Annotated in this window: 109 protein-coding genes, 1 tRNA gene and 1 pseudogene (1 of these 111 running past the window's edge); 44 read left to right on the forward strand and 67 right to left on the reverse strand. The window is 64.4% G+C overall.

All coding sequences use genetic code 11. The annotated features are described in order from the left end of the window. Positions 1-58 precede the first annotated feature (58 nt). Together D3227_RS12000 and D3227_RS12005 are read right to left on the reverse strand one after the other, a co-directional pair. A complete protein-coding gene (locus D3227_RS12000; RefSeq protein ID WP_120014339.1) occupies positions 59-751 on the reverse strand; it encodes a LysE family translocator in 693 nt (230 codons plus the stop codon). An 85-nt stretch (positions 752-836) separates the two neighbouring features. Then, positions 837-1109, reverse strand: coding sequence for an usg protein (locus D3227_RS12005; protein WP_120014340.1), 273 nt, complete (start codon positions 1107-1109; stop codon positions 837-839). Positions 1110-1412: 303 nt separating this feature from the next. Between D3227_RS12005 and acs the strand changes: the two genes are divergently transcribed. Together acs and D3227_RS12015 are read left to right on the forward strand one after the other, a co-directional pair. Next, complete coding sequence (gene acs, locus D3227_RS12010) at positions 1413-3368, forward strand: acetate--CoA ligase (RefSeq protein WP_120014543.1); 1956 nt, start codon at positions 1413-1415, stop codon at positions 3366-3368. Next, positions 3368-4117 (forward strand): MOSC domain-containing protein, encoded by a 750-nt coding sequence (locus D3227_RS12015; RefSeq protein WP_120014341.1) that lies wholly within the window; start codon positions 3368-3370, stop codon positions 4115-4117. Before acs ends, D3227_RS12015 begins: the two co-directional genes overlap by 1 nt. 304 nt (positions 4118-4421) lie before the next feature. Here the strand turns inward: D3227_RS12015 and D3227_RS12020 are convergent, their stop codons facing one another. Both D3227_RS12020 and D3227_RS12025 read right to left on the reverse strand, forming a co-directional pair. Then, complete coding sequence (locus tag D3227_RS12020) at positions 4422-5834, reverse strand: pilus assembly protein (RefSeq protein ID WP_120014342.1); 1413 nt, start codon at positions 5832-5834, stop codon at positions 4422-4424. Between the two features lie 296 nt (positions 5835-6130). Next, positions 6131-7000 (reverse strand): transglutaminase-like domain-containing protein, encoded by an 870-nt coding sequence (locus tag D3227_RS12025; RefSeq protein ID WP_120014343.1) that lies wholly within the window; start codon positions 6998-7000, stop codon positions 6131-6133. Between the two features lie 170 nt (positions 7001-7170). Between D3227_RS12025 and D3227_RS12030 the strand changes: the two genes are divergently transcribed. Further along, the gene (locus D3227_RS12030) at positions 7171-7836 is read left to right on the forward strand and encodes an HAD-IA family hydrolase (RefSeq protein ID WP_120014344.1); all 666 of its coding nucleotides are present in this window, start codon (positions 7171-7173) and stop codon (positions 7834-7836) included. A 64-nt stretch (positions 7837-7900) separates the two neighbouring features. Here D3227_RS12030 and D3227_RS12035 read toward each other — a convergent pair whose 3' ends face one another. Then, the gene (locus tag D3227_RS12035; protein ID WP_120014345.1) at positions 7901-8122 is read right to left on the reverse strand and encodes a DUF1674 domain-containing protein; all 222 of its coding nucleotides are present in this window, start codon (positions 8120-8122) and stop codon (positions 7901-7903) included. Between the two features lie 102 nt (positions 8123-8224). On the opposite strand from D3227_RS12035, the gene htpX reads away from it, so the two are divergent. The 4 genes from htpX to purH all read left to right on the forward strand — a co-directional run bounded on the left by htpX (position 8225) and on the right by purH (position 14305). Then, positions 8225-9238 (forward strand): zinc metalloprotease HtpX, encoded by a 1014-nt coding sequence (gene htpX / locus D3227_RS12040; protein ID WP_120014346.1) that lies wholly within the window; start codon positions 8225-8227, stop codon positions 9236-9238. Then, the gene (locus tag D3227_RS12045; protein WP_120014347.1) at positions 9229-10617 is read left to right on the forward strand and encodes an RsmB/NOP family class I SAM-dependent RNA methyltransferase; all 1389 of its coding nucleotides are present in this window, start codon (positions 9229-9231) and stop codon (positions 10615-10617) included. Before htpX ends, D3227_RS12045 begins: the two co-directional genes overlap by 10 nt. Positions 10618-10763: 146 nt before the next feature. Beyond that, positions 10764-12488 (forward strand): heparinase II/III family protein, encoded by a 1725-nt coding sequence (locus D3227_RS12050; protein ID WP_120014348.1) that lies wholly within the window; start codon positions 10764-10766, stop codon positions 12486-12488. A 200-nt stretch (positions 12489-12688) separates the two neighbouring features. Beyond that, positions 12689-14305 carry a bifunctional phosphoribosylaminoimidazolecarboxamide formyltransferase/IMP cyclohydrolase gene (gene purH, locus D3227_RS12055; protein WP_120014349.1) on the forward strand — a complete coding sequence of 539 codons (1617 nt, stop codon included), beginning with the start codon at positions 12689-12691 and terminating at the stop codon, positions 14303-14305. A gap of 193 nt (positions 14306-14498) precedes the next feature. Here the strand turns inward: purH and D3227_RS12060 are convergent, their stop codons facing one another. Continuing rightward, on the reverse strand, positions 14499-15875 hold the full coding sequence (locus tag D3227_RS12060; protein ID WP_120014350.1) for an MFS transporter: 1377 nt from the start codon (positions 15873-15875) through the stop codon (positions 14499-14501). Positions 15876-15960: 85 nt separating this feature from the next. Further along, the gene (locus D3227_RS12065; protein ID WP_120014351.1) at positions 15961-20760 is read right to left on the reverse strand and encodes an NAD-glutamate dehydrogenase; all 4800 of its coding nucleotides are present in this window, start codon (positions 20758-20760) and stop codon (positions 15961-15963) included. A 137-nt stretch (positions 20761-20897) separates the two neighbouring features. Here D3227_RS12065 and D3227_RS12070 point away from each other — a divergent pair, with 137 nt between their 5' ends. After that, on the forward strand, positions 20898-21461 hold the full coding sequence (locus D3227_RS12070; protein ID WP_120014544.1) for a peroxidase-related enzyme: 564 nt from the start codon (positions 20898-20900) through the stop codon (positions 21459-21461). 121 nt (positions 21462-21582) lie between these two features. Next, entirely contained in the window at positions 21583-21906 is a 324-nt protein-coding gene (locus D3227_RS12075) for a YciI family protein (protein WP_120014352.1), read from the forward strand. Positions 21907-21910: 4 nt separating this feature from the next. On the opposite strand, the gene D3227_RS12080 is transcribed toward D3227_RS12075, so the two are convergent. Continuing rightward, a complete protein-coding gene (locus D3227_RS12080) occupies positions 21911-22525 on the reverse strand; it encodes a LysE family translocator (protein ID WP_120014353.1) in 615 nt (204 codons plus the stop codon). A gap of 393 nt (positions 22526-22918) precedes the next feature. On the opposite strand from D3227_RS12080, the gene D3227_RS12085 reads away from it, so the two are divergent. Then, positions 22919-23545, forward strand: coding sequence for a DUF1062 domain-containing protein (locus tag D3227_RS12085; protein WP_120014354.1), 627 nt, complete (start codon positions 22919-22921; stop codon positions 23543-23545). A 40-nt stretch (positions 23546-23585) separates the two neighbouring features. Here the strand turns inward: D3227_RS12085 and D3227_RS12090 are convergent, their stop codons facing one another. The 7 genes from D3227_RS12090 to D3227_RS12120 all read right to left on the reverse strand — a co-directional run bounded on the left by D3227_RS12090 (position 23586) and on the right by D3227_RS12120 (position 30009). Beyond that, positions 23586-23921: a hypothetical protein gene (locus tag D3227_RS12090; RefSeq protein WP_120014355.1), complete on the reverse strand. Its 336-nt coding sequence runs from the start codon at positions 23919-23921 to the stop codon at positions 23586-23588. A gap of 123 nt (positions 23922-24044) precedes the next feature. Then, positions 24045-25160 carry an ABC transporter substrate-binding protein gene (locus tag D3227_RS12095; protein ID WP_120014356.1) on the reverse strand — a complete coding sequence of 372 codons (1116 nt, stop codon included), beginning with the start codon at positions 25158-25160 and terminating at the stop codon, positions 24045-24047. A gap of 47 nt (positions 25161-25207) precedes the next feature. After that, on the reverse strand, positions 25208-26257 hold the full coding sequence (locus D3227_RS12100) for an ABC transporter permease (RefSeq protein ID WP_120014357.1): 1050 nt from the start codon (positions 26255-26257) through the stop codon (positions 25208-25210). A gap of 18 nt (positions 26258-26275) precedes the next feature. Beyond that, positions 26276-27772 (reverse strand): sugar ABC transporter ATP-binding protein, encoded by a 1497-nt coding sequence (locus tag D3227_RS12105; RefSeq protein ID WP_120014358.1) that lies wholly within the window; start codon positions 27770-27772, stop codon positions 26276-26278. 80 nt (positions 27773-27852) lie between these two features. Continuing rightward, positions 27853-28740 carry an NAD(P)-dependent oxidoreductase gene (locus D3227_RS12110; RefSeq protein WP_120014359.1) on the reverse strand — a complete coding sequence of 296 codons (888 nt, stop codon included), beginning with the start codon at positions 28738-28740 and terminating at the stop codon, positions 27853-27855. Continuing rightward, positions 28737-29303, reverse strand: coding sequence for a gluconokinase (locus D3227_RS12115; protein ID WP_120014360.1), 567 nt, complete (start codon positions 29301-29303; stop codon positions 28737-28739). The genes D3227_RS12110 and D3227_RS12115 overlap by 4 nt, the downstream gene beginning before the upstream one ends. After that, positions 29272-30009 (reverse strand): SDR family oxidoreductase, encoded by a 738-nt coding sequence (locus D3227_RS12120; RefSeq protein WP_245451742.1) that lies wholly within the window; start codon positions 30007-30009, stop codon positions 29272-29274. The genes D3227_RS12115 and D3227_RS12120 overlap by 32 nt, the downstream gene beginning before the upstream one ends. A 176-nt stretch (positions 30010-30185) precedes the next feature. Between D3227_RS12120 and D3227_RS12125 the strand changes: the two genes are divergently transcribed. After that, positions 30186-31106 carry a 2-hydroxyacid dehydrogenase gene (locus tag D3227_RS12125; protein WP_120014545.1) on the forward strand — a complete coding sequence of 307 codons (921 nt, stop codon included), beginning with the start codon at positions 30186-30188 and terminating at the stop codon, positions 31104-31106. Positions 31107-31121: 15 nt separating this feature from the next. After that, positions 31122-32156, forward strand: a complete 1035-nt coding sequence (locus tag D3227_RS12130) for an L-idonate 5-dehydrogenase (protein ID WP_120014362.1) — start codon at positions 31122-31124, stop codon at positions 32154-32156. A gap of 40 nt (positions 32157-32196) precedes the next feature. Here D3227_RS12130 and D3227_RS12135 read toward each other — a convergent pair whose 3' ends face one another. Continuing rightward, positions 32197-32415, reverse strand: a complete 219-nt coding sequence (locus tag D3227_RS12135) for a hypothetical protein (protein WP_120014363.1) — start codon at positions 32413-32415, stop codon at positions 32197-32199. 142 nt (positions 32416-32557) lie between these two features. On the opposite strand from D3227_RS12135, the gene D3227_RS12140 reads away from it, so the two are divergent. Continuing rightward, a complete protein-coding gene (locus D3227_RS12140) occupies positions 32558-34045 on the forward strand; it encodes a winged helix-turn-helix domain-containing tetratricopeptide repeat protein (protein ID WP_120014364.1) in 1488 nt (495 codons plus the stop codon). 175 nt (positions 34046-34220) lie between these two features. Here the strand turns inward: D3227_RS12140 and D3227_RS12145 are convergent, their stop codons facing one another. After that, positions 34221-35213, reverse strand: coding sequence for a LacI family DNA-binding transcriptional regulator (locus D3227_RS12145; protein ID WP_245451736.1), 993 nt, complete (start codon positions 35211-35213; stop codon positions 34221-34223). Between the two features lie 281 nt (positions 35214-35494). On the opposite strand from D3227_RS12145, the gene D3227_RS12150 reads away from it, so the two are divergent. Beyond that, positions 35495-36421, forward strand: a complete 927-nt coding sequence (locus D3227_RS12150; RefSeq protein WP_120014365.1) for an SMP-30/gluconolactonase/LRE family protein — start codon at positions 35495-35497, stop codon at positions 36419-36421. 58 nt (positions 36422-36479) lie between these two features. On the opposite strand, the gene typA is transcribed toward D3227_RS12150, so the two are convergent. Next, on the reverse strand, positions 36480-38309 hold the full coding sequence (typA, locus tag D3227_RS12155) for a translational GTPase TypA (protein ID WP_120014366.1): 1830 nt from the start codon (positions 38307-38309) through the stop codon (positions 36480-36482). A 196-nt stretch (positions 38310-38505) separates the two neighbouring features. On the opposite strand from typA, the gene D3227_RS12160 reads away from it, so the two are divergent. After that, positions 38506-38784, forward strand: coding sequence for a hypothetical protein (locus D3227_RS12160; protein ID WP_120014367.1), 279 nt, complete (start codon positions 38506-38508; stop codon positions 38782-38784). Between the two features lie 68 nt (positions 38785-38852). On the opposite strand, the gene D3227_RS12165 is transcribed toward D3227_RS12160, so the two are convergent. Together D3227_RS12165 and D3227_RS12170 are read right to left on the reverse strand one after the other, a co-directional pair. After that, positions 38853-40421, reverse strand: a complete 1569-nt coding sequence (locus tag D3227_RS12165; RefSeq protein WP_120014547.1) for an alkaline phosphatase D family protein — start codon at positions 40419-40421, stop codon at positions 38853-38855. A gap of 398 nt (positions 40422-40819) precedes the next feature. Beyond that, positions 40820-42103, reverse strand: a complete 1284-nt coding sequence (locus tag D3227_RS12170) for an MFS transporter (RefSeq protein ID WP_167480677.1) — start codon at positions 42101-42103, stop codon at positions 40820-40822. A gap of 78 nt (positions 42104-42181) precedes the next feature. On the opposite strand from D3227_RS12170, the gene D3227_RS12175 reads away from it, so the two are divergent. Both D3227_RS12175 and D3227_RS12180 read left to right on the forward strand, forming a co-directional pair. Beyond that, a complete protein-coding gene (locus D3227_RS12175; RefSeq protein ID WP_120014549.1) occupies positions 42182-42799 on the forward strand; it encodes a TetR/AcrR family transcriptional regulator in 618 nt (205 codons plus the stop codon). A 44-nt stretch (positions 42800-42843) separates the two neighbouring features. Next, positions 42844-43437, forward strand: a complete 594-nt coding sequence (locus D3227_RS12180; RefSeq protein WP_120014550.1) for a hypothetical protein — start codon at positions 42844-42846, stop codon at positions 43435-43437. Positions 43438-43636: 199 nt separating this feature from the next. On the opposite strand, the gene ppa is transcribed toward D3227_RS12180, so the two are convergent. The 6 genes from ppa to D3227_RS12210 form a co-directional block, all read right to left on the reverse strand. Beyond that, positions 43637-44170, reverse strand: coding sequence for an inorganic diphosphatase (ppa, locus tag D3227_RS12185; RefSeq protein ID WP_006201204.1), 534 nt, complete (start codon positions 44168-44170; stop codon positions 43637-43639). A 100-nt stretch (positions 44171-44270) separates the two neighbouring features. Further along, positions 44271-44777, reverse strand: a complete 507-nt coding sequence (locus tag D3227_RS12190; RefSeq protein ID WP_006201203.1) for a GNAT family N-acetyltransferase — start codon at positions 44775-44777, stop codon at positions 44271-44273. Between the two features lie 207 nt (positions 44778-44984). After that, on the reverse strand, positions 44985-45623 hold the full coding sequence (locus D3227_RS12195) for a TPM domain-containing protein (protein ID WP_120014368.1): 639 nt from the start codon (positions 45621-45623) through the stop codon (positions 44985-44987). A 6-nt stretch (positions 45624-45629) separates the two neighbouring features. Then, complete coding sequence (locus tag D3227_RS12200) at positions 45630-46514, reverse strand: TPM domain-containing protein (RefSeq protein ID WP_120014369.1); 885 nt, start codon at positions 46512-46514, stop codon at positions 45630-45632. Position 46515: 1 nt separating this feature from the next. Further along, entirely contained in the window at positions 46516-47319 is an 804-nt protein-coding gene (locus D3227_RS12205) for a TPM domain-containing protein (protein ID WP_208646368.1), read from the reverse strand. 223 nt (positions 47320-47542) lie between these two features. Then, positions 47543-48181, reverse strand: a complete 639-nt coding sequence (locus tag D3227_RS12210; RefSeq protein WP_120014370.1) for a LemA family protein — start codon at positions 48179-48181, stop codon at positions 47543-47545. A gap of 163 nt (positions 48182-48344) precedes the next feature. Here D3227_RS12210 and D3227_RS12215 point away from each other — a divergent pair, with 163 nt between their 5' ends. From D3227_RS12215 to D3227_RS12240, 6 genes are all read left to right on the forward strand, one after another. Next, positions 48345-48596 (forward strand): hypothetical protein, encoded by a 252-nt coding sequence (locus tag D3227_RS12215; RefSeq protein ID WP_120014371.1) that lies wholly within the window; start codon positions 48345-48347, stop codon positions 48594-48596. A 12-nt stretch (positions 48597-48608) separates the two neighbouring features. After that, positions 48609-49493, forward strand: a complete 885-nt coding sequence (pdxY, locus tag D3227_RS12220; protein ID WP_120014372.1) for a pyridoxal kinase PdxY — start codon at positions 48609-48611, stop codon at positions 49491-49493. Continuing rightward, positions 49490-50245: a DUF429 domain-containing protein gene (locus tag D3227_RS12225; protein WP_120014373.1), complete on the forward strand. Its 756-nt coding sequence runs from the start codon at positions 49490-49492 to the stop codon at positions 50243-50245. The genes pdxY and D3227_RS12225 overlap by 4 nt, the downstream gene beginning before the upstream one ends. Positions 50246-50394: 149 nt before the next feature. Beyond that, positions 50395-51039: a carbonic anhydrase gene (locus tag D3227_RS12230; protein WP_120014374.1), complete on the forward strand. Its 645-nt coding sequence runs from the start codon at positions 50395-50397 to the stop codon at positions 51037-51039. Between the two features lie 88 nt (positions 51040-51127). Then, positions 51128-51541, forward strand: a complete 414-nt coding sequence (locus D3227_RS12235) for a nuclear transport factor 2 family protein (protein ID WP_167480678.1) — start codon at positions 51128-51130, stop codon at positions 51539-51541. Positions 51542-51640: 99 nt separating this feature from the next. Next, entirely contained in the window at positions 51641-53695 is a 2055-nt protein-coding gene (locus D3227_RS12240) for a M3 family metallopeptidase (protein ID WP_120014376.1), read from the forward strand. An 18-nt stretch (positions 53696-53713) separates the two neighbouring features. On the opposite strand, the gene D3227_RS12245 is transcribed toward D3227_RS12240, so the two are convergent. The 4 genes from D3227_RS12245 to D3227_RS12260 all read right to left on the reverse strand — a co-directional run bounded on the left by D3227_RS12245 (position 53714) and on the right by D3227_RS12260 (position 58213). Continuing rightward, complete coding sequence (locus D3227_RS12245) at positions 53714-55192, reverse strand: M81 family metallopeptidase (RefSeq protein WP_120014377.1); 1479 nt, start codon at positions 55190-55192, stop codon at positions 53714-53716. Between the two features lie 17 nt (positions 55193-55209). Further along, positions 55210-56037, reverse strand: a complete 828-nt coding sequence (locus tag D3227_RS12250) for a carbohydrate ABC transporter permease (protein WP_120014378.1) — start codon at positions 56035-56037, stop codon at positions 55210-55212. Continuing rightward, on the reverse strand, positions 56034-56903 hold the full coding sequence (locus D3227_RS12255; RefSeq protein ID WP_120014379.1) for a carbohydrate ABC transporter permease: 870 nt from the start codon (positions 56901-56903) through the stop codon (positions 56034-56036). Before D3227_RS12255 ends, D3227_RS12250 begins: the two co-directional genes overlap by 4 nt. A 74-nt stretch (positions 56904-56977) precedes the next feature. Further along, a complete protein-coding gene (locus D3227_RS12260; protein WP_120014380.1) occupies positions 56978-58213 on the reverse strand; it encodes an ABC transporter substrate-binding protein in 1236 nt (411 codons plus the stop codon). A 177-nt stretch (positions 58214-58390) separates the two neighbouring features. Here D3227_RS12260 and D3227_RS12265 point away from each other — a divergent pair, with 177 nt between their 5' ends. The 3 genes from D3227_RS12265 to D3227_RS12275 are packed head-to-tail and all read left to right on the forward strand — an operon-like array spanning position 58391 to position 61123. Further along, on the forward strand, positions 58391-59161 hold the full coding sequence (locus tag D3227_RS12265) for an SDR family NAD(P)-dependent oxidoreductase (RefSeq protein WP_120014381.1): 771 nt from the start codon (positions 58391-58393) through the stop codon (positions 59159-59161). Positions 59162-59163: 2 nt separating this feature from the next. After that, on the forward strand, positions 59164-60231 hold the full coding sequence (locus tag D3227_RS12270) for an ABC transporter ATP-binding protein (RefSeq protein ID WP_120014382.1): 1068 nt from the start codon (positions 59164-59166) through the stop codon (positions 60229-60231). A 10-nt stretch (positions 60232-60241) separates the two neighbouring features. Next, complete coding sequence (locus tag D3227_RS12275; protein WP_120014383.1) at positions 60242-61123, forward strand: MurR/RpiR family transcriptional regulator; 882 nt, start codon at positions 60242-60244, stop codon at positions 61121-61123. Positions 61124-61408: 285 nt separating this feature from the next. Here the strand turns inward: D3227_RS12275 and D3227_RS12285 are convergent, their stop codons facing one another. Together D3227_RS12285 and D3227_RS12290 are read right to left on the reverse strand one after the other, a co-directional pair. Beyond that, complete coding sequence (locus D3227_RS12285; RefSeq protein WP_120014552.1) at positions 61409-61726, reverse strand: DUF167 family protein; 318 nt, start codon at positions 61724-61726, stop codon at positions 61409-61411. Positions 61727-61732: 6 nt separating this feature from the next. Beyond that, on the reverse strand, positions 61733-62029 hold the full coding sequence (locus D3227_RS12290; RefSeq protein WP_120014384.1) for a YggT family protein: 297 nt from the start codon (positions 62027-62029) through the stop codon (positions 61733-61735). A gap of 151 nt (positions 62030-62180) precedes the next feature. On the opposite strand from D3227_RS12290, the gene D3227_RS12295 reads away from it, so the two are divergent. Then, positions 62181-62256: transfer RNA gene (locus D3227_RS12295), tRNA-Ala, on the forward strand. 617 nt (positions 62257-62873) lie between these two features. Here the strand turns inward: D3227_RS12295 and D3227_RS12305 are convergent. The 13 genes from D3227_RS12305 to D3227_RS12365 all read right to left on the reverse strand — a co-directional run bounded on the left by D3227_RS12305 (position 62874) and on the right by D3227_RS12365 (position 76384). Beyond that, the gene (locus tag D3227_RS12305; RefSeq protein ID WP_120014386.1) at positions 62874-64268 is read right to left on the reverse strand and encodes a multicopper oxidase family protein; all 1395 of its coding nucleotides are present in this window, start codon (positions 64266-64268) and stop codon (positions 62874-62876) included. 186 nt (positions 64269-64454) lie between these two features. After that, the gene (locus tag D3227_RS12310) at positions 64455-64895 is read right to left on the reverse strand and encodes a hypothetical protein (RefSeq protein WP_245451738.1); all 441 of its coding nucleotides are present in this window, start codon (positions 64893-64895) and stop codon (positions 64455-64457) included. Between the two features lie 145 nt (positions 64896-65040). Beyond that, positions 65041-66849, reverse strand: a complete 1809-nt coding sequence (locus D3227_RS12315; RefSeq protein ID WP_120014388.1) for an ABC transporter ATP-binding protein — start codon at positions 66847-66849, stop codon at positions 65041-65043. Continuing rightward, positions 66846-67790, reverse strand: coding sequence for an acetamidase/formamidase family protein (locus D3227_RS12320; protein WP_120014389.1), 945 nt, complete (start codon positions 67788-67790; stop codon positions 66846-66848). Before D3227_RS12320 ends, D3227_RS12315 begins: the two co-directional genes overlap by 4 nt. Further along, positions 67780-69375, reverse strand: a complete 1596-nt coding sequence (locus D3227_RS12325; protein WP_425374503.1) for an ABC transporter substrate-binding protein — start codon at positions 69373-69375, stop codon at positions 67780-67782. Before D3227_RS12325 ends, D3227_RS12320 begins: the two co-directional genes overlap by 11 nt. Before the next feature lie 88 nt (positions 69376-69463). Beyond that, complete coding sequence (locus D3227_RS12330) at positions 69464-70384, reverse strand: ABC transporter permease (RefSeq protein ID WP_120014391.1); 921 nt, start codon at positions 70382-70384, stop codon at positions 69464-69466. Then, positions 70381-71247, reverse strand: a complete 867-nt coding sequence (locus D3227_RS12335; RefSeq protein WP_208646369.1) for an ABC transporter permease — start codon at positions 71245-71247, stop codon at positions 70381-70383. Before D3227_RS12335 ends, D3227_RS12330 begins: the two co-directional genes overlap by 4 nt. Positions 71248-71266: 19 nt before the next feature. Then, positions 71267-71869, reverse strand: coding sequence for an ANTAR domain-containing response regulator (locus tag D3227_RS12340; protein WP_120014393.1), 603 nt, complete (start codon positions 71867-71869; stop codon positions 71267-71269). After that, entirely contained in the window at positions 71866-72960 is a 1095-nt protein-coding gene (locus tag D3227_RS12345; RefSeq protein ID WP_120014394.1) for a transporter substrate-binding protein, read from the reverse strand. The genes D3227_RS12340 and D3227_RS12345 overlap by 4 nt, the downstream gene beginning before the upstream one ends. A gap of 177 nt (positions 72961-73137) precedes the next feature. Next, a complete protein-coding gene (locus D3227_RS12350; protein WP_120014395.1) occupies positions 73138-74124 on the reverse strand; it encodes a TonB family protein in 987 nt (328 codons plus the stop codon). Beyond that, positions 74121-74612 (reverse strand): TonB system transport protein ExbD, encoded by a 492-nt coding sequence (gene exbD, locus D3227_RS12355; RefSeq protein ID WP_120014396.1) that lies wholly within the window; start codon positions 74610-74612, stop codon positions 74121-74123. The genes D3227_RS12350 and exbD overlap by 4 nt, the downstream gene beginning before the upstream one ends. Before the next feature lie 6 nt (positions 74613-74618). Next, positions 74619-75581: a tonB-system energizer ExbB gene (gene exbB / locus D3227_RS12360; RefSeq protein ID WP_120014397.1), complete on the reverse strand. Its 963-nt coding sequence runs from the start codon at positions 75579-75581 to the stop codon at positions 74619-74621. Between the two features lie 17 nt (positions 75582-75598). Beyond that, complete coding sequence (locus D3227_RS12365) at positions 75599-76384, reverse strand: ATP-binding cassette domain-containing protein (RefSeq protein ID WP_120014398.1); 786 nt, start codon at positions 76382-76384, stop codon at positions 75599-75601. A gap of 260 nt (positions 76385-76644) precedes the next feature. Between D3227_RS12365 and D3227_RS12370 the strand changes: the two genes are divergently transcribed. Further along, entirely contained in the window at positions 76645-77328 is a 684-nt protein-coding gene (locus D3227_RS12370; protein WP_120014399.1) for a cysteine hydrolase family protein, read from the forward strand. Positions 77329-77337: 9 nt separating this feature from the next. On the opposite strand, the gene D3227_RS12375 is transcribed toward D3227_RS12370, so the two are convergent. Both D3227_RS12375 and D3227_RS12380 read right to left on the reverse strand, forming a co-directional pair. After that, positions 77338-78273 carry an LLM class flavin-dependent oxidoreductase gene (locus D3227_RS12375; RefSeq protein ID WP_120014553.1) on the reverse strand — a complete coding sequence of 312 codons (936 nt, stop codon included), beginning with the start codon at positions 78271-78273 and terminating at the stop codon, positions 77338-77340. A 138-nt stretch (positions 78274-78411) separates the two neighbouring features. Beyond that, the gene (locus tag D3227_RS12380) at positions 78412-78567 is read right to left on the reverse strand and encodes a hypothetical protein (protein ID WP_120014400.1); all 156 of its coding nucleotides are present in this window, start codon (positions 78565-78567) and stop codon (positions 78412-78414) included. Positions 78568-78859: 292 nt separating this feature from the next. Between D3227_RS12380 and D3227_RS12385 the strand changes: the two genes are divergently transcribed. After that, positions 78860-79627 (forward strand): SDR family NAD(P)-dependent oxidoreductase, encoded by a 768-nt coding sequence (locus tag D3227_RS12385; RefSeq protein ID WP_120014401.1) that lies wholly within the window; start codon positions 78860-78862, stop codon positions 79625-79627. A 30-nt stretch (positions 79628-79657) separates the two neighbouring features. Here D3227_RS12385 and D3227_RS12390 read toward each other — a convergent pair whose 3' ends face one another. The 4 genes from D3227_RS12390 to D3227_RS12405 form a co-directional block, all read right to left on the reverse strand. Continuing rightward, positions 79658-80602 (reverse strand): ABC transporter permease, encoded by a 945-nt coding sequence (locus tag D3227_RS12390; RefSeq protein WP_120014402.1) that lies wholly within the window; start codon positions 80600-80602, stop codon positions 79658-79660. Next, a complete protein-coding gene (locus D3227_RS12395; RefSeq protein ID WP_120014403.1) occupies positions 80599-81654 on the reverse strand; it encodes an ABC transporter permease in 1056 nt (351 codons plus the stop codon). The genes D3227_RS12390 and D3227_RS12395 overlap by 4 nt, the downstream gene beginning before the upstream one ends. After that, a complete protein-coding gene (locus D3227_RS12400; protein WP_120014404.1) occupies positions 81654-83174 on the reverse strand; it encodes an ABC transporter ATP-binding protein in 1521 nt (506 codons plus the stop codon). The genes D3227_RS12395 and D3227_RS12400 overlap by 1 nt, the downstream gene beginning before the upstream one ends. Before the next feature lie 228 nt (positions 83175-83402). Next, entirely contained in the window at positions 83403-84431 is a 1029-nt protein-coding gene (locus D3227_RS12405; protein WP_120014405.1) for a BMP family protein, read from the reverse strand. Between the two features lie 143 nt (positions 84432-84574). Between D3227_RS12405 and D3227_RS12410 the strand changes: the two are divergent. Then, positions 84575-85007, forward strand: a pseudogene (locus D3227_RS12410) (nuclear transport factor 2 family protein). A gap of 32 nt (positions 85008-85039) precedes the next feature. Here the strand turns inward: D3227_RS12410 and D3227_RS12415 are convergent. The 7 genes from D3227_RS12415 to D3227_RS12445 all read right to left on the reverse strand — a co-directional run bounded on the left by D3227_RS12415 (position 85040) and on the right by D3227_RS12445 (position 92966). Then, positions 85040-87112: a 3-hydroxyacyl-CoA dehydrogenase NAD-binding domain-containing protein gene (locus tag D3227_RS12415; protein WP_120014406.1), complete on the reverse strand. Its 2073-nt coding sequence runs from the start codon at positions 87110-87112 to the stop codon at positions 85040-85042. A 122-nt stretch (positions 87113-87234) separates the two neighbouring features. Next, positions 87235-88182, reverse strand: coding sequence for an ABC transporter permease (locus tag D3227_RS12420; protein WP_120014407.1), 948 nt, complete (start codon positions 88180-88182; stop codon positions 87235-87237). A 3-nt stretch (positions 88183-88185) separates the two neighbouring features. Continuing rightward, entirely contained in the window at positions 88186-89166 is a 981-nt protein-coding gene (locus tag D3227_RS12425; protein WP_167480679.1) for an ABC transporter permease, read from the reverse strand. A gap of 1 nt (position 89167) precedes the next feature. Continuing rightward, positions 89168-90679: a sugar ABC transporter ATP-binding protein gene (locus D3227_RS12430; protein ID WP_208646364.1), complete on the reverse strand. Its 1512-nt coding sequence runs from the start codon at positions 90677-90679 to the stop codon at positions 89168-89170. A gap of 49 nt (positions 90680-90728) precedes the next feature. Next, positions 90729-91742, reverse strand: a complete 1014-nt coding sequence (locus D3227_RS12435) for a substrate-binding domain-containing protein (protein WP_120014555.1) — start codon at positions 91740-91742, stop codon at positions 90729-90731. Positions 91743-91881: 139 nt separating this feature from the next. After that, on the reverse strand, positions 91882-92772 hold the full coding sequence (locus D3227_RS12440; protein ID WP_120014409.1) for an SMP-30/gluconolactonase/LRE family protein: 891 nt from the start codon (positions 92770-92772) through the stop codon (positions 91882-91884). Then, the gene (locus D3227_RS12445) at positions 92772-92966 is read right to left on the reverse strand and encodes a tautomerase family protein (RefSeq protein ID WP_120014410.1); all 195 of its coding nucleotides are present in this window, start codon (positions 92964-92966) and stop codon (positions 92772-92774) included. Before D3227_RS12445 ends, D3227_RS12440 begins: the two co-directional genes overlap by 1 nt. Positions 92967-93146: 180 nt before the next feature. On the opposite strand from D3227_RS12445, the gene D3227_RS12450 reads away from it, so the two are divergent. After that, positions 93147-93470 carry a putative quinol monooxygenase gene (locus tag D3227_RS12450; protein ID WP_120014411.1) on the forward strand — a complete coding sequence of 108 codons (324 nt, stop codon included), beginning with the start codon at positions 93147-93149 and terminating at the stop codon, positions 93468-93470. A gap of 5 nt (positions 93471-93475) precedes the next feature. Here D3227_RS12450 and D3227_RS12455 read toward each other — a convergent pair whose 3' ends face one another. Beyond that, positions 93476-94216 carry a response regulator transcription factor gene (locus tag D3227_RS12455; protein WP_120014412.1) on the reverse strand — a complete coding sequence of 247 codons (741 nt, stop codon included), beginning with the start codon at positions 94214-94216 and terminating at the stop codon, positions 93476-93478. Continuing rightward, positions 94216-95493 (reverse strand): sensor histidine kinase, encoded by a 1278-nt coding sequence (locus tag D3227_RS12460; protein WP_120014413.1) that lies wholly within the window; start codon positions 95491-95493, stop codon positions 94216-94218. Before D3227_RS12460 ends, D3227_RS12455 begins: the two co-directional genes overlap by 1 nt. Positions 95494-95717: 224 nt before the next feature. Here D3227_RS12460 and D3227_RS12465 point away from each other — a divergent pair, with 224 nt between their 5' ends. From D3227_RS12465 to D3227_RS12495, 7 genes are all read left to right on the forward strand, one after another. Beyond that, a complete protein-coding gene (locus tag D3227_RS12465; protein WP_120014414.1) occupies positions 95718-98135 on the forward strand; it encodes a glucan 1,4-alpha-glucosidase in 2418 nt (805 codons plus the stop codon). A gap of 33 nt (positions 98136-98168) precedes the next feature. After that, positions 98169-99182: a phosphogluconate dehydrogenase (NAD(+)-dependent, decarboxylating) gene (gene gnd / locus D3227_RS12470; protein ID WP_120014415.1), complete on the forward strand. Its 1014-nt coding sequence runs from the start codon at positions 98169-98171 to the stop codon at positions 99180-99182. Between the two features lie 22 nt (positions 99183-99204). Next, positions 99205-100581 (forward strand): glucose-6-phosphate dehydrogenase, encoded by a 1377-nt coding sequence (zwf, locus tag D3227_RS12475; RefSeq protein WP_120014416.1) that lies wholly within the window; start codon positions 99205-99207, stop codon positions 100579-100581. Positions 100582-100600: 19 nt separating this feature from the next. Further along, positions 100601-101305, forward strand: a complete 705-nt coding sequence (locus D3227_RS12480; protein WP_120014417.1) for an ROK family protein — start codon at positions 100601-100603, stop codon at positions 101303-101305. Between the two features lie 117 nt (positions 101306-101422). After that, complete coding sequence (locus D3227_RS12485) at positions 101423-101887, forward strand: Ros/MucR family transcriptional regulator (protein ID WP_120014418.1); 465 nt, start codon at positions 101423-101425, stop codon at positions 101885-101887. A gap of 134 nt (positions 101888-102021) precedes the next feature. After that, positions 102022-103122, forward strand: a complete 1101-nt coding sequence (locus D3227_RS12490; protein WP_120014419.1) for an aminotransferase class I/II-fold pyridoxal phosphate-dependent enzyme — start codon at positions 102022-102024, stop codon at positions 103120-103122. Positions 103123-103281: 159 nt separating this feature from the next. After that, positions 103282-104520, forward strand: a complete 1239-nt coding sequence (locus D3227_RS12495) for an MFS transporter (RefSeq protein ID WP_120014420.1) — start codon at positions 103282-103284, stop codon at positions 104518-104520. 3 nt (positions 104521-104523) lie between these two features. On the opposite strand, the gene D3227_RS12500 is transcribed toward D3227_RS12495, so the two are convergent. The 6 genes from D3227_RS12500 to hemC form a co-directional block, all read right to left on the reverse strand. Then, positions 104524-105240 (reverse strand): glutamine amidotransferase, encoded by a 717-nt coding sequence (locus D3227_RS12500; RefSeq protein WP_120014421.1) that lies wholly within the window; start codon positions 105238-105240, stop codon positions 104524-104526. Positions 105241-105247: 7 nt separating this feature from the next. Continuing rightward, on the reverse strand, positions 105248-105727 hold the full coding sequence (locus D3227_RS12505; RefSeq protein WP_120014422.1) for a tellurite resistance TerB family protein: 480 nt from the start codon (positions 105725-105727) through the stop codon (positions 105248-105250). A 35-nt stretch (positions 105728-105762) separates the two neighbouring features. Next, positions 105763-107376 (reverse strand): heme biosynthesis protein HemY, encoded by a 1614-nt coding sequence (locus tag D3227_RS12510; protein WP_120014423.1) that lies wholly within the window; start codon positions 107374-107376, stop codon positions 105763-105765. A 10-nt stretch (positions 107377-107386) separates the two neighbouring features. Further along, a complete protein-coding gene (locus D3227_RS12515) occupies positions 107387-108862 on the reverse strand; it encodes a COG4223 family protein (RefSeq protein ID WP_120014424.1) in 1476 nt (491 codons plus the stop codon). 103 nt (positions 108863-108965) lie between these two features. Then, on the reverse strand, positions 108966-109682 hold the full coding sequence (locus D3227_RS12520; protein WP_120014425.1) for a uroporphyrinogen-III synthase: 717 nt from the start codon (positions 109680-109682) through the stop codon (positions 108966-108968). A 1-nt stretch (position 109683) separates the two neighbouring features. After that, the gene (gene hemC, locus D3227_RS12525; protein WP_120014426.1) at positions 109684-110610 is read right to left on the reverse strand and encodes a hydroxymethylbilane synthase; all 927 of its coding nucleotides are present in this window, start codon (positions 110608-110610) and stop codon (positions 109684-109686) included. 94 nt (positions 110611-110704) lie between these two features. On the opposite strand from hemC, the gene tsaD reads away from it, so the two are divergent. The 6 genes from tsaD (at position 110705) to D3227_RS12555 (ending at position 114798) form a co-directional block, all read left to right on the forward strand. After that, positions 110705-111790 (forward strand): tRNA (adenosine(37)-N6)-threonylcarbamoyltransferase complex transferase subunit TsaD, encoded by a 1086-nt coding sequence (gene tsaD, locus D3227_RS12530; RefSeq protein WP_208646370.1) that lies wholly within the window; start codon positions 110705-110707, stop codon positions 111788-111790. Positions 111791-111831: 41 nt separating this feature from the next. Continuing rightward, a complete protein-coding gene (locus D3227_RS12535; RefSeq protein ID WP_120014556.1) occupies positions 111832-112842 on the forward strand; it encodes an NAD(P)H-dependent glycerol-3-phosphate dehydrogenase in 1011 nt (336 codons plus the stop codon). A 25-nt stretch (positions 112843-112867) separates the two neighbouring features. Next, the gene (locus D3227_RS12540; RefSeq protein ID WP_120014428.1) at positions 112868-113164 is read left to right on the forward strand and encodes a YciI-like protein; all 297 of its coding nucleotides are present in this window, start codon (positions 112868-112870) and stop codon (positions 113162-113164) included. A 26-nt stretch (positions 113165-113190) separates the two neighbouring features. Then, on the forward strand, positions 113191-113616 hold the full coding sequence (locus D3227_RS12545) for an EVE domain-containing protein (RefSeq protein WP_120014429.1): 426 nt from the start codon (positions 113191-113193) through the stop codon (positions 113614-113616). Next, complete coding sequence (locus D3227_RS12550; protein ID WP_208646365.1) at positions 113571-114269, forward strand: class I SAM-dependent methyltransferase; 699 nt, start codon at positions 113571-113573, stop codon at positions 114267-114269. Before D3227_RS12545 ends, D3227_RS12550 begins: the two co-directional genes overlap by 46 nt. A 106-nt stretch (positions 114270-114375) precedes the next feature. Further along, the gene (locus D3227_RS12555; protein WP_120014431.1) at positions 114376-114798 is read left to right on the forward strand and encodes a DUF1761 domain-containing protein; all 423 of its coding nucleotides are present in this window, start codon (positions 114376-114378) and stop codon (positions 114796-114798) included. 87 nt (positions 114799-114885) lie between these two features. Here D3227_RS12555 and gcvA read toward each other — a convergent pair whose 3' ends face one another. Beyond that, on the reverse strand, positions 114886-115343 hold the 3' portion of the coding sequence (gene gcvA, locus D3227_RS12560) for a transcriptional regulator GcvA (RefSeq protein WP_120014432.1). It continues 493 nt past the right edge of the window; 458 of the gene's 951 nt are visible here — the last part of the coding sequence; its start codon lies off the right edge, out of view; it ends in the stop codon at positions 114886-114888.

Below are 115343 nucleotides of genomic sequence, written 5' to 3' on the forward strand. Positions count from 1 at the left end.
GAGGGACGCCAGCTCACGAAGGGGCAGCCATGGCAAATCGAACTCTCGGACGACCAGATCAACACACTGCGGGCGCGGACCGCTCGCACCAGGCGATCAAGGAAGAAGGCATCATGAAAACTTCGCTCAACAGAAGCCTGAGCCCCAGCCCAACCATGACGATGCCGGTAAAACGCTGCTGCCAGGCAAGCAGGCTCGGCCATCGATTGAGCCATTGGCCGATTGTGCCCGATGCCATGGCGACACCGCCCAGCGAAAATATTCCGGCGAGCTTCTGGATGGTTCCAAGCACGACAAGCTGCATCCAGACCGGTCCGGCATTGGGATTGACGAACTGCGGCAGGAACGCAAACATGAACAGCAGCGATTTCGGATTTGTCAGGCTGTTGATCGCCCCGTCGCGCACGGCCACCCAATCGGAGATTCGAGCTACTGCGGGACGCTTTTTGGTCCGGTCCCCCAGGCTCGACACGATCATCGTGAGACCGAGGTAGAGAAGATAGAAAGCACCTATCCACTGAAGCACGACAAGGCTTGCCGGATACGCCTGCAATAGTGAGGCGACGCCAAGGACAAGAAGGCTGACCTGTACTGCTCCGGCCACGAAGATCATGCCGACGACCGTCAGGGTGGCGACCCTTCGCCCTTGCGCGATGCCCCTGGCGATGACGAGCATCATATCGGGACCTGGCGTGATCTCCAGCAGGATCAACGCCGCGACGAAGGTCAGAAGTATCGAAGTATCTGGCACGTGTGTTCCCCGGTGATAAGCCCCGTGGGCATCACGAAGCCCGCCACCATAGATATCCGCAAACTGCCGCCCCAGTGGCAGTCATTCAGTGCAGCACGAACTCGCCGTCGACCTTGCGCCATTCGTTCGGCGCGATCAGCCTCTGGTGCGTGTAGGTCACCGAATGCAGCGGGCCGTCGAGCTTGGTCTTCCAGAACTCGATGAAGCGGATCAGCACCGGGAACGTCGGCGCGATGTCGTAGTCCTGCCAGATGTAGCTCTGAAGCAGATGCGGATGGTCGGGGAAATGATAAAGAAGCTTGGCCGTGGTCAAGCCATAGCCCCTGAGCATCAGGTCCATTTCGGAATGGTCATGCATTGCAGCCCCTGGGTCGATTCTCCTTTCCTCCCGACATCAGATTGTGCGCCTTGTTATTTATCTGTCTATTGATTTTTCCTGATCGTATCCGGGTTTTCCGCGCGAAAACATGCAGTTAGCAGCGACCATGGTCGAGTGCTGACAGCGCTGGACGATGCCCCTGCGGCATCCCGCCGCGCGAATCCAACGTCTAATATTGCCGTCATCGTGGAACTGTTAATAATGCGCGCGAATTCGCGGCCGCTTTGCCGCGATGCCGCCGGCGCTCAAGCCGGCGCGTTGGTTTCGGGAGGAAGCAGAAAAATGTCCGAGGTTCATGTCCATCGCGTCCAGCCGGCGTGGAAGAAGAACGCGCTGATCGACAATGACACCTACCTCAAATGGTATGCCGAAAGCGTCAAGAACCCTGACAAGTTCTGGGGCAAGCACGGCAAGCGCATCGACTGGTTCAAGCCCTACAGCAAGGTCGAGAACACCTCCTTCGACGGCAAGGTCTCGATCAAATGGTTCGAGGATGGCGAGACCAACGTCTCGTGGAACTGCATCGACCGCCATTTGAAGAAGCGCGGCGACCAGACCGCCATCATCTGGGAAGGCGACAATCCCTATGACGACAGGAAGGTCACCTACAACGAGCTTTACGCGCATGTCTGCCGCTTCGCCAATGTGCTGAAGAAGCACGGTGTCAAGAAGGGCGACCGCGTCACCATCTACATGCCGATGATCCCGGAAGCGGCCTATGCGATGCTCGCCTGCACGCGGCTGGGCGCCATTCATTCGGTGGTCTTCGGCGGCTTCTCACCGGATGCGCTGGCCGGCCGCATCGACGACTGCAAATCGACCTTCGTCATCACCGCCGACGAGGGTCTGCGCGGCGGCAAGCATGTCCCCTTGAAGGAGAACACCGACAAGGCGATCGAGATCGCCGCCAAGGCCGGCACCAAGGTCGAGAAGGTGCTGGTCGTGCGCCGCACCGGCGGCAAGATCAACTGGGTGGCGGGCCGCGACCTCTGGCACCATGACGAGATCGCGACGGTCAAGGCCGACTGCAAGCCGGAGAAGATGAAGGCCGAGGACCCACTGTTCATCCTCTACACATCGGGCTCGACCGGCAAGCCGAAGGGCGTGCTGCACACCACCGCCGGCTATCTCGTCTACGTCTCGATGACGCACCAATATGTCTTCGACTACCATGACGGCGACATCTACTGGTGCACCGCCGATGTCGGCTGGGTCACCGGCCACAGCTACATCGTCTACGGACCGCTCGCTAACGGCGCCACCACGCTGATGTTCGAGGGTGTGCCGAACTACCCGTCGCAGTCGCGCTTCTGGGAAGTCATCGACAAACACAAGGTCAACATCTTCTACACCGCGCCGACGGCACTGCGTGCCCTTATGGGCTCCGGCGACGCGCATGTAACGAAGACCTCGCGCAAGTCGCTGCGCGTGCTGGGCTCGGTCGGCGAGCCGATCAATCCGGAAGCCTGGGAGTGGTATTTCAACGTCGTCGGCAACGGCAAGGTGCCGATCGTCGACACCTGGTGGCAGACCGAGACCGGCGGCATCCTGATCACGCCGCTGCCCGGCGCCACCAACCTCAAGGCCGGCTCGGCGACGCGGCCCTTCTTCGGCGTCAAGCCGCAGCTGGTCGACGGCGACGGCAAGGTGCTGGAAGGGGCAGCCGACGGCAATCTCTGCATCACCGATTCCTGGCCGGGCCAGATGCGCACCGTCTATGGCGATCACGATCGCTTCGTGCAGACCTATTTTTCCACCTACAAGGGCAAGTACTTCACCGGTGACGGCTGCCGCCGCGACGAAGACGGCTACTATTGGATCACCGGCCGCGTCGACGACGTCATCAACGTCTCCGGCCACCGCATGGGCACGGCGGAAGTCGAATCGGCTTTGGTTAGTCACGACAAGGTTTCCGAGGCCGCCGTCGTCGGCTACCCGCACGACATCAAGGGCCAGGGCATCTACTGCTATGTCACGCTGATGGCCGGCGAGGCGTCGAGCGAGGCGCTGCGCAAGGAACTGGTCGACCATGTCCGCAAGGAGATCGGCGCCATCGCCACGCCCGACAAGATCCAGTTCGCGCCGGGCCTGCCCAAGACCCGTTCCGGCAAGATCATGCGCCGCATCCTGCGCAAGATCGCCGAGGACGATTTCGGCGCGCTCGGCGACACCTCGACGCTGGCCGATCCGGCCGTCGTCGACGACCTTGTCGCCAACCGGCAGAACAAGAAGGGCTGATGGCTGACGCGGCTGCAATGGGCGCGGTTGCCGAACTCTGGCGCTATCCGGCGAGTTCGCTCGCCGGCGAGCGCCTCGACGCCATCATGGTCGACGTCGAAGGCATCGAGGGCGACCGCATGTTCGGCTTGGTCGATGCCACCGACAATGAGATCGCCAGGCCCGATCGCGATTCAAAATGGCACAATGTGCCACGGATCCGCACCCGGTTGACCGGCGACCGCAAACTCGAAGTTGCCGCGCCTGGCGGCGACTGGATGGCGGCGCCAGACGCCGACAGCGACCGCGCCATCTCCGCCTTTCTCGGCTTCCAAGCGTCGATCCGGCCCTTCACCCGGGAGAATGCTGCTGCCGGCCATTCCGGTCCGCTGACCGCGGCGCGCTACCGCAAGGCCCCGATCCATCTCCTGACCACGGCCTCGCTGGCGCGGCTGAAGGCTCTGCATCCTGAAGGCGCCGCCGACCCGCGCCGCTTCCGCCCCAACATCGTCGTCGACATGGCGGCGGTCGAAGGCTCGTTTCCCGAAACGGAATGGATCGGCAAGAAGCTCGCGATCGGCGAGCTGCATCTGACCATCTCCGAGCCGTGCCGCCGCTGCGGCTTCACCATCATCGCTCAGGACGGCTTCGACAACGATCCAGGAATCCTGCGCAACCTCGTCCGCCACAACGCGCACAATCTCGGCGTCTACTGCACGGTCGATAGGCCGGCGCGGGTCGAGGTTGGCGCGCCGATACGGTTCGTCTGACAAGGCGCCCTTGGCTTTTTCAAATCCGCGCCTTGTCTTTTGCTGCGACGCACCCCATCATGAGGGTGTGATCAACAGATCGAAAGGAGGTGATCCGATGTCGAGTGATTTCGTTTTCCAGAACGTGGCCTCAGCGGATTGCACTTTCGGGAAGCAGTCTTCCCGTTAAGGCGCGAGATGCGCGGCAGGTGACGTGAGAGCGTCGCCGCCAGAGACCGCGCCATGGACGGAAACACGGAAGGCCGCCGGCTTCGAAAGAAGTGGCGGCCTTTTCCGTTCCCGCGACCTGCCCGAAGTCGGCGGATCAACGCTTGATAGTCAGCGTCTCGATGTTGCGAGTGATCTCGTCGAAGGCATTCGCCAGATCAGTGCCCGTGGCGGCCTCGTGATAATGCTTCAGCGAGGACGTGTCAGTGGTCGAGCAATTCTTCAGCACGGACTTTGCTTGATCGCGCTCGGTCGCCGTCATTGACGGGTCGTTCAGATCGAAGCCGATGGTGAATATCTCGATGCCGTCGCGCTTCATGTTGCTGCAGATGCTTTCGGCATTGCTGCGCGACATCTGGCCAGCATCCTGCGATCTGGATGTGCCACGCCCACGGGCGAAAGCCGTGTTGAACTGACCATCCGTCATCAGGATGGCAATCTTGGCCACTTTCTTCTTGTCGAAATTGGCGGGCCCGGCGCCCAGGCCGGCATCGGCAATAGCCGGACGCCAAGCCGGAGAAAGCATGTAGTAGCCCCATTGCGCGGCGATGCCACCTGCCGTCACGCCCGCGGCGCTGAAATCGTCGATGGCGGTGAGCAGCTTGTCCTCATCGGACGTCAGCGGAACGAGAGCCGCCGACGGGCATACCCTCATACGATAGTCACGATTCACCTTAGCCAGATAGCGCTTGCCCTTATTGTCCAGACGAAGCGTATCGGGCCCGTCGGACGAGTAATCGGCATAGCCGTCCTTGTCCTTGCGCTCTGTGGCGCATTTGTCCGGTGCTGGATTTGCCGACACCACGACGGCCGCATCGACCGGCGGCGGCACCTTCGGTCCGTCCTCCGTCTCGACGAATACGGTGGCGGCCAAACCACCGGTGTTGACGGCCTCGGCGTAGGGAACGATCGCCACCCGCACGCGCGGATTGCTGGGGTCGCGATTCTGGTCGAGCAGGTCCTTGACCGCATCCGAAGCAGCGGCCTGCAGATCACCGATCTTGTCGGTCTTGCCGGATCTCTTCATCGATCCGGTCACATCCAGCATCATCGCCACTTCGACCGTCTTGTCCGAATAGAGCGCGGTTGTGGATGCCGGCACGCGCTGCGTGTCACCCATGCTGAACAGCGGGAAATAGAAGGCGACATCGACATGGACGTCCGCTCGCACGGTCCTGGCCGTCCTGTCGACCGTCAATTTGTCGAGAACGATCTGGTCGGTCTGCAGGATGCCGGCCACGCTATTGGCGTCGAGAAAAGCCTGCACCGATTTGTCCGCATCGGCCTCGTTGATGTCGCCGGTGGTGAGATCGCGCGCCGTCGAGGTCACCGCCGCGTCGACGACGCCCTGCAGGCTCGATTTTGCGTTGTAGAGCTGGGAGACGTTGACCGCGAAGCCGACGCCTAGCGCCAGCACCGACACTGCAAAGCCGAAGACGATGGCGAAGTTTCCGCCGCGATCCCTAGCAAAGTCGCCGCCTGCCTGAACAAAACCCTCGAACCGCCGCATCTTTCCGCCCTCCACTTGCCGCGGCCTCGAAACCGCATGAGGGGAGTTGCAGGAATCCGGCCGAATGGCGCTGCCGCGGCTGCGAAGACCGTCGTCTCTTGTCAAATCATTGTTTTTGCTATGTTTCGAAGCCGGGCAAGGTGAACGGCCGGTAAACAGAAAACCCCAGCCGCAAGTTCCTTTACGAACTGCTTACCATGATCGCGCCCGTGGCCTTTTTCGGTCCCGATCCGGCACAGACGGATTGTCCCGAAGCGGTTCACTAGTCGATTTCAGGCCGGTCGCCGATGGCGTCGTCAGGCCAGCATTTGGGCGCTGACGGTCCTGTCGACGCCATGATAGGGCGGATTGAACAGATTGCGCTCCTGCTCATAGGTCCAGACCTTGAACAGGCTGAGCCGGTGCTGACCGAAACTGTGCAGCAGCGGCACGTCGGTGGCGTCGCGGCCGCGCGCGATGACGACGCGGCCGATCCTCGGGCGATTGTGGCGGGGATCGAAAGTGTACCACTTGCCGTCGAGGAAGACCTCCATCCATGCCGAGAAATCCATCGGCGCCGGATCGAGCGGTACGCCGATATCGCCGAGATAACCGTTCACGTAACGGGCCGGGATGTTCATGCAGCGGCAGAGCGTGATCGCCAGATGCGCATAGTCGCGGCAGACACCGACGCGCTCCTCATGCGCCTGTGCCGCCGTGCGGGTCGAGCGCGCATAACCGTAGCCGAAGGACAGACGGTTGTGGACATAGTCGACGATCGCCTGCACCCGCGCCCCGCCGGGCGGAAGCTGGCCGAAGCGCTGCCAGGCGAGGTTGCTGAGATGGTCGGTCTCGCAATAACGGCTGCCGAGCAGATAGACGAGCACCTCATCGGGCAGCTGCGCCACCGGCGTTTCCCCGGCCAGCGTGTTGACTTCGTCGGTCTCGCCGCTGTCTTCGATAACCGCATCGTAAAGAATGCGGAATCCGCCGGCAGGTGCAGTGAAACGGCGGCAGCTGTTGCCGTGGCGGTCGTGATAGACCCTGGTCGGGACCGAAGGCGACGTCAGCACGCGCGTCTGCCGCTTGATGTCGGCCTGGCGTTCCCGGTGGATGTCGAGCAGCGAAATGACCGGCGTTGCTGCATCGCTCTCAATAGCGATTTCGTAGCCGAGCCTGATCAGCATCGCGGTCCCCCCCTCGGTCGTCTTGGAAGTGAATATTCTCAACGCGGGAAGGGGGCCATGGTTCCCCCGCGACGAGCCGAAAAGGTGACGCCACGGCTTCCAATGGCAAGGCCATGACGCTACGGTCGCACCCTCCCGATCCGCCCCCCAAAACAACGCCAGGATATCAGATGTTTGCAGGCAGAAAATTCGCGGCCTTTCTGTTCGACATGGACGGCACGGTGATCAACTCCATTGCCGCCGCCGAAAGGGTGTGGACGCAGTGGGCGCTGCGCCAGGGCCTCGACGTCGCCGCATTCCTGCCGACGATCCACGGAGTGCGGGCGATCGAGACCATCGGCCGGCTCAATCTTCCAGGCGTCGACCCGGTACGCGAGGCCGATGCGCTGTTGAAGGCCGAGGCAGCCGACCTCGATGGCATCCTTCCGATTGCCGGCGCTGTCGCCTTTCTGAAGTCGCTGCCGCCCGAACGCTGGGCCATCGCCACGTCGGCACCGCGCGAACTGGCGCTGCTGCGCATGAAGGCGGCCGGCATCCCGGTTCCGGCCGTCATTGTCGCCGCCGAGGATGTCGCCCGCGGCAAGCCGGCGCCCGATTGCTTCCGGCTTGCGGCCGAGCGGCTGGGCGTCGATGCGCGCGACTGCCTGGTCTTCGAGGACGCCCCCGCAGGCATTGCCGCGGCCGAGGCGGCCGAAGCCACTGTCATGGTGATCAGCGCCACGCACGGCCATCCGCTGCAGACGCAGCATACTGCGATCAGCTCTTATGACGGGCTCGGCATCGCCGTCGACGAGCGTGGCTGGATCGCTCCCGCACCGGAGCTGGCCGCTGCTTAAGGGTACATTTCAAGGGTGGGTTGAGATTCAGGTCAGGCCGGCATCACCTGAATATCAGCCCAGCCTAAAAGTCGCTGGTCAGGCCCTTCACTTCCCAATCGCCGTAGCGGCCGGGCTCCTTGCCGCCACGGCCGCCGATTTCCTTCGGCAGGGCGGCTTCCTTTTCGCGATATTCTTCACGGCGCGCCTGTGCTTCCGCGAGCGCCCGCGCGGCCGCCGGCGTCAGCGGCTTTTGCGACAGATCGCGATCCGGGCCGGCATCGGCTTTGCTGGTCTGGTCGGTCATGCGATAGTCCCGGCGGATTGAAACAGGGGCAGGCGTTTCCCATCATATAGCGATGAACCCGCTTGGATCGACCCCTTTTTGCCCCCACGGACGGAGCAGCCGATGAACACCCTTCGCACCGCCATGCTTCTCGCCGCGATGACGGCGCTGTTCATGGGCGTCGGCTTTCTGATCGGCGGCACGGGCGGCATGATGATCGCGCTGTTGATCGCCGCCGGCACCAATCTGTTCAGCTACTGGAACGCCGACAAGATGGTGCTGTCGATGAACCGCGCCGTCGAGGTCGACGAGAAGAACGCGCCTGAATATTACGCTATCGTCCAGGCGCTCGCCCAACGGGCCGGACTGCCGATGCCGAAGACCTATCTGATCGACAACCCGCAGCCCAACGCGTTCGCCACAGGCCGCAATCCCGAGAATGCCGCGGTGGCGGCTTCGACCGGCCTGTTGCAGCGGCTCTCGCATGAGGAGGTCGCGGCGGTGATGGCGCACGAACTCGCCCATGTACAGCACCGCGACACGCTGACCATGACCGTCGTCGCCACCCTTGCCGGCGCCATCTCGATGCTCGGCAATTTCGCCTTCTTCTTCGGCGGCAGCCGCGACAACAACAACCCGTTCGGCTTCGTCGGCGTGCTGGTGGCCATGCTGGTGGCGCCCTTCGCCGCCATGATCGTGCAGATGGCGGTCAGCCGCACCCGCGAATACGAGGCCGACCGACGTGGCGCCGAGATCGTCGGAAACCCGCTTTGGCTGGCTTCGGCCCTTGACAAGATCGCTCGCAGCGCCGAACGCATCCCCAACCCGGATGCCGAGCGCAACCCGGCCATGGCCCATCTCTTCATCATCAACCCGCTTTCCGGCGAGCGCATGGACAATCTGTTCTCCACCCACCCGAACACCGACAACCGCATCGCCGCCCTGCAGGCAATGGCGCGCGGCGGGGCGTCGCAGGCAACGCCGCGCCAGGCGCCGACGCCTCGCCAAGAGGACGAGCAACCATCGGCGGGGCCGTGGGGCGAGGCGGCGGGGCGGCAGCCGCCGGCTGAGCCGGCGCGGCCGAAGTCCAACCCGTGGGGACGTAACCCGACCGGACCCAAAGGTCCGTGGCAGTGAGCGGCGCCAAACGCCGGCAGCGGACACCAGGCGATCGTGAAGACAGCGCAGGCGGCGAGGCGGTAGCCGGCCTTGCCGCGCGCAAGGCAGCGGCGCGCCTGCTTGCCGCCGTCATCGATGCGCGCACGCCGCTCGACGGACTGACCGATCACGAGAACGGCCACCCGCAATACAAGTCGCTCGACCTGCGCGACCGCGCGCTGGTGCGCGCCATACTGGTCACCGCGCTGCGCTATCGCATGACGATTGCGGGCCTGCTGGCGCGGCGCCTGGAAAAGCCGCTGCCGGCCAACGCAACCGTCCTGTCGCACATACTGCATGTGGCGGCGGCGCAGATTCTGTTCCTCGACATTCCCGACAGCGCCGCCGTCGACCTTGCCGTCACCCACGCCAAGTCCGACCCGCGCACGCTGCGCTTTTCCGGCCTCGTCAACGGCGTGCTGCGCACCCTCGCGCGCGCCAAGGAGACCGAGCTCCCCACGGCGCTCGCCGCCACCGACGAAGCGCCAAAATGGTTTTCCGACCGGTTGAAGGCGGCCTATGGCGCCGACAGGACCGGGCAGATCCTGGCTGCCCATCGCCATGAGGCGCCAGTCGATTTTTCGGTCAAGTCCGATCCGGCGCTGTGGGCCGAACGGTTCGGCGGCATCGTGCTGCCGACTGGCACGGTGCGCGTGGAAAAACTCAGTGCCTCGGTCCCCGACCTGCCCGGCTTCGCGGACGGCGCCTGGTGGGTGCAGGACGCTGCCGCCAGCCTGCCGGCCCGGCTGTTCGGCGACGTGAGTGGGCTTCGTGTCGCCGACCTCTGCGCCGCCCCCGGCGGCAAGACCGCGCAGCTCATTCTTGCCGGCGCTAATGTCACTGCGGTCGACACGTCGAAGAACCGGCTGGCGCGGCTGGCGCAGAATCTCGAACGGCTCAGCCTCCCCGCCGAGATCGTCCAGGCTGACCTGCTCGACTATCAGCCGGAGGAATTGTTCGACGCCATTCTCCTCGACGCGCCCTGCTCCTCGACCGGCACGGTGCGGCGGCATCCCGACGTGCCATGGACCAAGACCATGGCCGATGTCGAAAAGCTCGCCGGGCTGCAGGCAAGGCTGCTCGCCCGCGCCGTCAGCCTGGTCAAACCCGGCGGGCGGATCGTCTTTTCCAACTGTTCGCTCGACCCTATCGAAGGCGAGCACCTTTACCGCGCCTTCCTTGCCGGCACGGCTGATATCGTCGACGATCCCGTTCAGCCTGGAGAGTTTGCCGGCATCGATCCATTCCTGACGCCGCAAGGCACGCTGCGCACCACGCCCGCCGATCTGGTGCTTGAAACGCCTGGGATTTCCGGCCTCGACGGGTTCTTTGCCGCCCGCATGCGCCGGGCCGGTTAAAATCGTTTCTCACTAAAATTTGCTGACTTTTCTAGGGATGATGCGGCCGCAGCAGCGTGAACTCCTTCACGACGGCGAAATCCGCCTTCGCATAAGTTCTTGAATCATATAAGCTTGTCCTTGGGTATGGACGACCAGGAGGGGATTTGGCTCTTGCTGCCGGCAGCACGACGCGTCTTTGGACGCTTGTCGCGAGGGAGTTCTGGCGCAAGACGCGCCGGCGCCTGCGTGCCGGGCCGATCTATCGCTGGCGCTATTCCGGCCGCACGCCCGAACGCGTCCTGATCGCGCCGCCGGATCTCAGGCTCGCCGATCCGCAGATCGCGCTCGAGATCTACTACGGCCGCTATCCGCTGTCGGGGCACATGGTCGAAACCGGCGGCAAGTCGCCGTTCCAGATCGCCGTGCCCAATCGCGGCTGGCAAAAGACGCTGCACGGTTTTCGCTGGCTGCGCCACATGCGCGCCGCCGGCACCGAGCTTGCCGCCGCCAACGCCCGCGCCCTGGTTTCCGACTGGATCGCCATACACGGCAACCAGATTTCGGGCATCGCCTGGGAACCCGGCACGACGGCCAAGCGGGTCATTGCCTGGCTGCAGCATTCGTCAGTGGTGCTGCAAGGTGCGGAATTTCCCTTCTATCGCGCCTTCCTGAAATCGCTTGCCATGCAGATACGCTATCTCCGATCGATGGCGCGCGAAATGCCTGACGGCAAGGACAGGCTGCGCGCCCGCATCGCGCTCGCCTTCGCCGCTTTGTCGCTGCCGGCACCGGCCTCGGCGCTGCGCAGTGCCACCCGCAACCTGGCAGAAGAGCTCGATCGTCAGATCCTTCCCGACGGCGGCCATATTTCGCGCAACCCGATGACGGTGCTGGAGCTTCTTGCCGACCTCCTGCCGCTGCGCCAGACCTATGCCAACCAGGCCGAGACACCACCGCCGGCGCTGATGGGCGCCATCGACCGCATGCTGCCGGCGCTGCGCTTCTTTCGCCACCAGGACGGCAGCCTCGCCCGCTTCAACGGCATGGGCGCCACCATCCACGACCGCATCGCCACCATCCTGCGCCATGACGACACCGTCGGCGCGCCGCTGCTGCATGCGCCGCATTCGGGCTATGAGCGCCTGTCGATGGGCGGCGTGACCGTCATCGCCGACACCGGCCTGCCGCCGCCCATCGATGTTTCCAACGCGGCGCACGCCGGCTGCCTTGCCTTCGAACTTTCCTCCGGCCGCCAGCATTACATCGTCAATGCCGGCATAGACACTTACGGCGCCGCCGAATTCCGCCCGCTTGCCCGCGCCACGGCCGCGCACTCGACCGCCACCATCAACGATACCTCGTCGGCGCGCTTCAGCCATTCGCTGCGCGTCAACGATCTGCTGGGCTCGCCGCTGATCGGCGGTCCACAGCAGGCGCCCTGCAAGCGCACCGACCAGAAAGGCAGCCAGGGTTTCATCGCCCGCCATGACGGCTATGCCGCGCGCTTCGGCTTCCTGCACGAGCGTGAGCTGACGCTGGCAACCAACGGCAATGTGCTGACCGGCAGGGACCGCTTTCTACGTCCCGGAAGTGCTGCGATCCGCAACAACGTCCGCGACTTTGTCACTGTGCGCTTCCACATCCATCCGGATGTGGAGCTGCTGCAGGACGAGCATGACCGGCTGGTGCTGACCGGCGACCAGACCGACACCTGGGTGTTCACCTGCAAGGAGGTCGTGCCGGAGGTCGAGGAATCGATCTATTTCGCCGGCCTCGGCGGGCCGCGCCGCAGCCGCCAGATCGTGCTGGCCTTCAAGGCCTCCGAGATAGCGGAGGTTCACTGGCAGCTGACCCGGACCGGTATCGCCGGCTATCCCGAAAACAACTAGTGCATGTCGCGCAAAAGTGCGCAGCGGTTTTGCGATAACGACATGCAACGAAACAGGAACTTAAAGCGCGACGCATGAATCCGTTTGGATGCGGCGCGCTTTAAGCGCCTGCCGTGACGAAGCGCCCGGCTTGATTTCCGGGCCTCATATGCTACGGCCCGATCACGCTTCCCAATCCAGCCGTGAAAGGCCGCCAGCCCATGGCCGTCCCTGCCAAAAACATTCCAGCACCCGACCTCGTCCCAATCCGTCGTGCACTGCTGTCCGTCTTCGACAAGACCGGTCTCATCGACTTCGCCCGCGCCCTGGCCGCGGCCGGCGTCGAGCTGGTCTCCACCGGCGGCACCGCGAAAGCGATCGCCGAGGCCGGCATGGCCGTGCGCGACGTCTCCGAGCTGACCGGCTTTCCCGAGATCATGGACGGTCGCGTCAAGACGCTGCACCCGTCGGTGCATGGCGCTCTGCTCGGCATACGCGACGACGCCGAGCATGCCAGCGCGATGCGTACCCACGGCATCGAGCCGATCGACCTCGTCGTCTCCAACCTCTATCCGTTCGAGGAGGTCCGCCGTTCGGGCGCCGGCTATGCTTCGATCGTCGAGAACATCGACATTGGCGGCCCGGCGATGATCCGCGCCTCGGCCAAGAACCACGCCTATGTCGCCATCGTCACCGATCCCGGCGACTATGCATCGGTGCTCAACGCGCTGGAGATGAATATCGGCTCGCTGTCGCTCGATTTCCGCAAGAAGCTGGCGGCCAAGGCCTTTGCACGCACCGCCAGCTACGATGCGGCGATCTCCGGCTGGTTCGCCGACGCGCTGGAGATCGAGCATCCCGGCTGGCGCGCCTTCGGCGGCCAGTTGGTCGAGGTGATGCGCTACGGCGAGAACCCGCATCAGGGCGCCGGCTTCTACGTCAATGGCGACAAGCGGCCGGGCGTCGCCACCGCGCGCCAGTTGCAGGGCAAGCAGCTTTCCTACAACAACATCAACGACACCGACGCCGCCTTCGAGCTGGCCGGCGAGTTCGATCCGGCCCGCTCCGCCGCGATCGCCATCATCAAGCATGCCAACCCATGCGGGGTCGCCGAAGGCGCGTCGCTGAAGGCGGCCTATGCCAAGGCACTGGCCTGCGACCCGGTCTCGGCCTATGGCGGCATCGTCGCCATGAACCGCATCCTCGACGCCGAGGCGGCGGAAGAGATCGTGAAAACCTTCACCGAGGTGATCATCGCGCCCGACGCCTCGGAGGAAGCGGTTCGCATCGTCGCCGCAAAAAAGAATCTGCGCCTGCTGGTCGCGGGCGGCTTGCCCGATCCGCGCGCCGCCGGCACCACGGTCAAGTCCGTTGCCGGCGGACTTCTCGTCCAGGGCCGCGACGATGCGGTGGTCGACGACCTCGAACTGAAAGTCGTGACCAAGCGCGCGCCGACGCCGGCCGAAATGGCCGATCTCAAATTTGCCTTCCGCGTCGCCAAGCACGTCAAGTCGAACGCCATCGTCTATGCCAGGGACGGCGCCACCGTCGGCATCGGCGCCGGCCAGATGAGCCGCGTCGATTCCTCGCACATCGCCGCCCGCAAGGCGCTCGACGCCGCCGAGGCCGCCGGGCTGGCGGAGCCGCTAACCAAGGGCTCGGTCGTCGCTTCCGACGCCTTTTTCCCCTTTGCCGATGGGCTTATATCGGCGATCGAAGCCGGCGCCACCGCCGTCATCCAGCCGGGCGGCTCGATGCGCGACGACGACGTCATCGCCGCCGCCGACGAACATGGCATCGCTATGGTGTTTACCGGCGTGAGGCATTTCAGGCATTGAGGGTTTCTTGTCCTTCTCCCCTTGTGGAAGAAGGTGGCCGAGCGAAGCTCGGTCGGATGAGGGGTGTTCCAGCTTGGCAAAATCCTTCGTCTCAAGCGGCGCGTAGGCGCAGGATCACCAGCGCCTCATTTCTTCCAGCACCCCTCATCCGTCTCGGCGCTGCGCGCCGATCCACCTTCTCAGAAGGGAAGAACTATTCCACTGGCTGGTCGGCCGGATATGGCGTCCTGATCAATATCGCCATGCCAACGCCCAAGAACAGCACGATCGCCGCCATGCCGAGCCGCGATGAACCGCTGGCCAAGGTGATCGTTGCCACCATGAAGGGTGCGGCAAAACTGGTCGCCCGTCCGGCCAGCGCATAGATGCCGAAATAGCGGCCTGATTCGGCGGCGGTGACGCTGCGGGCCATATAGGAGCGCGACGAGGCCTGCACAGGACCGAAGGCAAGCCCGATCAGCAGGCCGTAGAAAATATAGGCCTTTTCAGCGGGCGTGCCGAACAATCCGCCGCTATCGGTTTCCGGCATCATCCAGGCACCGAACAGTGTGTAGCCCGGCCCGGTCGAGACGATGCCGATCGTGGCGATGCTAAGCAGGACGAGCGAGATAAGCACGATCGTCTTGGAGCCAAGCGCCTTATCGAGACGCGCCGCAACCAGGCAACCGACGATGGCGACGACATTGAGGATGATGCCGAACATGCCGATCTCGGTGATCGACCAATGGAACATTGCCGCGGCAAACGTGCCGCCCAGTGCCAGCAGCGCGTTGACGCCGTCCTGATAGATCATGCGGGCAATGAGGAACCGGAAGATGCCGCTGCGCTGGCGCACTTCGGCGAGCGTCGACTTCAGTTCCGACAGGCCCTCGCGCACCGCCGGCCCGATCGCGATGCCCCTGATGGCGTCCGGTGTGAAGAAGAACATCGGCAGGATGAACAGGAAATACCAGCCGGCCGACAGCGGCCCGGTGGCGCGCGCATCCTCGCCAAGCTTGGGATCGAGCCCGAAGATGGGATCAAGGCCGACGATGGTCTTGCCGGTCTCCGGCGAACCGGCCATGCAGGCGACGACGAAGATCAGCGCGATCATGCCGCCGAGATAGCCAAGGCCCCAAGCCATGTTCGAGATGCGGCCGATCTCGCTCTTCGGCACCAGGCGCGGCATCATGGAATCGTTGAAGACCGTCGAGAACTCCGCCGCGACGGAGGCGATCGAAAACAACGCCACGATCAGGAAAAGGTTCGAACCGGGCACTGCGAACCAAAGCAGGGCGAGACTGGTGATCTTGATCGCGGCGAAGAAGGCGATCCACGGCTTGCGCGGCCCGGTCTGGTCGGCGATCGAGCCGAGGATTGGCGACAGCACGGCGATAACCAGACCCGCCGCGGCTATGCCGTAACCCCAGGCCGCCTGACCCGTCTCCGGATCGCTGGCCATGCGCGAGACGAAGTAAGGCCCGAAGATGAAGGTGGTGACGACGGTGAAGAACGGCTGCGCCGCCCAGTCGAACAGCATCCATCCCCAGATGCCGCGCCCTGACGCCCGCTGCACTGCTACCTCGGTCATGTCCCCTCCCGCAGAACGGCGCCCAAAGCAGGGCGCCGTGTAGCTCTATAGCGTAGTTCCTGCCAGCAATCTCGCCCGATCTGGCTCACATCCCCGTCAGATCGCTCATCAGCCCCGAGGCCACCGACAGCCGCGATACGGTGATGTCGCCGCCCTCGGTCAGCGTCTGCAGCCGCTCACGGATGCGCCCGACGCGCTCGCCGCCGACCTCCAGCCAGGCCACCACCGGGTCGGCCGCCTTGGCGTGGCCGGTAAGTGCGGCCACGGCGATGCCGCGCCTGGCCGCGCCGATCGTGTCGGTGGCGCGGGACAGAGCCAGTTGGTCGTAGTAGTCCGAAGGCGTGATCGAGCGTGCCGCATCCTCGACGCGCGGAATGCGGAAGGCGTCGCTGACGGCGAAGAAGGCCTTGGCGGCGGCGACGATATCGGCATTGGCCGTCCTGGCCGTCAGCGCGATGTCGGGGATGAGTTCCGCCACATCGGTCAGCGCCAGCTGCGCGGCGAGCTTTTCCGGCGCGCCGGCCTTGAACAAGCCATGCCGCCTCTCCTCGATCCGCTCGCGCGAGAAGGCCGGCAGCAGCGAGGCGAGTTTCGGCTCCAGTGCCTTGCGTGCCTCCTGCAGCTCGGCAATCCGCTGGCCAAGCGTCGACGTGCCGGCATCGTTTTTGAGATACCAGCCGCTTGTCACGAAAATAAGCCGGCTAATTGCCTGGTAAAGATCGAGCTGCACCTGCCCGTCGATCTGGCTGTCGAGCGCGTCGATCTCGCGATAGAGCGCCGGCAAGGCAAAGCCGTCCCGCACAACGGCGAAGGTGCGCACCACGTCGGCGGCGGTGCGGCCGGTGGCTTCCTGCAGCCGGTTGACGAAGGACGGTCCGCCGCGGTTGACCAAGTCGTTGGTCATGACGCGGGTGATGATCTCGCGGCGCAGCCGGTGGCCATGGATCTCGGAGGCATATTTCTTCGCCATCCGGTCCGGGAAGTAGCCCATCAGATCGCGGTCGAAATGCGCGTCGTCCGGCACGTCGCTGGCGACGATGTCGGAAAACAGCACGATCTTGGCATAGGCGAGCAGCACGCCGAGCTCGGCCCTTGTCAGCGGCTCGCCGCGCGCCTCGCGCTCGGCGAGGGCCGCCGGCGACGGCAGCGTCTCGACGGCGCGATCGAGCAGGCCGCGTGCTTCGAGTGCCGACATGAACCGGCTCTGATGCGCGATGTCGGCGAGCCCGCGCTTGCGCGCCATCGAAAGCGCCAGCGTCTGTTGGTAATTGTTGGACAGCACCAGCGACCCGACCTCATCGGTCATCTCGGCCAGCAATTTGTTGCGCGCCGGCCTGGTCAGCGATCCCTTGCGCATGGCCGAAGCCAGCGCGATCTTGATGTTGACCTCGACGTCGGAGCAGTTGACGCCCGCCGAATTGTCGATGGCGTCGGAATTGCAGCGGCCGCCATTCAGCCCGAACTCGATGCGCGCCCGCTGTGTGACGCCAAGATTGGCGCCCTCGCCGATGACCTTGGCGCGCACGTCGAGCGCGGTGATGCGGATTGCATCATTGGCGCGGTCGCCGACATCCGCGTTGGTCTCGGTCGAGGCCCTGAGATAGGTGCCGATGCCGCCGAACCACAGAAGATCGACCGGCGCCTTGAGGATGGCGTTCATGATCTCGACCGGCGTCGCCGTGGTCTTGCCGAGGCCGATGGCCGCGGCGGCTGCCGCCGGCAGCGTGATCGACTTTTGGCTGCGCGAGACGATGATGCCGCCTTCCGACAGCTTGGTCTTGTCGTAGTCCTGCCAGCTCGAGCGCGGCAAAGTGAACATGCGCTGGCGTTCCGCCATCGAGGCCGCCATGTCCGGATCGGGATCGATGAAGATATCGCGATGATCGAAAGCGGCGATCAGCCTGGTCTGCGGCGACAATAGCATGCCGTTGCCGAACACGTCGCCCGACATGTCGCCGACGCCGACGACGGTGAAGGGCGATGACTGGATATCGCGATTCATCTCGCGGAAATGCCGCTTCACCGCTTCCCAGCCGCCCTTGGCGGTGATGCCCATCTTCTTGTGGTCGTAGCCGGCCGAGCCGCCGCTGGCGAAGGCATCGTCGAGCCAGAAGCCGTGCTTCTCGCTGATCGCATTGGCGGTGTCGGAGAAGGTCGCCGTGCCCTTGTCGGCGGCGACGACAAAATAGGGGTCGTCCTGGTCGCGCCGGATCACGCCGGCCGGCGGAATGACCTCGTCGATGCCGATATTGTCGGTGATCGACAACAGGCTGGAGACGTAGTTCTTGTAGGCCGAGGTGCCGGCTTCGAAGATGGCGTCGCGCCCGGCGCTCATCGGCAGCTTCTTCGGATAGAAGCCGCCCTTGGCGCCGACCGGCACGATCACTGCGTTCTTGACCTGCTGCGCCTTGACCAGGCCGAGCACCTCGGTGCGGTAGTCCTGGGCGCGGTCCGACCAGCGCAGACCGCCGCGCGCCACCGGACCGAAGCGCAGATGCACGCCTTCGACCTCGGCGCCGTAGACGAAAATCTCGCGCCACGGCCGCGGCGCCGGCAATCCATCGACCGCCTGCGAGTCGAGCTTGATCGCCAGCGACTGACCTTTCGCTTTCGTATCGGCAACGAAATGATTGGTGCGCAGCGAGGCTTCGATCAGATTGAGGTAGCGGCGGATGATGGTGTCGTCATCGATGTTGGGCACCTCTTCCAGCGCATCCCGGATCTTGGCCTTGAGGTGCTTGGCCGCCACCACGCCTTCCGTCTCGGCCGTCGGCCCGAGGCGGGCGACGAACAGCGCATGCAGGCCGCGCGCTATATCCGGATAGCGGTTCAGCGCGGCGGCGATGAAATCCTGGCTCTGCGGGATGCCGGCCTGCTGCAGATAGCGGCCATAGGCGCGCAGGATGGTAACTTCGCCTGACCATAGGCCTGCGGTCTGTGCCAGGCCGTTATAGCCGTCATTATCGATGTCGCCGCGCCAGACCGACAGGAAGGCATCCTCGAACAGCGCGCCGCCATCGCCGAGGTCGATCGGCTTGCCGTAGCTGTTCTCCAGCTCCATGTCGTGGATGAAGACCTTGTCGGCCGCTTCCTCGCCGACCTCGAAGGTGCGCTCGCTGATGACGCGGAAGCCGATGTTTTCCAGCACCGGCACCCGCCTGGACAGCGCCACCGGGCTGCCGTGATGATAGATCTTCAGCGCCGCCTGCTGCGGCTTCTGGTCGGCATGCCGGTAATAGTCGATGGCGATCGGATTGGCGGCACTGATTTTGCCGATGCGCCCGGCATCGGCCAGCGCCACCGCCGGCGAGAAACTATCCCTATAGCTTTCCGAAAAGCGCGCAGCGATGGCCGTCATCGCAGCATCCGCGCCGGTTTCGGCCGCAGTTTCGCGCAGCGCGTCGTCCCAAGTGCGCACGATGTCGCGGATCGCCGCTTCGATCGTCGCCTGCTCGACCTTCGGCGTCTTGCCGCCGGAGCGGCCGATGATGAAATGCACGCGCGCCAGCCCGCCTTCCGGGAAGGCCGGGTAATAGGCCGACAGCCGGCCTTCGAACACGGTCTTCAGATAGGCGCCGACCTTCTCGCGCACGACGCTGTCGTAGCGGTCGCGCGGCACGAAGACGAGGATCGAGACGAAACGGTCGAACTGGTCGGCACGCACCAGCGCCCTGACGCGCGGCCGTTCGATCAGCCCGAGGATGGCCTCCGCATGCTTCCTGAGGATCGGTATCGGCACCTGGAACAGCTCGTCGCGCGGATAGCTTTCCAGCACGTTGATCAGCGCCTTGCCGGAGTGATCACCGGGATTGAAGCCGGATTTGGTGATCACGGTCTCGGCCTTCGACCTGAGATAGGGGATCTTCATCACCGAGCGCGTGTAGGCGGTCGAGGTGAACAGGCCGACGATGCGCAGTTCGCCCGAAAGCGTGCCCTTGGCGGTGTAGGTCTTGACGCCGATGTAATCGAGATAGATGCGCCGATGCACGGAAGATTTGGCGTTGGCCTTGGTGACTATCAGCGGTTCCGGCCCATGCAGGAAGGCGCGGATCTCGGGCGTCGTCGTCACCGCTTCGGTGCCGCGCCTCAAAACCAGCACGTCCGGATCGGACAAGATGCCGAGGCCGGGCTTCTCGGCGCGCTCCAGCGTGCCGCTCTTCTCGCCGCCGGTGTATTTGAACTCGCGCATGCCGAGGAAGGTGAAATTGTCGTCGCGCAGCCATTCGAGGAAGGCGATCGCCTCGGTGACATGCGCCTTGTCGAGCGGCACCGGCGCGTAGCGGAACTCCGAGATCGCCTGGTCGAGGCGGGCCAGCATCGGCTTCCAGTCGGTGACCGCGGCGCGCACCTGGCCGAGCAGCTTCCTCAGCCGTCCGGCCAGAGCCTCGGCCTGGTCGGCGGACAGGCGGCCGATATGGACGTGGACGACGCTCAGCCGGTCATGGCTGAGATCGCCCTTGGCAAAGCCGCCGTCGCCGAGGATTTCATCGACGCCGCTCTTGCCGTGCCTGACGACGACGACCGGATGGGTGACCAGCAGCGGCTCGCCGGCGCCCTCGGTGATCTCGCCGAGAATGGAATCGAACAGGAACGGCATGTTGTCGTTGACGACGGTGATCACCGTCATCGGCCGGCCCTGGCGCACGACACCCGACTCGACGTCTATGGCAACGACGCATTCGCCCTTCCTGTGTCTGGCGACGGCACGGCCGGCCAGATCGGCGGCGCGTTCGAGATCGGCGGGATCATAGGCGGCGACGTCTTCGGCCGGTGCCCGGGCAAGCAGGTAATCGGCGAGCTTGCCGGCTTTTTCGCCGCCCTTTGCGGTGTCTTTCTTTGCCGGACTCGCCTTTTTCGACTGGCTTGCTGTTTTGAGGCTGGCCATGGTGTCAAATCCCTCCCGTCACATGCTTTTGCTACTATGGTAGCAGATGACCGGTATTTGGCGACAACGGTTTGACGGCTTGCGAAGAAATATCGCAGCGCCAAAACTGGCCCCCGAACGAATGAGGAGGAATGCCGATGACCGGCAAGATTATGGCGCTTGACCTTGCGCAGGCGGAGCTGAGCGAGACGACAAAAGCCTACTTCGCCAAATGCGAGGAGAAGCTCGGCCTCGTTCCCAATGTGCTGCTGTCCTATGCCTTCGACGAGAAGAAGCTGCGCGCCTTCACCGACATGTACAACGATCTGATGCTGGGCGAGTCAGGCCTGTCTAAGCTGGAGCGCGAGATGATCGCGGTCGTCGTCTCCTCCATCAACCATTGCTACTACTGCCTGACCGCGCATGGGGCAGCGGTGCGCCAGCTTTCCGGCGACCCGAAGCTCGGTGAGATGATGGTGATGAACTTCCGCGCCGCCGACCTGTCGGAGCGGCAGCGCGCCATGCTCGAATTCGCGGTCAAGTTGACCGAAGAGCCGGCAAAGATCGTCGAGGCCGACCGGGCGGCGTTGCGCAAGGCCGGTTTCTCCGACCGCGACATCTGGGACACCGCCTCGACCGCCGCCTTCTTCAACATGTCGAACCGGGTGGCGGCGGCGATCGACATGCGGCCCAACGACGAATACCACGCCATGGCGCGGTGAGGATCTCGCACCATACTTTAGCAGTTACGTATTCCCGTTGCGTGTTCACGGGTTTGGTCCGATGATCGGCGGGCGGCATGACCGCATGCCGGTTCGATGCCGCTGATCAAGGGAGGAGAACATGGCGAAGTTTCTCTACGTCTATCATGGCTCGGGCAAGATGCCGACCGACGAGGCCGAGCGGAAAGCCGCGATGGATGCCTGGAACGGCTGGTACGGCCAGCTCGGCTCGGCCGTGGTCGATGGCGGCAATCCGGTCGGCATGTCGAAGACCGTGCTGCCCGGCGGCAAGGTCGAGAACAATGGCGGCAGCAATCCGACCGCCGGTTACACGATCGTTGAAGCCAAGGACATCGACGATGCCGTCGCCAAAGCCAAGGACTGCCCGATCCTGATGGACCCGGCCTTCAGCGTCGAGATCGCGCCGATCATCGAAATGATGTGACGGGTCACGACCGCGTCGCGATCGCAGCCGCCGCGCCGGCCATGGTGCCGGCGCTGATGCGGTTGGCGATCTTCATGGCGCGCTTGCTCTTCAGCAGCTTTCGCGCCTGCGCCGCGGCGAGCACCCAGGCCAGATCGATGGCGACCAGGACCACGGCCATGGTCGCCGTCAGTTCGACCCAGCCGACGACGCTGACCGAGGCGAGGTCGATGATCGTCGGCAGCAGCGCCAGATAGAACATCATGATCTTGGGATTGCCTAATGTCACCGCCATGCCGGCGAGGAAGAGCTTTGCCGGTGAATCCTCGCGCGGCATCTCGCCTTCCTTCGCCTCGACCGGTGCGGTCCACATCTTCCAGGCAAGATAGACGAGATAGGCGACGCCGATCCATTTCACGACGACGAAGGCGAAATGGAAGGTCTGTGCCACCACAGCCAGCCCGAACACCGCCAGCGACAGCCAGATGCCTTCGCCGATCCACATGGCGAGCAGGAACGGGAACACATCGCGGAATCCCTTGGCGACCACCCGCGCCACAAGGGCTGCGATCGACGGTCCGGGCGAGCCGGCAGCGACGAATAGAGCGGCGGCAAAGATCAGGAGCGACGTGAGCTGCATGGCGGGATCTCTGTTTGAAACGTTCGGCCCATAACTAGCTCAACTGGCCCGGCGACGGTAGCGCCGCAAGGAGAGACTTGCTGGACCACCCGCCCAAAGGCTAGAAATGCCGCCCCGACACGATTTTCGAGTTTCACTTTGCCTACGTAACCGCCGGTCTCGTCAACTCCCCCGACACAGTGCATGGCGTCGTATTCGCGGCGTCTGTTTTCACAATCACGTGTTCCTCAGGGTAGCGGTTCGAGACCGGTTTGGCACTGCTGAACCGCTGTCGCGCGCAAGCCGCCCGTGACGCCTGTTTTCCAATCGCCGCAGCCTCTCGCCACGCCGTGCCCGCATGGGCTCTCGACATCGCCGGTCTGACGAACTTCCCGACGGGAAGGGCTTATCGGCATGTCCGAACTATTGCGTATCCGCTGGGCGATCGCGCCCACAATCGCGCCTCGACCTCTCATCAACTGCAACCGCTGCGGCGGCACCAAGCCGTATCAATGCAGCGGGAAATTCCGCATCAACGCCAACGGCAAGCGCATCGACGTCTGGCTGATCTATCGCTGCCTCGATTGCGACAACTCCTGGAATTTCGGCATCCTGGAGCGCTGCAACCGCCGCGACATCGAACCGACCCTGCTGCAAGGTTTCGAAAGCAACGATCCGGTACTGGCGCGCCGCCATGCCTTTGATGTCGTTGCGCTGCGCAGTCGGGTCGGGCGCATCGAAGAATTCCCCGACGTCGCCGTCGACAAGCAGACCCATGGCGGCGCGCCGGAAGTCACAAGCGCCTTGGAACTCCAGCTCGCGCTGGAAACGCCGACGTCGTTGCGGCTGGATCGGCTGCTCGCCAGCGAGCTCGGCATCTCCAGGTCGAGGCTTCAGACTCTGGAAGAAAGGCAATTGCTGAGCATCGACCCCGACGGGACAAAGGCCCTGCGCAAGCCGGTCCGAACCAGAACGGTGGTCCGCATCGATCTGTCCGGCGAAGCCGATTGCGAAGCCATCATTTCGGCAGCCGGTGGATGAACCTGCAAGCGAAGTCACACGATCGGAGCGCCCGGCCGGATCATCCTGCCGGCGCGTATTCGTTCATATCGAAGACATGGTGGTGAACGCGGCCGGTGAACATCTTCAACAGCTCGCCGGTCACTTCGCGGCTCTCGAACCGGACCGAGGATTCAAGCGCCCGTTCGCACGTTGCCATGTCGGGATAGCGGATCGCGAGCACCATGGCGTAGACCGGCGCTCCTTCGTCGCGGGCCGTGCCGTCGAGGACGCGGATTTCCTGCGCTCCGGGAAACTGCGTCCACAGCGGCACCAGCCTCGCTTTCACGAAGCGGCGGAACTCGGCCTCGCTGCCCGGATGAATCTCGCCCTCGAACAGGGCATAGCGGACGATCATGGCTTCTCCTGGCATGACAGAGATCCCACCGGCTGTGCGGCGAACAACGCACGGCCTGTCGGACCGGTTGAATTTTCGGTCGGGATGCGGGCGCGGCTGTCCCGCGCCCGCATCGGTGAATGCCTACTTGCCCCAGATTTTCTTGTACTGGTCGCGATAGCCGTTGTCGGGGTCGAAGGCATTCTTTGGCCCACCGTCGAACTCGACATTGTCGGCCGTCACCACATGCAGCGGCGACAGATAGCCGGACCATTTTTCGCCGGCGATGGCACGGTTCAGCTCGTCGACCAGTTGCCAGCCCTGCAGGTTGAGCGGCTCCGCGACCGTGACCTTCTGGAACTGGCCGGCGCGGATGCGCTGATAGGCCGATTCCGAACCGTCGCCGGCAGCGACATTGATCGGCGCGTCGGTGCCGGCCTTGCCAGCCGCGGCAAGCGAAGGTCCCATGAAGTCGAAGTAGAGATCGTTTATCGCCAGTGAATGCGTCCAGGCATCGCCGTATTTCTGCAGCAGCGAGGTGGTGAGCTGCGGCATGCGCTGCGACGTCTCGGCGATCGGCGTGTCGACATATTCGAGCACCTTTCCGCCCAGCCGCTCGATCTCGGCCTTCATCTTGTCGGCCTTGGCGATGGCGATGGCATAGGTGGAATCGGTGAAGATGATGACGCCCGGCTTGCCCTTGGCGTCGGCATAGGCCCAGTCGGCCGCGGCCGTGGAAACCTGCATCGCATCGGTCGAGACGTTGGCGAACACGCCATTCTTTTCGTCGGGGCCGATCACTGGTCCCGCATGCCAGGAAACCAGCGGAATGCCCGCCGCCTTCGCCTGCTCCAGCGCCGGCGCCTGCTCGACCGCGTCGAAGCCGTTGATGACGATGCCGCTCGGCTTCAGCGCCATCGCCTGGCCGAAGGCTGCGGTGCGGCCGCCGATCGAGCCGGCACCGTCGATGACCTTGACCTCCCAGCCGATCGCCTTGGCCGCCTCTTCGACGCCGGTGGTGACGCCGAGAATGCCGCCATTCTTGAGATCGCCGGCGAGCACGACGATGGTCTTGCCTTCCTGCGCCTTCGGACCGGTGGTCGGGCCGTCCCATGCCGTGACCTTCTGGGCATATTTCTGCACCACCGCCATGGCGTCGGCCATCGCGTCCGCCCGTGCCTCGCCGGCGAACAGGGCCGGGGCGGCGATGGCCACGGCCATCAGGGCGACGGATGATCTCAGGAATGTTCTGCGCTGCATGTTGGGTTCCTCCCTTGGGTTTTTGAAACAGACCGGCCGTCCGGTATTCAGCTTCCGGACGGATCTGGTTTGCGGGCTATCCTGGCCGCGCCGCGCTTGCGCTGGGCGTAGCCGGCGATGCCGATGGCAACCAGCAGCGTAACGCCGTTGAACAGCGGTTCGACGAAGAACGAGCCGCCGAATTGCTGGATACCGGAAATGCCGACGGCCAGGATGATGACGCCGGTCATCGTACCCCAGACGTTGACGCGCCCGGGCTTGATGGTGGTCGAGCCGAGAAAGGCGCCGACCAGCGCCGGCAGAAGATATTCCAGCCCGACGCTGGCCTGGCCGATGCGCAGCTTAGAGGCCAGCAGCACGCCGGTCAGTGCCGTCAGGAAGCCGGACGAGACAAAGGCCCCGATGACGAAGCGGCGCACCGGAATGCCGTTCAGCGCTGCCGCCTTCGGATTGGCGCCGATGGCATAGACGTAGCGGCCGATCGGCAGATATTCGAGGATGATCCAGAGCGCGATGGCGATTGCCAGCACATAGAGCCCGGTGATCGGCAGCCCGAACACCATCGTGCCGTTGAGTGCATAAAAGCCTTCCGGCAGCACGCCGACGACCTGCCGGCCGCCGGTGTGCCAGAGCGCCAGCGCATAGAGCACGGTGCCGGTGCCCAGCGTGGCAATGAAGGAGTCGATACGGGCGACCTCGACCAGCAGGCCGTTGAGGAAGCCGGTGGCGGCGCCGAGCAGCAGCACGATCAGCACCGCCAGCGGCCAGGGAATGCCGAGCATGGTCTGCAGGCTGATCGCCAGGATGTGCCATAGCACGATGCCGTAGCCGACGGTCAGGTCGATGCGCCCGGAGGCCATCGGGATCATGGCCGCCAGCGACAGCAGCGCGATGATCGCCTTGTCGGAGACGATCGAGCGCAAATTGAGCAGCGTCGGAAATGTATTCGGCAGCAGGATCGAGAACAGCAGGATCAGCACGACGGTTAGGATCACCAGGCCGTATACCGGCAGCAGACGGGTGATCCTCTGCCTTACCGGCAGGCTGGCCATTTCGCCGCGGGTTGGCTCGAGTGCACTGGATTCGATCGATGGCATGGAGATCCTCCGGGACGGTCAGGCGGCTTCGGAAGCCGATGCCGCGGTGATCACCGCGGACGTGGTCAGTTCAGGTCCGGTGAGTTCGCGCACGATCCGACCACGCGAAAACACCAGGGCGCGATGGCAGATATGGGCGATCTCCTCGAAGTCGGTCGACACCACGACGACGGCGAGGCCGACCTCGAGGGCGCGGCCGATCAGCCGGTAGATCTCGGCCTTGGCGCCGACATCGACGCCAGCGGTCGGGTCTTCGGCGATCAGCAGCTTGCGGCCGGTATGCAGCCAGCGCCCCACCACCACCTTCTGCTGGTTGCCGCCCGACAGCGCCTCGATCGGCAGGCTCGGATCATTGGGACGTAGCCCGACCAATCCGCCGATCTCGCGCGCCAGCGCGGCCTCCTTGTAAGGCGCCAGGAACGAGAACAGGCCGCGCTTGCCGGCGCCGGGGTTGAGAAAGCTGTTCTCGCGGATCGACAGCGATGCGGCGATCGATTCTTCGGTCCGGTCGCGGGCGATCAGGCCGACGCCAGACCCCATGGCGGCGATCGGGCTCGACAAATCGGGCTCGACGCCGTTGATCGTCACCGAACCGGAAAAGCCCTGGCAGCCGAACAGTGCCCGGCCGACCAGTTCCTGACCGGCGCCGCGCAGTCCGACCAGACCGAGCAGTTCGCCCTTGCGCACGTCGAACGACACCGGCCCGGCCCCGGCGCAGACCAGGTCGCGGACGGCACACACCGTCTCGCCGGCCTGCGTCTCTGCCTTGGTGAAGACCTGGCTGACCGGACGGCCGACGATCATCTCGACCAGTTCATCGGGCCTCGTGTCGGCGACCTGCTTCTGGCCGACCAGCCGGCCGTCGCGAAGCACGGCGACGCGATCGGCGATGCGGAAGATCTCGTCGAGGCGATGCGAGACATAGATCATGCCGACGCCGCGCTGCTTGAGCGGGCGGATGGCGTCGAACAGGCGGTCGACCTCGTCGGCGGGCAGGCTGGCGGTCGGCTCGTCGAGCACCAGCACATCGGCTTCGGTGGCCAAGGCGCGCGCGATGGCGACCAGCGATTTTTCGGTGCGGGTCAGATCCTGGACCCGCGTCGTCGGATCGAAATCGCAGCCGACCAGCTTCAGCGCCTCGCGGGCCCGCTCCTCGGTGGAACGCCAGTCGATGAGGCCGGAGCGCAGTGAAAATCCCTGGGCGAGGCCGACATTCTCGCCGACGGTCATCCATTCGATCAGGCCGAGATCCTGGTGAATGAAGGCGACGGGCTGGCGCTGGTTCGGCTGCGGCGGGCGGTGGTGATAGGGCTCGCCACGAAACAGGATGCTGCCGCCATCCGGCCGGTAGATGCCGGCAAGCGTCTTGATCAGTGTCGACTTGCCGGCGCCGTTCTCGCCGAGCAGCGCCAGGATCTCGCTCTTGCCGAGATCGAGCGACACGTCGGAGAGCGCGCGGGTGCCGCCGAACTCCTTGGTAATCGACTTGAACTCGATCAGTTTCTCTTCGGTCAAGATGCGTTCCTCCCGAGATCGCCAAGTGATGTTATCGATAACATTTCTGAGCGTCAAGCAACAAAATTGCGGGCTCCCAATCAGCCGATCTTGCCGTCGAGCAGGCACATCATTTCGGCCGAATCCTTCGGCCCCAGGCCCGCCGCGCAAAGCAAGCGATGGATCTCGACAAGCTGGCCTGTCATCGGCAACGGCGTCTTGGTCTTCAGCGCAAAGGACTGCAAAGAATCCAGATCCTTCAGCATGTTGTCGATGCGGCCGGTCGGCGAGAAATCGCGAGCGGCGAACTTCGCCATGAACTCCTGCATGATGCTGGAATCGGCGCGCCCGCCCTTGAGGGCCGCGGGGATCGCCTTGGGATCGACGCCGCCGGCTTCGGCCAGTTTCACCGCTTCGGCAACCGCCTGGAACAGCACCGCGCAGAACAGCTGGTTGATCAGCTTGGTCGTCTGCCCGGCGCCGCTCGGACCCATCAGCGTGTAGTTGGCGCAAAGGTGCTGCATCACCGTGCGGGCGCGTTCGAAGTCCGCCGTTTCGCCGCCCGCCATGACCGTCAATCGGCCGGCGAGCGCGCCAGGAACGCCGCCGGATAGCGGGCAGTCGACCCATTTCATGCCGGTCTCGGCCGCGAGCTTGCTGGCCATTTGCGCGGTGTCGGCGGGGTCGATCGACGACATGTCGATCAAGAGCTTTTCAGGCGAAGCCGTGGCCGCGACGCCACCCTCGCCAAACACCACCGAACGCACGATATCGGCATGGTTGAGGCTGAGAATGATGAAGTCGCTGGCTCGCGCCGCCTCGGCAACCGACGCGGCGGCGGCCGCCCCTTTCGCGGTCAGTGCGGCGACTTTGGCCTTGTCGAGGTCAAAGACCGTGACCGCCTGCTTCGTCTCGATCAGCCGGGTGACGATCGCCGATCCCATGATGCCGGCGCCGACAATGGCAACCTTTGCTGCTGCTTGCGTCATCTCAATGAGCCTCTTTCCTGGTCCTGGCTGCGGGCGCCAAGCCCGTTCAGCGCCCGATCGACGATCCTGTCGACCGGAGCGTCGATGTCGACGGTGACCACCAGCTCCTCGCCGGCCGGATTTTCCAGCGCCGCCAGCTGGCTGTCGAGCAAGGCCGGCGGAAAGAAGTGCCCGCGGCGATCCGCCATCCTGGCCTTAAGGACAGTGCGCGATCCCTCCAGGAATACGAAGAACAGCGGCCCGCCCGCCACATGGCGAAGCCGATCGCGGTAGGATTTCTTCAGCGCCGAGCAGCTCACGACGAGCCCGCTTCCCTCCTCATGCGCTTGGCGCAAGGCGGCGCCCACCAGATCGAGCCAGGGCCAGCGGTCGTCGTCGGACAGCGGTATGCCCAGCGACATCTTCTCGACATTGCCGCGCGGGTGCAGCATGTCGCCTTCGACGAAGGCGAGGCCTAGCCGTGCGGCGATGTCGATACCGACGCTGGTCTTGCCGCAGCCGCTGACGCCCATCACGACGATGAGAGAAGCCTCAAAGGCAGGTTGTGATGCCGCCATCGACATAGAGCGTGTGTCCGTTGACAAAGGATGAGGCTGGGCCGGCCAGAAACACCGCCGCGCCGACCAGTTCCTGGACATCACCCCAGCGCCCGGCCGGCGTGCGGTTGGTGAGCCAGGCCGAAAATTCGGGATTGTCGACCAGCGCCTGGTTGAGCGGCGTCTTGAAATAACCCGGTGCGATGGCGTTGACCTGCAGCCCGTGCTTGGCCCAGTCCGCGCACATGCCGCGCGTCAAATTGCGCACCGCCCCCTTCGTTGCCGTGTAGGGCGCGATGTTCGTGCGTGCCAGTTCGCTTTGCACCGAGGCGATGTTGATGATCTTGCCGCGCTTGCGCGGGATCATGTGCCGCGCCACCGCCTGGCCGACGAAGAACACACTGGAAATGTTGGTGCGCAGCAATTCGTCCCATTTGTCGGCGGGAAAGTCCTCAAGCGGCGTGCGGAACTGCATGCCGGCATTGTTTATGAGAATGTCGATCGCACCGACTGTCGCCTCGATCTCCTCGACGCCTCTGGCGACCGCGGCATGATCGGTGACGTCGAAGACCGCGCCGCGAGCCTTGTGCCCCTTGGCCGTCAGCGCATCGACTGCGGCGGCGACCTTTTCGGCGCTGCGGCCGTTGAGCACGATCTCGGCGCCGTGCTGCGCCAGCCCTTCCGCCAGCGCCAGCCCGATGCCTTGCCCCGAGCCGGTAACCAACGCCCGCATCCCGGACAAATCGAACAAAGAACCGCTCACCTGCTCCTCCTGAGGAAATGTGCTTGGAAGCGGATACGATTTCCACCGCGCCACCGCCAGTATCTATTGACATGAATGTTATCGATAACATAGTCAATGGAAAAATTGCAGCTGCAGGAGGAGACGACGCCGTGACCGACATCTTGATGACCGGCCCCTATCCGGACTGGGACATGGCGGACCTGGAGGCGAGATATCACGTCCACAAGCTGTGGCAGGCCGAGGATAAGGACGCGCTGCTCGCAAGCCACGCCGGCGCAATCCGCGCCATCGCGACACGCGGCGAGCTTGGCGCCAGTGCGGCGCTAATGGCAAAGCTGCCGAAGCTGGAGATCGTCTCCTGCTACGGCGTCGGCACCGATGCCATCGACCTTGCCTATGCCAGGGGAAACAGCATCCGCGTCACCAATACGCCCGACGTGCTGACCGAGGACGTAGCCGATATCGGCATCGGGTTGCTGCTCTCAGTGGCCCGCAAGATCCCGCAGGCCGACGCCTATGTGCGCAACGGCAACTGGCGCAAGGGCAACATGCCGCTGGTCACCCGCGTCTGCGGAAAAATGCTTGGCATTGTCGGCATGGGCCGTGTCGGCGCGGCGGTGGCCAGGCGCGCGGCTGCCTTCGATTGCACCATCGCCTATTTCGACCGGCATAAGCGCGACGACCTGCCCTACGCTTTCGTCGGCGATCTGGTCGAGCTGGCGCGACAGAGCGAATTCTTGATCGTGACGCTCGCCGGCGGCGACAGCACCAGGCACATCATCGATGCCACCGTTCTGGCAGCACTCGGAGCGGACGGCATCCTGATCAACATTTCGCGCGGCAGCACGGTCGACGAGACCGCTTTGCTCGCCGCCCTGGAAACCGGCGCTATCAAGGGCGCCGGGCTCGACGTGTTCTGGAACGAGCCTGGCATCGACGAGCGCTTCCTCAAGCTTTCCAATGTTGTGCTACAACCGCACCACGCCAGCGGCACTGTCGAGACCCGCAAGGCCATGGGCCAGCTCGTGCGCGACAACCTTGCCGCCCATTTCAGCGGCCAGTCCTTGCTGACGCCCGTGGTTTGAGAAAGGATCGCGGCCATGAAGTCGATCATCATCCACGCGGCGAAGGATTTGCGGATCGAAGAGACCGATCCGGGCGTGCTTGGCGCCGGGCAGGTCGAGATCGCCATCGAGGCCGGCGGCATATGCGGCTCGGACCTGCACTACTACAACCATGGCGGCTTCGGCGCGATCCGCCTTCGCGAGCCGATGATACTTGGCCACGAGGTCGCCGGCACGGTGAAGGCTCTTGGCGATGGCGTCTCGAGCCTTGCCGTTGGCGACCGCGTCGCGATCTCGCCGAGCCGGCCCTGCAATGCCTGCCGCTACTGCCTGCAGGGAATGCAGAACCAATGCCTCAACATGCGCTTCTACGGCAGCGCCATGCCGATGCCGCACATCCAGGGCGCCTTCCGCCAGCGCCTCGTTGCCGAGGCGTGGCAATGCCACAGAATCGCCGACCACGTTTCCATCAACGAGGCCGCTTTTGCCGAGCCGTTCGCGGTCACGCTGCACGCGGTGAACCGCGCCGGCTCGCTGCTCGGCAAGCGGGTCCTGGTCACCGGCTGCGGGCCGATCGGCGCACTGTGCATCCTCGCCGCGCGCGCTCATGGCGCGCGCGAGATCGTCGCCACCGATGTCATGGACGGCGTGCTGGCGAAGGCTGAGGAGATCGGCGCCGACCGCACCATCAATGTCGCCACCGACGGCGACAAGCTCGCCGCCTACAATGCCGACAAGGGTAGTTTCGACGTGATGTTCGAGGCCTCCGGCAACGAGCGCGCGGTACGGGCCGGGCTCGATGTCCTGAAGCCGCGCGGCGTGCTCATGCAGCTCGGCCTTGGCGGCGACGTGTCCCTGCCGCAGAACCTCATCGTCGCCAAGGAGATCGAGATGCGCGGCAGCTTCCGCTTCCATGACGAGTTCGCCCTTGCCGTCGACCTGATCAATCGCCGCCGCGTGGACGTTAAGCCGCTGCTGACCGGCATCTACCCCATGGACGAGGCGGTCGCTGCCTTCGAAATAGCTGGCGACCGCAACAAGTCGATGAAAGTGCAGATCGCATTCGGCTAGAGCATGGGCTCATTGCTCGACGGCAAGCGTCTTGAGAAGCTCACCAGGTGGGATCCCGGCCTTCGAGATCATCGTCGGGGACGACCTGCGGCTGGCGACGGAGACCGGCGTAGGGGGCTACGTAGGTCATGTTGAGTGCATCGCCCACCAAGCCGAACATGGCGGCAAGCGATGCGCCGATTTCGAGCCTCGGAAAGCTTGGCCGTGGCAGGTTAAGGCGGCGGACGGTGATCGGGGTGGTGGTGGAGATGTCGGTCATGGTGTCCTCCTGTGACGGTGAGAATGACACCGCTTCCCACTCAGGTCCTTGGCTCGGACCTGAATAGTCCTGAACAACCCTGAAGTTCGCCTTCAGGACCGTCCTGGGTTATCCTAACCCCCGAGGGACGGGTTCTTGCCAAATGGACTTGGAGTTTGGGAACTATCGCCTGAAACGCGCCGAACGGCTGCTGCTTGGGCCCAAGGGGCCGATGGTGCTTTCGGCGCGATCCTTCGACATCCTCGCCATGTTGCTGGAGAGGCCGGACGAGGTTATCGGCAAGACCGAACTCTTCGATGCGGTCTGGCCCGGCCTGGTGGTGGAGGAGAACACGCTGCAGGTCCACATCTCTGCGCTGCGAAAACTGCTGCCCGCCGAGATGATCGTAACCGTGCATGGTCGCGGCTATAAATATGCCGGCCCCCAGCCCTTCGGGGCTACAGCGGAAACTCCGGTGCTGCCCAGACCCTCCATCGCCGTTCTTCCCTTCGACAACATGAGCCGCGACCCGGAGCAGGACTATTTCAGCGACGGGATTACCGAAGACATCATCGCCGAGCTCAGCAAGTTCAGGGAGTTCCTGGTCATTGCGCGGAACTCCTCCTTCCAGTTCCGGGGCAAGGCGAATGACGTGGCCGAGGTGGCGAAGAAGCTTGGCGTCCAGTATGTCGTCGAAGGCAGTGTGCGGAAGATCGGCAACCGGGTCCGGGTCACCGTGCAGCTGATCGACGCGTCCTCAACGGCTCATATCTGGGGCGAGCACTACGACCGCGAACTCGACGACATTTTCGCCATCCAGGACGAAATCACCCAGATGATTGCAGCCCGCCTGGCTCGGCAGGCCAGAACCGCGATTGCATCACGTGCCAGGGCCCGACCGACCGACAATATGTCGGCCTATGAGTTTTACCTGCGGGCGCTGCAACTGGCAGCAGTCTATGAAACGGTGCTCGAGGCGGAACCGTTTCTGCGCCAGGCGGTAAAGCTCGATCCGCGGTTTGCTGCTGCCCACGCCATGCTCAGCTTTGTGGAGTCCATGAAGTTTTACTGGGACTACAACAATCCCGGTCATTTGCATTCCGGACTGGAGATCGCAAGAACCGCATTTGGCCTCGACCCCGACGAGGCCTATGGGCATCTCGCCACCGGCTTCGCTCACTTGTACTTGCGCCAATTCAGGCAAGCTGAAATCAGTCTTGACCGGGCGGTTGCGCTCAATCCGAACGATCCGTTCATTCTTAGTATCCGTGCGATTCACCTGAACTACACGGACAGGCCGGCCGAGGCGCTTGTTGAAATAAACGAAGCCCAGCGCCGCGACCCATACGCTGTGGGATGGTATGAAGACTTTCGCGGCATCATACTGACCACGACTGGACGATATCGCGAGGCAATGGCCTGCTACGCGAAAATGGCAACTGTACCACCGTGGTCGCTCGTTCGTCTTATCGTCTGCCATTCCGAACTCGGCGAAATCAAGCAAGCGCAAGACGTCCTGGCAAGAGTCAAGGCACATTATCCCGGACTAGGCCTTGACGAGATCGTTGATACGGAAGTGGACTACTATGAGGACCCCGCCGTATGCAGCCGTTATCGCGCGATCCTGCAGCGCGTTGACAAGGAAGAATAAGCTTCACCACGGCCGCAGCCCGCGATGACCGGTAGGCACATGTCGGCCCGACGGCCAGAAGTCCGAGCATAACGCAGCGACGCCCGCCCATGCCCCATCGCGTCATTTCGCTGCGCGGCGAAATCGGGGCATAGCGGACCCTGGCGAGCCGTTCGCCCGACAGATTTATGGGTACTCAGGTGCTCTCACGCTCGACGATGCGGTAGCTGGTCAGGACGATTTCCTGTCCGCGCTGCTTCTCGCCGCCGCGGATAAGCTGGATGAGCCGGCGCGCCGCCTCCTGGCCGATCCCGTAGCAATCGACATTAACGGTGGTGATGCCGGGATGGCAGAAGGCGGCAACCTCATAGTCGCCGAAGCCGGCAATGGCGATGTCCTGCGGCACCCGCATGCCGCGGCGCTTGCATTCCATCAGCGCGCCGAAGGCCGAAAGATCGGACACGCACAGCACCGCCTCGGTGTCTGGCCAGCGCTCGAGCATGGAGACGACGGCCTGGCCGCCCTGCTCGATGGAGATGGGCGGCACGCCGAAGGAAACCAGCCGGCCCGGCGGCAGGCCGAGCTCTTCGATGGCCCTGACGAAGCCCTCGCGCCGCTGGCTGCCGCGCGTATCGCGCGAGGTCGTGCCGCCAATATAGCCGAACTTGCGGTAGCCCTTCCTGGCCAGCGTCTTGACCAGCAGCCCCATCGCTTCCTCGTTGGAGAAGCCGACCACCTGGTCGATGGGCCTGGCCGGCAGCTCCCAGGTTTCGACCACCGGGATGCCGGCGCTCTCCAGCAGCCGGCGGGCGCGGTCGGTGTGGGCGCCGCCGGTCAGGATGATGCCTTCCGGCCGCCGCCGCAGCATCGCCTCGATCAGCCTCTCTTCCTTCTCGACCGTGTAGTCGGTGTAACCGAGCAGCAGCTGCAGTCCGGTGCTTTCCAGCTCGTCCGTAATGCCGCGCGCCGTGTCGGCGAAGTTCGAATTGTTGATCGAGGGAACAATCGCCGCGACAAATCCGGTCTTGCGCGACGACAGGCTGCCGGCCGACTGGTCGAGCACGTAGCCGAGCTCGTTGACGGCGGCCATGATCTTTTCGCGTGTCGCCTTGGAGACCCGGCTGCCTTCCTTCAGCGCCCGCGAGACGGTCATCGCCGACACACCGGCCCGCTCGGCTACATCGGCCATCGTCGGCGCTTGGTTCTCCCCCGGTCTCGGCGATGCTGCCCTGCCCATCAGCCCTCCCCGCGAGCCGCCGGCATAGATCTGGCCCAAGCAGAGGCGGCGCCATTGGACGACAGCTGCATCGGGCGTCCGGCGTCGTTCATGAATCCCCCTTGGAAATCGGATTGTGTTAGGTATGTTATCGATATCACATCGATCTGACAACAACCACGCCGCGAAGTTCGATCCCGATTAGCAAAGCGCGCGGCGCTGGGAAAGTGAAACGCGGCAGAGAGGCAATCGGAATGTTCGGAGAAATCGAGGGTACGGGATTCGAGGTGCTGGATCCGCGTTTCGCCAGCTGCTTCGTCGGCCATGCACGGGTCGAGCGGCTGTGGACGGGCGGACGCTGGCACGAAGGGCCGGCATGGTTCGCGCCGGGCCGCTATCTGCTCTGGTCCGACATCCCCAACAACCGCATGATGCGCTGGGACGAAACCTCCGGCGCCGTCTCGGTGTTTCGCCAGCCCGCCAACAACTCGAACGGCAACACGGTCGACCGGCAAGGGCGCCTTGTCACCTGCGAGCACCTGACGCGGCGGGTGACGCGCACCGAGTTCGACGGTTCGGTGACGATTGTCGCCGACCGCTTCGAGGGCAAGCGTTTTAATTCGCCCAACGACGTCGTGGTGTCTTCCGACGGCGCAATTTGGTTCACCGATCCCTCCTACGGCATCATGCACGACTATGAGGGTGAGTATGGTGAGCAGGAGATCGGCGGCTGCCACGTCTACCGGGCCGACCCGGCGAGCGGCGAGGTGGCGCGTGTCGCGGATGATTTCGCCAAGCCGAACGGCCTCGCTTTTGCACCCAACGAAACACTTCTCTACGTCGCCGACACCGGCGCCTCGCATCTGGCGGACGGGCCGCGCCACATCCGCCGCTTCAAGGTCGGCAATGACGGCAGGCTGAGCGGCGGCGAGGTTTTCGCCGAGTGCACGAACGGATTGTTCGATGGATTCCGCGTCGACATCAAGGGGCGGCTGTGGTGCAGCGCGGGCGACGGCGTCCATTGTTACGACCCGGACGGCACGCTGATCGGCAAGGTCCACATCCCGGAGGGCGTCTCCAACCTGACCTTTGGCGGCGCTCGCCGGAACCAGCTTTTCATCACCGCAACGACGTCCCTCTACGCGGTCTACGTCACCGCAAACGGTTCAACGTTGGGATAAACAAAAAGAGGGAGCACGCGCAGTGCTCCCTCTTCTGAAAATGCTTCTACGAAAAGACTTAAGCAGCGCCGACCACCTTTGCCGACTTCTCGAAACGCTTGCGCTCGTTCGGGTCGAGATAAAGCTTGCGGAGCCGAATGGTCTTCGGCGTCACCTCGACCAGCTCGTCGTCCTGGATCCAGGCCAGCGCGCGCTCCAGCGTCATGCGGATCGGCGGCGTCAGTTTGACTGCCTCGTCCTTGCCGGCGGCGCGGATGTTGGTCAGCTTCTTGCCCTTCAGCACGTTCACTTCGAGGTCATTGTCGCGGCTGTGGATGCCGATGATCATGCCCTGATAGACCTTGACGCCCGGATCGATGACCATCGGGCCGCGGTCTTCCAGGTTCCACATGGCGTAGGCCACCGCCTCGCCCTGTTCGTTGGAGATCAGCACACCGTTGGTGCGGCCCGGCAGTTCGCCCTTGTAGGGCTGATAGGCGTGGAACAGCCGGTTCATCACGGCGGTGCCGCGCGTATCGGTCAACAGTTCCGACTGGTAGCCGATCAGGCCGCGTGTCGGCGCGTGGAAGACGATGCGCTGGCGGTTACCACCGGACGGGCGCAATTCGACCATCTCGGCTTTGCGCTCCGACATCTTCTGCACGACGATGCCGGCATGCTCCTCATCGACGTCGATGACGACCTCCTCGACCGGCTCCAGCAATTCGCCATTGTCGCCGTTCTGCATGACGACGCGCGGCCGCGACACGGCGATCTCAAACCCTTCGCGACGCATCGTCTCGATCAGCACGGCCAGCTGCAATTCGCCGCGCCCGGAAACGAAGAATGAATCCTTGTCCGGCGATTCCTCGATCTTCAGCGCGACATTGCCTTCGGCTTCGCGCAGCAGGCGGTCGCGGATGACGCGACTGGTCACCTTGTCGCCTTCGGTGCCGGCCAGCGGTGAATCGTTGACCAGGAACGACATCGTCACCGTCGGCGGATCGATCGGCTGCGCATGCAGCGGCTCGGTCACCGCAGGGTCGCAGAACGTGTCGGCGACGGTGCCCTTCGACAGGCCGGCAATGGCGACGATGTCACCCGCCTGCGCCTCGTCGATCGGCTGGCGCTCGAGGCCACGGAAAGCGAGGATCTTGGAGATACGGCCGGTCTCGACCAGTGTGCCGTCATGGTGCAGCACCTTGACCGGCTGGTTGGATTTCAACGTGCCGGATTCGATGCGGCCGGTGATGATGCGACCGAGGAAGGGATTGGCTTCCAGGATGGTGCCGATCATGCGGAACGGGCCGGGATGCACGGTCGGCGTCGGCACATGCTTGATGACGAGGTCGAACAGCGGCGCCAGGCCCTGGTCCTTCGGGCCCTCAGGGTTTTCCGAGACCCAGCCGTCGCGGCCTGAACCGTACAGAATGGGGAAGTCGAGCTGCTCGTCGGTGGCGTCGAGTGCGGCAAACAGGTCGAACACCTCGTTGACCACCTCGACATGACGAGCGTCCGGGCGATCGATCTTGTTGATGACGACGATCGGTTTCAGCCCGACTTTCAGCGCCTTGCCGACGACAAACTTGGTCTGCGGCATTGGCCCTTCGGCGGCGTCGACCAGCACGATGGCCGAATCCACCATCGACAGAATGCGCTCGACCTCGCCGCCGAAGTCGGCGTGGCCGGGGGTGTCGACGATGTTGATGCGGGTATCCTTCCAGTCGACCGAGGTCGCCTTGGCCAGGATGGTGATGCCGCGTTCCTTTTCGAGGTCGTTGGAATCCATGGCGCGCTCGGCGACGCGCTGGTTGTCGCGGAAGGAGCCGGACTGCCTCAGAAGCTGGTCGACGAGGGTGGTTTTTCCATGGTCGACGTGCGCGATGATCGCGATATTACGAATTTTCATTTTATGGTCTCGGGAGCGTTGCAGGCAGCAGGCCCAAAGGCGCAGCCTCTTTCGGTTGCGCGGCTCATACAGGGTTTTTCGCATTTGCGAAAGAGGAGGCTCGTCACCAAATACTCATCAAATCTTAAACATCCACGTGTGAAATGATTTTGTTAACCAAGGCGGAACCTTTCGGGGTCCGGGCAGTTCGAACGTCATGACCGATCAAGTCAGCAAATTCCGGCCGATTCTCGCTTGGGCGGCACTCGCCTTCGTTCTGGCGGCAGGCGCCGCGCAGCCCGCCGCGACGCTCAAGGGAAATCCCGCCTTGCCATCCGAGACGCAGACGGCCGAGCAGCTCTACGCCGACGCCCCTGATGGCGTCGATCCTATCGTGACCGGCCCGGTCAGCGCCGCCTTCAAGCAGCAGCAAAAGGCATCCGGCTGCGACAGTGCGGTTTGGCCGAAGATTCCCGTCGCCTGCTATCCGGACTAGAGCGCCGCGCGCGCCCTTGGGCGCGCAACAGGACGCTCTAGCACCTTGAACCCAGCCGAACGGAACCCTTACGCCGACCGCACAGGATCGAGCGTGACCTTGTAAAGTTCGTTGTCGTCGCGATCCATCAGCCGCACAGTCATCTGTTCGCTGGCGCCATTGATGTCGACGAGGCCGAAGAACTGCAGGCCGGCCGACGGCGGCAGGTTCTGGCCCTGTTCGGCGGTCGGCGCCTTGATGAATTTCAGCTCCGGCCCGAAGGTCATGTCGAAATCGTTGGGGCCGAACGTACCGGCGTGGATCGGCCCGGAGACGAATTCCCAGAACGGGTTGAAATCCTGGAACTGTGCCTTGTCCGGGTTGTAATAGTGCGCCGCCGTGTAGTGCACGTCGGCGGTGAGCCACACCGTGTTGCTTATGCTGGCATTCTTGATGTAGCGCAGCAGGTCGGCGATCTCGAGCTCGCGACCCGTTGGCGCACCATTGTCGCCATTGCTGACCGCTTCGGCGCCGGCCTTCTTGGCGGCGTCGTCCCAGACGACGAGGCCGAGCGGCATGTCGGCGGCGATGATCTTCCAGGTCGCGTTGGAGTTGGCCAGCTCGCGCTTCAGCCACTTGGTCTGCTGTTCGCCAAGCATGCGCGACTGCGGCGTCATCGTATCCTGCATGCCCGGGCTGTTGGGGCCGCGATAGGAGCGCATGTCGAGGAAGAACACGTCGAGCAGCGGCCCATAGGCGATCTTGCGGTAGACGCGGCCGGGTTCGGACGGCTCGTAGCGGATCGTCGTCATCTCGTGGAAGGCGCGCGCAGCGCGGGCCGCCAGCACATGGATGGATTTTTCCGTGTAGCGGTTGTCGGCGCTCAAATCCTTCGAATCCGACCAGTTGTTCAGCACCTCATGGTCGTCCCACTGGTAGAAGGTCGGGCAGATGGCGCTGAGGCCGAGCACGTGTTTGTCCATCATGTTGTATTTCCACTGGTCCCGGTATTCGTCGAGCGTCTCGGCGACCTTGCGCTTGCCGTCAATGAGCACGACGTTCTTCCACTTGCCGCCGCCGGGCAGGTCGACCTCGTCCTTCATCGCGCCGTCGGCATAGATGGTGTCGCCGGAATGCAGGAAGAAGTCGGGCGTGTGCTTGCCGATCGTGGCGTAGGTCTTCATGCCGGTCTCGTCGATGCCCCAGCCCTGGCCGGCGGTATCGCCCGACCAGGCGAACTTGATGTCACGCTTGGAGGCAGGCGCGGTGCGGAAGCGGCCGACGATCGGTTCGGAGACGGCGTTGATGTCGGCGAGATCGGCAGCAGTCGTGCGGTAGAAAATGTCCTGGTCGGAGGCAAGCTCGGTAAGCAGTCGCTTCACCGTGTAGTCGCTGGCAGGCGACGTATCGAGCGATGCAAGCCGCGTCGCATTGGCGAAACTTTCCGTCATCGAGACTTCGAACATGACACGCGCCGGACGGTCGGTGCGTGTCCACACCATGCCGCTGGTGGCGTCGACATCGCCCGACTGGACGCCATGGGTAAAGCCCGGCCGCTGATTGGCGCGCGAATAATAGGGCAGCGCAAGGCCCGATGCGCCGACCAGGCCAAGGGCGCTGGCGGAGGTGACGAAAGCGCGGCGGGAAATTGTCTTCATGGCTGTCTCCTGGATGGCTCCGAACGGTGCCCCAAGGTCCAGCCTCAATGTTTCAGCCACATCTCCAAACCATGAAGGTTTCGTAACAACCACAGGCGGCCTCTTCGCTTCACCCCCTGCGGGAGAAGGTGGATCGGCGCGCAGCGCCGAGACGGATGAGGTGTGTTGGAACGAATGAGGCGGCGGCGATTTCAGACATCGTGCCAAGCTGGAGCACCCCTCATCCGACCGAGCTTCGCTCGGCCACCTTCTCCCACAGGGGTGTTTGGACCGGAGACATCGCGAACAGGTGTGCGAGGACATCGCGAACAGTTTTGCGCTTTTTGCGCGAGGGGTTCGGGATGCCATTCGAGGACAGAAGCGCGATGTCTCCGAAGGGAGGGCCGCACGCAGACGCCTTAAGCCGCCTGCGGCTCCGGGTCGAACGCTGGCCTACTGGTGTTGATGAGCAGCGAGATACAGGCGGCGGCGATCGCGGTCATACCGGCGATCATGAAGGCCAGTTCGTAATTGCCTTGCAATTCGCGCATGGTGCCGCCGAAGAATGCGGCGCTTGCCGCACCCACCTGGTGCCCGGCGACGATCCAGCCGAAGACGATCGGCCCGCTGCGGTCGCCGAACGCCTCGTTGGCAAGCCGCAGCGTCGGCGGCACGGTGGCGATCCAGTCCAGCCCATAGAGCACGGCGAAGATGATCAGGCTGGTCGCCGAGAAACCGGAATAGGGCAGGTAGATCAGCGACAGGCCGCGGATGGCATAGTAGACGCCGAGCAGCTTGCGCGGATCGAAGCGGTCGGTGAGCCAGCCCGACAGCGTCGTGCCGATCAGGTCAAAGATGCCCATCATCGACAGAAGGCCGGCGGCCTGCACCTCGCCGATGCCCATGTCGCCGCAGAAGGCGATCAGATGCGTGCCGACCAGTCCGTTGGTGGTGAAACCGCAAACGAAGAAGGTGGCAAACAGGTACCAGAAGACACGCGTGCCGGCGGCGCGCCGAAGCGTGCCCAGCGTGTGCGCCAGGAAATTACCCTGGGACGCCGGCGATGTCGGCGGCACGTCGTCGGCCTCCGCACCATAGCGCACCATGCCGATCGAGGCCGGGCGCTCCGGCACCAGCAGCCAGACCAGCGGCAGGAGAGCGGCGGTGGCGATCGCGATCGCGATGGCGACCGGCTTCCAGCCGCCCGACTGGGCGAGCGCAGCCAGCAGCGGCAGGAACACCAGCAGGCCGGTGGCGCTGGAAGCCGACATCAGCCCCATCACAAGGCCGCGATTGGTCTTGAACCAGCGATTGACGATGGTGGCGCCGAGCACGGTGGCGACCGCGCCCGAGCCGATGCCGGAAAACACGCCCCAGGTGATCAGCAGGTGCCACGGCTTGGTCATCAGCAGGCTGAGCGCCGTCGAACCCGACATGATCAGCAGCGCGGCGAGCAGCGTGCGGCGCAGGCCGATCCGTTCCATCAACGCAGCGGCAAACGGCCCGGTCAGGCCGTAGAGAAAGATGCCGATGGCGGCGGCCAGCGAGACGACATCGCGCCGCCAGCCAAAACTCTCCTCCAGCGGCAGCATCATGACGGAGGGGGCCGAGCGCAGGCCGGCGGCGATCAGCAGGCAGAGGAAGATGACGCCGACCACGACGAAAGCGTAGCGCTGGCCAAACGGACGGGATTGAGCTATCATGTTACTGACCGGTACGTTGCAATTGGGCGGCACTATCCATACGTACCGGTCAGTAACATTGTCAAGCGAGTCTTTTGCATGCCATCGGACAATAAAATTGAACCGTCCATCAAGGACCCTCACGCGTCGGTCCTGCCGAGAGCCGCCGAGAAGATCCTCGACGTGGCCCGCGACCTCTTCTATCGGCAGGGCATCAGGGCGATCGGCGTCGACGAGATCGTCAAGCGCGCCGGCGTCACCAAGCCCAGCCTCTACCGCAGCTTTCCGTCCAAGGACGAATTGGCCGCATCCTACCTGCGGCAATACGACCTTGAGTTCTGGGAACGCTTCGACGAGGCGGTGCATGCCCATCCCGGCAATCCGCGCACCCAGATCAACGCCTTCCTCGCCCGCGTCGGCAAGCGCACGCAAAAGTCCGACTACCGCGGCTGCGGCATGACCAACGCGGCGATCGAATATCCCGAGCACGGGCACCCGGCCCGCGTGGTGAGCGAGGCCAACAAGCAGGAACTGCGCCGCCGCCTGCGCGCCATGGCGACGGCGATGGGTGCTGCCGATTCCGACACGCTGGGCGATGGACTGCTGCTCCTGATCGAGGGCGCCTATATCAGCGGCCAGCTGTTCGGGTTAGGCGGGCCGGCAGGGACTGTGGCACGCAACGCCGACCTGCTGATCGAAGCCAGCTTGAAGAAATAGCGTTTGACGATACGCTGTGACGACCTCCAATGGAGTTGTCCGCCATGCGTGCCTCGCTGCTTGCTCCGCTTGCCCTCGCTGGTCTCTGCCAGGCAGCCCACGCCGACGGCATTGCCAGCGTCTACACCGACCTCGACTGGAAGAAGGATTGCGTCACCTATGCGAAGGCCGAGGAAGGCGAAGGCGACTGGGCCAATCTCGCCTGCTCCGGCTATCGTGGCTACCCGGTGCTGGTCGCTTATGACGACGCCCGCGAGTCGCTCTACTACGGCTTTCCGTCCGACGACATGACCTCGGTCTGGGAGAGCTTTTCCGGCTTCAACTCGGCCGGTCCCAAGATCGAATGGCGCATCGAGACCACGGGCGACATCGCCATCCCCTTCGCTGTTATCCACCGCCGTTCGATCGGCAATCCCGAGGACGATAACAAGCCGACCGAGGTGCTGGTCGTCGCCAAGGTAGCGCAGCCGGAGGCCCATGACGGCTGCACGGTCGGGCTGGTGCTGGCCACCGGCAACCCGCAAGCCAACGATCAGGCGCGCAAGCTGGCCGACGACAAGGCGAAGAGCTTTGCCTGCGGCAAGGACAAGCGCGTGGTGATCGGCGACGCACCCGACTTCGGCCGGGTTGATAACTGAAGACCGTGGAGATTGGCCGAAGCGCCTCTAACTTCGTCATCCTCGGGCTTGACCCGAGGATCCATGCCGCGACAACAACAACGCCGCAACGGTGCAGAACTCTGTTTCGCCGCGCACTTCACCTGGCGTCACGGCATGGATACCAGGGTCTTTGCGACGCCGCTTCGCGGCTGCTCCGCCCTGATATGACGAAGCTGAGTTACTTGCTCGCCTTCGCCCGCGCGATCGCGTCGACGATCATCTTCTTGGCATACTTCGAATCGTGCCAGCCCTCGATCTTGACCCATTTGCCGGGTTCGAGATCCTTGTAGTGCTCGAAGAAGTGCTGAACCTGCTGGCGGGTGATGTCGGGCAACTGCGTATACTCGGTGACGTTCTCGTAGCGCAGCGTCAGCTTGGGCGACGGCACGGCGATGATCTTTTCGTCCTGGCCGGCATTGTCTTCCATGATCAGCACGCCGATCGGCCGCACATTGATGACGCAACCCGGCACCAGCGCGCGCGTGTTGCAGACCAGCACGTCGATCGGGTCACCATCGCCCGACAGCGTGTGCGGCACGAAGCCGTAGTTGCCGGGATAGCGCATCGAGGTGTGCAGGAAGCGGTCGACGAACAGCGTGCCGGCCTCCTTGTCCATCTCGTACTTGATCGGCTCGCCGCCGATCGGCACCTCGATGATGACGTTGAGGTCTTCCGGTGGGTTCTTTCCGGTGGCTATCGCTTCGATACGCATTGGTTTTCCCTCTCTCGATTTCCGAGATCGATAGCGGGCGACGCGGCACGGTGCAATGCGGCGAATGGTGCTCAGGACCCGGCGGCAGGCCTTCAGGCCGTCATTCCCAGACGAAAGCGACCTTCTTCAGCGCCTTCTGTTCGAAGATCTCGACGCCCTCGGCGACATCACGACCGCCGGCGCCGGCATAGAAGGAGAGCGCGTTCTGGTTGTCTTCCAGCGCCCACACAACCATGCCTTTCAGGCCGTGGTCGGCGAGTCGCGCTCGCGCGGCCTTGAACAGCCGGCTGCCGAGCCCGATGCCCTGGTATTCCGGACGCAGGTAAAGCTCATAGATCTCGCCCTGCTGCCTGAGCTCGCGGGCGCGGTTCTTGCCGATCGTGGCATAGCCGGCGATCTTGCCGCCGATTTCGACCACCAGCACCGTGGCGGCGCGGCGGATGGCGTTCGCCCACCAGTCGGCGCCGCGACGGTTGATCATCGAAGTCAGCGTGCGGTGCGGGATGATGCCGGAATAGGCGCCGCGCCAGGCCTCCTGGTGCACGTCGGCGATGGCGCCGGCGTCGCGCGGCTCGGCTTTCCTGATGTCGATGGTCAGCGTGTTCATAATTGCTTAACCATAAACCCGCATCGCCCGATTGCAAAGAGTCCGGTCGCCGGCTGCAACGCTTTCGCACAGGCGGATGATACGTTGACGAGGCAAGGGAGAGCCTGTCTGAAAATGCGCTCTGCCGAGGCGGATGGCGTGGTTCGAGAACCGAAGCGCAGAAAACCGCGTCAGGCGTCCGGCAGAGTAGCGTTTGCAGACAGGCTCTCAGATTTCGACCAAGTGGTCGTCGAGCTCGTTGGCATCGCCGGCCGTGACCGGAAAATGCTCCCGCAGCACGGCGCCGACTGATTCGATCGCCTTGACGAAGCCGTCGGCGAGACGGTCGTCGCTGGCGTGCGCGGTAAGGTCGCCCACCACGCCGTCCCAGACATGCTGGCCGACCTTGGCGTCGATGCCGCTGTCGGCGACCACTTCGGCATAGCGCTCGGCGATCGAGACGAAGACAAGCACGCCGGTGCGCGCCGTGGTGCGGTGGACGTTGCGGGCGAGGAACTGCTTGATCGCATTGGCGTGCGCCGCCTGGTAGCGCAGCCGCCGCGGCACGAGATGGATGCGCAAGCCGGGCAGCGCCCACAGCAGGAAAAGCACCGAGGCCAGCGCCAGAAGCTGATCGAAGACGAAATGCGGCAGGCGGATCGTCAGCCACCATGCCTCCAGCCCGTAGGCGACGGCGAGGCTGACGATCAGCATGGCCAGCGTCGCCATGAAGGCGGCCGGAAAGAAATAGCCGTCGCTGGCGCGCGCCACGACGCAGTAGATCTCGCCATCGGTTTTGGATTCGGCGGCGCGGATCGCTTCGGCGATGCGATCATGGTCCTGCGGGCTGATCGGTCGTGTTGCCATCTCGTCTCACCAGCTCCCTGAAGACCCGCCACCACCGGACGAGCCGCCGCCACCTGAAAACCCGCCACCGCCGCTCGAACCGGAAGACCAGCCGCCGCCGGAACTGCCCGACGACCAGCCGCTGCCGGATGAGGATCCCGTCACCCAGCCACTGCCGGAAGACGACGAGCCCGGCCCGCGGCCATAGCGGAAGGTCATGCCGAGCCATTTATACACGCCCGGCGACAGCTTCGTGCCGAAGATCGGCGGCAGGAAGGCCATTGCCAGGCCGCCGAAGAACATCGTCGCCCACAGGATCAGGAACAGCGCGACGATGGGGTCGATGGGCGAGCTGTCATCAGCCGGATTGCGCTTGCCGCGCGCCTCGAGCTCCTCCGGGTTCCCCTCCAGCACCATGATCATGTCGTCGACGGCTTTGGAAAAGCCGCCGGAGAAATCGCCGGCGCGGAAGGCCGGCACCATGTCGTTTTCGATGATCAGCTTGGTGTGCAGGTCGGTCAGCGTGCCTTCCAGCCCGTAGCCGACCTCGATACGCATCTTGCGGTCGTTCTTGGCCACCAGCAGCAGGACGCCATTGTTCTCGCCGGCCTGGCCGAGCTTCCAGGCGCGGAACAGCCGGTTGGCGTAAGGCTCGATCTCCTCGCCATCGAGGCTGGGGATCGTCGCGACGACGATCTGGTCCGAACCTTTCTTCTCGAAAGCGGCAAGCTTCTGCGTCAACGCCGCCTTGGTCGCGGCATCGATGATGCCGGCATTGTCAACGACCCGTCCGGTCAGTACCGGCAGCGCGGCCGCGAGTGCCGCAACGCCGAGGAGCAGCAGCATCGCCAGGGCCAGCAGGACCGCGTCGATCCGCTTGGCGACAGGGCCGGATGTTGCGTGTCTCGTCATGTCACCAGCTTCCCGAGGAGCCGCCGCCGCCGGACGAACCGCCGCCACCGGAAAAACCGCCGCCGCTTGACCCCGACGACCAGCCGCCGCCGGAACTGCCCGAGCCGCTGGACGAGCGCCGGCTGGGTTCGAAGGTCATGCCCAGCCAGCGATAGCGGCCGGGTCCGATCTTCTGGCCGAAGATCGGCGGCAGGATCGAGGCGGCCAGGCTGCCGACCAGGATGGTGATCCAGATGGCGATGAAAATTGTGAAGAACAGGTCGTCGGAATTGAACGGCGCCTGCTGGTTGCGTTCGCCGCGGGCTTCCAGTTCCTCCGGATTGCCCTCCAGCACCATGATCATGTCGTCGACGGCTTTGGAAATGCCGCCGGAGAAATCGCCGGCACGGAAGGCCGGCACCATGTCGTTTTCGATGATCAGCTTGGTGTGCAGGTCGGTCAGCGTACCTTCCAGGCCGTAGCCGACCTCGATGCGCATCTTGCGATCGTTCGGCGCGACCAAAAGCAGGGCGCCGTTGTTTTCCTTGGCCTGGCCGAGCTTCCAGAAGCGGAACAGGCGGTTGGCGTAGGGTTCGATCTCCTCGCCGTCGAGGCTGGGAATCGTCGCCACGACGATCTGGTCGGAGCCCTTTGTCTCGAAATCGGCGAGCTTTTGCGTCAGCACCGCCTTGGTCGCGGCATCGATGATGCCGGCATTGTCGACGACGCGGCCAGTGAGTGCGGGGAGTTCGGCGGCGAAGGCGGCGAGGGGGAGGAAGAGGGCGAGGAGGACTAGTAAGACGTCTAAGAATGTTAGGCTGGCGATCCTTCGCGCCCCCCTCTGTCCTGCCGGACATCTCCTCCTAGGGGGAGATTGGATGCTTGTCCGGCAGCGCTTAACCAGCGGCGTTGGAGATTGGCTAAGGCCGCAGATACAGCCAATCTCCCCCCTCGAGGGGGAGATGTCCGGCAGGACAGAGGGGGGTGTGGACACGCCTGCAGTCCGTCTCGTCAGGATGTGGTCTTGGAAGATTTGCCGGCTTCGCCGTTCACCCACCCTGCTTCGTGCCGAAATCGACCTTCGGCGTCTGCAGCTTGTCTTCCTCGATGGTGAAGTTCGCGAACGGCTCGTTGCTCCGGAACCAGAAGGTTGCCCACAGCACCGACGGGAAGGTTCTCAGCGTCAGATTGTAGTCCCTGACCGCCTGGATATAGTCGCGCCGCGCCACCGCGATGCGGTTCTCGGTGCCTTCGAGTTGCGCCTGCAGCGCCAGGAAATTCTGGTTGGCCTTGAGGTCGGGATAGTTCTCGACCACCGCGAGCAGCCTGGACAGGGCGCTGGTCAGGCCGGACTGGCTGTCCTGGAATTTCTTGAAGGCTTCCGGGTCCTTCAGCGTTTCCGGCGTCACCGTCACCTGCGTTGCCTTGGCGCGCGCTTCCACCACCGCGTCGAGCGTGTCCTTTTCATGCGCCGCATAGCCCTTGACCGTCTCGACCAGGTTGGGGATCAGGTCGGCGCGGCGTTGATACTGGTTGAGCACCTCGCTCCAGGCCGCTTTGGCATTTTCCTCCGCCGTCGGAATGGTGTTGTAGCCGCAGCCGGCAAGCAGCGGCAGTACGATCGCCATCAGCAGGAAGGCCGGTAGAGTGCGGACAATGGAGGGTGAAGAGAGGCGCTGGGCAAACATGATCTGGGTACCTCGTCGGAAGTTGCACGCGAAGCATTACCACAATCTGCGCGCAAGAAAATAACCCGGCCCGGAAGCCTCCACTGGCATCTGTTGGTCCGGCACGAGGCCCTGTGAATGGCCTCGCGAACAGGCTAAGGTCCCGGCAAAACAGGATATTGCCATGGCGCAACGCCAGGATAGCGACACCGAATCGCGCCGTATTATCGAACGTGTGGAACACGAGACCGCGCCGGGCGGCACCTCGTTCATCGCACGCACCGCGAAGGGCGCGCAGGACCATGTGTCGGCGGCAGACGCCGACCGTTCGGACCCGATCGAAGTTTGGGGCACCCGCATCGGCCGGGTGCTGGGCCTTCTCATCGCCATTGGGCTGCTGGCCTGGCTGGTGTATGTCGCCACCCGTGGCGGTTAGGAATCGAATTCCATGAATGCAGAAAAAGCCGACGCGCCGCGTGCGGTCATCGTCATTTCCAGCCATGTCGCTCGCGGCTCGGTCGGTAATCGCGCCGCCGTCTTCGCGCTGGAGACGCTGGGCTTTCCGGTCTGGGCGGTGCCGACGGTCGTCCTACCCTGGCATCCCGGCCATGGCCGCGCCACCCGCATCGTGCCGCCGCTCGACCAGTTCAAGGCGCTGATGGCCGATCTCGAGCGCGCGCCCTGGCTGGGCGAAGTCGGCGCGGTGCTGTCCGGTTATCTCGGCGAGGCCGGCCAGGCCGACGCCGTCGCCTCGCTGGTCGCAGCGGTCAAGGACAGGACGCCGGACGCTGTCTATATCTGCGATCCGGTGATGGGCGATTCGGGCGGGCTTTATGTGCCGGAGCCGACGGCGATAGCCTTGCGCGACCGGCTGATGCCGATCGCCGACATCGCCACCCCCAACCGTTACGAACTGGAATGGATGGCCGGCGCGCCGCTGCCCGACCTCAAATCGGTGATCGCCGCCGCCCTTCACGCGGGACCCGGGACCATGCTGGTCACCTCGGCGCCGTCAATGATGGCCGGCGGCACCGGCAATCTGCTGCTTGACGCCAGACAGGCGCTGCTCGCCGAGCATCGCCTCATCGACAAGCCGCCAAACGGGCTGGGCGACCTGACGGCGGCCGTCTACCTGGCGCGCATCCTCTCCGGCCAGCCGGCGATCAAGGCGCTGCAGTCGACCACGGCGGCGGTCTACGAGATCCTGGCACGCACCGCCAAGCGCGGTGGCGACGAGCTGCAGCTCGAGACCGACGCGCAGAGCCTGTCGCACCCGATGGCGATGGTGCAGCTACGCCACCTCCTGCATCCGGGGCGGGACAAACGGGCGTGACTTTGGTCGGCGTCGACGGCTGCAAGGCCGGCTGGATCGCCGTCCGCCGCGATCCCGGCGCCTTGCCGTCGGTCTGCGTCTTTCCAAGCTTCGCGATGCTGGTCGACGCCTTGCCTGCCGATGCCGTGGTCGCCGTCGACATGCCGATCGGCCTGCCCGATCAATCGCAAAAAGGCGGACGCGGGCCGGAGGCGCTGGTGCGGCCAATGCTCGGGCAGCGCCAATCGAGCGTCTTCGCCATTCCATCGCGCGCCGCCCTTTACGCAGACGCGGATGACTTCACCACGGTCGAAGCCTGGTATGTCGCGCATCGCCGCGCCAGCGAAGTGGCCAAGACAACGTCCGATCCGCCGCGCGGCGTCTCGATCCAGGCTTTTGGCATCTTCGCCAAGATCCGCGAGATCGATGCCTTGCTGATCGCCCGCCCCGAATTGCGCAGCCGCGTCTTCGAGTCGCATCCGGAAGTTGCTTTCTGCCGGCTGAACTGCGGGAAGGCCATGTCGCTGCCGAAGAAGATCAAGGGCGCCGTCAACGCGGCCGGCATGAACGAGCGCAAGGCGCTGCTGTGCAGGCATGGCTATGAACAAGGCTTTCTCGACCGGGCGCCGCCGAAAGGTGCAGCCGCCGACGATTTCCTCGACGCTGCGGCGATGATGCTGATCGCCGGCCGCATCGCCGGCGGCGAAGCGAGACCGTTTCCGGACCCGCCGCTCGCCGACCGTTTCGGCATCCCGGTCGCCATCTGGGCGTAAAGCAGCGCCTGAGCTATGCGCGCCGCATTGCGTTTTGCGACGAAACCATCCGCAAATTCGGCATTGCTCGCGACGGGCTTTTGCCGTTAGAGCCATTCCAAACTGAAACGTGCCGCCGCCTCCAACCCCGAAAGGGTCCAGCGCCGCCCATGCCTCACCTCCCCGAACACCTTCTCGCCGGCTATCGCAATTTCATGAACGGCCGCTATCCCGCAGAGAGCGGACGCTACCGCTCGCTCGCCCGCGAGGGCCAGGCACCGGAGACGATGATCGTCGCCTGCTGCGATTCGCGCTCGGCGCCGGAGGCGATCTTCGATGCCGGCCCGGGCGAGCTGTTCGTGCTGCGCAATGTCGGCAATCTGGTGCCGCCCTACGCGCCGGACGGCCAGTTCCATTCGACCTCGGCGGCGCTCGAATTCGCCGTACAGAGCCTCAAGGTCAAGAACATCGTGGTGATGGGGCATGGCCGCTGCGGCGGCATCCGCGCCGCGCTTGACACCAATTCCGCGCCGCTGTCGCCCGGCGACTTTATCGGCAAATGGATGAGCCTGATCGCGCCGGCCGCCGAAACGGTGTCGTCCAGCACCTTCATGACGGCGACGGAGCGCCAGACCGCGCTGGAGCGCATCTCGATCCGCTATTCGATCGCCAATCTTAGAACCTTCCCTTGCGTCTCCATCCTCGAGGGCAAGGGCCGGCTGTCTCTGCACGGCGCCTGGTTCGACATCTCGACCGGCGAGCTTTGGGTGATGAACAAGGAAACCGGCGATTTCGAACGGCCGGAGATCGCATAGAAACCATGATCCCGGAACCGAAGGTCCGCGTCTGCGAAAAGCGGGAACCGGTTTGCGGATAGGATCATGGTCAAACATGGAGGTGGCAATGCGGAATTGGCGTGCGATCACTTTTGTCGTGGCAGCATTGATGCCTACGCTCACCGCTGCCCGCGCCGATGACGGCGCGATCATCGACCGCTGGTATTCGGCGTTGCTTGTCGCCGACCGCACCGAATTGTCGGACCTGCTCGCCGACGATGTGCGCATCAAGCTCGAAGATCTCAGCGTCGTGCAGAACAAGCAGGAGTTCATCGCCTCGATCGATAACTGGCAAGGTGCTGTCGCCGGTGCGGCAATTCGGCATCGCATCGCGAAGAGCGAGGGTGGCGTCACCACGGTGATCGCCTGCTACGACTTCCCCAACAACGACATGCTGATGCAGGAGACGTTCTCCGTCACCGACAACCGCATCAGCGCCAGTTCGCAGGCCGCGATCGCGGAAAGCTGCGACGGTTACTGACGAAAACCTGACTGGCCGCGATGTTGCGCGCAACAGGCCCGCGCCCTACATCGGTGGCGATCCCGCCCTGCCTTGCCGCCAACAGCCGAAAGATCATCCATGTCATCCACGAAAGACATCGAACTCGCCGCCCATCCGCTGACCGCATGGCAAGGGCCGCTTGGCCTGCCCGACTTCTCCCGCATCGGCGACGACGACTTTTCCGGGGTGTTCGACGCGGCGCTGAAGACGCATGAAGCCGAGATCGAGGCGATATCAGGCAATGAAGAGGCGCCGACGGTTCACAACACGCTGGCCGCGCTCGAGCTAGCCGGCGAGCCGCTCGACCATGTCTCGTCGATCTTCTGGTGCCGGGCCGGCGCCCACACCAACGAGGCGATCCAGGCGCTGGAGCGCGACATTTCGCCGAAGATGTCGAGGCATTTCTCGGCGATCTCGATGAACGAGAAACTGTTTGCCCGAATCGACGATCTCTACCAGCGCCGCGAGACGCTGAAGCTCGACCCCGAGACGCTGCGGGTGTTGGAAAAGACCTGGAAAGGCTTCGTCCGTTCCGGCGCCAAACTCGACGCCGACGGCAAGAAGCGGCTGGCCAAGATCAACGAGGAATTGTCCTCGCTCGGCACCAGCTTCGGCCAGAACGTGCTGGCCGACGAGCGCGACTGGGCGCTGTTCCTCGACGAGGCCGACCTTGCCGGCCTGCCCGAATTCCTGAAAAGCGCCATGGCCGAGGCCGCCGAGATGCGCGGCCAGCAAGGTCGCTATGCCGTCACGCTGTCGCGCTCGATCTACGAGCCGTTCACCACCTTCTCCGATCGCCGCGACCTGCGCGAGGTCGCCTTCCGCGCCTTCACCATGCGCGGCCAGAATGGCGGCGCCACCGACAACACGTCCGTGGTGCGCGATATGCTGAAGCTGCGCGCCGAGAAGGCAAAGCTGCTCGGCTACGGCTCGTTTGCGGCGTTGAAGCTCGACGACACGATGGCGAAGACGCCGAAGGCGGTGCACGCGCTGCTCGATCCGGTCTGGGAAAAGGCGCTGGAGAAGGCCGCCAGCGACCAGACCGAGTTGCAGCGGCTGGCGACCGCGGCCGGCAGCAACGAACAATTCGCTGCCTGGGACTGGCGCTTCTACCAGGAGAAATTGCGCGCCGAGAAATTCGCCTTCGACGAGGCCGAGCTGAAACCGTATCTGCAGCTCGAGCGCGTCATCGACGCCTGCTTCGACGTGGCGACAAAATTGTTCGGCATCACTTTCGAAGAGAAAAAGGGCATCGCCGCATGGCATTCTGATACCCGCGCGTTCGTGGTCAAGAACGCCGATGGCAGCGAGCGCGGCCTGTTTCTCGCTGACTATTTCGCCCGACCCTCCAAACGCTCCGGCGCCTGGATGAGCGCGCTGAAATCCGGCTACAAGCTCGGCGATGGCTCGAAGCCGGTGATCTACAACATCATGAACTTCGCCAAGCCGCCGGCCGGCGAGGCGGCCCTTTTGTCGGTCGATGAGGCAAAGACGCTGTTCCACGAATTCGGCCACGCGCTGCACGGCATGCTGACCGACGTCACCTGGCCTTCGGTGTCCGGCACCTCGGTCAGCCGCGATTTCGTCGAACTGCCCTCGCAACTCTACGAGCATTGGCTAACGGTGCCGGCAGTGCTGGAAAAGCATGCCCTGCACGTCAAGACCGGCAAGCCGATACCGAAGGCGCTCCTCGACAAGATGCTGGCGACGCGCACCTTCGGCGCCGGCTTCGCCACTGTCGAATTCACCGCCTCGGCGCTGATCGACATGGCCTATCACGCGCGCGCCGACGCGCCGGAACAGCCGCTTCGTTTCGAGACCGAAACGCTGGATAAGCTCGACATGCCCGACACCATCGCCATGCGTCACCGCACCCCGCATTTCGGCCACATCTTTTCCGGCGACGGCTATTCAGCCGGCTACTATTCCTACATGTGGTCGGAGGTGCTCGACGCCGACGCCTTCGCCGCCTTCGAGGAAACGGGCGATCCATTCAACCCGGCACTGGCCGAGCGGCTGCGCAAGAACATCTACGCCGCCGGCGGCTCGAAGGATCCGGAAGAACTCTACACCACCTTCCGCGGCAAGATGCCGTCGCCGGAAGCGATGATGGTGAAGCGCGGGCTGGTGTGAACCAGCCGATCTCCCCCTTCAGACCGCCTTCCACGGATTCGCAACCCGCGGCCAGATCGGCCGCGTCAGCTTCGTGTAATTCGTCACCGCCGGATTGCTTGGATACGAGCTCGGCGCCGACACATAGATGATCTCGGCGGCGATCGGCTCGAAGCCGGCGTAGAAATGGTTGGTCGACTTGATCAGCAGGATGTCCTTCGACAGCGGATCGACGCCGATATTGGAAAAAATATCGGGCTCGAAAGTCTGCGTGCGGTTGGTGTTAAGGATGATGTCGACCTCGGTGCCTTCGATGCGGACCAGCGCCGTCGGCCCAAGCGTCACGCGGCTCGGCCCGAAGCTCTGCCACCCTTCCGTGATGGCCTTCAGCACCTTAACCCGCGCATCGATCGGTTCGCCCGCCAGCGGCCCGGCCTTGCCGCCGAAGCGCAGATCGATGACGGCGCCCTCGCCGGCCGCCTGGCAGAAGGTCACGGCGATCGGATCCCAGATCGTCGCCATGCCGACATTGTCGACGCCGCGTTCCAGCATGGCGCGCAGCACGACGGTGCCGTCGCCGGCAACACCGCCACCCGGATTGTCCCAGATGTCGGCGATCACCACCGGCTTGTCCTGTCTTTCGGCGCGCACGGCCAGCGCCCGCTCGATGCCGTCGGAAGCACTCAGCATTGTCATCGCCGCCTTTTCGCGCATCGCATAGAGTTCGCGCCCCAGCCTTTCCGCCAGCGCATCGCCCTTGGCCTTGTCGCTATCGGTGACGACCAGGATGCGCGTGCCCATTTCCGCGACGTCGGCGGCCATGAAGCCGTGGATGACGGAAACCGACAGCACGCCGTCCTTGCCGTGCAGCGCCTTAATGCGGTCGACGAAAGAACGCATCGGCTCGCGGCTGGTTGGCAGCACCTGGATCATGCGGCAGTCGAAGGTCGAGATCACAGGCTTGATCTCGCCGCGCGCCGCGGCCAGCCCAAGCTCGACGACATGCTCGCCGCGTTCATAGAAATCAGTGTGCGGGAATTCGAGGAAGTAGGCCATGACGTCCGATGCCGCCACGCGCTTCGGCGTCAGATGGCTGTGCGGATCGAACTCCGAGGCGATCACCACCTCCGGCCCAACGATTTCACGAACGCGTTGGAGGAGGTCGCCTTCGCAATCGTCATAGCCTTGCGCCACCATGGCGCCATGCAGGCCGAGGATCACCGCCTCGACCGGCAAGGCGGCCTTCAACTGATCGAGGATCTCGTCGCGCAGCGCCTCATAGGTCTGCCGCTGCACCAACCCGCCAGGCTCCGCCCAGGTGGCGGTGCCTTCGACCACGGTCAGCCCTTCGCTGGCCGCGCGTCGGCGCAAGGCGACGATCGGCGACGAGCACAAAGTCGGCGTCTCCGGATGCATGCCGGGCCCGGCATAGAAGGCCATCTCGAACGAGGTGCGGTCGGTCGGCACCGGCGAGAAGGTGTTGGTTTCGGTCGCCAGCGAGGCGGTGAAGATGCGCATGAAAGCTCCGTGGTAGGCTATTTGACGGCCCCGAGCGCCAGGCCCCGGACGAGGTAGCGCTGGAGCCAGATGAACAGGATCGCCACCGGCAAGGTCGCCAGCAGCGTGGCCGCCATGACGTGATGCCATTCGATCGTGTAGCGGCCGGCGACCAGTGAAAAAACCTGGATCGGCAGCGTGTAGCTTTCCTGGCTGCGCAGCATGGTGAGCGCTACGACGAATTCGTTCCAGGCATTGATGAAGGTGAAGATGGCAGTCACCGCGATCGCCGGCAGGCAGAGCGGCAAAAACACCTTGCGCAAGGTCAGCCAGCGGCCGGCGCCCTCCATCCAGGCGGCCTCCTCGAGGTCGCGCGGGATGGTGTCGAAATAGCTCTGCAGCATCCACACGGTGAAGGCGACATTGAAGGCCATGTAGATGAAGCCGAGCGCCGTCGTGCTCTCGACCAGCCCCCAGGCCGCCATCAGCCGGAACAGGCCGAGCACCAGCACGATCGGCGAGATCATCTGCGACACCAGCAGGAACTGGCGGAAGGCTCCGTAGCCGGCAAAGCGAAAGCGCGACATCGCATAGGCCGCCGGCACAGAGATCAGAATGGCGCCGACGGTGGCGATAACCGAGACGTATAGCGAGTTGGCCAGCGCCTGGCCAAAGCCGGTCGCCACCCACATGTCGGCGAAATTCGACCAGCGGAACTCGCTCGGCCACCAGGTCGGCGACAGCACCTCCTGTCGTGGCTTGACCGCAGTCAAAAACATCACCGCGAAGGGAAAGATTGTCACCGCGATCAGCGGTGAAAGCAGCAGCCAGGCAATGATCGAACGCTTCAGCTTGCCGTTGCTCATGCGCGCTGCTCCCGCATGGCCAGCCGCACATAGATCATGGTGAAAACCAGCAATATGGCGAACATCACCAGCGACACGGCTGACGCCTCGCCGAGTTTGCCGATGCGAAAGGCGAGCTTGTAGAGGTGGGTGACCAATATGTCGGTCGAGTTGGCCGGCCCGCCCTGCGTCATCACCCAGATAATCGGGAAGGAGTTGAAGACGTAGATGGTGTTGAGCACGATGGCGATGTTGATGAACGGCTTCAGCAGCGGAAAGGTGATCTCGCGGAACTGCTGCAGTGGCGTCGCACCCTCGAGCGCGGCCGCTTCGTAGAAATCGTCGGGGATCGACGACAGGCCGCCGAGGAAGATCGTCGTCGTGAACGGCACCGTCACCAATATGCCGATCAGCACCTGCATCGGGAACGCCGTCTCGGCGCTCGCCAGCCACTGAATGTTCTGGTCGATCAGGCCGAGCCCGAGCAGCGCCGAGTTCAGCATGCCGCTTTCGCCGTTGAGCGCCCAGCGCCAGACCACCGCCGTCATGGTCAGCGACACCGCCCAGGGCAGCATGATGATGACGCGGGCAATGCCGCGGCCATAGAAGTCGGTGTTGAGGATGATCGCTACCGGAATGGACAACAGCAGCGCGCCGCCGACGACCAGCACCGTCCACAGTCCGGTGCGCCAGAGTGCTGCGGTGAAATCAGCATCGGCGGTGAGCGCCCAGAAATTGGTCAGGCCGCTGAAGTCGCGCAACTGGCCGAAGCGGCTGACATCATGCGTCGAGATCTGGATCAGGTCCCAGACCGGCCAGAAGATGACGACGGCCGCCAGGAACAGGCTGGGTAAGGTCAGGAGATAGGGCAAGAAGCGAGTTTGCATCGGCTGACCTGAGGGCGTCGGGGGTGGCGCGCCCCGACGGGCGGGGCGCGCCACGGGCGTCGGGAGTGAACGCCCTATTTCTTGAGCACGCCGTTGGCCTTGGCCGCTGCTTCCTTCAAGGCAGCCTCCGGCTCGGCGCTGCCCAGATAGATCTTCTGCATGGCATCCGAGGTGATCTGCGCGATCTCTTCCCAGCCCGGAATGACCGGCGCGAAGCGGGCATCGGGCAGCAGCGCGGTGAACGCCGCCAGGTCGGCATTGTTCACGTAGTAGTCCATTTTCGCCTCTTCCTTGTTCACCGGCAGGAAGCCTTCGCCTTGCGTGAACTTGGCGCGCTGCTCCGTGGTGAACAGGAAGTCGAGCAGTTTCCAGGCCTCATCCTTGTTCTTGGAGTTCTTGAACATGATGATGGAATCGGTCACGCCATAGGTGCCGCGCGCGCCGGTCGGCCCTGTCGGAATCGCCGCCACGCCATACTTCAGGTTCGGCGCCTCGTCCTTGATCTGGTTGGACAGGAAGGGTGCCGTGATCATCATGCCGACCTTGCCCTGCTTGAACAGGTTCTGCACGTCCTCGCGGTTATTGGAGGTGACGCCCGGCTCGGTCAGGCCCTCGTCAATCATCGACTTGTAAAGCTTGGCGGCTTCGAGCGCGCCTGGCGTGCTTAAGCCCGAGGTGCCGTCCTTGTTGAGTATCTCGGTGCCGTAGGACCACATCGCATAATAGTAGTAGACGTCGGTCTCGATCTCCTTGCCCTGCAGACCGAAGCCGAACGTGCCGGAGCCGAGCGCCTTGATCTTGCGCGCATCTTCCTGCAACTCGGTCCAGTTGGCCGGCGGATTGGCGATGCCGGCCTTCTCGAACAATTCCTTGTTGTAATACATGGCGCGTGCCGAGGCCGCGATCGGCAGGCCGTAAGTCTTGCCCTCCATGATCGACGGCGACAGGAAGGTGTCTATGAAGCGGTCCTTGAACTCAGGCGTGATGTAGCTGTCGAGCGGCTCGGCGACATCCTGCTGGACGAAGTCGATCAGCCAGCGCGTGCCGATGATCGACAGGTCGGCATTGGTGCTGGCGGTGATGTCGGTGGTCAGCTTCTGCAGCAGCACCTCCCATGGCACGATCTCGAACTTGACGGTGATGCCCGGGTTGGCCGCCTCGAAATCCTTCTTGACGCTTTCGAAATAGGGGCCGGTCTTGGCGCTGTATTCGGCAACGGTGACGCGCACCTCGCCGGCATTTGCCTGCGCTGCGAGCATCAGCATGCTCATTCCGGCCATCAGGCCGACAGTCCATTTCCTCAGACTCATCTGCTCTCTCCCTTTGATGTGCGCTGCGCGCTCCCATGCTGTCAGGCAGCATAGGTTTATGTGACTTTCCTACATTATCCATCATTCTGCGCTTCGCAAGCAGATTGATCTGTTGCTAAATTACATTTCGGCGAATAGCCTCACAGCCCCAACCGGGATCAGGGAGGAGCGCGCGCGGTGGTTTCGAGAACCGAGTTCGAAGGCAAGACTGTCGTGGTGACGGGCGCCGGCGGCGGCCTCGGCTCGGCGATCGTGGCGCTGCTGGCCGGGCGCGGCGCGCGGGTCGTCGGCTGCGATCAGTCGGACGAGGCGCTGGCCAGCCCGCAGCTTGCCTCGCGCCACGTCTTCAACCTTCTGGACCGGGCCTCGATGGAAACGGCAATCAGCGCGATCCTCGACAAGGACGGCATTCCCGACATCCTCATCAACAATGCCGGCTGGACCCGCGCCGAGACGCTGCCGGCGCTGACCCCGGATAAGATCGAGCACGAGCTCGACCTCAACCTGACCGGGGTGATGACTTTCGCCGACCCCCTGGTCAAGGCGATGGCCGGACGCGGCTCGGGCAGCGTCGTCTTCATCTCCTCGGTCAATGCCATCGCGCATTTCGGCAACCCGGCCTATGCGGCGGCCAAGGCCGGCATCAACGCCTACGCAAAATCGATCGCGGTCGAACTGGGCCGCAGCGGCATACGCGCCAATGTCGTCTGTCCGGGATCGATCCGCACCGCCGCGTGGGATCATCGCCTGGCCAAGGACCCGGAAATCCTCGGCAAGCTGCAGCGGCTCTATCCGCTCGGCCGCATCGTCACTGCTTCCGAAGTGGCCGAGGCAGTGGCCTTCCTTGCCTCCGATCGCGCATCGGGCGTAACAGGCGTGGTGATGCCTGTGGATGCCGGACTGACTGCCGGCTGCCTGCCCTTCATCGACGACATATTGGGAGCGTGACCATGACCGATGTCCAGTTTCGCAACCTGTCGAAATCGTTCGGGCATCACAAGATCCTCGAGGACATCAATCTCGAGATCAACAGCGGCGAGTTCGTTGTACTCGTCGGCCCTTCGGGCTGCGGCAAGTCGACCTTGCTGCGCATGCTGGCCGGGCTGGAGCCGATCACATCAGGCGATCTCATCATCGGTGGCGTGCGCGCCAACGATCTGCCGCCGCAGCAGCGCAACATCGCCATGGTGTTCCAGTCCTATGCGCTGTTCCCGCATCTCAAGGCATCCGACAATATCGGCTTTGGCCCGAAAATCCGCGGCGAGACGCGCGCGGCCATCGACGAAAAGGTCAAGAAAGCGTCCGGCGTCCTCAACCTCTTTTCCTATCTCGACCGCTACCCTCGGGAATTGTCGGGCGGCCAGCGCCAGCGCGTCGCCATGGGCCGCGCCATCGTGCGCGAGCCGTCGGTGTTCCTGTTCGACGAGCCGCTGTCCAATCTCGACGCACAGCTGCGCGTGCAGATGCGCACTGAGATCAAGGCGCTGCACCAGCGGCTGAAATCGACCATCGTCTACGTCACCCATGACCAGATCGAGGCCATGACCATGGCCGACCGTATCGTGGTGATGAATCTCGGCCGGATCCAGCAGGTCGGGGCACCGCTGGAACTCTATGACCGACCGGCCAACAAATTCGTCGCCAGCTTCATCGGCTCGCCCTCGATGAGCTTCGTTTCCGGCGCCCTCAAGGGGTCTGCGACCAAGGCCTGGTTCGAGACATCAGGCGGCGGGCGTCTGGCGCTGGCCGGCAAGCCCGTGCCGGCGGACATCACGGTAGAAGCCGGCATCCGCCCCGAGCACTTCGTTGTCGGCGGCGCCGACGATGCGATGGCGATCGATGTCGACGTGGTCGAGCCGACCGGCGCCGAAACTCATGTTTACGGCGCGATAGGTCCCGATACGGTGCGCGCCGTGTTCCGCGACCGGCTGCAGATCCGGCCGGGCGACCGCTTGCCGGTCAGCGTCGATCCCGCCAACATCCATCTGTTCGACAAGATGACGGGCCTGCCCCTGTGAGGACGCCGGTATGAAGACACCGGCCGACATTATCACGCGGCTGCAGCTGATGTCGCAGGACGGCACCAAGTCGGACCGCCGGCTGGCCGGCCTTGTTCTCTCGGACCTCGACTTCGCCTCCAAGGCGGCGATCTCGGAGATCGCCGCGCGCGTCGGCGTCAGCGAGCCGACGGTGACCCGCTTCTGCCGCAACCTCGGCTGCGAAGGCCTGCGCGACTTCAAATTCTACCTGGCGCAGGCCATCGCCATCGGTGCCCAATACCTTTCGCCGGAGCCGCTCAACCGCGACGTCCGCGAGCAGCGTATCGCCTCCGCCATCACTGAGGCGGCGATATCGGCCATGCAACGTGCCACTGAGAACCTCGACATGAAGGCGCTGGTCGGCGTTGCCGCGCGCATCGCCAATTCGGGCAATGTGCTGTGCATCGGTTCCGGCGGCATTTCCTCGATGATGGCGACCGAGATGCAGAACCGGCTGTTCCGGCTGGGCCTGTCGGCGCTGGCGCAGGTCGATGGCCAGTTGCAGCGCATGTACGCGGCGGTCGCCACGCCGGAGACGACTGTGGTAGCCTTCTCGGTGTCTGGCTACGCGCGTTCGGTCATCGAGGCCGTGCAGGTGGCGCAGCAATATGGCGCCGCCACGGTCGCCATCACCGCGCCGGACTCGGCGCTCGCCAAGGCCGCCGATACAGTGATCCATTTCCAGCCGCTCGAGGACGGCAACATCTACAAGCCGACATCCTCGCGCTACGCGCTGATGGCGATCGTCGACATGATCGCCACCTCGGTTGCCGAAACACGCGGACCCAAGGTTTTGGAAAACCTGCGCCGCATCAAGCAGAGCGTGAACACGCTGAAAGTCGACGATCCGCGTTTGCCGCTGGGGGATTGAGGAGCCTTTTGTTCCCCCGCTTTTATGCCGGCCAAGCGAGTCATTTCGCCGCAAAATGCGCCAATCCAGAAACGTCGGCGCAGCCCCTCATCCGCCTGCCGGTACCTTCTCCCCGTAACGGGGAGAAGGGAGATGGCCGCAACGTTGGTGCTCATTCTGCCACGTCTGTGACAGCGTCTTTCTCCCCGTCACTATACGGGGAGAAATGCCCGGCAGGGCAATGAGGGGCGGCGCAGACCGACGTGATCAAGCGCCTCGCAGCAAGCCGTCACAAAGCGACGTGTTTTAGCCGTCACCCAACGCCTCGATGCGCTTCGCCAGCGCTGCCGGCTCGCCGAAAATGCGCAACGTCTTCAGCCGCGCCGTGCCGCCGGCAACCACCGACACAGTCGATGCCGGCACGCCCAGCGCCTTGGCAACCAGCTTCTCAAGCGCCGCATTGGCGGCGCCATTCTCCGGCACGGCGCGCACGCGGGCCTTGAGATGGCTGCGCCCATCGGCCGTCGTCTCAACGCCTTCGAGCCTGTCCAGCGCCGCCTTCGGCGTCAGCCGGACAAACAGGTCGATGCCATCCGATCGCGTTCTGAAGAATGCGACCGGCAGCACCGCTCAAAAGCCGGTCAAAATGTCTCTGACAGTGCTATCGAGGAACCGCTGCAGGAAGAAAATGATCAGCAGCACGATGATTGGCGAGATGTCGACCCCACCCAGGTCGGGCATGAAACGGCGGATTGGCCGCAGCGCCGGCTCGGTCAGCCGATAAAGCACGTTGCCGATATTGCTGACGAACTGGTTGCGCGAGTTGACTACGTTGAATGCGTAGAGCCAGGAGAAAATGGCCGACGCGATGATGATCCACCAGTAAAGGCTGAGCGCGTAGATCAGAGTGTCGATAAGCGCGTTCATTCAGAGCTCCATTGATTTCGCGACATGTAGCCATTGCAGGAGAAAGCGGCAAGGGCCGGCTTCCGCCACATGCCGGACTGAAGGGCGGATGTAGGGCCATTTCGCCTTGACAGGAAACCGCTGCCTTCGATAAATGCGCCATCCGTTGGACGGGGCTGTAGCTCAGCTGGGAGAGCGCGTCGTTCGCAATGACGAGGTCAGGAGTTCGATCCTCCTCAGCTCCACCATCGGATTTTCACCGAAATGAACCCACGACCATCGATCGGGTCGAATTTCAGATGGCGGCAAGATGTCCGCCGCCGAAATCCCTGAGCACCAGTTTCGCGTTCGCCTCGCCGACCCTTCTGGGTCGAATTCGAAATTTCCCCTCTCGCGGCGGGCGAAGCGCTGCCGGCGCCTGGCGGGATCGGGCACCTTCGATCAAGTGCATGGTCGTGCACACCATCTCGTGCCCATCGCTGCAGAACGTCTGAACGCCATGTGACGTATGTCATAGTTTATTGCGGCACGCAGGTATTATTGGCACGGTCACATGTTTCACCATGTGGGAGAAAAGCGATGCCTTATTCACAAAGCGATGTGCGTGCTTATCTGGACAGCTATGGCGGTCTTTTGGGAACCCGCGTTGAGATCGTTGAGACGGACCGCCAATGCTTTGTGCGGGTCATCGAGGACGACGAGGAATGCACCTACTCATTCGAGCCGGGATCCTTCGCCCTGGCCTTCGCTGAGCGCCAGCGAATGCGCCTTAAGCTGCCCGCAATCGCGCGCCCTTTAACGCAGCCCAGATTTCGTGGCCCTGGCCGTATCAATACCAAATCCGGCGCATCGGACCGACGCGCCTTCACACCACCCGGATATAGCTCGTCATCCCTGATTTCTGATGCTCGATGATGTGGCAGTGCAGTAGCCAGTCGCCTTGGTTGTCGGCGACGAAACCGAGCTGAACCTTCTCGTTGGGCTGGATGAGATAGGTGTCTGAGATGACAGGCTGCACCGGACGTGTCGAGGACGACAGCACCTTGAAGCTCATGCCGTGCAGATGGATCGGATGCGACTGCGGCGTCAGGTTTTCCATGTCGATGACGTAGCTTCTGCCGAGCTTCAGTTCGGCCAGCGGCGCAGTCGGGTCCGGCGTATCGCCTGGCCACGGCACTTTGTTGATGGCCCAGAAACTGTATCCAAGCGAGCCGCAGATGCCGTCGCTCGGTACGTTTTCCGCCGTAGCACTGAGCGACAATGAAATGTGCTCGGCGGCGACGAGATCGACTTGCTGGACCGGGTTGACCTCCAGCGGTGCAAGGTCGCGAAGGTCGCGTTTGAGGGAACTTCCAACGGCACGTAGCGTCGCCAAGACCTTGGGCTTGGTGCCCCTGACATCTCCCAGACTGACGATCGCCCCCTCTTCGTCGGGCATGCGTATGGCGAGCTCCAGCCGCTGTCCGGGCCCGAGCTGCAAGGCATCGGGCGCAAAGCGCTGCGGCACCGGATTGCCGTCGAGCGCGATCACCATCGCCTCGGCACCTTCGACGCGAAAAGCATAGACGCGCGTGACGTCGGTAATGGCGACCCTGAGCCGCACCAGCCCTCCGGCCGGCGCGTCATAGTGCGGCTGGTCGAGCCAGTTGGCGGTGCGCACCGTGCCGTAAGTGCCGGATCTTGCGGCATCGCGCGGCCGGAATTGTTCGATGAACTGGCCGTCGTCGCCGAGGCGCCAGTCGCGCAGATTGATGACCACCTCGGCATCGAACTGCGGATCGTTGAGGTTTTCAACCACGATCACGCCGGTCAGGCCGTGGCCCATCTGCTCCAGCGTGTTGCAATGTGGGTGATACCAGAAGGTGCCGGCGTCGGGCGGTGTAAAGGCGTAGTCGAAATGATCGCCGGTATAGACATAGGGCTGCACCAGGAACGGCACGCCATCCATCCTGTTGGGAACGCGAATGCCATGCCAGTGGATCGTCGTTGGATCGTCGATGGCATTGATCAGCCGGGCGGCGAAAGGCTCGCCCTTTTTCATCCTGAGCACCGGCGGCATGCCGGCGTCGCCATAGGTCAGCACATTTTTGGTCTGGCCGACATCCATCAGCTTCGCCTGAATGCTCGCGGTCTTCAGCATTACCGGCTCGGGCGTAGCCGCGGCCCAGCTACCCAATCTGCCCACGGTAAAGAGCCCGACCCCACCAGCGCCGGCAGCTAAGGCAGCTTTCAAGAGTTTGCGACGTGTGAGGACCGTCATATGCGCTCCAGCTGAGAGGCCTCGGGGGCCGGGCACCCACATGGCATAAGCGACGAACCGGCGCCATCGCGGCGGATCGCGGTGGCCCCCGTTTGATCCAAACTCGTGAAGCCAATCAAGTCACAATCGTCTGACCGAGGAAGGCCCCTCGTCCAGGCCGCCGATTGAAGATGCGCCTTGACTCGCTTACCTGGAGACGGCCGTCGCCTTCTGATGGCGTTGGCGCGCATAGGCCACGCACGCGTCCACTGTACTGACGCAGAGCGCATCGCGGCTGTTCGGCAAATTGTTGTCGCCCGCATAGGCAATCTCGGCGACGCGGCCGTCAACCATGCGAATTTGCGTGTTGCAATAGCCGCCGGGCGCAAGGTTGACGGATCCGCCGACTGCGGGGATCGCGCCCACGGCCAGGGTCGGAACAACGACGCTGAGATTGCCACGCTGCACGACACGCTGATAGGTCCAGATCTGGCCCGATCCGCCGGCGTCGGCCGTGGCGGTGGGAAAGCCGGCGCACATGCGCACGTCAGCCTCGCTGAGACCGACCATTTCCTTGCGCGCCGCTGCGGTTGTCGCGTCTACCTTGGCGAGACGCGACGTATCGTCGGGGACCACGCAGGAAGACAAGATGCCGGCCGTGAGAACTGGAAGGGCAAGCTTTCGGATGCGGAAGGATATCATGCCGACTGTTGGATTTGCGTGCCGCCCCGGCGCCCTTTTTTTAGCTAGGCAATCAGGCGATCGAGTCAACCCGACCGCGTTCACGAAAACTTCAGACGGCCACGAGGTGCCCGCCACCGACATCCGTCAGGGCCAGTCGCGGCGGAGTCTCGCCGATCCTTCGCGTTGAGCTCGGGATTTCCCGGTCGAGGCGCGCGAAACGCTCCCTTCGCCTCGTGGGGTCGGGCACCGGCACGGCCTCGATCAGGCGCTTGGTGTAAGGATGGCGCGGGTTGGAAAACACCTGGTCGCGCGTGCCCATCTCGACGATCTGGCCGAGATACATGACGGCGACACGGTCGGAGATGTTCTCGACCACCGCCATGTCATGCGAGATGAACAGATAGGCGACGCCGAATTCGCGCTGCAATTCCTTTAACAAATCCAGCACGCGCGCCTGCACCGAGACGTCGAGCGCCGAGACGCTTTCGTCGGCGATGATCAGCCTCGGCCTGAGCGCCAGCGCCCGCGCAATGCAGATGCGCTGGCGCTGACCGCCGGAGAATTCGTGCGGATAGAGCTCCATCTGGTCGGCCGACAGGCCGACGCGCTCGAATAGTGCGGCCACGCGCTCCCTGCGTTCCTCCTTCGAGGCAATGCCGTGGATCAGCAGCGGCTCTGCGACGAGGTCGCCGACACGCATGCGCGGGTCGAGCGAGGCGTAGGGGTCCTGAAAAATCATCTGCACGTCGCGGCGCACCGCCTTGCGCGCGGCGCGGCCGAGCCCTGACAGATTGCGCCCGCCGATGGCGATATCGCCCTGATAGGGCACCAGCCCGGCCAGCGCCTTGGCGGTGGTCGACTTGCCGCAGCCGGACTCGCCGACCAGTGCCAGCGTCTCGTTCGGCGCGATCGAAAAGCTGACGCCTTCGACGGCGTGGACGCGCCGGTTGATCCTGCCGAAGAAGCCGCCGCGCAGGTCGAAGCGGACATGCAAATCGTCGACATCGGCGACGTTTGCCGGCTTCGACGCTTCTGCGGCATCCCTGGATTCCTGACGGCCGGCACCGGTGCCGATGCGCGGGACGGCGGCCAGCAGCTCGCGCGTGTATTCGGCTTGCGGCAGGGCAAAGATGTCGGTAGCCGCGCCCTCCTCGACCATGCGGCCATGCCGCATGACGATGACGCGGTCCGCCATTTCGGCGACCACGCCCATGTCGTGGGTGATCAAAATGACACTGGTGCCGTGTTCGCGCTGCAGGTCGCGCAGCAGTTCCAGCACCTCGCCCTGCACTGTGACGTCGAGCGCCGTCGTCGGCTCATCGGCGATCAGCACGTCCGGTTCCAGCGCCAGCGCCATGGCGATCATTACGCGCTGGCGCATGCCGCCCGACAGTTCGTGCGGAAACTGCTTTAGCCGGCTTTCGGCTTCCGAGATGCGTACCGCCTTCAGCGCTTCGACGGCGCGCCGTTGCGCTTGCGACTGGGAGAGGTCGGTATGCGCCTCGATGGATTCGGTCAGCTGCCGGCCGATCGACAGCACCGGGTTGAGCGAGGTCATCGGCTCCTGGAAGATCATCGCAATGCGGGCGCCGCGAATGCGCTGCATCTGGCGCTCGTTCAGTGTCGCGAGGTTGGTCTCACCAAGTCGGATGGTGCCCGACGAGATCCGGCCGGCGGGCTGCGGCAAAAGCTGCATGATCGCCAGCGCCGTCATCGATTTGCCAGAGCCGGATTCGCCCGCAATGCAAAGCGTCTCACCGCGGGCAAGCTTGAAGGAAAGGTCGGACACCACCTCCCGCTCGCCATCCTCGCCGCGCACGCTGACGCACAGGCCGGCGATGTCCAGGACCGGCCGGGCTGCGATGGAGTCGACCGGGGCGGCAGCCCCGGCCGGCCGATTGGCTGCGCCTGCGTTCATTCGAAAACGCAGCGCGGGAAGTAGAACGACACCACCCAGTTCGGCATGTCGACGATTTCCGATATGCGAAGATCGCCGCAGACCGAGGCCAGCATGTAGGCGTCGACCGGGTCGAGCCCGTAGCGGCCGGCCAGCAAATCCACCATCTGCGCCACCGCCTCCTTGGCGCCGGCCATCAGGTCCGGACCGATGCCGGTCGTCACCTCATAGCCCTTGGCGTCGAGATGCCGGGACACCGGGCCGGGCGTGGTGAAGCGCGGCGTTTTCAGCCTGGCGTCCTTGACCAGGTCGAGCTTAAGCACGACGTCCATCGGGCTTTCGATCGCTGTGCCGCAGACCTCGCCGTCGCCTTGCGCCGCATGCGTGTCGCCGACCGAAAACAGCGCGCCCGCCACCTCGACCGGCAGATAGAGCGTGGTGCCGGCGGCGAGATCGCGGATGTCGAGATTGCCGCCGACGCGCCTTGGCGGCACCACCGAGTGGTGGCCTTTTTCAGCCGGCGCATTGCCGATGGTGCCGGCAAATGGCTTCAGCGGCACGCGCGCGTTTTTGCCGAACAACGCCGGCTCGAGCGAGGCAGCGTCGTACTTCCAGATGTTCAACGCCGGCTCCTTGAAGTCGTCGGCGAGCAAGCCGAAGCCCGGTATGTTCGCCGTCCAGCCGAAGCCGGACGGTTTGAACATATCGATTGTCACCTTCAGCGCATCGCCAGGCTCGGCACCCTCGACGAAGATCGGCCCGGTCACCGGGTTGACCTTGGCGAAGTCGAGCTTGGCGACGTCGGCGACAGTGCTGTCGGCCTGAAGCTGGCCGCCCCCCGCATCAAGGCACTGGAACTCGATCGTCGAGCCGGGCGCCACCCGCTCGGCCGGGGCAAAGGAATTGTCCCAGCCGAAATGATGGTGGCGCCCGTGGATGGTGTAGTCGCAGTTATTGCACATCGTTCACATACACATTGTCGTAGTTGATCGGGATATGGACCGGGTCGACATAGAGATTGTCGGCGCCGCCCATTCGAGGCGACTTCATCGTGAAGCGCTGCTCGTTGAACACCGGCGCCCACGGCGCATCCTCCATGATCTTGTCGTAGATCGCGCTCCACATCTTGTCGCGCTCCGCGCCCTTGGCCGGATCGACGACCGAATCGGCCTCGGCCGCTTTGGCATCGAGATCCTTGTTGCAATACCACGACCAGTTCCAGCCGCCGGGCACAGCCCCCGCGCAGCCGAGGATCGGACCGTAGAAGTTCGACGGATCCGGGAAGTCGGCGATCCAGGCCATGCCGCCCGACCAGATCATCGGCGCCCCGGCCTTGTCGCCGCCGGCGGCAATGACATTGGCCTGGGCCAGCGACTGGATGCTGGCCTTGATACCGACCGCCGCCAGGTCCTGCTGGATCGCCTGGGCGATGCGCGGGTTGGGGTCGGTGTTCATGGTGAACAATTGCGTCTCGAAACCGTCGGGATGGCCGGCCTCGGCAAGTAGCGCCTTGGCCTTGGCGACATCATAGGCATAGCCCTTGAACGCCTTGTCGTAGCCGGGCATCGACGGCGGCAGCGGCTGGTTGGCCGGGACGGCGCGGTTGTTGATCAACTGGACGATGCGGTCCTTGTTGATCGCCATGTTGACCGCTTGCCGCACCTTCACATTGTCGAACGGCGCCATCGTGGTGTTCATGGTGACGTAGCCGGTGTGCAGTTGGCCGCCCACCACGACACGGGCCTTCTGCTCGGGATCGGCCATCACTTCCTGGAACTTGGCCGGTGGAATGCCGTCGCCCGGAATGTCGATCTCGCCCTTCTGCAGGCGCAGCAGCGCCACGATCGGTTCCTGACCGATTTCGAAGGTGATCTTGTCGAGATGCGGCAGTCCCTTGTGCCAGTAATCCGGATTGCGCTCGAACACGATGCGCTGGCCGAGCGTCCATTCGGCGAGCTTGAAGGCGCCGGTGCCGACCGGATGCTTGCCGAAATCGGCGCCGTATTTCTCGACCTCTTCCTTCGGCACGACATGCGAGAAGTTGATCGCCATGACGTGCAGGAAGGTGGCGTCAGGCCGGGTCAGGTCGAACTTGACCGTGTAGGGATCGACCACGGTGACGCCCGACAGGCTCTCCGCCTTGCCAGCGGCGACTTCGTCATAGCCCTTGATCGAGCCGAAGAAGCCGGCGCCGGGGCTCTGCGTCTTCGGATTGGTGACGCGGTCGAGCGAGTATTTCACGTCGTCGGCCGTCATCTCGCGGCCATTGTGGAATTTCACGCCGTGGCGCAGCTTGAAGGTGAAGGTCTTGCCGTCGGGCGAGATCTCGTAGCTTTCGGCAAGGTCGGGTTTCAGATTGGTGGTGCCCGGCTCATAGTCCATCAGCCCGTCGAACAGGCTCTTGATCATCGACCAGTTCTGCCAGTCATAGCCGATCGCCGGATCGAGCGTGGCGACGTCGTCCTTGTAGGTGATGGTGATAGCGCCGCCCTGCTTGGCGTTCGGATCGACGGCGTCCTCGGCGCGCGCGCTTGCCATGCCGAGCATCAGCGCCAGCGCCAGCGCCGATGCCGCAACTGTGGAGGCCAAAAATCGTTTCATTGATGGTTCCCTTTCTCTGGTTGTTTTCTGGTTTTCATCTAAGCTTGATGCGCGGGTCGATGAACGGCGCGACGATGTCGGCCAAGAGATTGCCGAGCACGATGGCGAAGGCCGACACCAGCGTGACGCCCATGATGATCGGGATGTCGACGCGCTGGATGGCCTGCCAGGCGAGCTGGCCGATGCCGGGCCATCCGAACACGCTTTCGACGACGACGATGCCGCCCATGAAGATGCCGATGTCGATGCCGATCATCGCGATGACCGGCAGAATGGCGTTGGGCAGAGCATGGCGGAAGATGATTGCGCCGCGCGCCAGTCCCTTGGCCCGCGCCGTGCGCACATAGTCCTGGCGCAGCACGTCGATCATCGACGAGCGCATCATGCGCGCATACCAGCCGGCGCCGAGGATGCCCATTGTCAGCGACGGCAGCACGAGATGGCGCCAGGTGCCGTAGCCACCGATCGGAAACCAGCTCAGCCGCACCGCAAAAACGTAGAGCAGCAAAAGGCCGACGACGAATTGCGGCGCCGAGACGCCGACGAAGGAGGCGACCATCAGCGTCTGGTCGGTGGTTGTGCCGCGCCTGACGGCGGCAATCAGGCCCATGCTCAGGCCGATCACCAGCTCGCACAGAATGGCGCCGACCATCAGCAGCAGCGTCGCCGGCAGCCGCGAGACGATCAGCTCGGTGACCTCGGAACGCTGGATGTAGGAACGGCCGAGATCGCCGCTGAGCAGGCTCACCAGATAGTGCCAGTACTGGACGACGAAGGGTTGGTCGAGGCCGAGTTGCTGGCGGATGTTCTCGACCGTCTGCGGCGTGGCGCTGCGTCCGGCGATCTGCCGCACCGGATCGGCCGGCAGAAGATAGAGCAGCGCAAAGGTGATCAGCGAGACACCGAGCAGGATCAGCGCTGATTGGATGAGGCGGCGGCCAAGATAGGCGATCATCCCCGGCCCCTTTGCGTCGGATCGAGGATGTCGCGCAACGCATCGCCGATCAGGTTGAAGGCCAGCGCCAGCGCCAGGATCGCCGCACCGGGGAAGAACACCAGCCAGGGTGCCGCCTGGAAATAGGTCTGGTTCTCGAAGATGATGTTACCCCACGACGCCGTCGGCGGCTGCACGCCGATGCCGAGATAGCTGAGCGTCGCCTCGAGCAGCACTGTGGTCGAGATGCCAAGCGTGCCCCAGACGATGATGGTCGGCAAAAGATGCGGCAGGATATGGCGAAACAGGATGCGTGGCGCACTCGCGCCGATGGTGCGTTCGGCATCGATGAATTCGCGCTCGGCAAGCGAGCTGGTCTCGGTATAGATGACGCGCGCGGTCTGCACCCAATTGACCAGCGCGATCACCATGGCGACGATCCACAGGCTCGGCTCGAACACCGCCGCCAGACAAATGGCGAGCAGCAGCGCCGGGAACGCCATCATCAAATCGGTGAAGCGCATCAGGGCACTGCCGATCCAGCCGCGGAAATAACCGGCGGTGACGCCGACCAGCGTGCCGATCAGCAGTGCCACGCCATTGGCGACGATGCCGATGATCAGCGAGGTGCGTGCGCCGAATAGCATGCGGGTCAGAAGATCGCGGCCGAGCAGATCGGTGCCGAGCCAGAATTTGGCGTCCGGCGGTAGCGGCGCGCCTTCCAGCGTCAGCCCGTCGAACATCTGTTCGTTCGGATCGTAGCCGGTCAGCCACGGCGCCAGAATCGCGCCGGCGAGCACGATGGCGATGATGACCAGGCCGAGCATCGCCAGCGGTCGCTTGACCAGACGCCGCCAGACGCTGGCGCGCGGCTTAACCGGCATGCGCCCGGCCGCCGGAAGGTCAGGCGCGATGGGACTGGTCATCGCCACCTTCCTCTTCCGTCATCGCCACGATCCGGCGCGCGGCCTCTTCGACGCTGATCTGCCAGCTCATCGCCAGCGATCTGAGCTGTGCATAGGCGCGATCATCGTCAGCACCCTTCGACAGCGCCGCCACGGCGCGCACGATGGTCTGGCGCTCGGCAACGCGCTGGCGCAGCAACGCAATCTCGCCGGCGAGATGCTTGCGCGCCTCAAAACTCTGCCGCGCGATCAGCAGCGCGCTGTAGACGCCGGCATTGCCGACCGGCTTCAACAGCTGGGCGTCGGCCTTGTGCGACAGCGCCCATTCGATGCGGCCCGGCGCCTCCGAACCGATCAGCGCCACCAGCGGCATCGGCGCTTCGCCCGGTTTCCAGGGAAATTGCTCGTCGAAACCGAGATCGGCATCGAAGAAGACGAAGTCGGCTGCCAGCGCCTCGGGCGGCAATTCAGGCCAGCAATCGACCGTCTCGAGGCCGATGGCCGACAATTGCCTGATGATGGCCTGCACCGTCGGATGCGGGCGATGCAGGATGAAGGCCCTGGCACCGCCGAGATTGGGGATACGTGGCGTTCTGCTCACGACACCACCCTCAGGCGCGGACTGCCGAATGTCTTGGCGGGGTCGTAGCGCGACAGATACGGATCCGGCGCAACCTCGTCCTCGCGGCTGACGACCTCGAAGACCCCGTCCGCGATCCGGCCGATGATCACCGGCAGCGTCGCGTGCTGGGAGTGGGCGTCGATGGCGATCGGCCCGAGCCGGGTGGAGAAGCGCCGTTCGGCGAAAGCCCTGGAAAACTCCGCCGGACCGGCGTCGGGATCGCGGGAGAGCACATCGGCCATCACCTGCACGGAGGCATAGGCGGAGGCCTCGAAAGACGAGGCGAATGCGGCCGGCCGCGGTGCGAAATAGGGCCCGACCGACAAATGCCCCTTGCCCGTTTCGCCAATCGCCGGCAGCTCGCCCTCGGTGAGGTTGCAGGAGATGACCGGGCAGGTTTCGGGGCTGAAGGCGGGATCTTCATCCGCCAGGTCGTGATAGGCCGCCAGGAAGGCGTAGGACGATGTCCCGATCAGATTGTTGAGGATGAAATTCGGTCGCGTGGCCCGGATTTCCCCAATCAGACGCGACACGTCGGTTTCGCCGATGCGCAGATAGCGCTCGCCCAGCACCTTACCGCCGGCATCGGCGATCAGGTCGCGCGCCACGCGATTCATCTCCCAGCCCCAGATATAGTTCGACCCGAGCAGGAAGCCGTTGGCGCCGAAGCGCGGCACGACATGGGCCATCAGCGGCACCAGATGCTGGTTCGGGCAGGCGTGCATGTAGACCACATGCTCGTTGGCCTCGAAGCCCTCATAGGGGCAGGCGTACCAGAGCATGCCGCCCGCCTTCTCCAGAACCGGGATCGTCTCCTTGCGGCTCCAGGAAGTGACGCAGCCGACCACATGGCGGGCGCTGCTGTTCCTGAAGATGTCTTCGCAGAGCGTCGCATAGCGGTCCGCATTGCTTTGCGGATCGCGTTCGACCGGTACCAGCTCGATGCCATAGCGGCGGTCGGCGTTGATGTCGGCGATCGCGCGTATCGCGCCCATCCGGCATGCATCGGACACGAGCTGATAGCTTCCCGAGCGCGAGTAGAGGATGCCGATCTCGATACGCTGTTTCAAGCAAAGCCCCAAAATGACAATGCCCCGCAGCCTCGACCCGGAGGGCGAGGCATACGAGGCATTCTTGCCGCCCGGCGACCAAGGCCGGTATTTTCGCGGGTCAGCCTATTCCGTACGGCGGGTCAGTCAAGCGGGAAAGTGATGGCCCACGCCGCCGGCTGGCTGGGGGATTTCCAGCTAATCGCGCAGACTGAAAACGAAAGGCGCCGTGCGGGTAACGCGCGCGCCGAGCTCCGCCGGCGGCGTGGGCACGGTGGCGCCCTGCAGCGCGCTGAGCGCCGCGCTGTCGAGATCGGCGTCGCCCGAAGAGCGGGCAAGCCGAGCAGAGACCACCCCGCCGGACGCGTCGACGATGAAGGTCACGCTCGGGGTGCCTTCGGCCCGTCTGGATTTTGCCGCGCTCGGGTAGCGCGTGTGCCGCCGGATCCACGCTGCCAGGCTGGCATTCCACCGCGACGGGCTGACGCTCGACCGCGGCGCCGCGTTGGACGATTGCGGCGCGGCGGCCTTGGCCGCCGCCTTGGCGTCGATGCTGGCAGTCGTCACCGTCTTGGGCGGTGTCGCTTTCTGCTTCTTCTTGCGCTGTTTCGGCTTTTCGACAGGCTTCTTTTCCGTCGTCTTCTTCGCTTCGACCGGCTTGTTGGCCTTGACTTCCGTCTGGGCCGGTTTCGGCTGCGGCAGCGGGATGACCACGTCGGGCGCGACCGTCTCGACGATGTCAGGCACGACCTCTTCGAGTGGTGGCGGCTGTTCGCTCAGAGCCGCAACCGTCGGCTCCGCCGGCTCAGGCACCGTGGTCTCTTCGGCTTCGACCGGCTGTTCGGCGACCGGCTCCGCTTCTTCCACGGCCGGTTCCGGCACTGGCTCGGTCACCGGCTTCGCCTCTGCGATGGTCTCTTCGACCGGATCGGCTCGGTCGGGCGTCACCACATCCGACACCGGCGTCTCTTCCTGCACGGTCGGCATCATCACCATCGGCGACATCTCGATCGCCAGCGCCGGTGGCGGTCCGCCATCGGCCATCTCGGTCAGGCTGAAATTCTGCACGGCATAAGCGACCGCCACATGCGCGATGAGGACCAGGGCTGCCGCGCCTGCCCACAGGCCAGCCGCGCGCACGCCAGAGCGCGGCGGATCGATCCTGGGCAAGGCGGCTTCAGTCATTGGATTGGTCCGCCGTTTGGCGCCGGTGCAGGGCTTCCGCTCGTGGCCGGCGCAGTGGCTTCGGCGGCGGGCAGCGTCTCCAGCCCGACCAGCGCGATCTTGAGGTAGCCGGCACCGCGCAGGAGGTTCATCACCTCCATCAGGTCGCCATAGCCGACCGTCTTGTCTGCGCGCAGGAAGATGCGCGTCTGCTTGTCGCCCTTGGTCCTGCCGTCGAGCACGGCGGCGAAGGTGGGGCGCGGCACGCTGTCATTGCCGATGGCCAGGGTGAGATCGCTTTTCAACGTCAGGAAGATTGGCGTCTCGGGCCGCGGCGCCGGCGTCGCCGTCGACCCCGGCAGGTCGACATTGACATCGACCGTCGCCAAGGGTGCCGCGACCATGAAAATGATCAGCAGCACCAGGATGACGTCGATGAACGGCGTGACGTTGATCTCGTGGCTTTCCTCGAGATCGTCGACTGCCGTTTCGCGAATTCTAGCCGCCATGGCTGCTTACTCCGCTGCCATGGCACTTGCCGGCGGCACCGTGCGGAAATCGAGGTCGCGGCTGACCAGCCGCTCGACTCCGGCCGAGGCATCGGCAAGGATCTGCCGGTAGCCGGCTATCGATCGCGCAAAGACGTTGTAGATGACCACCGCCGGGATCGCCGCGACCAGGCCCATGGCGGTGGCCAGCAGCGCCTCGGCGATGCCGGGCGCCACCACCGCCAGATTGGTGGTCTGCGCCTGCGAGATACCGATGAAGGCGTTCATGATGCCCCAGACCGTGCCGAACAGGCCGACGAACGGCGCGGTAGAACCGATCGTCGCCAGCAGGCCGGTGCCGCGCGACATGCGCCGCGCCGCGGCCGCCTCGATGCGCGCCAGGCGCGACGTGACGCGCTCCTTCAGGCCCTCGCCCGAGACGTGATTGAGCGCGCCGGCTGAAAGCGCCGCCTCTTCCTCGGCCGCCCGCACCAGAAGGGCGCCGGGGCCATTGTTGTGGCCGAGCGCGCGCCCGGCCTGCATCAGCGTCGCGGCATTGCCGATGGCGTTGGCCGCGCGGCGGGCACGCAGCTTGCCGCCAAAAATCTCCAGCGACTTGGCCAGCCAGATCGTCCAGGTGACAAAAGATGCGAAGGCAAGCCCGATCATCACCGCTTTGACGATAATGTCGGCGGCCATGAACATGCCCCAGGGCGACAAATCGTGCGGCAGCGTCAGCGAGATCGCCGTCGACGGCTCGGCTCCTGCGGCGGCGGACGGTGCCGGCTGAACGCCCGGCTGCGATTCTGCCGGCGCGGCTGCGGCCGGCGCATTTGCAGCGGGCGCGGAGGGTGCTTGTGCCGCTGGCGCTTGCGTTACCGGCGCCTGCACTGCTGGAGCTGGTGTTGCCGGCTGTTCCTGTGCCGCGACGGCCCCTGCCGACAGGATGAGCGATGCGGCCAGCGCCGCAAAGAGACCGTTTCTGGACACGCTTCGTCCTCGCTTTGTCATTGCACGTAACCGATCGGCTGGCCGGTGACGGGATGCGCAAACACCCCCATCTCGACCCCGAAAATGCCCTTGAGCACGTCGCCCTGCATGATCTCGCCGGGCGTGCCGCGGGTCAGCAGCCTGCCGTCCTTCAGCGCGATCAGCTCGTCGCAGTAGCGCGCCGCCATGTTGGGATCGTGCAGCACGACGACGACGCAGAGGTCGCGTTTGCGGCTGAGATCCTTGACGAGACGCAGCACTTCGACCTGATGCGCGATGTCGAGCGCCGAGATCGGCTCGTCGAGCAGCATGACGCCGGCATTCTGCGCCACCAGCATGGCGAGCCACGCCCGCTGGCGCTCGCCGCCGGAGAGTTCGTCCACCAGGCGGTCGGCGAAACCGGCCATGTCGGTCAGCGCCAGCGCCTCCTCGACATGCCGCTTGTCCTGATGGCCGAAGCGGCCGAGCGCGCCATGCCAGGGATAGCGCCCGAGCGTCGCCAGTTCGCGCACGGTGAGGCCGGTCGCCGCCGGCGTCGTCTGCGGCAGGTAGGCCAGCGCACGCGCCAATTCGCGGGCGCCCCATCCGGCGAGTGGCCGCTCGGCGAAACTGATGGCACCAGCACTTGCCGGCTGCTGGCGCGCCAGAAGCTTGATGAGCGTCGACTTGCCTGACCCATTGTGGCCGATCAGCCCGTAGACGCGCGAACGCTCGAGTTCGAGCGTGACCGGGCCGAGCAGGGTCCGCTCGCCGACGGCGAAACGCACCGCGTCGATACGGAAGGCAGTCTGAACTCCAGCCACGCTTTCGGCCTTTCTGCAACTCCGGCATGCGCAGGTCCCTGAATCCGGTTCCCGGCAACCATTGCCGGTTGACTATGAAACATGAGTTTACTAGTCAACTCTGAAGATGACTTTTTGAATCAACAAAAATGTCGTGACGCGCGCAACCGTGCCGAATCCGCGATGCGCCGTTGGCAGTGGCAGCCCGGTCTTCTCTCCGAAGCAAGCCGATTTCCGGCCGTGCGTACGACAGGCTAGGATGGGGAAAACCAGGAGCCCCTATGATCAAGGCGACACCGTTCGATTTCCCCTATGACGGCAGGCTGGTGCCGGAAAACACCGCGCTCGTCGTCATCGACCTGCAACAGGATTTCCTGTCGACGACAGGCTATTTTGCCAAACAGGGTTACGACCCGGCCCCGCTGCGCGCCATCTTGCCGACGGTTGGCCGGCTGATCGCGGCAGCACGGGCGGCTGGCCTCAGGATCATCCACACCAGGCAGGGCTACCGGGCAGATATGGCCGACATGACGCCTTACGAAAAATGGCGCCGCAAGCGCGCCGGCCTCGACGGCACCGACATCCTGCTGCGGTCCGGTTCCGGTTTTCAGATCGTGCCCGAGATCGACGTCGCGCCTCAGGACATCATCGTCGACAAGACCTGCAACGGCGCCTTCACTTACACCGATCTCGAACTTGTCCTGCGCTCGCAGGGCATCACGCATCTGCTGTTTTCGGGATGCACGACCGATGTCTGCGTGCACACCACGCTGCGCGAGGCCTGCGACCGGAATTTCCAGTGCCTGACGATTTCGGACGCCTGCGCCAGCGGCGACAGATACGCGCATGAGGCGGCACTGCACATGGTCACGGTGGAGGATGGTGTCTTTGGGGCGCTGGCAGACGCGAGTGCCGTTATCGACGCCTTGTCGCGCCTCGACGGCAAGGCAGGCCAAAGCGTCTGAGAGAGGGACTCACCCCGCCGCGCGAATATCCGGGACGGCGCGGGATACAAAAGCCTCCGGCAGCACCACCTCGGCCTCTCGGCGCGCCATCGTATTGCCGAGCAGCGTCACCGTTTCCCGGCCCACAGTCGCGATTTCGCGCGGCCGGTCGATGCCGGCGATCATGAACTCATTTACACCCAGGGCCGCATAGGGCAGCAGCGACAGCACGATCTGCCCCGGCAGCCCTGAAACCTCGATCGCCTTGTGGTCGGTGGCGGCTGCCTTGCCTTCGAAACGGATGCGAACCGGCAGCGCGAATCGCACCTTGCCGGCGCGGCCGTGTTCGGCAGCAGCGCTGCGCACCCGCTGCATCAGCTGCCTAACCTCGTCCAGCGAACCGGCGGCCAATTCGAAGACATCCGCATGCCGACCGGCGACCTTGAGCGCCGTTCCGGACTGTCCGCCCATGCGGATGGTCACGCCGTGCGGCCCCTTGCGCGGCACGTAGCCGTCTTTCACACTGTAGAAGGCGCCTTCATGATCGAAGGGCTTGTCGTTCGACCACAGCCGCTTCAACAGCACCAGATATTCATCGATCCGCTGCCAGACCACAGTGTGGCCGACCGGACGCGCCTCGGCATCGTCGTCGCTGAGCGGCTCGCTGAGCATCCTCAGTGACAGCCGCCCGCCGCTCTTGGCATCGAGCGCCGCCAGCTGCCGCGCCGCCACGGTCGGTTCGATCACCCCGGCCCAATGTGTCAGCACCACTTCCAGCGACGAGGTGCGGTCCAGCGTCTGGGCTGCAATGTCCATATTGGTCAGCAGTCCGGCCGAATCGTCGACGACGATCTTCCTGAAGCCGGCATCCTCGATCAGCGACAGTTTTGTCGCGGTCTCGACGAAATCATAGAAAAAGCTGGCGTCCTGTGTTTTACCGGGAACATGCGTGAACTCGATCGGCATTGCCATCTCCTCCATCACGTTGGGAGCCGCTGATGCGGCGAATCCGAAATCCGCATCACCTTGGCGCACGAATGCGCACCGCGATTAGGGTTCTTTCAAACTCCGGTTGCCTGAAGGCGGTAGGCCGCCACCCGTAACTCAGGGAATAAGGCCGAGAACGACCGCCCCGGTGAACACGAACGCAAGGGCGAAGACGAGATAGGCGAAGGCGCCCGCATAGGCCGGGCGAAAGGCCTGGCCATTGGTCAGCCTCTGGCCGTTGCGATCAGTCCGAGCGTTCTGGATATAGGACATATCGACCTCCGTCTCGCCGGTTAATCTATAAAATCAGTAGACTTTGTCGAGTGCTATTTTTCAGCGATTGTTGGAACGATTTTCTCCAATTGGCGGGAAAATTGGTTCCGCTTTGCTGAGCGCTGCGTGATTGATCGATCGGTCGAAGCGGGCGGCATGCGCTTGTGACCTCGAACGGCTTATACGCTCGCCTTTCTGCCCTGTTTCATGCATTGGCCATCCGACCCTTGAAGGATAGCATCGTCGCAGACGGCAATGTGAAACGACCAAACCGGGGCATGGGAGAAAAAGCATGGGCGAAAGACTGGCGGGCAAGGTTGCCATCGTTTCAGGCGGTGCGACCGGAATGGGTGGTGCGGCCTCGGAGCTGTTCGCGGCGGAAGGCGCCAAGGTGGCGATCATCGACCGCAACGGCGAGGCCGCCGCCGCCACAGCCGCGGCGATCCGGGCGCGCGGCCATGTCGCCGAGCATTTCGTCGCCGACGTTTCTGACGAAGCGCAGGTCGAGGCCGCGGTGAAGGGCGCGAGCGAAAAACTCGGTCCGGTCACCGTCCTGTTCAACCATGCCGGAACCATCGTGATAAAGCCCTTCCTGGAGACGACAGTTAAGGAATGGGACTGGCTGCATGCCGTCAATGTGCGCTCGATGTTCCTGATGACGCGCGCCGTGCTGCCCGGCATGATCGCCGCCGGCGGCGGCTCGATCGTCTGCACCTCGTCGATCTGGGCGGTGGCGGCGACGCCGATGGAAGTGCTCTACGACACCACCAAGGGCGCCTGCCACATGTTCGCGCGCGCCATTGCCGTCGAGTTCCGCGACCGCAACATCCGCTGCAACGCGGTCTGCCCCGGCTTCATCCGCACGCCGCACGGGATGCGCGAGGTCGCCGATCTGGGGAAACTTGGCGTCGATGTTTCGGATGCAGCACTTGCCGCGCAGCAGGGCCGCATCGGCGAGCCGGAAGAAGTGGCGAGGGCCGCGCTGTATCTGGCCAGCGACGAGTCAAGCTTCGTCACCGGCGCGCATCTGTTCGTCGACAACGGCTTTACCGCGATGTGAGAAGCGGGACGCTGACAGCCACTCTGGCTGTCAGCGCTCCTCGCGTCGAAACGGCTTCAGCAGCGCCGAGGGTGCCACCGCGTTGCGCGACATCACCGCCATCGCGACGATGGTGAAGATGAAGGGCAACATCAGGAAAGCCTCATAAGGAATGTGCCCCAGGCCGCTGGCCTGCATGCGCAGTTGCAAGGCATCGACGAAGGCGAACAGCAGCGCCGCACCGGCAGACCGCCACGGGTCCCAGCGGCCGAACACCACCAGCGCGATCGCCACCCAGCCGCGCCCGGACACAACGCCGAAGGTGAAGGCGTTGAACTGCGCCATCGACAGGAAAGCGCCGGCCAAGCCCATTAAGGCGCCGCCAAGAATGACAGCCTGGAAACGCGTGGCAATGACGCCGACGCCGGCCGAGTCGGCGGCGCGCGGGTTTTCGCCGACCATGCGCACCGACAGGCCCCATGGCGTGCGGTAGAGCACGAAGGCGGCAAGTGGGATGGCGATGATCGCCATGTAGACCAGCGAAAACTGGTTGAACACCGCCGGCCCGAGCACCGGGATGTCCGAGAGAACCGGGATTGGCAGTGTCTGAAAACCCTTGATGTTGGGCGGCACCGACTGCTGGCCGAAGATCAGCCGGTAGAGGAAATAGGCAAGCCCTGAACAGAACAGCGTGACGCCGATGCCGCAGACATGCTGGCTGAGGCCGAGCGCCACCGTGAACAGCGCATGCAGCGCCCCCATCAGCGCGCCGGTGAGAACGGCCACGAGTACGCCGAGCCAAAGGCTGCCGCTCAGACTGGCAGCGGTGAAGCCGGTCATCGCCGACAGCAGCATGATGCCCTCGATACCGAGATTGAGCACACCCGCCCGCTCGGAAAACATTTCGCCGAGCGTCGCAAAGGCCAGCGGCGTGGCGATGCGAATGATCGCGGCGAGGAAGCCGACCTGAAGGATCTGTTCGAACAGCGCGCTCATCGGGCAGCTCCGACGCGGCGGATGCGATAGGCGGTGAACAGCAGCGCCACCAGCATGGCAAGCAGCGCCGTGCCCTGGATGACATCGCTGAGGAAAGCCGGCACGCCGGTCGCCCGCGACATCGCCTCGGCGCCGGTCATGACGGCGGCCAGAAAGATCGCCGCCGGCACCACGCCGAGCGGATTGAGCCTGGCCAGCATGGCGACGACGATGCCGGAATAGCCATAGCCTGGCGAGATGTCGCTCATCACCTGGAAATGCACGCCGCCGACCTCGCCGACCCCGGCAAGCCCGGCCAACGCGCCGGAGAGCAGCGCCGTCGAGATCAGCACGCGCTGGACGTTGATACCGCTATAGCGCGCCGCTTCGGCGTTTTCGCCGGTGACCCTGATCCGGAAGCCGAGCGTCGTGCGCACGATCAGGAACCAGATCAAGGGTGCCGCGATCAGCGCCGCCACCACGCCGAGATGCAGCCTGGTGCCTTCGAGCAGCACCGGGAAGCTCGCCGAATCCTCGATCGGCGGCGAGATCGGATAGCCGCTGAAACTGTCCTTCCACGGCCCCTCGATCAGCGCCATCAGCGCGTAGAAGATGACCGAGTTGAGCAGCAGCGAGCTGACCACGTCGTCGACCTTGAATTTCACCCTGAGCGTCGCCGGCACCAGCGCCACTGCGGCACCAGCGGCAGCCCCTGCCAGCGCCATCAGGAACATGGCGAGCAGCCCCGGCATCGGGATGGCACCGACGGCGCAGCTTGCCACCGCACCGGCCAGCAGTTGCCCTTCAGCACCAATATTCCAGAACTTTGCCCGGAAGGCGACGGCAACGGCAAGTCCGGTGAAGATCATCGGCGTTGCCCGAACCAGCGTTTCGGTGATGGCGTAGGTGTCGCCGAGCGAAGCCGAAAACATCACGCCATAGGCTTCGACGATGCCAGCGCCGGCCAGCGCGATGAGGCCGCTGCACAGGATGAGCGTCGCCCCGATAGCCAGCAGCGGCAGGGCCAGATTGAACCAGGCGGGCGTCGAGGTGCGGGCTTCGAGGCGAAACATCAGGCGGCCTCGTCTGCCTGCCCGGCCCCGGTCATCATCAAGCCGAACTTTGCAACGGTAGCGTCCGCGCTGTCCAGCGTGCCGGCGATGCGGCCCTCATACATCACCGCGATGCGGTCGCAGAGCATCAGCAACTCCTCGAGATCCTCGCCGATGACGATGATGCCGCAGCCTTTGGCCCGCATGTCGAGGAACTTTTCGTGGATGAAGCGGGCAGCACCAATGTCGAGGCCGCGTGTCGGTTGCGACACGATCAGCACTCTTGGGTCGAAGGCAAGCTCGCGCGCCAACAGCGCCTTCTGCAGATTGCCGCCGGACAGTGCCCCGGCGCGTGTCATCGGTCCGGGGCAACGAATGTCATAGGCCTTGATCTGCTCTTCGGCGAAGGCGCGGATCGCGTCGGGTCTCAGCAGCCCTTTGCGGCTGAAGGCCTCGGTGCCGATGCGTGGCAGCACCATGGAATCGGCGAGCGGCAGATTGGTGACCAGCCCGGTCGTCATGCGATCTTCCGGGATGCGTCCGAGCCCAAGCGCCTGCACCTCGCGCGGCGAGAACCGCGAGACTGATTTGCCGGCTATCGTCATCTGGCCGGCATCGGGTGCGAGCACGCCGGAGATCACATCGGCCAACGCCCGCTGGCCGTTGCCGGAGACGCCGGCAATGCCGAGGATCTCGCTGGCCCTGACCGAGAGCGAGACATCGCGCAGCGCCATGCCCGAATGATGCGACGTCGAGATGCCCTGCAGCGTCAGCACCGCCACACCCGGCGTCGACGGTCCCCGCGCCGGCGGAACGATCTCGTGGCCGCACATCAGTTGCGCCATCTCGGATGAAGTGGTCGTGGCAGGCGTATCGACGCGCCCGGCGACGCGGCCGTGCCGCAATACCACGCAGCGATGCGTCAGCGCCCTGACTTCGTTGAGCTTGTGCGAGATGAAGATGATGCCGAGACCCTGCAGCGCCATCGACCGCAATGCCGAAAACAACCCGTCGACCTCCGTCGGCGCCAGCACCGCTGTCGGTTCGTCGAGGATCAAGAGCCTGGCGCCGCGAAACAGCGCCTTGACGATTTCAAGCCGCTGCTGCTCGCCGACCGACAAAGCCGACACCGGAAGGTCCGGATCGAGCATCAGTCCGTGCTGCCGGCTGATTTCGTTGAGCCGCGCCAGCCCGCCGGCGCGGTCGATGCGGCCGGACTTGCCGGCAATGCCGATCAATAGGTTCTCCAGCACCGACAGCCGCGGCGCGAGGTGAAAATGCTGGTGCACCATGCCGATGCCGGCGGCCAGTGCATCGGCCGAGCTGTTGATCCGCACCGGCTGGCCCTGGATAAGGATCTCGCCGGCATCCGGCGCATAGGCGCCGAACAGCACATTCATCAGCGTCGTCTTGCCAGCACCGTTTTCGCCAAGCAGGCCGAGGATTTCGCCCGGCGCGACGCTGAGATCCACGGCCTCGTTCGCCTTGACGGCGCCGAAGCTCTTGGTGATGCCGCGCATTTCGATGAGAGGGGCGGACAAGGGTGCTCCGATCTGAATTAGCTTTATGATTCAGCTTTTACTGATGGGAATGCGCTGCACCCCCCTCTGGCCTGCCGGGGGAGAGATGGGATATCACGTTGGCTTTGCCAATTTTCCATCTTTGTCCCGGTCGGAGCCGTCAGGGGAACTGCCGATCTCCCCCCTTTGAGGGGGAGATGTCCGGCAGGACAGAGGGGGCGGGCAGCCACCCGCCTCCCAAGACAGAACTCAATCCGAAACCGGCGTGTTTTCGTCCACGTCGACGCGGAAATTGCCTTCGAGGATTTCGGCCTTCTTCTTTTCGACCAGATCCTTGACGTCCGCCGGCAGCGTCTTGTCAAATTTGTGGTACGGCGCCAAAGAGGAACCACCCTTGGCCATGCGCGAGAAATCACCATAGTCCTGCGCGGTGAAAACGCCGGCCTTGACCAGCTTGATCGCCTGTTCGACGGTCGGATACATGTTCCAGACCGGCCCGGTGATCACCGTGTCGGGGCCGAGGCTCGACTGGTCGGACATGTTGGAGATGGCGAGGATCTTCTTCTCCACCGCGGCTTCGATGACGCCGAAGCGCTCGGCATAGATCACGTCGACGCCGGCGTCGATCTGGGCGATCGCGGCTTCCTTCGCCTTCGGCGGATCGAAGAACGAGCCGATGAAGGCGACCTTCTTCTTGATGTTCGGATTGACCTCCCTGGCGCCGGCAAAGAAGGCGTTGACCAGCCGGTTCACTTCCGGAATGCCCATCGCCGCCACGGCGCCGATCGTGCCCGATTTCGACATCTTGCCGGCGATCAGGCCGGAGAGATAGGCCGGCTCGTGGATCCAGTTGTCGAAGACGCCGAAATTCGGCTCCGCCGGTCCGGCGCCCGAGCCGAACAGCCAGGCCGTCTTCGGGAACTGCTTTGCGGTGCGGCGCGATTCACGCTCGGCCGCGAAGGCGTCGCCCAGAACCAGCTGGTAGCCGCCTTGCGCATATTCGCGCATGACGCGGCTGAAGTCGGCGGTCTGCACCTTTTCCGACCATTTGTATTCGATGCCGAGCTCTTTCTCGGCCTTCTGCAAGGCGACGTGGATCTGGTTGTCCCACGGCTCCTCGATCGGCGTGGCGAAGATCGCCGCCACCTTCAGCTTGTCCTGGGCGAAGGCATTGCCCGGCAGCATTGTGGCAGCCAGGCCAAGCGCGCCGAGTTCCAGCACGTTGCGGCGCGACAGGCCACCGCGTTTCGATTGGATTCTGCTGTTGTCGTTTTTCATGGAAGTGCCCCTCTGGTTGACAGCCGTGTCGAGCCGGCTGTTCTCAGGAATGTAGACAGGGAACTATGGAACGGCGCCCGAGTTTTGTCCACGTGGTCAAATTTGCGGTAGTGCAGGACATGGCCGCATTTGGAGAGGAGATGATGGAAACCAGCGTCAGGAAGCTGTTCGAGCGATACGAGCGCATTTTCAAACAGCCGCTCGGCGGCGACATGGACATGGATGAAGTCGCATCGCTTTATGCTTCCGACTTCACAGCGGCCTCGCCTGCCGGAGTAATGACAGGAACGAACGACGATCAGTTCAAGCAAGTCATGGTGCAAGGCTATGCGCATTATCGGGAGATAGGAACGAAGGAAATGCGGATACGCAATGTCGCCCTCTCACCCCTGAACGAGCATCATTGTGTAGCCCATGTCGCCTGGGACGGCGACCTATGCCAGGCAGGATCAGGCCGACGTCGCGATAGATTTTGATGTCCATTATCTCGTGCAGAAACTGGATGGGGAACCAAAGGTGTTTGGATGGATATCAGGCGATGAACAGGCGCTTTTGAGAAAGCATGGCATTATCTGAAGCCTGCTGCCCCAAGGTACCGCCAGAATAGACTATCCGCCGACCGCAGCCTCCCAGGTGCCGGTTTCCGCCATCCGCCTCAGCAGCGGCGCCGGCTGGAAGATCGGCCTGGCGGTCCGCTCGTGCCAATGGTCGAGGCGCTCGACGATCTTCCCCGCCCCCTCTAGCCCGGCCCAGAACATCGGCCCGCCCTTGCCGACCGGAAAACCGTAGCCATTGACCCAGACGACATCGATGTCGGACGCGCGGGCCGCGATCTTTTCCTCGAGGATCTTGGCCCCTTCGTTGACCAGCGGATAGAGCGTGCGTTCGATGATCTCGTCTGCGTCGATCGCGCGCCGCGCGATGCCTTTTTCGGCCGCCTTGGCGCGGATCAGCGCTTCAACCTCCGGGTCGGGAACCGGTGTGCGAAAACCGTTCTCGTAGCGATAAAAACCGCTGCCGGTCTTCTGGCCGAAACGTCCCTGTTCGCACAGCGTGTCGGCGATCACGGCCGTCAGCCCGCGCGCCTTGCGGTTGCGCCAGCCTATGTCGAGGCCGGCGAGATCGCCCATCTGGAACGGCCCCATCGGCCAGCCGAACTCGGTGAACGCCTTGTCGATCTGGCTGGGCGTCGCGCCTTCGAACAGCAGCGCTTCGGATTCGGCGCCCCGCGCGGCCAGCATGCGGTTGCCGACGAAGCCGTGGCAGACGCCGACAACGACAGGCACCTTGCCGATGCGCCGCGCCAGCTCGACGACGGTCGCCAGCGCGTCAGGCGCGGTTTTTTCGGCGCGAACGATTTCCAAGAGCTTCATGACATTGGCCGGCGAGAAGAAATGCAGGCCAACGACATCCTGCGGCCGCGACGTAGAGGCGGCGATGGCGTTGACGTCGAGATAGGAGGTGTTGGTGGCGAGGATCGCGCCGGGCTTGGCCACGGCGTCGAGCTTGCCGAACACTTCCTGCTTGACCGCCATCTCCTCGAACACCGCCTCGACGATCAGGTCGCAATCGGCAAGGTCGGCATAGTCGGTGCTGCCCTTGAACAGGCCGAGCCGCTGTTGTCTTGCGGCTTCGGTCAGCGAGCCACGGCTGACCGAAACAGCATAATTCCTGTCGATGGTCGTCAGCCCGCGCTGCAATGCTTCCTGGCTGGTTTCGAGCAAGGTCACGGGAAAACCGCCATTGGCGAAGGCCATGGCAATGCCGCCGCCCATCGTGCCGGCGCCGATGACGCCGACTCGCGCGATCTTCCGCCGTGAGAGATCCTTGCCAGGAACCTTTGCCGCCTCACGTTCGGCGAAAAACAGATGCCGCTGCGCGCGCGCCTGATCACCGGCGACGAGTTTCAGGAACAGTTCGCGCTCCGCCGCCAGCGCTTCGTCGAAGGACAGCGAAATTGCGCCGCGGACCGCCTCAGCGCAGGCGATTGGGGCTTCATGGCCGCGCGCCTTCTTGGCCAACTCCGCCGCCTGCCTGTCGAAGGCGGCGAGATCGGCCACCGCGAGACGATCATTGCGGTCGCGCACTGGCGTGAACGGCCCGCCGCGAGCGGCCATTTCGCTTGCGAAACGAACTGCTCGCGCAAGAAGATCGCCGTCCAAAACCGCGTCAACCAGACCAGCCTCGAGCGCCTCGGTAGCACCGATCGGCGTCCCCGAGACGATCATGCCAAGCGCCTTCTCCACGCCGATGAGGCGCGGCAGCCGCACCGTGCCGCCGCCACCTGGCAACAGGCCAAGTTTCACCTCGGGCAGGCCGAGTTTGGCCCGAGCACCTGCGACGCGAAAATGGCAGCCGAGGGCCAGTTCCAGCCCGCCGCCAAGCGCGGTGCCGTGGATGGCGGCAACCGTCGGCTTGGCGATCGTCTCCAGCAGCGCGATGACGGCGCGCAGTTCCGGCTGCTGCACCGGTTTGCCGAATTCGGTGATGTCGGCGCCGGCGACGAAGGTTCGCCCGGCGCAGGCAATCACGATGGCCGCGACCGAAGGCTCGTCGCGCAGCACGGCCAGCGCCTGGTGCAGCGGCTCGCGCACATGGAAGCTCATGGCGTTGACCGGCGGATTGTCGATGGTGACAACCGCGACGCCACCGTGCTTTGCAACGCTGACGAAATCGGACAAGACGAACCTCCGCAAGTGCGAACCGTGCTGCGCGGTTTACAGGGCCGATATCCGGATGGGAACCGGATTTCCGGCAGGGCCGCTATTCTCCCGGCGCTGGATCAGTGGAAGCCGCCTTGTCCTCAGCGCAGCGCCTTCTGCCCGCCCGCCACCGTAATGACGCCGACGATGATCAGCCCAGTCAGCAGCAGACGAACGCCGGCGCTGACGCCGAATGTGTTGAGCATGGTGAGCAATAACACCAGGAACAGGGCCGCGCCCCAGACGCCCGGCACATTGGCCTTGCCGCCCGCCACCGACGTGCCGCCGATGACGACGACGGCGATCGAGGCCAAAAGGTACTCGTTGCCGATATCGACATTGGCGCCGCGGAAATAGCCGGCGAGCAGGGCGCCGTCGAGGCCGCCGAGCATGCCCGACAGCGTGTAGGTGAGGAAGCGGATGCGCCCGACATTGACGCCTGCCAGCCAGGCGGCGCGGATGTTCTGGCCGATCGCCAGTACCGAGCGGCCATAGATCATGCGCTGCAGCGCGATGGCAGCACCGATGGTGAACAGCACCGTGAGGATCGCCAGCACCGGGACGCCAAGGATCTGCCAGTTGGTGAAATCCGCAAAACCTGGCGGCGGCTTGATCTGCAGCCCGCGCCCGTAGCTGATATCGATCGACTGGATGATGAAGCTGGCCGACAGCGTGGCAATGATCGGCGGAATGCGCAGCGCCCAGATCAGCAGATAGTTGGCCGCGCCGACCGCCATACCGCAGGCAAGTGCGGCCAGCAGGCCGACGACGATCATCGAATCATTGCCGTCCATCACCTTCATGGCCACCGCGCTGGCAAGGCCGATATTGGCCGGCAGCGACAGGTCGACATTGCCTGGCCCGAGCGTGATGACGAACATCTGGCCGACGCCGACGATGACGGTGAAGACGGCGAGCGACAATGCCGCCGTGATCATGCCGCCGCCGCCATAGCCGCCGGTGAAGGCAACCGTCGCCAGCCACACCAGCAGCGCCCCAAGAAAGGACCAGATCCAGGGTTTGGCGATGAGCGTCTGCAGCGAGGCCATGGCTCACCTCTCCCGGCGGCTGATCAGCACGCGGGCCGCCAGCACGATGATGAGAATGGCGCCGTTGGCCGCCACCTGCCAGTCGGGCGGAATGTGCATGAAGGTGAGCAACGGCGAAGCGGCCAGCGCCAGCGTCAGCGCACCGAGCACCGCGCCGATCGGCGACACCCGGCCACCGACGAACTCGCCGCCGCCGAGTATGACCCCGGCGATCGCAAGCAGCGTATAGCCATTGCCGATATTGGCATCGGCCGAGGTGGTGATGCCGATCAGCGCCATGCCGGACAGCACACCGAACAGGCCGGTCAGCGCAAACAGCACGATCTTGGTCTTGAGCAGCGACCAGCCGGCGCGCTTGAGCGCCGCGGCGTTGCCGCCCGAGCCGCGCAGGATGACGCCATAGGAGGTGCGCATCAGGCCGAAATGCACCACCACCGCGATCAGCAGCGCGGCGATGATCGGGAACGGGATGAAAGGCGGCTTGAACGCCATCAGCGACAGCAGCCAGTCCGGCGCCTTGCCGCCAGGCTTCGGCAAGATGAGGATGGCAAGCCCCTGCCAGACGAAGCTCATGCCGAGCGTGACCACGATCGAAGGCAGGTTGCGCATATGGATCAGCGCGCCGAGCAGCGCGTAGACGCCGATCGACCCGGCGAGAACGACGATGCCGAGGAGTGGTGCGTCCTTCAGCCATGTCGCAGTGACGCAGCCGACGAAGCCGACAAAGGTGCCTATCGACAGATCCAGCTCGTTGCCGGCAATGACGAACATCTGCGCGATCGTCGCCAGCGCGATCGGGATCGCCAGGTTCAGCATCAGACTGAAGCCGAAATAGCTGATGGCACGCGGGTTGAGCCAAGCGATGGCCAGGAGCACAAGCGCCAGCGACAGCGCCGGCAACAGGCTGCGCAAGAGGCGCGCCCGCGCCGCCGCGTTGCGCGTCGAAGCGCCCTTGAGCTGGTTTTCGATGGCCGCCGCGGTCATCTCAGGCCGCATCGCCGAATGAGGACTGGATGATCTTTTCCTCCGTCAGCTCGTCGCGCCTCAGATTGGCGACGATCCGGCCGTTCTTAAAGACATAGACATGGTCGCAATTGTCGAGTTCTTCCGTTTCGGTTGTGTACCAGAGGAAGGTGCGGCCGCGCCTAGCCTCTTCGCGCACGAGGTCGTAGACTTCGAGCTTGGTGCCGATGTCGACGCCGCGCATCGGATCGTCCATGAGCACGATTTTTGCGTCGGAGCCCAGCGCGCGGGCGAACAGCGCCTTCTGTTGGTTGCCGCCGGACAGCGAGAAGATGTTGTTGGTCATGTCGGGCGTGCGGATGCCGATCTTCTTTTGCCAGAAGTCGGCGAGTTCCGCCTCGCGCTGCGGCGAGATCAAAAACCCGCTGCGCAAGCGCGCCAGCGAGCGGATGCCGATGTTTTCCGAAATCGACCATTGCGGAAAGATGCCGTCCGACTGGCGGTCACCGGCCACCAGCGCCACCGGCGCGGTCACCTCGATGCCGGCCCTGGAGCGCTGGGCGGCAGTGAAGATTGCCAGCAGCAGATCCGTCTGCCCATGGCCGGCGAGCCCGGCCAGGCCGATGATCTCGCCGGCATGCGCGACAAGCTCCTTGCCGTCCTGCTGTCGCGCGGGCCGCGCGCGGACCCGCAACGGGCCGGCCTCGGTCTTCGCGGTCTCGGCCGCTGTCTTCTGATGTCTCTCGGCGCCGCCCATGATCGTGACCAGCCTATCGCGGTCGAAGGATTTTGCCGCGTCGGCGGCGACGACCTTGCCGTCGCGCATCACCACGATGCGGTCGGCATTCTGCAGCACCTCGCCCAGCACATGCGAGATCAGGATGCAGCTGCCGCCGCCGGCGACGAAGCGGCGCACGAAGGCGAGCAACTGGCCGGCCGTATGTGCGTCGAGCGAGGAGGTCGGCTCGTCGAGGATGACCAGCTCGAGCGGATCCTGCGTCAGCGTGAAGGCGCGCGCCACCTCCACCATCTGCCGCCTTCCGATGGAAAGATCGCCAGCGATATCGAATGCGGAAATGCCATGGTCTGGAAATATCTCGTCCAGCTTGGCGACGATCAGGTCGGCCGCTTTGCGCCGCCAGCCAAGGCCGGTGAGCGACGGATGATTGATGCGGGTGTTCTCGGCGACGCTGAGGTTCGGGCACAGCGACAGCTCCTGGAACACACAGCGTATGCCGAGCTGCTGCGCGCGCGGCACCGAAAAGTTTTCCTCGGTGGCCCCGCGCACCACGATCTTGCCGCTGTCGGGGACCAGCGTGCCCGCCACCATATGCATGAGCGTCGACTTGCCGGCACCGTTGTGGCCGACGAGACCGACGCATTCGCTGGCGCCGACATGGAAGTCGACGCCGCTGAGCGCCCGGACGGCGCCGAAATATTTTTCGGCACCGTCCAGTCTGATGATGTCATTGGCGGCGCCGAAATATTTTTCGGCGCCGTCCAGTCTGATGATGTCCGCGTTTGCCTGAGGCATCCTCAACGATATCCGGTTGGCGATGCGGCTGGCAACAATCGCACCAGGCTCACTTGATGTTGGCTTTGATCGCCGCGATGGCATCTTCCTGGGTGTATTCGTGCGTAGCGACCCCGCCCTCCTTGATCTTCGGCAGCGCGGCCTCGAAATCGTCCTGGGTGAAGGCGAGATAGGGCACCAGCAGATCGTGCGGGATGTCGGTGCGGCCGTCGAGCACCTGCTGCGCCACCCAGAAGGCGAGCGAGGAGACACCGGGCGCGATCGACGCCGACCAGGTCTGGTAGCCGTCCTTGTCCTTCTGTTCCTTCCACCACTTCAGCTCGTCCTGGCGGTTGCCCATGATGATGGTCGGGCGCGGCTTGCCGGCGGCGGCGAAGGCTTGGGCAGCGCCATAGCCGTCACCGCCCTGGTCGACGATGCCGACGATGTCGGGCAGCGACGGCAGGATCGTCGCGACGGCCTTCTGCGCCGTGGTCTGGTCCCAGTCGCCGGTGACCGATCCGACGATCTTGAACTCGGGATGGGCGGCCACGCCTTCGAGGATGCCGGCATGGATGGCATCGTCGATCGACGTGCCGGCCAGGCCACGGATTTCCAGCAAATTGCCGCCCTTGGGCTGGAACTTGGCCATCTGCTCGACTTCCTGCCTGCCCATGTCCTTGAAGTCGACGACGACGCGGTAGGCGCAGGGTTCGGTGACGATGCCGTCGAAGGAGACGACGACGATGCCGGCGTCGCAGGCCTGCTTGATGGCGCCGTTGAGCGCATCGGGCGAGGCGGCATTGATGACGATGGCGTCATAGCCCTGCAGGATCAGGTTCTGCACCTGGGCGGCCTGGGTCGGCACTTCCTTGTCGGCCGTGGTGAAGATGTCGGCGGCTGCGACCACCTTGTCTGCGACCGCCTTCTTGGTCACGATGCCGTAGCTGTCGAGCATCGCCTGGCGCCAGGAATTGCCGGCATAATTGTTGGAGAAGGCGATCTTCTTGCCGCTTGTGTCGGCCAGCGCCGTGCCCGAGGCGAGCATTGCCGCCAGAGCGCTCAGGACGAGTAGTTTCTTCATCTCAAAAATCCTCCCAGATGTTGTTGACTGCTGCAATTCCTGCCGGATCTTGTCCGGCACACCTCCATGCCACGATGCCTCGGCACCGCTGCCGCCGGACCTTGGATCGGCGGCCATCCCGAATTGAGCGCCAACGCGCTCAAAACAGCCTCAGTCCCGGCACGCGAACCCTTAGCCGGTAAAGCGAAGTCGACGCGGCGATGTAGAGGCTCCTCAGATCCTCGTCGCCGAAAGTGAAGTTGGCGCAGTATTCCGGCGTGCTTATGACACCCAGAAGATCGCCCGACGCATCGAAGACATGGATGCCGCCCGGGCCGGTGCAATAGAGATTGCCGCGGCTGTCGATCTTCATGCCGTCTGGCGATCCGGGCTCGCTGCCCTCGGTCGCGGCCCACACGGCGCCGCCATTCAGGTCGCCATTCGCTTCGACGCCGAACACCCTGATATGGCCGCACTCGGTATCGTTGATGAACAGGCGCGACTCGTCCAGCGAAAAGCACAGCCCGTTCGGCTGCACGAAATCATCGGCAAGCAGCGTCAGTCCGGCGCCATCGCCATCGATCCGGTAGACGCCCTGGAAGGACAGTTCCTGCGGCCTCGGCACGCCGTAGAATTCCATCCGCCCGAAACTCGGATCGGTGAAGTAGATCGCCCCGCCCGTGGCGACGACGACATCGTTCGGGCTGTTGAGCTGCTTGTCCCCGTGTTGCGTTGCCAGCACGCTCACGCTGCCATTCGGCTCGGCGCGAGTGACGCGGCTCGTCGCATGCTCGCAGGTGACCAGCCGTCCCTGGCGATCCAGCGTATTGCCGTTGGCCTTGTGGCTCGGATCGCGGAACGGCTCGATCGCGCCCGAGGCAATGCGCCGGTACATGCGGCTTTCCGGAATGTCGGAAAACACCAGCCATTTCTCATAGGGGTGCCATACCGGCCCCTCGGTGAAGCTGAAGCCGGTCGCGAGCTGTTCCATGGCGGCGTTGCCGACGACATCGCCGAAGCCGGAATGGCGGGCTCTCGCCGACATCGGCATTATTGGCTCTTCGGCTTTCCGACGGCCGTGCCGCCGACGAACCAGTCGCTGGCCGCTACGTCCTCGAACACCACCCAAATCGCTTCCCTGGGCAGTTCCGCGACTTCGCTGATTGCTTCGGTGACGCGGCGCGAGATCTCGTCCTTGCGCTTTTGCGAGTGGCCCTCGAGTATCCGGATGTTGACGAACGGCATCAGCGCTTCCCCGATATTTTTCTTCTTATGGGGGCGAGCCTAGTCACGGCGCCAAAGGCGCGATACCGCTCAAAGCGCAACGGCGACTGTGCGTTTGCACAGTCGCCGCCATCAAGACTCGGGCACGCGTGGGGGGCGTCCCCGAAAGAGGTTGGGAACAGACAATGACAACAGCCTCGCATCGATCCAATCGTCCGCATAGCGCAACTGGAGATCGATCCTGATCAAATCGATGAGTTCAAGGCCTTGCTCGCCGACGAGATCGTAACGTCCGTAGAGCGCGAGCCTGGCGTTTTGTTCCTTTACGCCGTGTCGGTAAAGGGCACGCCTTCAGCGGTGCGCGTGTTCGAAAGTTACGCCGACCCGCTCGCCTACCAGGCCCATCTGACCACCCCGCACTTTCTCAAATGCAAGACGCAAACGGCAGACATGGTAAGATCCCTTCGGCTGATCGAAACCGAGCCGATTGCTCTTGCAGCAAGGAGCGGCCAGCACTCAAACTGAGAGGATCACTGATCCTGCGGCGGCGGCGCATGCGCCAGCCAGGCGTCGAGCCGGTCCTGCTCGCGGCGCAGTGCGTCGATGTTGATCAGGCCGCGCGCCATGGCAAGATAGATCGCCCGTGTGCGCGAGTTGAAGACGGAGGCCTCGCTGGCACCCTCCTCCGGCGGCACGATGCCAAGCTTGTCGTAGACATGCTTGATGCGGCTCTGTGCCCCACGGATCGACAGGCCGCGGCGCGCGGCGATGGCCCTGTCGGTGAGGCCGAGCGCGATGTCGATCAGGCTTTCATATTCGCCGTCCGTGATGCCTTCGAAGCGGTCCTGGACGCGGTGCTGGATGCCGCGGATCTCACGGTCGATGATGCAATGGCCTTCGCGGAACACGCCGCGCAGGGCCGAACGCATGCCTTCTTCCGTCGCCGATTTCAGCACATAGCCATAGACCGAGCCGGGCGGCACGATACGCGCCACGCCCCTGACATAGGCCTCGTCGGCGAAGTTCGACCAGAACAGGATGTGGGTGCCCGCGCGGCGGCTCCAGATCGCCCGCGCCACCTCGATCCCCGTCGCCTTGGGCAGCTGCAGGTCGAGCACGACATGCGGCGGCTCTCGCTCGGCCGCCAGGCTGATTGCGTCCGCGCCGTCGCCCGCTTCGATCACCTCGACGTCGCCCGGCCACAGCTGCTCGACGGTGCGGCGCGCGAAGGTGCGGTGCAGCCCATCATTCTCGGCAATCATCACCAGCATCACACCACCTCCGGCACGGCCGGTTCCCCGGGCATTGCGGCAGGCGCGGCCTGGGCCTTGTCCAAGGCGGGCTCGCGGTCGACCTCGATGACCACGCGCGTGCCGCCTTTGCGGCTCGCCGCTTCGAAGCGCAGCCGCGCCCCGACAAGGGCTGCCCGCGTATGCATATGGCCGATGCCGCCCTGCGCGGCCGGATCGACCGCGTCGCAGCCATGGCCGTCGTCGGTGACGACGACCTTGAACACGCTTTCGGTCGATGCCAGAAGCACCTCGATGCGGCCAGGTGCGGCATGGCGCACGGCATTGTTGATCGCTTCCTGCACGATCCGGTAGAGCGCCGTGCGCATCGTTTCCGACAGGCCGTCGGCGCTGCCGTCGCTGGTGTCGGCGATGCGCACCGCGATCGGCGGCTTGGCCCTGGCGACGCTGCGGTTGAGATGCGCTTCGACGGCGTCGCGCAGGCCGAACAGCTCGAGCACGCTCGGCCGCATGTCGTCGACGATGTGGCGCAATTCGGTCAAGCAGCTTGTGATCTCTTGCTCGAGATCGGCAAGCTGGGCGGCTCGCGCCACGCCCTGGCTGCGAAATGCCGAGACCTGGCGCGCGATGCGGGCAAGGTCGCCAAGCGTCTGGTCGTGCAGGTCCATGGCCATGCGGCGGCGCTCGCGCTCCATGCCTTCGGTGAGCTGCGAGGCGCCGACCCGCAAAAGCTCGGCACGGTTGCGCGCCTCGCTTTCGGCCAGCATGGCGCGCCGCGCCTCCTCGGTCTGGATCAGCGCGAAGATATAGGGCGCGATCAGATCGGCGCATTGCTGGGCGACTGCCACGTCCGCCAGCGTGTAGCAGCCGACCTCGTGTCGGCTGATGTTGAGGGCGCCGATGATGCTGCCTCGCGCCCTGAGCGGCACGATGATGCGGCTGCGCAGCTCGGCGGCGAAAATCGGTTCGTCGAACGCCCCTGCGAAGTGGAAGCGCGGGTCGACAACCGCGTTGTCCGACAACAGGTAGGGCGTCTCGCCCCACAGCACGCGCCGGATCGGGCTGCCTTCCACCGGATGCTGCGCCAGTTCGCTCCAGCTGGTGTGGAAGCCGGCTTCGTAGCAGGCGTGCAGGCGCCCGTCCTGCAACAGCACCGCCAGATCGATGTGATCGTGTGGAATGAGCGTGCCGATTTCGATGGCTGTTGCCCGAAACGCCGAGCCGGTATCGATATGGCCGGCCAGCGCCCGCGAAATGGCCACCAACCGGTCGATCAACTGGGGAGATACGTCCGACATGGTTCCTCCCTGCCATCACTGCAAATCGACCGAGTGCCGCGACGCAATCGCCAGCGCACGGCCGATACCCGGTTTGCCTGCAGTCCTCCCTGCCAGCGAAATAGTGGACGCTTGCCGATGCCGCTGTCAACGACGCCTACCGCTGCGGCAGGCGATCAACTTCAGGTGCGACGATTGAAAAGGCTTCGGCTCCTGGTTTAGGAACGGCGGCAGGAGACCAATGCATGGCAGCGACGCCAACTGTTGCTCAGGGCGCCCCGGGGATACCGGCGCGCTGGACGTCAAGCGCCAAGAGCGGCGTCGGCACCGCACTTTCAGCGGCCAGCCGCGTCTGGTTCACCATCAGCCACGGCATTTTGAACGAGATCTACTATCCTCGGCTCGACAGCGCCTGCACGCGCGACCTCGGGCTGATCGTCATCGGCCCCGGCGGCGCTTTCTCGGAAGAAAAGCGCGACGCCAGGCATGAGATCGCGTCGTTCGAGGACGGCGTGCCCAGCTACAGCCTGACCAACACCGCCACCGACGGAAGCTGGCGGATCGAAAAGCGGATCGTTACGGACCCGAAATGCCCTGCTCTGCTGCAGGAGATCGCCTTCACGCCACTGAATGGCTCGGCCGCCGACTACCGCGTCTATGCACTGCTCGCGCCGCACCTGGTCAATGCCGGCATGGGCAACACTGCCTGGGTGGGCGAGCACAAGGGCAAGCCCGTCCTGTTCGCATCCGGGCGCGGCGTCTCATTGGCGCTCGCTTCCTCGTTGTCCTGGGGCGCCTGCTCGGCCGGCTATGTCGGTTTCTCCGACGGCTGGCAGCAACTGCGGAAGGATGGCCACCTCGACCCGGCCTGCCAGAGGGCCGAAGACGGCAATGTCGCACTGACCGGCGAGATCGGCTTTTCCACCAAGGCAGCCAAGGCCCTGCTGGCGCTCGGCTTCGGCGCGACGCCCGAGGAAGCGGCGGACAATGCCGCCGCCAGCCTGAAGCGAGGCTACGAGCCGGTGGCGAAGTCCTATGTCCAGAACTGGCGCAAATGGCAGGACAGCCTGCTGCCGCTGGACCGCCATGCGGCGTCCGGCCTTAACTCTTACCGCGTCAGCACCGCGGTTTTGGCCGCGCACCGTTCGTTCGCCGTACCGGGCGCGGCGGTTGCCAGCCTGTCGATCCCCTGGGGCTTCAGCAAGGGCGACGACGATCTCGGCGGCTATCATCTGGTCTGGCCGCGCGACCTGATCGAGACGGCGGGCGGCTTCCTGGCCGCCGGCGACACCGCTGAGGCGCTGAGCATCCTCGCCTATCTCCGCTCCATCCAGCAACCCGACGGCCATTGGCCGCAAAATGCCTGGCTCGACGGGTCGGCCTATTGGCCGGGCATCCAGATGGATGAATGTGCCTTTCCGCTGCTGCTCGCCGACGCATTGCGCCGCGCCGGCCACCTCTCGAACATGGCGCTGGCCGCCTTCATGCCGATGATCGAACGCGCAGCATCCTATGTCGTGCGCAACGGCCCGGTCACCGGCGAGGACCGCTGGGAGGAAGATGCCGGCTACAGCCCGTTCACCCTCGCCGTCGAGATCTCAGCGCTGCTTGCGGCCGCCGACATGTTCGATAGCTGCAGCAAACATGAGCCGGCAAACTATCTGCGCGAGACCGCCGATTGCTGGAACGACCAGATCGAGCGCTGGACCTATGTCACCGGCACGGCGCTGTGCACTGATACAGGCGTCGAGGGCTACTATGTCCGCATCGCCCCACCCGACGTTTCAGGCGCCGCCTCGCCGAGGGACGGCTTTGTCCCGATCAAGAACCGGCCGCTCGGCGACACGAACCGTCCGGCCGAAGCGATCGTCAGCCCCGATGCGCTGGCGCTGGCGCGCTTCGGCCTGAGGGCGGCAGACGATCCGCGCATCCTCGACACGCTGAAGGTCATCGACGCCACGCTGTGCTGCGGCCTGCCGCAGGGGCCGGTCTGGTACCGCTATACGGGCGACGGTTATGGCGAGCACGAAGACGGCGCGCCTTTCGATGGGACCGGACGCGGCCGGGCCTGGCCATTGCTGGTCGGCGAACGCGCGCACTACGAACTCGCGGCCGGACGCAAGGACGAGGCGGCGCGCCTGCTCGAAACCTTCGAAGCCTCGGCCGGGGAGGGTGGCCTGCTGCCCGAACAGGTCTGGGACGGCCCCGACATGCCCGAACGCGAATTGCGACGCGGCGCGCCATCGGGCAGCGCCATGCCGCTGGTATGGGCGCATTCCGAGCACATCAAGCTGCTGCGCTCGCTCCGCGACGGCGCTGTCTTCGACATGCCGCCGCAAGGCGTCAAGCGCTACATCGAGGACAGGACGGTGTCGCCGCTCAGGATATGGCGCTTCAACAACAAGATCCGGACCATGCCCAGCGGCAAGGTGCTACGCGTCGAGCTATCTGCACGCGGCGTGGTGCACTGGACGACAGACAAATGGCTGACCGTGCAGGACAGCAAGACCGCCGAGAATGCGTTCGGCGTCCATCTGGTTGACCTGCCGGTTGACGACATTCCGCCGGGCAATGCGATCGTCTTCACTTTTTTCTGGCCCGACACCGGCCGTTGGGAGAATGTCGACTTTTCCGTCGGCATCGACCCGACGACCAGCCAGTAGAATTTCGATTCCTCAAACGACCAGGACGAGACCATGCAAATCGGAATGATGGGACTGGGCAGGATGGGCGCCAACATGGTGCGCCGCCTGATGCGCGACGGCCACCAATGCGTCGTCTACGACATCAACGCGGCCAGCGTCGCCGCCTTGGTCAAGGACGGCGCCATAGGTGCTGCCTCGATGGAGGAGTTCGTCGGCAAGCTGGCCAAGCCACGCGGCGCCTGGCTGATGCTGCCGGCGGCGATCACCGGCAAGATCGCCGATCAGGTGGCGGCACTTATGGAACCCGGCGACATCATCATCGACGGCGGCAATTCCTATTACCACGACGCCGTCGACCAGGCTGCCGAGCTTGCGGCCAAGGGCATCAGCTATGTCGATGTCGGCACTAGCGGCGGCGTCTGGGGCCTGGAGCGCGGTTACTGCCTGATGATCGGCGGCCCCGACGAGGCGGTGCGCCATCTCGATCCGATCTTCGCGACGCTGGCGCCGGGCGCCGATGCCGGCGCCAATCCGGCCAAGGATGCCGGGACGGCGCCCTTCGGCTATCTCCATTGCGGGCCAAGCGGCGCCGGCCATTTCGTCAAGATGGTCCACAACGGCATCGAATACGGCGTCATGGCCGCCTATGCCGAAGGCATGAACATCCTGAAGTCGGCCAATGCCGGCAAGCGGCAGCGCACGGCGGACGCCGAAACCAGCCCGCTGGAAAACCCGCAATATTACCAGTTCGATATCGATCTGGCCCAGGTTGCCGAAGTCTGGCGCCACGGCAGTGTCATCGGCTCCTGGTTGCTCGACCTGACGGCGGGCGCGCTGAAGGCCGATTCGGCACTGACCCAGTTCGGCGGCCGGGTTTCGGATTCCGGTGAGGGGCGCTGGACGCTGAAAGCGGCGATCGACACCGGCGTGCCGGCCCCGGTCCTGTCCTCGGCCCTGTTCGACCGCTTCTCCTCGCAAGGCGAATCCGAATTCTCCGACAAGCTCCTGTCCGCCATGCGCTATGCCTTCGGCGGCCATGTCGAGAAGCCGAAGACCGGCTCGTGACGGGCGAAGTGAGGAGACATCGATGAGCCAGGAACGGTCCGACACGCTGGTGCTCTTCGGGGCGACCGGCGACCTCGCCCACAAGAAGATATTTCCCGCTCTCTACCAGATGGTCGCCAAGGGGACGCTGACCGAGCCGGTGATCGGCGTCGCCTTCGACCCATGGGACATCGGCAAATTGCAGGCGCGCGCCCGCGACGGCATCGTCAATGCGCTGGGCAGCGTCGACGAGAAGGTCTTCGCGCAGCTCGCCTCGCAGCTGCGCTATGTCAGTGGCGATTATCGCGATGCGGCGACCTTCGAGAAGCTGAAGGCAGCACTTGGATCGGCGCAGCAGCCGCTGCACTACATGGCCGTGCCGCCGACCATGTTCGAAACCGTGGTCCAGGGGCTGGAACAATCGGGCACCGCGCATGGCGCGCGGCTGATGGTGGAAAAGCCGTTTGGCCATGATCTGCAATCGGCCCGCTGGCTGAACCGCGTGCTGCACCTGGTCTTCGACGAGCAGTCGATCTTCCGCATCGACCACTATCTCGGCAAGGAAGCGATCCAGAACCTGCTCTATTTCCGCTTCGCCAATTCCTTCCTCGAGCCGATCTGGAACCGCAACTTCGTCGAGAGCGTGCAGATCACCATGGCCGAGGATTTCGGCGTCGAGGGGCGCGGCCGCTTCTATGACGATGTCGGCTGCATCCGCGACGTCATCGAAAACCATCTGCTCAACATCCTGATGCTGCTCGCCATGGAGCCGCCGGTCGGCCGCTCCGCCGACGACCTGATCGATGAGAAGGTGCAGGTGCTGCGCGCGATCCGGACGCTCACCAAGGACGATGTGGTACGCGGCCAGTTCACAGGCTATCTCGCCGAGCCCGGCGTGGCGCCGAACTCGCCGGTCGAGACTTTTGCCGCGGCGCGCTTCTTCGTCGACACCTGGCGCTGGCAGGACGTGCCCTTCTTTATCCGGGCCGGCAAGAACATGCCGGTGCATGCCACCGAGGTGATCGTGCGGCTGAAGCGGCCGCCGCTCGACGTCTTCGACCCGATCAAGCCCGGCGACGCCAATTATGTCCGCTTCCGCATCGACCCGCTGGTGGCGATCTCGATCGGCGCCCAGCGCAAACAGGCCGGCGACGACATGGTCGGCGAGCAGGTGGAACTCACCGCACTCGATGACAGCAAGGGCGACATGCCGCCTTACGAGCGGCTAATCGGCGATGCCATGAACGGCAATGGCCAGCTGTTCACCCGCCAGGACGCCAGCGAACTCGCCTGGCGCATCGTCGGTCCGGTGCTTGGCGACACCACGCCGCCGCATGTCTACGAGCCGAAGACCTGGGGGCCGGAAGGCGCCATGAATGGCTTCGGCCCGCCGAATGGCTGGATCAATCCGTCGAAATAATCTTTGGGGAGGCAAGGCGATGGCCAAGACGGCAAAGCCGGCTGCGGCAAACGGCGAACAGATCGTGCTGTCGATCGACATTGGCGGTTCGCACGTCAAGATCCTGAGCAGCGCCGGCGGCGAAGAACGCCGCGCCGATTCCGGACCCGGACTCACACCGCAGCAGATGATCGCGGCGGTGAAGACGCTGGCCGAGGGCCTGCCCTATGACGTCGTCTCGATGGGCTACCCCGGCCCAGTGACTCACAACCGGCCGATGATCGACCCCGCCAATCTCGGCAAGGGCTGGGCTGGCTATGATTTCGCCGCCGCCTTCGGCAAGCCGGTGAAGGTCGTCAACGACGCGCTGATGCAGGCGATCGGCAGCTACGAGGGCGGCCGCATGCTGTTTCTCGGCCTGGGAACGGGCCTGGGTGCCGCGATGATCGTCGATAATGTTGCGCAGCCGATGGAGCTGGCGCACCTTCCTTACAAGAAGGGCGGCAGTTTCGAGGACTATGTCGGCGAGCGCGGTCTTGAAAAACGCGGCAAGAAGAAATGGCGCAAATACGTCTTCGATATTGTCGACCGGCTTCGCGCCGCCATGCAGCCCGACTACGTGGTCATCGGCGGCGGCAATGTCGACAAGCTCGACGATTTGCCTGCTGATTCGCGGCGTGGCGACAATACGCGCGCTTTCGAAGGTGGATTTCGACTGTGGCGCGACAAGGCGCTGATCGTCTGATAGTATTACGATTCAGTATAGTTGTTCAAAATTACGTGTGATGTGGCACGAAGTCATTGCGTCGAGCAGATTTGCCGACTAGGAGTGCCACCACCCCCCCACCGACGGAGAGATAAATTGGCCGACGACAGCAATAACGCTCGCAAAGATATCGACCTGCTCGAGCTCACCGCCCACATCGTATCCGCCTACGTCGAGAAGAACCGCTTGCCCGCTTCCGGCCTCAGCGACCTCATCGCAAGCGTCAGCGCCTCGATCAGTGGCCTCGGCCAACCGGTCGTCCCCGAGGCAGCGCCCCTAGTACCCGCGGTCAATCCCAGACGGTCGGTGACGCCGGACTACATTATCTGCCTCGAGGACGGCAAGAAGTTCAAATCGCTGAAGCGCCATCTCGGCGTTCATTTCGGCCTCAGCCCGGAAGCCTATCGCACCAAATGGGGCCTGCCGTCCGACTATCCGATGGTTGCTCCCAACTATGCGGCTTCGCGCTCCGAGCTGGCGAAATCGATCGGCCTTGGTCGCAAGGCCGCCGCGCCGGCGCCAGCCAAGGTGAAGGGCAGGAAAGCCAAAGCCGCGGCTTGAGCACCGATGCTCGGCGCAGTCGGCGCCGAGCCAATTGTTTAGGCGACTGGAACAGAAGCCTGCCGGCGATCCGCCTTGGCAGGCTTCATGCTTTTATGGCTTGGATACACCAAGCAGGCTGTTTGGGGGAAGCCATGAACTATGCCAGGATGGTGATCGAGAAAGAGGCGCCGGAGGAATACGGCTACGACCGTATCCGCTACAATCTTTCCGAAAGCTCGATCGCCGACCAGAAGCTCTCCGATATTGGCCTGTCGCTGCCCGACCTGACACTGTTTTATGGCGAGCATCGCGGCGACAAGGAATTGCGGGCGCTGATCGCGGCGCAGGATGAGGGCATCTCGCCCGACGACGTGCTGGTCACCGCGGGTGCCGCCGGCGCGCTGTTCATCATCTCGACCTCGCTTCTGTCCGAGCGCGACCACCTCGTCGTCGTCAGGCCCAACTATGCCACCAGCATCGAGACGCCGAAGGCGATCGGCTGCGCCATCTCCTATGCCGATCTCGATTTCGATGAAGGGTTCGCCATCGACGTCGCGCGTGTCGCAGCGGCGGTACGGCCGAACACAAGGCTGATCAGCGTCACCTGCCCGCACAATCCGACCGGCACGATGATGGCGCGATCCGATCTCGACGCGCTGGTGGCGCTCGCCGAAAGCCGCAACTGCCATTTGCTGGTCGACGAGACCTATCGCGATCTCTCCTACGGAAAGCGCCTGCCATCGGCAGCCTCGCTGAGCCCCAGCGCAATCAGCGTCTCGTCGCTGTCGAAAGCCTTCGGCATTCCCGGCATCCGCATCGGCTGGCTGGTCACCCGAAACGCGGAGCTGCAGGAAAGATTCCTTGCCGCCAAGGAGCAGATCGGCATCTGTGGCAGCGTCATCGACGAAAGCATCGCGCGCGGCATGCTCGAGCGACGCGACGCCTTCTTGGCGGCACTGCTGCCCGACATGGCCAGGCGCCGCGACATCGTCCAGGCCTGGATCGACCGCGAGAAGCTGGTCGACTGGGTGCGGCCCGAAGGCGGCGTGGTCGGCTTTCCCAGGCTGAATGTCGATGCCGGTTTCGACCTCGACCGGTTCTACATCAATCTGCTCGAACGCCACGGCACCTATGTCGGCCCCGGCCATTGGTTCGACATGCCGAAGCGCTTCTTCCGCGTCGGCTTCGGCTGGCCGAAGGAGGCCGAATTGCGCGGCGGCCTCGACGCCATTTCCGCCGCGCTCAGGGCGTGATCCTCGTCCTATCCGTCGGACAGACCGGAAATCCCTTGATCCAGAACCGATTCTGGCGCACATCCCCACGCGAACTTTGTTAAAAGTTCCTTGGCCGGAACAGCGCCCACCGTGGAAGTGCCCCGCCGGCCGATGTCTTCGCAACGGGGCCCTAACTCCATGACTGCAGAACAGATATCGCCGGACCAGCGCTATGCCGCCTTCCGGCACAAAGCCTTCCTGAGCTACTGGACGGCCCGCTTCCTCGGCACATTCGCGACCATGATCGTCTCCGTCGCGGTCGGCTGGCAGATCTACGACTTGACCCGCGACCCCTTCGATCTTGGCATTGTCGGCATCGTCCAGTTTCTGCCGTCGTTGCTGCTGGTGCTGGTTACCGGCGTCGTCGCCGACCGCTTCGGCCGCCGTCTGATCATGGCACTGTCGACACTGATCGAGGCAGGCTGTGCACTCGCTCTCCTGGCCTTGACTTTGCGCGGTCTCGTCAGTCCGCTGCCGATCTTCGCCGTGCTCGCGCTGTTCGGCATCGCGCGTGCCTTCTTCGGACCGGCTTCGTCCTCGTTGTTCGCCAATCTTGTGCCGCCGGAGGATTTCGGCAATGCGATTGCCTGGAACTCGTCCGCTTGGCAGACGGCAACCATCGTCGGCCCAGTCGCCGGCGGCCTGCTCTATGGCCTTTCGGCGGAAGTTGCCTACGCCACCGCCGCCATCCTGATGGCGGTGGCCGCCCTGCTGATCTTCACCATTCCGAAGCCGGCCCAACAGACCGCCACCGACAAGCCGACGATGGAGACGCTGTTTGCCGGCTTCCGCTACATCTGGGGCGAGAAGATCGTGCTCGGCGCCATCTCGCTCGATCTGTTCGCGGTGCTCCTTTCGGGCGCCTCGGCGCTGCTGCCGGTTTATGCGCGCGACATTCTGGAGCTCGGCCCGTGGGGTCTCGGCCTGCTGCGCTCGGCGCCAGGCATCGGCGCCATCTGCGTCGCGGTCTGGCTCGCCGGACACCCGCTTCGCGATAACGCCGGCAAGATCATGCTCGGCTTCGTGGCAGCGTTCGGCGCCTTTACCGTGCTTTTCGGTCTGTCGACCATCACCTGGCTGTCGATCGCAGCACTTGCCTGCCTCGGCGCGACCGACATGTTCAGCGTCTACATTAGGGAGACGCTGATCCAGCTATGGACACCGGACGAGGTGCGCGGTCGCGTCAATGCCGTCAACCAGGTGTTCGTCGGCGCCTCCAACGAGGTCGGCGAGTTCCGCGCCGGCACCATGGCGGCGCTGATCGGCACCGTGCCGGCAGTGGTGGTCGGCGGCGTCGGCGCCATCGCGGTTGCCGGCCTGTGGGCCTATCTGTTTCCAGCGTTGCGGCAGGTGCAGCACCTCAACAGCCGTAACTGACAGTCACCCTGTCGCCGGCTTGCCAAAAATCAGCTCCAAAAATTCGCTCAGCCAGCGCTTGAGATGCATGTCCCAGATCAGCCGGCCGCCGAGATGGTCGCGGCCGGGCTGGGCGCCGGGCAACTCGAAACGATGCGCGCCGCGCACCACCCAGCGCTGCATCATCACCCGGGTCAATTCGCCATGGAACTGGATGCCCCAGGCATTGTCGCCATAGCGGAAAGCCTGGTTCGGGTATGTCTCGGAGGTCGCCAGCAGCGTCGCATCCCTTGGCAGGGAAAATCCTTCGCGGTGGAACTGGTAGACCATCTCCGGCCAGTGCATCAGCTTCTTGCCGGCTTCGGTCGCTTTCAGCGGATACCAGCCGATCTCGACCAATCCCTCGCCATGACCCTCGACCTTGCCGCCGAGTTGGTTGACCAGCATCTGCGCACCGAGGCAGATGCCGAGGAATGGCCGGTTCTCCTTCAGCGGAACGTTGAGCCAGTTGGTCTCGCGGCGGACGAACTCGTCCTCGTCATTGGCGCTCATCGGCCCGCCGAACATCACCGCGCCGGCATGGCCGTCCAGCGTACCGGGCAATTCATCGCCGAGCGGCGGCCGGCGGATGTCGAGATCGAACCCCTCTTCAAGCAGCATATGGCCGACGCGGCCGGGGCTCGAATTCTCCTGATGCAGCACGATCAGGATTCTTGGCTTCGAACTCTGCTTGGGCGGCATTAGCAGCCTATTCGTCGCTTGAGGTTCCACTGGCACCCGGCGCTTGTGCCGCCGCCTTGCGGCGCGCCTCGATACGGTCGCGGCGCTCGACGCCTATCAGTTCGGCGACGCGCCAGACGGTGTTGTCTTCCAGCTCGTGCAACTCGCCATCGGCATAGACGATCTCCCACATCAGGCCGATGAAAGCCTTGCGCGCCTCGGCGTCGAGATGACGCTTCAGCACGCTGGTGAAGGCATAGAGGTCGATCGCCTCATTGTCGGCGCGCTCGCCGGCGGCGGCCAACGCATCGAGCTCGTCGCCGCCGATCGAATAGCTTTGCGCCAGCACCTGTTTGAACCGCTCCCACTCGATGTCCTGGCGCACGCCGTCAGCGCTCATGACATGGTAGAGCAGCGCCGACGCCGCAACGCGCGGATCGTCCGCGTTTGCGCGAGCCCCGGTACCGCCCGGCAAATCCTTAAGAAACGACAATACGCGTTCGAACATCACATCATTCCCAATGGCCAAACCCGGGCCGAGCCTCAAAACAAACGGAACCGGCGCGGCGATTTTTCCGCTTCCTCGTCGGGGTCGACGCCGGGATCGTCGGGCAGCCTGGCCAACTCCTCCGCCGGCTCGACCGCTTCGGCATCGCCGGGCACGGCGGCAAAGGCAGCGGCGGTGACAGGCGTGACCTGGTCCTCGCCGCTTTCCGCTACCGCCTCGGCCGCTGTCGTCGTCTTGCCGGCGGAAACAGCCGGGTGATCGATCACATCGGCAGGCTTTTCCTTGACCGATACGACCGGCGCCGTAATGGCCGGCACGACGGAATCGGGCAAATCTTCATGGCTGTCGATGAGTTGTCCGAGCCGTTCCATCGGCGCGCGCCATTCGAAGGCGTCGAGCTTGCCGGAGACCGGCGACACCGGCGCCCAGCGCTCGGAGATGACGCCGTCGGCGACCCAGGCCGGATCGCGCGGCGCCCTGACGGCCTTGGACAACAATTGCCTGGCCTTGCCCTGGTCGCCGGACTCGGCCTCCTCGATATCGGCCAGCAGCAGATAGGCGCCTTCGCGGCGATCCATGCGGATCGCTGCCTCGGCCTCGCGCCGCGCGGTCGCAAAATCCTGCGCGTCGAGCGCGGCGCGCGCCACCGTCAGCGAGGATTCGGCATGGTTCTTCTTCATCTCCTGCAGCTTCTTTGCCCGGTTCAGCCGGTCGAGCACCGCATCGCCCGGCCTTGCATGGATGTAAAGCTCGGCGATCTCCGGGTGCGGCTCGGCTCTCCAGGCCGTTTCGAGGATCTTGGAGCCCTTGCGCACATCGTTCTGCTTGAACAGCAAGCTTGCCGCGGCGACCGCCGCCGGCGCGAAGTCCGGCCGCAGCTTGTTGGCCTCGAGCGCAGCGGTCCTCGCGGCATTGGGGTCGCTGTCGATCAGCGCTTGCGCCTTGGCGGTGAGCAGCACGGCGCGGCGCCGGTTGGCGGCGTCGCGCTCGATCTGCCGCGTCGATTTCTGCGCCTCGACCAGCTTCAGCGCGCCATCCCAGTCGCCACGCCCGGTCAATTCTTCCAGCGTCGATTCGGCCGCCCAGGCCAGTTGCGGCGCCACTGCCGCGGCGCGGCCGGCATAGTGCCTGGCGGCATTGCGGTCGCCGAGGCGCTCGGCCTCCAGATAGAGCCCGCGCAGGCCAAGCAGCCGCATTTCCGGATCGTCGAGCATGCTCTCGAATTTCTCGCGCGCGCCCTCATGGTCGCCTTCGAGCAGCGAGGCCTGCGCTTCCAGGAGATGGATCAGCGGCTCTTGGTCGGAGCGGATCAGCTTCGCCGCTTCCTTGGTCTTCTTGCGGGCCAGCGCGCCATCGCCGGCGCCGGCGGCGATCATGCCGGTCGACAGCGCCTGGTAGCCGCGGTCGCGGCGGCGCACGCGGAAATAGCGCGAGATGGTGTAGGGGCTGTTCCACAGCGACTTGATCAGCCACCAGAAGATCATCACCGCGGCGACCACGGCAACGACCGCCACCGCCGCCACCATCAGCGTGACCTGATACTGATAGCCGTTGAAGGTGATGAGCATCTCGCCTGGCCGGTCGGCCAGCCATGCGAAGCCGAGGCCGAGCGCGAAGACGACGGCGAGGAAAAACAGGATGCGGATCATCGGATTTTCCTCACGCCTTCATCGCACCGGCAATCAGCGAATCGATCTGCTTCTCGACCTCAAGGCGCGCCTTCAGTTTGCCGGCAAACGCGGCACCGGCCGTTTTCACTGCTTCGGGCAGGGTCTCGTATTCGGTGAGCGCCTTGGCGTAGTCGCCCTGGTTGACGGCCACCTCCATGCGCGCCACGGTCTCAGGCGCGCCGGCGCCTTCGACGGCGCCGATCGGCCTGACCTTGACCAGCGATTCGGCGCTCGTCATCAGGTTCTGCAGGAAGCTTGCGTTCTGGTCGATGGGCGTGGCGGCGGCAACCATGGCATTGGCCGCGGCATCGACCTCGCTGGCGATCTCGGTTCGGGTCGAAACGCCTTTCTCAGCATAAGCGCGCAGCGTCGCAATCTCCGGCGCGTCAGGCGATATCGCCGCGAAGGTCTCGAGTTCGGCGGCGAAGGGCGCACCACGGTCGAGCGCCGCCTTCAGCGCCGAGGCAGCGATGGCCAAAGCGATCTTCGGCTGCGAGGCCTGCGCCTCGACCTTGCCGGAAAGCTGCGACACCGACTGTTCCAGCGCGGTGAGCCGGCCTTCCTGCGCCTTGGACGCATCGTCCGCCGATTTCACCAGCGCATCGAGCCCCGCCAGCTTTTCGTTGAGCGGGCCGAGATCGACCGGCGCCGTGTTGCTCGCCTTGCCGAGTTCGGCCACCGCCGTCTCGATCTGCTTGACCTTGTCGCTCAGCGCCGCCAACCCGGCATTGTCGCCGGCGCCACCTTGCTCGACCGCCGATTTCAGCGCCGCGACATCCGTCTTGACCTGATCCAATGCCGACGACAGGCCATCGACCTTGGCCAAGGCATCGCCGTTGCCACCCGCTTCCTTCAGGCCGGCAATCTCGCTCTTCAGAGAGGCGATCTCGCCATTCACGCCGTCGAGCGACACGCCGCCTGCGCCCGGCCCGGGCGCGCCGAGCAGGCCGGCGAATTGCAGCCCGCCGGCGCCGGCCAGCGCAATGACGCCGCCGATGATGCCGGCGGCAATAGCATTGATGCCGCTGCGCTTGGGCGGTGGCGCCGTATAGTCGTTACGGGGCTGGCTCGCCTTCGGCGTCTCTTCCGCACTGCCTCTCTTGGCGGATGCGTCCTCGAAACTATAGTCGGAGGCTTTTGGCTGTTCCGGCGACGCCTTCATGGTTCCGGGATAGGCGGCTTCCGGCTCCTCGGAACCTTTTAGGGAAGCCTCCGTCTTCTGTTCCGCGCCGGACTGCGCAGCCCCGTCGGTGTGTTCCCAGGGCTCAAGATCGGTCTGGTCGGCATGGACCGGCTCTTCCGGAACATCCGGCTGCGATGCGGCGGCTTCCTCGGCTTTCGCCTCGTCGATCTCAGCCTTCGCCGCATCCTCGTCGACGACGCGCGAGACTGCGCCGGGCTCAAGCTCGATCGTTACCGGCTCGCGGCGGCTTTTCGAATGTCGCATCTTCGGCGTCTTGACCATGCTTGGGCTCCGCAAAATTGGCTTGGGATGGTTCAAAGGGTCGAGCTAAGGATGCTCTAGCACATCACCAAGCGGTGAAAAGGGGCGGTGTGATGACGCGGGTTCAGCGCCATGCCCGCAACAGCTCCAGCAGCGCCTCTTCATGCGGTTCCGGCGCGATCCGGATCCTTGCGCCGACGATGTTTTCGAGGGTTGCGGCGATACGTCCCGACAGCGCGAAAAACACGGTCTTTTCAAAAAGATCACGCAAAGCGGGCCGGCGGGTCACGGCTTGCGTCACCGCTGCCGCCTTGGCCGAATAGAGCAGGACCGCCTCGACTGGCTGGCGGGACAGGCGCCCAAGCAGGTCCGTGTCGGAATAATCCAGCGCAAGCGTGTCGTAGGTCTCGATGGCGCGGACCTCGACGCCGGCTGCCGTGAGCCGCTCCTCGAAGGCGGGAAAGCGCACGCGCCCGGTGAGATAGACGATCGTCCCTGCCGAATAGCCGGCAACGATTGCATCGGCCAATGCGGCGGTATCGCCCGGACCTTCGCTGACCGACAGGAAACCGGCCTTACGTGCCGCTTCCGCCGTCCTGTTGCCAACGGCATGACAGGGCAAGGCAGCAAGCATCGCGATGAGTTCTTCCGGCGCATGGCGCACCGCATTGGCGCTGGTGACCGCGACCGCCGCCACATCCCTTGCGATCTCGCCGGCCTCTACCGGCAGCGCCACCGTGTCCGTCAATGGCAGCAGGATCGGCTGAAAACCCATGTCTCGCAGCCGCCGCATCGTGCGCGCGGCGCCCGGTTCCGGCCTCGTCACCAGGACGCGGACCATGTCAGGCCCAGCCGTCGAAGAATGTTTCGCCGGCCTTGGCCCGCACCGTCCTGCCGGCGTCCGCGCCGATCCGAGCCGCATCTTGCGCCGGTCCGTCCAGCTTAACCTCATGCGAGGCCGTGCCGTCAGGCGAGATGATCAGTCCGGCGAAGGAGAGCGTTTCGCCTGATATCGTCGCATGGCCGGCGATCGGCGTGCGGCAGGAGCCGTCGAGCGCCGCGAGGAAGGCGCGCTCGCAGGCCAGCGCCTGCCCGGTTGGCACATCATGGATGGCCACCAGCATCTTTTCCGCGTCGCGGTCGCCGATGCGGCTTTCGATACAGATCGCGCCTTGTCCCGGCGCCGGTGGAAAGAGGTCAAGCGGCATCAAGTCGGTGACGACGTGTTCGAGCCCGAGCCGCTTCAGCCCGGCATAGGCCAGAATGGTGCCGTCAGCGATGCCTTCGTCCAGTTTGCGCAGCCGCGTCTGCACATTGCCGCGAAACATCACCACGTCGAGATCAGGCCGCATGCGCCGGATCAACGCCTGCCGCCGGAGCGAAGACGACCCAACCTTCGCGCCTTGCGGCAGATCGGCAATCCTCCTCGCCGCCCTGCCGACAAAGGCGTCACGCGCGTCCTCGCGCGGCAGGAAGGCGGACAGCTCAAGCCCGTCCGGCAACAGCGTCGGCATGTCCTTCGAGGAATGCACGGCGATGTCGATGCGGCACGCGAGCAGCGCCTCTTCGATCTCTTTGGTGAACAGGCCTTTGCCGCCGGCTTCCGACAGCGGCCGGTCCTGGATGCGGTCGCCGCTGGTCGAGATGACGACCACTTCGAATGCTGCCTCCGGCAGCCCGTGCGCCGCCATCAGCCGCGCCTGCGTTTCATGCGCCTGGGCCAGCGCCAGCGGGCTGCCGCGTGTTCCGATTTTCAAGGTTGTTTGCATGGCGCGCAGTCCGTGATAACCCCCGGCAGGTTTCAGGGTTTTCTCCTAACGGGGAAAGGTCTGGCATACAATCTCTAGGGACAGCGACGAATTGATCCGCGTTCTGGGCATTGAGACGAGTTGCGACGAGACCGCCGCCAGCGTGGTGGCGCTCGACGGCGCGTCCGCGCCCGAAATCCTGTCCAACGTCGTGCTCAGCCAGATCGAGGAACATGCCGCCTTTGGCGGCGTCGTGCCGGAGATCGCCGCGCGCGCTCATGTCGAGGCGCTGGACGGCATCGTCGAGGCAGCACTTGCCGATTCGGGCGTGGTGCTCGGCGACATCGACGCCATCGCCGCCACCGCCGGCCCCGGCCTCGTCGGCGGGCTGATCGTCGGGCTGATGACGGCCAAGGCAATTGCCGCCGCGGCAAACAAGCCGCTGATCGCCATCAACCATCTCGAGGGCCATGCGCTGACGGCAAGGCTGACCGACGGGCTCGACTTTCCCTATCTGCTGCTGCTGGTTTCCGGCGGCCATACGCAGATCGTCGCCGTTCGTGGCGTCGGCGACTACCAGCGCTGGGCGACGACGATCGACGATGCACTGGGCGAAGCCTTCGACAAGACGGCCAAGATGCTCGGCCTGCCTTATCCCGGCGGGCCCAATGTCGAGAAGGCGGCGGCGTCCGGCAATGCCGCGCGCTTTGCCTTCCCGCGCCCGATGAAAGGTTCGGCGCAGCCCGACTTTTCCTTCTCCGGCCTGAAGACCGCCGTGCGCCAGGCGGCAACGGCGATCGCCCCGCTGAGCGACCAGGATGTCGCCGACATCTGCGCCTCGTTCCAGGCGGCGGTGGCGGACGCACTGGGCGATCGTGTCGGGCGGGCGCTGAACCGATTCCGTCAGGAACTCCCGGGCAAGGCGGACCCGGCGCTGGTCGTAGCCGGCGGTGTTGCCGCCAACCGCACGATCAAGGCGACGCTGGAGAAACTATGCGTACAAGCCGGCTTTCAATTTGTCGCGCCGCCGCTGAAGCTCTGTACGGATAATGCGGCAATGATCGCCTGGGCCGGCATCGAAAGGCTGCGCGCCGGCATGGCTGAGGAGAACGCCGCCGATTTCGTGCCGCGCTCGCGCTGGCCGCTGGACAGCATCTCGGCGCCGATGGTCGGCTCGGGCCGGCGCGGGGCAAAGGCATGATCGAGGGGGGCATGATCGAGGGGGGCATGATCGAGGGGGGCATGATCGGCGGCGAGAATAGGGCGCCAAGCGGCTGGCGCGTTGCCGTGCTCGGCGGCGGCGCCTGGGGTACCGCGCTTGCGCTGGCCATGCTGCGCGCCGGCCATTTCGTCCGCCTCTATGCGCGCGACCCGGAGACCGTCGCCGCGATCGACCGGGGCGAAAATCCACGCTATCTGCCGGGTATTGCGATCGAGCCGGGCATCGTGGCGACCAGCGACATCAAGGCCGCGCTCGACGGCGCCGACTGCGTGCTGGCGGTGGCCCCGGCGCAGGCGCTGCGCGCCATGCTGGCCGCCGCAAAGGACCATGTGCCAAATGCCGTGCCGCTGGTTCTCTGCGCCAAGGGCATCGAGCGCGACACCGGTGCGCTGCTGTCGGCGATCGTCGAGAACATCCTTCCGACCAATCCGGTTGCTGCCTTGTCCGGCCCGAGTTTTGCCACTGACGTTGCGCGCGGCCTGCCGACGGCAGTGGTGGTCGCGGCCCGCGACGCAGATCTGGCCGCCGACCTTGCCGCCCGCTTTTCGGCAGAAAACCTGCGCTGCTATTCGAGCGACGACCTCATCGGCGTCGAGATCGGCGGCGCGCTGAAGAATGTCTTTGCCATTGCCGCCGGTGCCGTCACCGGTGCCAGCCTCGGCGCCAGCGCCCAGGCCGCCATGGTGACGCGCGGCTTCGTCGAATTGCGCCGCATCGGTGCGGCCTTCGGCGCCAGGCCGGAGACGCTGATGGGGCTTTCGGGCCTCGGCGACCTCTTGCTGACTTGCTCGTCGGCGCAGTCGCGTAATTTCGCCTATGGACTGGCGCTCGGCCAGGGCAAGCCGCTCTCCGGCCTGCCGCTCGCCGAAGGCGTACCCACGGCGGCAATCGCCGCCCGGATCGCCGCGGAGCGCCAGATCGATGCGCCGATCATCACCGCCATCGCCGCCATACTGGACGGCACGGTTACGGTCCGACAGGCTGTGTCGGCGCTGATGACGCGGCCGCTGAAGACCGAAACCGACATATAGTCTCGAACAAACCGGAGCTCAAAAGATGCTGTTTGCGTTGATTTGCAAGGACAAGCCGGGCAGCCTGCAGGTGCGCCTCGATACACGGCCCGAGCATATCGCCTTCCTGGAAGGGCTGAACGGCGACAAGAGGCTCGCCTTCGCCGGCCCGTTCCTCGATGCCGACGGCAAGCCGAACGGCAGCCTCGTCGTGGTCGAAGCCCCGGACCTGGCCGGCGCCGAGACGCTGTCGGCGGCCGATCCCTATGCCAAAGCGGGCCTGTTCGAGAGCGTCGAAATCCGCCAGTGGAACTGGACCTTCAACAAGCCGGCGGCTAGTTGATTACAGGCCGCACGGAGGAGCAAAGCATGAACTACTGGTTGTTCAAATCCGAACCCTCGGTCTTCTCCTTCGAGGCGCTGAAGGCCAAGGGCAAGGCCGGCACGCAGTGGGACGGCGTGCGCAATTACGCGGCGCGCAACAACATGAAGGCGATGCAGATCGGCGATCTCGGCTTCTTCTACCATTCCAATGAGGGGCTCAACATCGTCGGCATCGCCGAGGTCTGCGCGCTGGCGCATCCAGACAGCACGACCGATGACCCGCGCTGGGAATGCGTCGACATCCGCGCCGTCAAGGACGTGCCGAACCCACCGACGCTCGAGCAGGTCAAGGCCAATCCCAAGCTCGCCGAAATGGCACTGGTCCGGCTCGGACGGCTTTCCGTGCAGCCGGTGACGCCGGCCGAATGGAAGGAAGTCTGTCGCATGGGCGGGCTGACGCCGACTCCGTGACAGTCCTCACCCCGAAGAGTGCGAAGAGATTCATCCTCGACAACACGGCGCTGATGGCGCCGCCGCACGTGCCTGAAATTCTTCTTCACCTGGCCGACGAAGCCCATGACCTCTGGCTGCGAACGGAGGACGAGCTGGCGGCGATCGGCCTGCCGCCGCCCTTCTGGGCCTTCGCCTGGGCCGGTGGTCAGGGTCTTGCCCGCTATGTGCTCGACCATCCTGAGACCCTGCGGGGCAAACGCGTACTCGACTTCGCGTCCGGCTCCGGCCTTGTCGCCATCGCCGCCGCCAAGGCCGGCGCCATGAAGGTGACCGCCGCCGACGTCGACCCGTTCTGCGCGACGGCGATTGCCCTCAACTTGGAAGCCAACGCAGTCGAGGTTGAATTCCTCGGCACGGATTGCATCGGCAGCGATGCCGGATGGGATGTCGTGCTGGCCGGCGACGTCTTCTACGACAAGCCCTTCGGCGACAGGCTGACGCCATGGTTCACGGCACTGAAGGCGCGCGGCGCGGAAATCCTGATCGGCGATCCCGGCCGCTCCTATCTGCCCGGGACGGGACTGGAGCCGCTCGGCGTCTACGAAGTGCCGGTGACCCGCGCGCTGGAGGACGCCGAGGTCAAGCGCACGACCGTCTGGCGCCTTGCTTGACGCCGCCGCCGAACAGGCGTTCCATCCCGCATCGGTTCAAAGAATATGCATGTCGTTACCCCAAAGCCGCTGCACACTTTGGGCGACATACATCCGGAGGGGGAACATGGATTTTTCGGCAGTGAACTGGCTGGCGGTGATCGTCGCCGCCGTGGTGGCGTGGCTGTTCGGCGCCGCCTGGTACATGGGCTTGAGCAAGCCCTGGCTGAAGGCCACCAGGCTCGATCCGGCGACGATGAAACGCTCGCTGCTGCCCTTCATCATCTCCTTCATCGCCGAACTGATCATGGCGCTGGTCATGGCCCTGGTCGTCGGCGCGATGACCGGCGGCGAACCGACCCTGGTGGCCGGGCTGGTCTTCGGCTTCGTACTGTGGCTGGGCTTCGTCGCCACGACGCTGTCGGTCAACCACCGTTACGAAGGCTTCGGCTGGGATCTGACCCTGATCGACACCGGCCACTGGCTGGGCGTGCTGCTCCTCATCGGCGCGGTGATCGGCTGGTTCGGCGCGCCGGTGGTCGCCGGCTGAGCCTTGGTTGGGCGGGCCGTTGATCGGCAAGCAATTCCAGGAAAAGTGTGAAACGGGTTCCGTCCGGAATTGCGCCCAAACAAAGAGCTAAAGCTGGTCCCAGCTTTGGCGTGTCGGGTCCGGCTGGGGATTGTGGACTTCGTTCAGGATCCAGTCCTTGAAGGCCACGACCCTCGCGTCATTAGCGGATGCGACCGGATAGACCAGGAAATAGGCGAATTCGGGCGCGACCTTGATGCCCAGTGCGAACGGCCGCACCAGCCGGCCTTCGGACAGGTCGTTGGCCACCATGGCGAAATCGGCGAGTGCCACCGCATTGCCGTCGAGCGCCGCTTGCGTTGCATCGGTTGCGGAGCCGAAGACAAGGGTGCGGCTGTCGTCGAAATCGTCGACGCCCGCCGCCGCCATCCACATGCGCCAGTTCGGCCAGGTGACGCCCTGGCGGGACCATTCGATATGGGCGAGCGTGTGCTGGAACAGGTCGCGTGGCTCCTTCAGCGGCGGCCCGGACCGCAACAATGCCGGGCTGCAGACCGGAATGATGA

The organism is Mesorhizobium waimense, from assembly GCF_003601975.1.
Classification (GTDB): domain Bacteria; phylum Pseudomonadota; class Alphaproteobacteria; order Rhizobiales; family Rhizobiaceae; genus Mesorhizobium; species Mesorhizobium waimense.

Coding starts and splice junctions, on each gene's coding strand:
- D3227_RS12080 (WP_120014353.1), bottom strand. CDS start 22,525: ATGCAGCTCACGTCGCTCCTGATCTTTGCCGCCGCTCTATTCGTCGCT.
- D3227_RS12090 (WP_120014355.1), bottom strand. CDS start 23,921: ATGATCGTCCGCTATGCCCTGTTCGAGGGCGAGATTCATCCGGGCAGC.
- D3227_RS12540 (WP_120014428.1), top strand. CDS start 112,868: ATGCTGTTTGCGTTGATTTGCAAGGACAAGCCGGGCAGCCTGCAGGTG.
- hemC (WP_120014426.1), bottom strand. CDS start 110,610: ATGCAAACAACCTTGAAAATCGGAACACGCGGCAGCCCGCTGGCGCTG.
- D3227_RS12405 (WP_120014405.1), bottom strand. CDS start 84,431: ATGAAAAACGACAACAGCAGAATCCAATCGAAACGCGGTGGCCTGTCG.
- D3227_RS12135 (WP_120014363.1), bottom strand. CDS start 32,415: ATGACCGACATCTCCACCACCACCCCGATCACCGTCCGCCGCCTTAAC.
- D3227_RS12260 (WP_120014380.1), bottom strand. CDS start 58,213: ATGAGTCTGAGGAAATGGACTGTCGGCCTGATGGCCGGAATGAGCATG.
- acs (WP_120014543.1), top strand. CDS start 1,413: ATGTCCGAGGTTCATGTCCATCGCGTCCAGCCGGCGTGGAAGAAGAAC.
- D3227_RS12555 (WP_120014431.1), top strand. CDS start 114,376: ATGGATTTTTCGGCAGTGAACTGGCTGGCGGTGATCGTCGCCGCCGTG.
- D3227_RS12275 (WP_120014383.1), top strand. CDS start 60,242: ATGAAGACACCGGCCGACATTATCACGCGGCTGCAGCTGATGTCGCAG.
- D3227_RS12445 (WP_120014410.1), bottom strand. CDS start 92,966: ATGCCGTTCGTCAACATCCGGATACTCGAGGGCCACTCGCAAAAGCGC.
- D3227_RS12065 (WP_120014351.1), bottom strand. CDS start 20,760: ATGGCCAGCCTCAAAACAGCAAGCCAGTCGAAAAAGGCGAGTCCGGCA.
- D3227_RS12515 (WP_120014424.1), bottom strand. CDS start 108,862: ATGGTCAAGACGCCGAAGATGCGACATTCGAAAAGCCGCCGCGAGCCG.
- D3227_RS12025 (WP_120014343.1), bottom strand. CDS start 7,000: ATGCTGATCAGGCTCGGCTACGAAATCGCTATTGAGAGCGATGCAGCA.
- D3227_RS12140 (WP_120014364.1), top strand. CDS start 32,558: ATGGACTTGGAGTTTGGGAACTATCGCCTGAAACGCGCCGAACGGCTG.
- D3227_RS12440 (WP_120014409.1), bottom strand. CDS start 92,772: ATGCCGATGTCGGCGAGAGCCCGCCATTCCGGCTTCGGCGATGTCGTC.
- D3227_RS12150 (WP_120014365.1), top strand. CDS start 35,495: ATGTTCGGAGAAATCGAGGGTACGGGATTCGAGGTGCTGGATCCGCGT.
- D3227_RS12100 (WP_120014357.1), bottom strand. CDS start 26,257: ATGCCATCGATCGAATCCAGTGCACTCGAGCCAACCCGCGGCGAAATG.
- D3227_RS12060 (WP_120014350.1), bottom strand. CDS start 15,875: ATGACCGAGGTAGCAGTGCAGCGGGCGTCAGGGCGCGGCATCTGGGGA.
- gnd (WP_120014415.1), top strand. CDS start 98,169: ATGCAAATCGGAATGATGGGACTGGGCAGGATGGGCGCCAACATGGTG.
- D3227_RS12550 (WP_208646365.1), top strand. CDS start 113,571: ATGGAAGGAAGTCTGTCGCATGGGCGGGCTGACGCCGACTCCGTGACA.
- D3227_RS12175 (WP_120014549.1), top strand. CDS start 42,182: ATGCCATCGGACAATAAAATTGAACCGTCCATCAAGGACCCTCACGCG.
- D3227_RS12545 (WP_120014429.1), top strand. CDS start 113,191: ATGAACTACTGGTTGTTCAAATCCGAACCCTCGGTCTTCTCCTTCGAG.
- D3227_RS12305 (WP_120014386.1), bottom strand. CDS start 64,268: ATGACGGTCCTCACACGTCGCAAACTCTTGAAAGCTGCCTTAGCTGCC.
- ppa (WP_006201204.1), bottom strand. CDS start 44,170: ATGCGTATCGAAGCGATAGCCACCGGAAAGAACCCACCGGAAGACCTC.
- htpX (WP_120014346.1), top strand. CDS start 8,225: ATGAACACCCTTCGCACCGCCATGCTTCTCGCCGCGATGACGGCGCTG.
- D3227_RS12250 (WP_120014378.1), bottom strand. CDS start 56,037: ATGAGCAACGGCAAGCTGAAGCGTTCGATCATTGCCTGGCTGCTGCTT.
- D3227_RS12015 (WP_120014341.1), top strand. CDS start 3,368: ATGGCTGACGCGGCTGCAATGGGCGCGGTTGCCGAACTCTGGCGCTAT.
- D3227_RS12170 (WP_167480677.1), bottom strand. CDS start 42,103: ATGATAGCTCAATCCCGTCCGTTTGGCCAGCGCTACGCTTTCGTCGTG.
- D3227_RS12035 (WP_120014345.1), bottom strand. CDS start 8,122: ATGACCGACCAGACCAGCAAAGCCGATGCCGGCCCGGATCGCGATCTG.
- D3227_RS12005 (WP_120014340.1), bottom strand. CDS start 1,109: ATGCATGACCATTCCGAAATGGACCTGATGCTCAGGGGCTATGGCTTG.
- D3227_RS12325 (WP_425374503.1), bottom strand. CDS start 69,375: ATGCTCGGCATGGCAAGCGCGCGCGCCGAGGACGCCGTCGATCCGAAC.
- D3227_RS12255 (WP_120014379.1), bottom strand. CDS start 56,903: ATGCAAACTCGCTTCTTGCCCTATCTCCTGACCTTACCCAGCCTGTTC.
- D3227_RS12075 (WP_120014352.1), top strand. CDS start 21,583: ATGGCGAAGTTTCTCTACGTCTATCATGGCTCGGGCAAGATGCCGACC.
- D3227_RS12320 (WP_120014389.1), bottom strand. CDS start 67,790: ATGTGCAATAACTGCGACTACACCATCCACGGGCGCCACCATCATTTC.
- D3227_RS12430 (WP_208646364.1), bottom strand. CDS start 90,679: ATGCCTCAGGCAAACGCGGACATCATCAGACTGGACGGCGCCGAAAAA.
- D3227_RS12195 (WP_120014368.1), bottom strand. CDS start 45,623: ATGGCAACACGACCGATCAGCCCGCAGGACCATGATCGCATCGCCGAA.
- D3227_RS12335 (WP_208646369.1), bottom strand. CDS start 71,247: ATGCCGGTTAAGCCGCGCGCCAGCGTCTGGCGGCGTCTGGTCAAGCGA.
- D3227_RS12230 (WP_120014374.1), top strand. CDS start 50,395: ATGCCTCACCTCCCCGAACACCTTCTCGCCGGCTATCGCAATTTCATG.
- D3227_RS12370 (WP_120014399.1), top strand. CDS start 76,645: ATGATCAAGGCGACACCGTTCGATTTCCCCTATGACGGCAGGCTGGTG.
- D3227_RS12460 (WP_120014413.1), bottom strand. CDS start 95,493: ATGTCGGACGTATCTCCCCAGTTGATCGACCGGTTGGTGGCCATTTCG.
- D3227_RS12030 (WP_120014344.1), top strand. CDS start 7,171: ATGTTTGCAGGCAGAAAATTCGCGGCCTTTCTGTTCGACATGGACGGC.
- D3227_RS12510 (WP_120014423.1), bottom strand. CDS start 107,376: ATGATCCGCATCCTGTTTTTCCTCGCCGTCGTCTTCGCGCTCGGCCTC.
- D3227_RS12145 (WP_245451736.1), bottom strand. CDS start 35,213: ATGGCCGATGTAGCCGAGCGGGCCGGTGTGTCGGCGATGACCGTCTCG.
- D3227_RS12480 (WP_120014417.1), top strand. CDS start 100,601: ATGGCCAAGACGGCAAAGCCGGCTGCGGCAAACGGCGAACAGATCGTG.
- D3227_RS12085 (WP_120014354.1), top strand. CDS start 22,919: ATGTCCGAACTATTGCGTATCCGCTGGGCGATCGCGCCCACAATCGCG.
- D3227_RS12115 (WP_120014360.1), bottom strand. CDS start 29,303: ATGTCGATGGCGGCATCACAACCTGCCTTTGAGGCTTCTCTCATCGTC.
- D3227_RS12235 (WP_167480678.1), top strand. CDS start 51,128: ATGCGGAATTGGCGTGCGATCACTTTTGTCGTGGCAGCATTGATGCCT.
- D3227_RS12425 (WP_167480679.1), bottom strand. CDS start 89,166: ATGACCGCGGCGGCCATCGAAAACCAGCTCAAGGGCGCTTCGACGCGC.
- D3227_RS12455 (WP_120014412.1), bottom strand. CDS start 94,216: ATGCTGGTGATGATTGCCGAGAATGATGGGCTGCACCGCACCTTCGCG.
- zwf (WP_120014416.1), top strand. CDS start 99,205: ATGAGCCAGGAACGGTCCGACACGCTGGTGCTCTTCGGGGCGACCGGC.
- D3227_RS12420 (WP_120014407.1), bottom strand. CDS start 88,182: ATGGCCTCGCTGCAGACGCTCATCGCCAAACCCTGGATCTGGTCCTTT.
- D3227_RS12385 (WP_120014401.1), top strand. CDS start 78,860: ATGGGCGAAAGACTGGCGGGCAAGGTTGCCATCGTTTCAGGCGGTGCG.
- D3227_RS12290 (WP_120014384.1), bottom strand. CDS start 62,029: ATGAACGCGCTTATCGACACTCTGATCTACGCGCTCAGCCTTTACTGG.
- D3227_RS12130 (WP_120014362.1), top strand. CDS start 31,122: ATGAAGTCGATCATCATCCACGCGGCGAAGGATTTGCGGATCGAAGAG.
- D3227_RS12245 (WP_120014377.1), bottom strand. CDS start 55,192: ATGCGCATCTTCACCGCCTCGCTGGCGACCGAAACCAACACCTTCTCG.
- D3227_RS12070 (WP_120014544.1), top strand. CDS start 20,898: ATGACCGGCAAGATTATGGCGCTTGACCTTGCGCAGGCGGAGCTGAGC.
- D3227_RS12210 (WP_120014370.1), bottom strand. CDS start 48,181: ATGTTTGCCCAGCGCCTCTCTTCACCCTCCATTGTCCGCACTCTACCG.
- D3227_RS12020 (WP_120014342.1), bottom strand. CDS start 5,834: ATGCGGCGGTTCGAGGGTTTTGTTCAGGCAGGCGGCGACTTTGCTAGG.
- D3227_RS12495 (WP_120014420.1), top strand. CDS start 103,282: ATGACTGCAGAACAGATATCGCCGGACCAGCGCTATGCCGCCTTCCGG.
- pdxY (WP_120014372.1), top strand. CDS start 48,609: ATGAATGCAGAAAAAGCCGACGCGCCGCGTGCGGTCATCGTCATTTCC.
- D3227_RS12350 (WP_120014395.1), bottom strand. CDS start 74,124: ATGACTGAAGCCGCCTTGCCCAGGATCGATCCGCCGCGCTCTGGCGTG.
- D3227_RS12160 (WP_120014367.1), top strand. CDS start 38,506: ATGACCGATCAAGTCAGCAAATTCCGGCCGATTCTCGCTTGGGCGGCA.
- D3227_RS12375 (WP_120014553.1), bottom strand. CDS start 78,273: ATGCCGATCGAGTTCACGCATGTTCCCGGTAAAACACAGGACGCCAGC.
- D3227_RS12165 (WP_120014547.1), bottom strand. CDS start 40,421: ATGAAGACAATTTCCCGCCGCGCTTTCGTCACCTCCGCCAGCGCCCTT.
- D3227_RS12435 (WP_120014555.1), bottom strand. CDS start 91,742: ATGAAGAAACTACTCGTCCTGAGCGCTCTGGCGGCAATGCTCGCCTCG.
- D3227_RS12270 (WP_120014382.1), top strand. CDS start 59,164: ATGACCGATGTCCAGTTTCGCAACCTGTCGAAATCGTTCGGGCATCAC.
- D3227_RS12120 (WP_245451742.1), bottom strand. CDS start 30,009: ATGCGGGCGTTGGTTACCGGCTCGGGGCAAGGCATCGGGCTGGCGCTG.
- D3227_RS12490 (WP_120014419.1), top strand. CDS start 102,022: ATGAACTATGCCAGGATGGTGATCGAGAAAGAGGCGCCGGAGGAATAC.
- D3227_RS12500 (WP_120014421.1), bottom strand. CDS start 105,240: ATGCCGCCCAAGCAGAGTTCGAAGCCAAGAATCCTGATCGTGCTGCAT.
- D3227_RS12240 (WP_120014376.1), top strand. CDS start 51,641: ATGTCATCCACGAAAGACATCGAACTCGCCGCCCATCCGCTGACCGCA.
- D3227_RS12505 (WP_120014422.1), bottom strand. CDS start 105,727: ATGTTCGAACGCGTATTGTCGTTTCTTAAGGATTTGCCGGGCGGTACC.
- typA (WP_120014366.1), bottom strand. CDS start 38,309: ATGAAAATTCGTAATATCGCGATCATCGCGCACGTCGACCATGGAAAA.
- D3227_RS12465 (WP_120014414.1), top strand. CDS start 95,718: ATGGCAGCGACGCCAACTGTTGCTCAGGGCGCCCCGGGGATACCGGCG.
- D3227_RS12110 (WP_120014359.1), bottom strand. CDS start 28,740: ATGACGCAAGCAGCAGCAAAGGTTGCCATTGTCGGCGCCGGCATCATG.
- D3227_RS12330 (WP_120014391.1), bottom strand. CDS start 70,384: ATGATCGCCTATCTTGGCCGCCGCCTCATCCAATCAGCGCTGATCCTG.
- D3227_RS12380 (WP_120014400.1), bottom strand. CDS start 78,567: ATGTCCTATATCCAGAACGCTCGGACTGATCGCAACGGCCAGAGGCTG.
- D3227_RS12190 (WP_006201203.1), bottom strand. CDS start 44,777: ATGAACACGCTGACCATCGACATCAGGAAAGCCGAGCCGCGCGACGCC.
- D3227_RS12395 (WP_120014403.1), bottom strand. CDS start 81,654: ATGTTTCGCCTCGAAGCCCGCACCTCGACGCCCGCCTGGTTCAATCTG.
- D3227_RS12200 (WP_120014369.1), bottom strand. CDS start 46,514: ATGACGAGACACGCAACATCCGGCCCTGTCGCCAAGCGGATCGACGCG.
- D3227_RS12390 (WP_120014402.1), bottom strand. CDS start 80,602: ATGAGCGCGCTGTTCGAACAGATCCTTCAGGTCGGCTTCCTCGCCGCG.
- D3227_RS12095 (WP_120014356.1), bottom strand. CDS start 25,160: ATGCAGCGCAGAACATTCCTGAGATCATCCGTCGCCCTGATGGCCGTG.
- D3227_RS12520 (WP_120014425.1), bottom strand. CDS start 109,682: ATGGTCCGCGTCCTGGTGACGAGGCCGGAACCGGGCGCCGCGCGCACG.
- exbD (WP_120014396.1), bottom strand. CDS start 74,612: ATGGCGGCTAGAATTCGCGAAACGGCAGTCGACGATCTCGAGGAAAGC.
- D3227_RS12180 (WP_120014550.1), top strand. CDS start 42,844: ATGCGTGCCTCGCTGCTTGCTCCGCTTGCCCTCGCTGGTCTCTGCCAG.
- D3227_RS12125 (WP_120014545.1), top strand. CDS start 30,186: ATGACCGGCCCCTATCCGGACTGGGACATGGCGGACCTGGAGGCGAGA.
- D3227_RS12535 (WP_120014556.1), top strand. CDS start 111,832: ATGATCGGCGGCGAGAATAGGGCGCCAAGCGGCTGGCGCGTTGCCGTG.
- purH (WP_120014349.1), top strand. CDS start 12,689: ATGGCCGTCCCTGCCAAAAACATTCCAGCACCCGACCTCGTCCCAATC.
- D3227_RS12315 (WP_120014388.1), bottom strand. CDS start 66,849: ATGAACGCAGGCGCAGCCAATCGGCCGGCCGGGGCTGCCGCCCCGGTC.
- D3227_RS12215 (WP_120014371.1), top strand. CDS start 48,345: ATGGCGCAACGCCAGGATAGCGACACCGAATCGCGCCGTATTATCGAA.